This is a genomic window from Mesorhizobium sp. B2-6-4 (assembly GCF_006441495.1).
Taxonomy (GTDB): Bacteria; Pseudomonadota; Alphaproteobacteria; order Rhizobiales; family Rhizobiaceae; genus Mesorhizobium.
Genome location: NZ_VFUE01000010.1, coordinates 164,221 through 253,039, shown reverse-complemented (window position 1 = coordinate 253,039; position 88,819 = coordinate 164,221). Strand labels below are relative to the sequence as shown.

The following is an 88,819-nucleotide window of genomic DNA, read 5'->3' as shown; positions in this document are numbered from 1 at the left end:
ACGCCGATCATCTCGCGGCCTGTCGATTTGTTGAATTCCTCGACCTCCGGCATGGGTTCGGTCAGGAGATACATGTGCTCCATGGCGAGCACCGGCAGCTCGAGGCCGACCATGCGGCCGATCTCGCGCGCCCACAGGCCGCCGCAGTTGACGACATGCTCGGCGTGAACCGTGCCTTGTTCGGTGATGACGTTCCAGGTGCCGTCGACCTGCTGCGTCAGTTCGACGACGCGGTTGCGCAGCACGATCTCGGCGCCGAGTTTCTTCGCCGCTTTCGAGTACGCAATCGTCGTGCCGGACGGATCCAGATGGCCTTCGACCGGATCCCACATGGCGCCGACGAAATTCGTCTCGTCCATCAGCGGGAACATCGCCTTGGCCTCGGATGGCGTGATCAGCTCGGTATCCATGCCGAGATAGCGGCCCTTGGCGTGGGCAAGTCGCAGGAAGTCCATGCGCTCGGGCGAGTCGGCCATCATCACGCCGCCGGTCAGGTGCAGCGAACAGGACTGGCCGGAAAGCTCCTCGATCTCCTTATAGAGCTGCACGGTGTAGGCCTGCAGCTTGGCGACGTTGGGATCGCCGTTGAGCGTATGGAAGCCGCCCGCCGCGTGCCAGGACGAGCCGGAGGTGAGCTCCGAGCGCTCGATCAGCATGATGTCTGTCCAGCCGGCCTTTGCCAGGTGATAGAGCACCGAGCAGCCGACGACGCCGCCGCCGATGACAACCGCTTTTACATGGGATTTCATGAAGCTAGGTCCGTTTTTGAAGAGATTGAATCGGGTGAGTGCGGTATGAAAACAAAGCGGAGGTCGGATGCAGCGATGTTTTCGACCAGCCTGTCGTCGAGCGCGGCGAGGATGGTTTCGCACACGGGAGTACGGTGTTTCAGGACTTCATAGCTCCAGAGGCGCAGGATCGAGTAGCCTTGGGCGCGCATGAAATCGTCACGGCGGCGGTCGTAGGAACTGTCGGCGTGCTGTGAGCCGTCGAGCTCGACGATCAGCCATTTTTCGCGGCAACAGAAGTCGGCGTAATATGGTCCGATAGAGAACTGTCGCGTGAACTTGTAGCTACCAAGTTTGCGGGTTTTCAGCTCGAGCCAAAGCAGTGCTTCGGCCTGATTGTTGCCTTGCCTGAGTTTCCTGGCTCTCTGGGTTGTAACTGACTTTCGGCGACTGCGGGTTTTACGAGCGGCTTCCCCCACTCCGTCGCTGCTTCGCAGCGCCACCTCTCCCCCCTCCGGAGGGAGAGGAAGGGAGCCAGCCCGGCCAAGCTCACGCCCTTCCTCTCCCCCGTCGATCGGGGGAGAGGTGTCGAGCGCAGCTCGACGGAGTGGGGGTCGACCGTTCATCGAATCCATACGCGTGATCAGTTCATCGAGAACGCAGACGATCAAAAATCGGTCGGCGCGCCGCCTTCGGCGCGGCGCTTCTGGACGAAGGCGCTGAGCTCTTCGCGGATCGCCGGGTCCATGTAAGGCTCCTCATAGGAGGCCAGCCGCTCCTTCCACACCTTGTTGGCCTTTTCGAGCGCCGTCGGCGAGCCGGCTTCCGCCCAGGTCTCGAAATTGCGCCAGTCGGACAGGATCGGCGAGTAGAAGGCGGTCTTGTAGCGGTCCTGCGTGTGCTGTGTGCCGAAGAAGTGGCCGCCGGGGCCGACCGACTGGATGGCGTCGAAGCCAAGCGCCTGTTCGGACAGGTCGAGCGGGGTCAAGAATTCCGCCACCATCTGCAACAGGTCGATGTCGAGGATGGTCTTCTCGTAGGAGCAGCGCAGGCCGCCTTCGAGCCAGCCGGCGGCGTGCATCATCAGATTGCCGCCGCCCTGGATGGCGCCCCACAGCGAGAACACGCTTTCATAGGCGGCCTGTGCGTCGACCGTGTTGGCCGCGCAGGTGTTGGAGGTGCGGTAGGGGATGTTGTAGCGGCGGGCGAGCTGGCCGCCGACGAGCTGCGCCTTCATGTATTCGGGCGTGCCGAAGGCGGGCGCACCCGACTTCATGTCGACATTGGAGGTGAAGCCGCCATAACCGACCGGCGCGCCCTTTCTGACCATCTGGGCAAACGCGATGCCGGACAACGCCTCGGCGTTCTGCTGCACCAGCGCGCCGGCAATGGTCACCGGCGCCATGGCGCCCGACAGGGTGAAGGGCGTGACGATGACGACCTGGCCCTTGCTAGACATCTGGATGATGCCTTCCATCATCGGCACGTCGAGTTTCAGCGGCGAATTTGTGTTGATGATGGTGAAGACGGACGGTTCTTCGAGCAGCTGCTCGTGGCTGATGCCGCGCGCGATACGGGTGATCTCGATGCCGTCGACATTTCGCTCCTTGCCGAGCGAATAGATGTGGAACACCTTGTCGGTCAGCGTGGCGAGGTCGCGGATGCATTCGAGGTGCCGGACGGAGGGGTGGATGTCGATCGGCTCGACCGGATAGCCGCCCGTGCAGTTCAGTATGTTGTGCATCTGCGCCAGGCGCAGGAAATTGCGATAGTCCTGCTGGTTGCCGGGCCGGCGGCCACGATCGATGTCCGAGCAATTGGGCGCCGAGGCCATCATCGAGATGATCAGGTTGTCGCCGCCGAAGCGCACATTGTGCGCGGGGTTGCGGGCATGGATAGTGAATTCAGGTGGGCAGTGCGACACCAGATCGAGGATCATGTCGCTGTCGAAGCGCACGCGCTCGCTGCCTTCGCGCACGTCGGCGCCGTGTTCCTTCATGATGCGGCGGGCTTCGTCATGCAGGACGTCGACACCGATCTCCTTCAGCACCCGCAGCGAGGCCAGGTGGATCGATTCCAGCTCGTCGTCGGAAACCAGCTTGGTCGGCTGGAGCGGGATTTTCAGCTGGCGGAACGGCGGCTGCTCGAACGCGGCCGAGCCGCCTGCGCGTTTTCCGGCGCGGCCGCCGCGGCGGGCACGATCGGTTGCCAATGCCGGTTCGGCGGGTTGAAGGGCGGCGGTCATGAGGGGCCTCGTACGATGCGAAAGTGGGCGGCATAATGGACCGGCGGCTGTCCGGCCATTGCGGAGGCGGCGACCACTAGAGCGAGGGAAGCGACATGCCGGAACGGCAGCTGCGTGGTCCCGAGGCGGGCCCGCGGATAAGGGGGCGCCATTCGTTGCAGTATCGTCTTTTGCTTCTGATAAACTTGTGCGTCGAATATCTCCGGAGGGAGAGCCATGCCTGACGTCGTCAAAGTGCGTGCCGCCACCAACAACGAAGTCGCGTTCCTCTCCTGGGACCTCGACGGGATGATCCCGGGCTGCCTGGGCTTCGAGATCGTTCGCCTCTATCCCGACACCGGCGAGGAGCGTTGCCTGGCTTCCTGGGTGCCCTTCAAGGGACAGCGCAACAAGGATTGGATCCCCCAGGATACCGGCGTCTGGCCGGTGCAGAAGACATTCTGGCGCGATCTCACTGTCCGGCGGCGCCGCGACAGCCTGGATGTCAGGCCAGACGGCCAAATGATAGCCTACCGGGTGCGTCCGGTCGGCGACATGAAGGCCGGGCTCGATCCCGTGCCGGTGCGCCCGGAAAAGACCTATACCGGTCCAGCGCGGCCGCTGGGCTATCTCGGCCGGGGCGCGGTCAGTCCGCCGATCTTCCTCGGCCAGATGTTCGGCAAGGCGCGCGTCGCCTTCACGAATGGCGTGCTGTCGACGCAATGGATGTCGCGCGCGCTGGCCGAGGCCGGCATCAAGGTCGGGCAGCGCGACAAGATCAGGGCTGTGCTGCAGGATCCGACCAGCAAGATACGCGCCTACCTGCATGGCGACGTGCCTGATGTGCTGACCAGCCTGCTGAAGCGGGCCAAGGCCGAGGGCGGCACGGTCAGTCTTGCGCTCTACGAGCTTGGCGACGACGAACTGTGCGACGCAATCATTGCCGCCAAGGATGTCGTGGAGGTCATTCTTTCCAACTCGGGCAGGGATGACCAGACGAAGGCCTGGGACGCTGGCAACGCGCCTTACAGGAAGCGGCTGCACGACGCAGGCGTCGCGGTGACGGATCGCCTGTTCAACAACAACCATATCGGCCACAACAAGTTCGCCGTCTATCGCGATGCCCAGGGCAAGCCACAATCGGTGATGACGGGCAGCACCAACTGGACCTCGACGGGCATTTGCGGGCAATCCAACAACGCCTTCATCCGCGACGACCCGGCGATGGCCGAGATATTCGACGCCTACTGGCAGCGCATGAAGGCCGACCTGTTCCCGCCGCCGGCCACGGAAAGCGCCGCCGGCCATGTCGCGCAGACGCAAGGCGTGCCGTTTCGCAGGGAAAACCACAGGCCAAACCCGCTCAACGGCGCCACGGCGGCGCTGGACGGCATGACGGTGTGGTTCTCGCCCAATGATCCCGAGCGCAACAAGAAGGACATCTCGGTGCGGCCGGTCGATCTCGAGGACCTCTTCGCCCGCATCAAGGCAGCCAAGCGCGCCGTGCTGTTCCTGGTGTTCAATCCTTCGCGGCTCGGCGACAATTCGATCGTCGACCAGGCGGTGGCGGCGGCAAGGGCCGATCCGAAGCTGATCGTGCAAGGGGCAATCAGCGATGAGACCGCCATGCCCAACTATGTCGCGCCGACTAAGGATCCGGTCACCCATAAATCAAACAGGGACGGCAAGTCGCCCTTCGTCTATCCGGAGAAGGTCTGGGAGGCGCCGAACGTTTCCATCGTGCGGGCGGCGAACCTGACCGGCGCCACGATCGCCCGCGATTTCCAGGCGGAGGTGCTGACCGTCGGCCATGCCATCGTGCACGACAAGATCGTCATCATCGATCCGATGGAGGACAACGCGACGGTCGTCACCGGCAGCCACAACCTCGGCTACAAGGCTTCCTACGAGAATGACGAGAACATGGTGATCGTCGAAGGCGACAAGACCTTCGCCGCGGCCTATGCCGTGCATATGCTCGACGTGTTCGACCACTACAAGTTCCGCGCCTGGCGCAAGACCATCGGCAAAGGCCCTTCGGATGACGATGGGCTCTCCATCGACGACAAGTGGCTGAAGCCTTACGCGCAAGGCAGGAAAGGCGCGATCGCACGGTATTTTCCATAGTGCTGCCGGCGGGTGCTGACGGCTTTTGACGCGAGCCTTCCGGTGCACGGCGCCGGCCGTTGGCGCAAGCGGATTTCGCTGTCCGGCCCTTCCTTTCCCGGGATCGAACCGGTAGCTGATGGCTTGCCGATCCGCAGGTCGGCGATTCACTCATGGAACGGCAGCATGGTCGCGACCGGCTCGAGCCAAGGCGAAGCGGCAACGCAGTGGGCAGCGCTCGCCGGCGTCACCGCGGCGCTGGCGATGTTCGGCGCCGCGCAAGGGCTGAGCTCGCCGCTGTTCACGCTGCTGATGCAGAAGCAAGGCATGTCGCCGGGCCTGATCGGCCTGTCGGCGGCGATGATGCCGGTTGGCTTGATCCTGTCTGCCTCGTTCGTGCCCGCCGCCGTGCGGCTGGTCGGCGCCCGCACGCTCGCCGTCGGCTGCTCGCTGATCGGTGCGCTGTGCTTCCTGGGCATCGGCTATCTGCAGGATTGGGTGGCGTGGTTCGTCCTCCGTTTCCTCATCGGCGTGGTCATCAACCCGCTCTATATCCTCGGGGAGGTGTGGGCGCTGTCGCTGGCGCCGCCGGCGCGACGCGGCCGGGTGATGGGCGTGTTCAACACGCTGATGGGGGCCGGCTACTCGGCCGGGCCTTTCACACTGACCCTGCTCGGCACGTCGGGCTGGGCTCCCTTCAGCGTCGGCATTGGTGGTTTCGTGCTCTGCGCCGTTATTCTGCGCCTTGTCTCCTCAAAGCTCACCGGTTTCGAGGATGACGGCCAGCCAGCCGGCAGCTTTATCGGTTTTGCCCGGCTGGCGCCGGCGCTGCTGCTGGCGGTGCTGGTCTCGGCAGCGGTCCAGCAAAGCACCTATGCGCTGGTTCCGGTCTTCGGCGCCGGCTATGGCTTGCCGGAAGCCGTGCTCGCCGCTCTGGTGATGGCGTTATCCTTGGGCAATATCCTGCTGCAGATCCCGCTCGGCCTGCTCGCCGAACGCTTCGGCGGCCGCCCCATGATCCTGGCCTGTGCGGTGACGACCACCGTTTGCGCGCTTCTGCTGCCGCTGCTGATCACGACGCCGCTGATCTGGGCGGTGCTGCTGGTGATGGGAGCGGTCGGCTATGGCGTCTACACGATGGCGTTGGTGGAACTCGGCAGCCGCTTCAAGGGCTCGCTGCTGGTCACCGGCAACGCCGCTTTCGCCTTGTTGTGGGGCGTTGGCGGCATTGTCGGTCCGCCCAGCGCCGGTCTGCTGATGCAGGCGATCGGGCCTTTGGGATTGCCGGCGGTGATCGTCGGCCTGGACGCGCTGCTGGTCGCCTTCGTGCTCTACAGATCGGCCAGCCGCAGAGGCTCCTGACAGGGTTTGGCCGGAACAAGCGTGGGTTCGGGCTTTGGGGCTTACGGCTGTCGGGTCGAAACGCTAAGCCTGCAGCCGAGAGGCGATGTGGATCATGGACCGGGTGGAACCGAAGCGCGACGATACGATGCAGTGGGCAGCGATCACCGGTGTGATCGCAACCGTGTCGGTGTTCGCCATCGCGCAGGGACTGTCCTATCCGCTCTTGAGCTTCATCCTGCAGCGGCAGGGCGTTTCGCCTGTCATTATCGGCCTGTCGGCGGCGATGACGCCGATTGGCTTCATCGTCTCGTCGCCGCTCATCCCGTCACTGGCGCGGCGGTTCGGGGCAGGGCGCACGGCGCTGACCTGCGCGGCGCTTTCGGCGGTCGTGCTGGCGCTGATCGGCTGGACACAGAACGTCTATCTCTGGTTTCCGCTGCGGTTCCTGATCGGCGCGGTGACCAATCCGCTCTATGTCTTAAGCGAAATCTGGGTGATCGCGCTGGCGCCGCCGGCCCGGCGCGGCCGCATCATGGGCGTCTATTCCACGATCATCTCGGCCGGCTTCGCCGCCGGGCCGCTTTGCCTGCTGGCCGTCGGTACGGAGGGCTGGCCGCCATTCCTGGTCGGCATTTCCGCTTTCATCTTCTGCGGCGGGTGCCTCGCCCTGGTGGTCGGGCGCCTGCCTAAGGTCGACGAAGCCGGGCATCGGCTTTCGGTGATGGGCTTCATGCCGCTCGCCTGGCTGCTTTTGTCGGCAGTAATCGTGGCTGCCGGCTTCGAGCAGGCGGTGCTGGCGCTGCTGCCCGTCTACGGCACGCATTATGGCATCGCCGAGAACCGCATGTCGGCGCTGTTGTCGACGATGATCGCCGGCAACATCGCCATGCAGGTGCCGCTCGGTCTGCTGGCCGAGCGGCTGACGGCGCGCCTGGTGCGGTTCATCTGCCTGGTGCTGACGCTGCTCGGCTGTCTGCTGCTGCCGCTGTTGATCGAAACGCCGCTGGTTTGGCCGATGATCTTCGTCTGGGGCGCGGTGTCCTACGGCATTTATACGATGGCGATCATCGAACTCGGCGAGCGTTTCAGCGGCTCGGCGCTAATTGCCGGCAATGCCGCTTTCTCCCTGATGTGGGGCGTCGGCGGCATCCTCGTCCCGCCGCTTGCGGGCGGCGTGATGGACGGGATCGGCGCGAGCGGCCTGCCGGTGACGCTCGGCGCGATCTGCCTGGCGCTGGCGGCTGCGACCGTCATCCGGCGGCGGATCGTGTGACGGCCTGAAGCGATCTGCCGCGATGACGCGGCTTCAACACCTTGAATCCGGCGCCCTTTGACGCGATGTAGGCAGGGCCGCCCCCCGATTTCCCGGAGACCCCCATGACCATTTCGACGACAAAGCCTGGCTTGGCGACCGATGATCCCTTTCTTTGGCTGGAGGAAAGGACGAGCAAGGAGGCGCTCGACTGGGTACATCGCCAGAACGAAGTCACGGTGGGGCAATTGCAGGGCGATCCGTCCTACCAGGCGTCGTTCGAAACCGCGCTCGATCTGATGACCGCCGAGGACAACATCGCCGTCGGCTCCCCGCTCAACGGCTATGTGTATAATTTCTGGCAGGACAAGACCAATGTGTTGGGCCTGTGGCGCCGCACGACGGTGGCTTCCTACAAGACCGACAGACCGGACTGGGAAACCATCATCGACTTCGACCAGCTCGCGGCGAAGGAGGGAGTGAAGTGGGTGTTCGGCGGCGCCAACCGGCTCTACCCCGATTTCAACCGCTGCCTGGTTTCGATGTCGCCTGATGGCGGCGACGCCAGCGAGATGCGCGAATTCGACATCGCCGCCAAATCGTTCGTCGAGGACGGTTTTCGCGCGCCCGCTTCCAAGTCCGGCTTCGGCTGGCTCGACAAGGATACGGTGATCGTCTCGGCAGCCTTCGAAGAGGCCGACAAGACCGAATCCGGCTACCCGCGCGTCGTCAAATTGTGGACGCGCGGCACGGACCTTGAAGACGCGACGCCGATCTTCGAAGCGCAGAAGGAAGACCTCGCCGTCGGCGCCGGCCTGGAGTTCGATGGCGAGAAGCGGCATTTGTTTCTAACGCGGACGCTCAACTTCTTTGCATCGCACAGTTTCCTGCGTCTCCCGTCAGGTGAAAACAGACGCATTCCGTTGCCTGACGACGTTACCGACACGGCGCTCTTCAAGGACCAGATGGTGTTTGGCGTGCGTACGCCTTGGACGGCGCCGGATGGCACGGCCTGCCGGCCGGACGGGCTCTATTCGTTCGATTTCGCTCATTGGATCGAGACCGGCAGTTTCGGCGCCATCGAGACCTTGCTCGCGCCGGCGCATCGCGTGTCCATCGCCGCTCTCGCCAGGACGCAGGACCACCTGTTCATCAGTCTGATGGACAATGTGCGCGGCAAGGTTGTGGCCTGCGAACGCAGGGAAGGCGCCTGGTCGCTGAAACCGGTCGCATTGCCGGAAAACGGCACGGTAGGCATCAGCCATGCCGAACATTTCGGCGCCAGCGTCTCCTTCTCTTTCACCGATTTCCTGACGCCGAGCTCGATCATCTGGTCCGACGACAATGGCGAGACGCTCGCCACAGTGAAGTCGCAGCCGTCGCGATTCGATGCTTCGCAGCTCGTCTCGGAACAGTTCGAGGCGCGCTCGAAGGACGGCACGATGATTCCCTATTTCGTCGTCAGGCGGCGTGACCAGAAGGGCCCGGTGCCGACGCTGCTCTACGGCTATGGCGGCTTCGAAGTGCCTTTGCTGCCTGGCTATGCCGGCGTGCGCGGCAGGCTGTGGCTGGAGAAGGGCAATGCCTATGTGCAGGCCTGCATCCGCGGCGGGGGCGAGTTCGGCCCGGCCTGGCACCAGGCGGCGCTCAAGGGCAACCGGCAGAACGCTTTCGACGATTTCGCGGCGGTCGCGCAGGATGTCGTCAGGCGCGGCATTGCGACAGCTGCCTCGCTCGGCATCCAGGGCGGCTCGAATGGCGGCCTGCTGACGGGCGTCTCGTTGACGCAGCATCCGGAGCTGTTCGGCGCCGTGATCATCGAGGTGCCGCTGCTCGACATGCTGCGCTACACCGAATTGCCGCCCGGCGCGTCGTGGATGGCCGAATATGGCGATCCGTCGAAGCCGGAAGATGCGACCTGGCTGGCCGCCTACTCGCCTTACCAGCATGTCGAGGCCGGTGCCTATCCGCCGGTGCTGCTCACCACCTCGACCGCCGACGACCGGGTGCATCCCGGCCATGCGCGCAAGATGGCCGCCCGCCTGCAGGAGGCCGGCCACGCCGGGACGCTCTTCTTCGAAGAGACCGAGGGCGGCCATGGCGGCCGCGGCGACCGCCGGCCGCAGGCGGCACAGGCCGCGATGAAGTACGTTTTCCTGCAGAGGACGCTGGGCGGGAAGGGCTGAACCGAAAGCCTTCGGACCGGAGCGAAGGGTGGTTCACCTCGAACCTTCTTTGCTCTAAGGTGCCTTCATGGCTCCCGTGGTGACATTGGCCGGCCTTTTCGGGGTTCGGGCATTTGGGGGCGCGGTGACGCCGTCGCTGCGCACGTTGCGCGCCGAGCTTTTGCGGCTTTGCGCCCGCATAGGCTATTCGCCACCCGCTATCCTCTGAAGAATCCGCCCCGGCGCAGCCGGATTGGTTCCAGAGGAAGATCAGATCCATGACCTATCAAAATTATTCGCTGAAGCAGCTTCAGCAGATCGACGCCGCGCATCATCTGCATCCGTTCACCGACCATAGGGAATTGCGCGAGGCCGGATCGCGCATCATCACCCACGCCAACGGTCCCTTCATCTACGATTCCGAAGGGACGGAACTGCTCGACGGCATGGCGGGGCTGTGGTGCGTCAATATCGGCTATGGCCGCGACGAGCTCGCCGAGGCTGCCTATGCGCAGATGAAGGAGCTGCCTTACTACAATTCCTTCTTCAAATGCTCGACGCCGACGCCTGTGCTTCTGTCGAAGAAGCTGGCGGAGATCGCGCCGAAGAATGTCAACCAGGTGTTCTATGGCTCGTCCGGCTCGGAAGCCAACGACACTGCGCTCAGGCTCGTGCGCCACTATTGGGTGCTCGAAGGCAAGCCGCAGAAGAACCGCGTCATCTCGCGCAAGATGGCCTATCACGGCTCGACCATCGCCGGCACGTCGCTCGGCGGCATGGACGCCATGCACAAGCAGCTCAACGGAGAGGTGCCCAACATCGTCCATGTGATGACGCCGTACGCCTATGAGCTGTCGCTGCCGGGCGAGAGCGATCATGATTTCGGCCTGCGCGCGGCAAAGGCGGTCGAGGACGCCATCCTCGAAGCCGGCGCCGACAAGGTCGCCGCCTTCATTGGCGAGCCGGTGATGGGAGCTGGCGGCGTGAAGATACCGCCGGCAAGCTATTGGCCCGAGGTACAGCGCATCTGCCGCAAATACGATGTGCTGCTGATGCTGGACGAGGTCATCACCGGCTATGGCCGCACGGGCGAATGGTTTGCCGCGCAGACGCTTGGCATCCAGGCCGACACCATCACCACCGCCAAGGCGCTGACGTCGGGCTACCAGCCGCTGTCGGCGCTGCTGGTCGGCGATCGCATTGCCTCGACGCTGATCGAGAAGGGCGGCGAGTTCAATCACGGTTATACCTATTCCGGCCACCCCGTGGCTTGCGCCGTGGCGCTGAAGAACCTGGAGATCATGGAGCGGGAGGGTCTGGTCGACCGCGTCAGGAGCGACACCGGGCCCTATTTCGCCAAGGCGCTGCAAGAGCGCATCGCCGGGCACGAGCTGGTCGGCGAGGTGCGTTCGATCGGGCTGATGGGTGCGATCGAGATCGTCAAAGACAAGGCGACCAAGGAGCGGTTCCTGCCGGCTGGAAGTGCCGCGGTGACCGTGCGCGACCATGCGATCGCCAACGGCATGATGCTGCGCGCCACCGGCGACACAATGATCCTGTCACCGCCGCTGATCTGGACCCGCGACACGATCGATATGGCCTGCGAGCGTATCGGCAAGGCGCTCGACCTGGCGCAAGCGGATCTGCGCAAACGGTAAAAGAAATGGCCGGGCGTTCGTGATCGAGACGCCCGGCCGCTGGCCCCAGACAGACTGAGGGTTCCGGTCGCCGGCGCTATCGGTTACAACCCGCCAAGGCAGTTTTGCCGACGGGGAACGCGATGGCCGGACAACCGCTCAACCAGCCCGCCGAAATCCCGGCTGAGCTCGATCGCTGGAATTGGGGCGCCTTCTTCCTCAACTGGATCTGGGGCATCGGCAACTCCACTTCATCGCCCTGCTGGCGCTGATCCCGATCGTCAACATCGTCATGATCTTCGTGCTCGGCGCGCGCGGCAGCCGCTGGGCATGGCGGAACCGGGTGTGGCGCGATGCCGAGCAGTTCCGCAGAACGCAGCGCAACTGGGCGATCGCCGGTCTTGCCGTCTGGGTGCTTAGTATCGGGGGCTGCGCGACGATGGTCGGTGGCATCCCTTTCATGATCAAAGGCAGTGACGCCTATCACATGACCATGGAGGTCGTTCGCGCCGATACCCGGGTGAAAGCCGCCATCGGCGACGACGTGACCGCCAATTTCTGGGTCGGCGGCCATCTCAACGTCAACGCAGATGGGACGGGTGACGCGCAGTTCAGCATTCCCATCCACGGCGCCAAGGGAAAGGGCACGGTGTTTTCGCATCTTGTTCGCAATGCAGGCACGTGGAGCACGCACCTGCTCGTGGTCCGGGTCGAGGGCGCCGATGCGCCGATCGTGCTGACCAATGAAGATCACGTGCCGATCCCGAACGCGGCAATCGGAATATGAGGGATGTCGGATCCTGGAACGCAAAAACCGCGCCCCACCGGGAACGCGGCTTTGCCAGATACGCTTGGCGTTTCGCTACGCAAACACTTGGCGAAACTTACGGGCTCCGGTACGCGAGACCTGATCCGGAGCGCCGGGCGGACGCGATATCCGCCTCGCAGTCCGTTTTATAGGGACATCGTTACCGCGGAGTTATCGAGAGCTTAAGCAAACCTAAATTTTGCGGTTCTCCGGCGAGGCGTACGAAAGAAAAACGAGCTTTATCAATTGCTTATTGATTGGCGCCGCGCAGAAAATTTATGATCCCGGAAAAATCGGCGCCGGCATTCCCTTGCGCGTTGAACAGGCCGTAGAGCTGTGTCGCTTCGGCGCCAAGCGGTGTCACCGCGCCCGCGGCTTGTGCGGCTTCCTGCGACAGCTTCAAATCCTTCAGCATGAGCGCGGCGGCGAAGCCGGGCTTGTAGTCGCGGTTGGCGGGCGAGGTCGGCACCGGGCCGGGCACCGGGCAATAGGTGGTCAGCGACCAGCACTGGCCTGAAGAGGTCGAGGCAACGTCGAACAGGGCCTGGTGCGCCAGGCCGAGCTTTTCGGCCAGCACGAAGGCCTCGGCGACGCCGATCATCGAAATGCCGAGAATCATGTTGTTGCAGATCTTGGCCGCCTGGCCGGCGCCGTCGCCGCCGCAATGGACGATGCGCCCGGCCATGGGGTTCAGGATCGGCTCGGCGGCGGCGAAGGCGTCGTCCGAGCCGCCGGCCATGAAAGTCAGCGTGCCGGCGGCGGCACCGCCGGTGCCGCCCGAGACCGGCGCATCAACCGACAGCAGGCCGTGCTTTGCGGCGATGGCATGCGCCTTGCGCGCCGATTCGACGTCGATGGTCGAGGAATCGATGAAAAGCGCGCCCTTCTTTGCCTTGGACGCGATCTCTTCGTAGACCGACAGGACATGCTTGCCGGCGGGCAGCATGGTAATGACAACATCCGCATCTTTCACTGCGGTCAAGGCATTGGCCATGATCGTAACGCCATGTTCTTTGGCGACGGTGAGGTTTTCGGACATTAGGTCGTAGCCGTGCACGGCATACCCCGCTTTGACCAGGTTCGCCGCCATTGGATTGCCCATATTCCCAAGGCCGATGAAGGCGATTGTGGTCATTGTGTCTCTCCCGGAGTTTGCACGCTTCAGCGACCGATCAACGCGCGGGCGATGATGACGCGCATGATCTCGTTGGTGCCTTCGAGGATCTGATGCACACGCAGGTCGCGCACCAGTTTCTCGATGCCGTAATCGTGCAGGTAACCGTAGCCGCCGAGCAGCTGCAGCGCATCGTTGGCGACGTTGAAACCGGTGTCGGTGACGAAGCGCTTGGCCATTGCCGACCATTTCGAGGCATCCGGTGCCTTGCGGTCGAGCTTGGAAGCGGCGGCATAAAGAAAGATGCGCGCCGCCTGCAATTCGGTCTCCATGTCGGCCAACTTGAACTGCAAAGCCTGGAACTGGTTGATCTTCGAACCGAAGGCCTTGCGCTCGGCTGTGTAGGACAGCGCCTTGTCGAGAGCCGACTGCGCGCCGCCCAGCGAGCAGGCGGCAATGTTCAGCCGGCCGCCGTCAAGCCCGGCCATGGCGATGCCGAAGCCGGCGCCTTCGCCTGACAAAAGGTTTTCAGCCGGCACCTTGCAATCCTCGAAAATGACCTGGCGGGTCGACTGCATATGCCAGCCCATCTTGTGCTCATTGGCGCCGAAGGAGAGTCCCGGCGCATCTTTCGGCACGACGATGGTGGAAATGCCTTTTGGTCCCTCGGCGCCGGTGCGCACCATGACGGCATAGATATCGCTGTCGCCGGCGCCGGAGATGAACTGCTTGGCGCCGTTCAGCACGTAGTCGCCGCCGCTCTTCACCGCCCGCGTCTTCAGGGCAGCGGCGTCCGAGCCGGAACCCGGCTCGGTCAGGCAATAGCTCGCCAGCCATTCCATGGAGGTGAGCTTCGGCAGAAAGCGCTGGCGCTGGCCGTCGTCGCCGAAACGATCGATCATCGAGGCCACCATATTGTGGATCGAGATGAAGGAGGAAAAGGCCGGGTCGGCGTGGGACAGCGCTTCGAAGATCAGCACGGCGTCGAGCCGGCCGAGCGCGGAGCCGCCGACATCGTCCCTGACATAGATGCCGCCGAGGCCCAGCGGGCCAGTCTCGCGGATCACGTCGGCGGGGAAATGCTTGTTGCGGTCCCAGTCTAGCGCATTCGGCGCGACGCGATCGGCGGCGAAGGCCTGAGCCATTTCCTGGATGGCGCGCTGGTCCTCGTTGAGTTCGAACTGGCTGGTGCTCGCATCGACCGCGGCGTCCATGGCGTGCTCCCTATATACTGGCCAGCTGGCTCGCTGGCCTGTCGTTTTTGGCTTTGCGCGCGCACCAATCTAGACCAATGATGCCGCCGCGCAACCCGAGCCGCCGCGGAGCGGCTGTGCGTCAATGCATGTCCGGAGCAAGATGTGACGACAAAATTCGATGAGCTGCTAGAGCGGTTCCACGCCTATCTCGCTTCCGTGGGTGACTTCCTGGTGCAGGATGCGGTGGCGCGCATAGGGTGGGATATGCCCGCCCGCGAGCTTGAACCGCACTCACTCGGCTGCCTGCGCCATCTCGATCGTGCCGCCGAATTCACACCGGCGCGGACCAAGCAGCTGGTGCAATTTCTGGCGCAGGAGCGCGGCGAATTGCGCTGGGGCCAGACCTACGGCGAGTCGGATTTCGGCAAGGCGTTCATCGACAATTATGGCTGGCTCGAAGTATTCGGCACCCGCGGCCACTTCGCCAACGACGAGGTCGCCGCCGGCGTGCTGATCCTTGGGCCTGATATCGTCTATCCCGACCACCATCATGTCGCCGAGGAGATCTATATCCCGCTGACCGGCGGCACCGAGTGGCGCATGGGCGAGGACAGCTTTCACAAGCGAGAGGCCGGCGAGGTCGTGTACCACGCTTCCAAGGTCAATCACGCCATGCGCACCGGCAAGGAGCCGTTGCTGGCGCTCTATATCTGGCGCGGCGGGCCGCTGGCGCAGAAATCCACGATCACCGGGACCGCGACGCAGGGCAGGGGCTGAGCCATGGCTAAAGCCATTATGCTGCAAGGCACGGGTTCGGATGTCGGCAAGACCGTGCTGGTCGCCGGGCTGTGCCGCGCCGCGAAAAAGCGTGGGCTGAAGGTGCGTCCGTTCAAGCCGCAGAACATGTCGAACAATGCCGCCGTTGCCGATATTCCCGGCGACAACAGGGCTGGCGGCGGCGAGATCGGCCGCGCGCAATGGCTGCAGGCGATCGCCTGCGGCGTGCAGCCATCGGTTCACATGAACCCCGTGCTGCTCAAGCCGCAGACCGATGTCGGTGCGCAGGTCATCGTGCAAGGCAAGGTGTTCGGCGAGGCGCGGGCGCGCGACTACCAGGCGCTGAAGGGCCGGCTGATGGACGCGGTGCTGGACTCCTGGGGCAAGGTCGGCGAGGGCGCCGATCTCGTCATCGTCGAGGGCGCGGGTTCGCCGGCGGAGATCAATCTCAGAAACCGCGACATCGCCAATATGGGCTTTGCGACGCGTGCCGATGTGCCTGTCGTGCTGGTCGGCGACATCGACCGCGGCGGCGTCATCGCCTCGGTCGCGGGCACGCATCTGATCCTGCCGGAGGAAGACCGGCGCATGATCGTCGGCTATCTCATCAACAAGTTCCGTGGCGACGTGTCGCTGTTCGACGACGGCATCAACGCGATCGAAGCGTTCACCGGCTGGCGCTGCTTCGGCGTCGTGCCGTGGCTGAAGGCCGCTGCCCGGCTGCCCTCGGAGGATTCGGTGGTGCTGGAGCGGCTTGCCTCCGGGGAGGCGCGTGCGCTGAAGGTGGCGGTGCCGATGCTTGGCCGCATCGCCAATTTCGACGATCTCGACCCGCTCAAGGCCGAGCCGCAGGTGGAAGTGGTGTTCGTGCCGCCTGGAAAGCCGTTGCCGCAGGATGCGGGACTGGTGGTCATTCCCGGCTCGAAGTCGACGATCGGGGATCTGCTGAAATTTCGCGAAAATGGCTGGGACCGTGATCTTCTCGCCCATCGCAGGCGCGGCGGCCATGTCGTCGGCATTTGCGGCGGCTTCCAGATGCTTGGCCGCATCGTGCGCGATCCCGACGGCATCGAGGGCAGCGTCACCGAAGCGGAAGGGCTTGGCCTGCTCGACATCGAAACAGTGATGGAACCGGAAAAGACGGTGCGCAACGTCAGCGCCCGCTCGGTGCCGTTCGATCTGCCGCTCGAAGGCTACGAGATCCATCTCGGCCGCACCACCGGCCCGGACATGCTGCGGCCGTCGGCGATCATCAATGGCGCCGAGGACGGTGCGGTCTCGGCGGATGGCAAGGTGGTCGGAACCTACATGCACGGCCTGTTTGGCGCCGACGCCTTTCGAGGGAGGTTCCTCGAAAGCCTCGGCGTCAAGGGCGGCGGCATCGACTATCGCGCCGAGGTCGAGAGGGCTCTCGACGAGGTCGCGGCCCAGTTGGAGAGCCATCTTGACTGCGACGCGATCTTTTCGCTGGCGCGGTAGCTAGCTGCTCTTTTCTCCTCTCCCGCCTTCGGCCAATAGGTGCCGAAGGACCAGACATTGCCCTCCGGGTCGCGGCAGATGAACTCGCGACTGCCATAGTCGCGGTCGGTCAGTTCCTGGAGGATCGTGGCGCCTGCCTTCTTCGCCTTGGCGTAGGCGGCGTCTGCGTCGTCGACGGTGATGTAGATTGACTTGCCGCCGCCTGTGCCGGGTTCGCCGACCATTTTGCCGTAGTCGTCGTCGCGCGCGCTGCCGAGCATGATCATCGAGGAGCCGAAGACCAGTTCGGCATGGTGCACGACATCGCCTTCGCCGTAGCGGGCACGGATGCTGAAGCCGAAGGCTTCGCACAGCCAGCGGATCATTTTTGCGGCGTTCCTGTAACGCAAGGCGGGGTAGAGGCGGGGGGCTTCAGCGGGCATGGCAACTTCCTTCATTCGAGCTCATCGATGAACCCAGTCTGAGCGACAGCCGTTCCGGCGTCTTGAAGAAATGTTACCCGGGACTTCAGGCCTGTGCCGAACCCTCGATCGCGGTCGGTGTCTCGCCGGCAAGGTCGCGGAACTCACGCACCAGATGCGCCTGGTCGGCATAGCCGCAATCGGCCGCGATGTCGGCCCAATCGCAGGCTTGCTGCCTCGACAGGCCAAGCGCGCGGTTGAAGCGGACGATGCGCGACAGCGTTTTCGGGCCGATGCCGGTCGCGTCCGCGAATTTCCCCGCCAGATGCTTGCGGCTCCAGCCCAGCCTGTCGGCCAGTGACGAGACGCGCACGCGGCCGCCGGAGGCGAGGATCCTGTCATAGGCCCAGGCAACCCCGGCCTGCGTTTCCGGCGCATCGGCCAGCCGGGCGGCGACGAACATCTCGACAAGGGCAAAACGTTTGCTCCAGTCCGCCGCGTTGCCAAGCCGCTCGCGCAAGGCGACGCCTTCGATGCCGAGCACATCGTCCAGGCTGACCATGCGGTCGGTCAACCCGCTCATCGGCTGGCCAAAGAATCGGCGTGCGCCAAGCGGGGTGAAATTGACCTGGACGCAGCAGGCGCCGCCGAAGGATTCGATCATCACGGGTCCGGCATAGAGGCCGGCGGCGAAACTGGCGAAGCGATCATTGTCGCCGGGCGGCTTGCCAAGGCCGATGGCGAAAGGTTCGGCGAAGCTGATGACCAGAGGCACGGTAAGGGAGGCATATTCGACATTGCGGTAATGGCCGGGCGCCGTTTCGCGATAACCGCAAATGTCTGACACAATGCCCGCGAGGGCAGGGCTGGGAAGGCGCCGCCGCATCTCGAACCGCCCGGGGACTGACCGGTCCTGTTCCTCCTGACATGGCATCTCGATTGGCATCGACAGGACTCTAGCAGAGCCCGGACCCGAATCAAAAGCGCACGGCTTTTGGCCGGGCGCTCCGAATTGCCTGAGATTTGAATGTCAGGCGCCGCGCATCAGGCAGCCGCCGGCACGCACGAGGTAAGCAATGGGCACGGTCCACACCGATGTGAGTGGGATGAACGAAAGAAGGCCGAGGGCGGCGAGAATGCCGATGAGGCGATGACAAGGGAGACGATGAAAACAATCTCGGTGGGTGCGCTGAGATTCATGTGCGGGTCCTCTCCTCGACATGATTCGAACAGCGGCATTCCATCAGGCGCGCGGGTCACACACCAATCAGGACGCGCAGCGGGTTCGCCGGGTCGGCCAGGAGCTTCGCCGCCAGAGCGACGCAGACGATGACAAGCAGCGGCTTGATCAGCCTGGCGCCGATGCGCATGGCCAGGCTGGCGCCGAGGCGGGCGCCGAGGAACTGGGCGACGCCCATCATCAGGCCGATCTTCCAGGAGATGACACCGACCGCGGCGAAGACGATGAAGCCGCCGATATTGGAGGCGAAGTTGAGCAGCTTGGTGTGGGCCGTCGCCTTGAGTACGCCGTAGCCGGCCAGCGCGACGAAGGCCAGCATGTAGAAGGAGCCGGCACCCGGCCCGAACAGGCCGTCGTAAAAGCCGATGGCCGGCACCAGCGTTATCCCGAACAGGAAGGGCGTCATACGTTCGGCGCGATCAACGTCGGTCATGTTGGGCTTCAGGGCGAAATAGAGCGCGATGGCAATCAGCACCAGCGGCAGAAGCGCCCGCAGCAGATCGCCGGGCACGACCGTTGCCAGCAAGGCGCCGACGGCACCGCCGGCAAGCGCCAGCAGCGCAGAAGGCAGTTGCCGGCGAAGGTCGACATGGCCTTTCGCGGCATAGTGGATGGTCGCAGATCCCGAGCCGAACATGCCCTGCAGCTTGTTGGTTCCCAGCGCCTCGACCGGCGAGAAGCCGGCCAGCAGCAGTGCGGGAATAGTGATCAGCCCACCGCCGCCGGCAATCGAGTCGACAAAGCCCGCGGCAAAACCGGCGAAGGCGAGCATGGCGACGGATTCTAAGGTGAGGTCGATCATCAGGGAGAAATCAAGCCAGAGATGCTCCGGCTTCGATCACGAACACCCCGTTTGCGCAAGACCGATTTCACGCTACTTCTATCCAAGCGCGTCGCGCCTGGATTTCGCATTGTGCTGTCATTATCCCAAAACCGCTCCGCTTTTTTGGGCTACATGGATTAGAGGAATCGGCAAAGGGGCTCCCGATGGCATTCGAACTGCTCGACCAGATACGCTCGATCTTCGATGGCGACCCCGGGGTGCGCAAGGTGGCGGACGACCCCGTGTTGTCGGCGGAACTTCTGATGCTGTTCCGCATGATCCTGGCTGACGGAACGGTCAGCGAGAGCGAGATGGTTGCCTTCCGGCGCATCTGCAAGGATGCCTTCGGCATTCCGGAAACCAGCATCGACGCCGTCATCGAATATCTCAACGAATTCGGCTACGAAACCAATGGCTCACAGGCCATCGCGCTGTTCCGCGACCTCGATGTCGAGCGGCGCAAGCAACTGGCGCAGCATATGGCCGAGATCGCCAAGGCGGACGCGCAATTGGCCGAGACCGAGGTGCGCCTGCTGCGCCGCACGCTCGACCTGCTCGACATCAGCCCGGTCGACGTGGTGAAATCTGAGCAGTAGGTTGATGGGATCCCAGCCGGGCCGGCTGTCTACGGCAGCCCCGGCATTTGCGGCCTTTCACTCACACGGCGGATTCGCTTCGCGAACCGATCGCTCACCCCTGCTCCTGCATACGGCGTGCAATTGCCCTGTGCAGGTCCGGCGCTGCGGCGACAAGCGTCTTGGCCGCCTCGGATTGCGGGTGATCCAGCACCTCGCTCGTCCGGCCACGCTCGACGATCTGGCCGTCATGCATGACCAGCACTTCGTCCGTTATGGCGCGGGCGACGGTGAGGTCGTGGGTGATGAAGAGATAGGCGATGCCGAGTTTCTGGTTGAGCTCGGCGAACAGGTCGAGGATCTGAGCGCGGATCGAAACATCGAGCGCCGAAACCGGCTCGTCGGCGACGACCAGTTTTGGGCGGGTGATGATGGCGCGGGCGATCGACAGGCGCTGGCGCTGGCCGCCGGAAAATTCGTGCGGATACTTTTCCATGTCGTGCTGGTCGAGGCCGACCTCGTGCAGCGCCTGCGCCACCATCTCGCGGCGCTCGGCGCGCCCCGGTTTCCTGTCCAGCACGTGCAGCGGCTCGGCGATCAGTTTCTCGACCGTCTGGCGCGGATCGAACGAGCCATAGGGGTCCTGGAATACCACCTGCATGTCGCGCCGCGCCGGCTTCAGGTCCGCCTCGCTCTTGCCGGTGAGGGGCTCGCCGCGAAAGCGGATGGTTCCCGAACTCGGCCGGTCCAGCGCCAGGATCATGCGCGCCAAGGTAGACTTGCCGCAGCCGGAGCGGCCGACCAGCGCCACCGACTGGCCCGGCGCCATGGACAGCGACACGCCGTTGACGGCGCGGATGTCAGGCGCGCGCCGGAACAGCGAGGTGCGCCGGCCGGGATAATCGCGCGTCACGCCCTCAACCTCGAGCAAGGGCCGGGCTGCCGAGGCGCCATGCGGCCGGGCGCGGGCCGGCACGTGCATCGAGGCCAGCGCCAACTGGCGGGTATAGGGGTGGAGCTGTTCAGAGAGCGTGCGGGCCGTATCGCCGGCTTCCATGACTTCGCCCCGACGAAGAATGGTGATGCGATCCGCCATCTCGGTGACCACGGCGAGGTCATGCGAGATCAGGAGCAGGCCCATGCCGCTCTCCGCGACAAGGTCGCGCAAGAGGGTGAGGATTTGCGCCTGCAGCACCACGTCGAGCGCCGTGGTCGGCTCGTCGGCGATCAGCAGCTTCGGCTTCAGCGCGCAGGCCATGGCAATGACGACGCGCTGGCGCTGGCCACCGGACAGCTCGTGCGGATAGCGCGACAGCGGGAATTTTGCCGATGGCAAGCCAACCCGGTCGAGCATTTTTCGCGCCCGCTCTTCCGCCTCGGCACGTGTTGCCTTGGCATGCCAGCGTATGCCTTCGGCGACCTGCTCGCCGATGGTCTTGAGCGGGTTCAGCGCGGTCATCGGTTCCTGGAACACCATGCCGATATCGTCACCGCGCAGGGCGCACATCTGATCCTCGCTTGCCGCAAGGATGTCGATACCGTCGAAGGTGACGCGCCCGCTGGCACGCGCGGCATATGGCAAGAGCCGCATGACGCTCAGAGCCGTCATCGATTTGCCGGAGCCGGATTCGCCGACCAGCCCCATTACCTCGCCGGGCGCGATGGAGAACTCGATGCTCCGGAGGATCGGCGTGTCGCCGATCGCCAGCGACAGATTGTCGATTTCCAGAAGGCTCATCGTTGCCGCCGCGATTTCGGATCGAGGATGTCGGCGATGCCGTCGCCCAAAAGGTTCAGCCCAAGCACGGTGATCACGATCGCCATGCCGGGAAAGATCGCCATCCAGGGCGCCACCACCATGCGGGTCTGGGCGTCGAACAGCATGCGGCCCCAGCTCGGCATCGGCGGTTGGGCGCCAAGGCCCAGATAGGAAAGCCCGGCCTCGGCCAATATGCCGAGCGCGAACTGGATAGTGCCTTGCACCAGGAGCAAGGTGGCGATGTTGGGCAGCACATGTTCGATGGTGATCAGCGCCTTGCCCTTGCCCGCGGCGCGGGCGGCGAGGATGAATTCGCGCGGCCAGATCGCCAAGGCGCCGGCTCGGGCGACGCGGGCAAAAACCGGGATGTTGAAGATGCCGATGGCGATAATGGCATTGATGGCGCCGGGGCCGAAGATGGCGGTGATCATGATGGCCGACAAAAGCGCAGGGAAGGCGAAGACGAGATCGTTGATGCGCATCAAGGCCTCGTCGACGAGGCCGCCGCGCGCCGCGGCGAAAGCACCGAGCGGCACGCCGACGCCCATGCCGATGCCGACCGCGACCAGCGCCACCGCGATCGAATTGCGGGCGCCGACCATGATCATCGACAGGATGTCGCGGCCGAAATGGTCGGTGCCGAACCAGTGCGCCCAGGACGGCGCCAGCGTCTTGTCGGATATCACCAGCCGGGTCACGTCATAGGGCGTCCAGAGATAGGAGAGGATCGCCACCGCCGCCACGAACAACGTGACGGCGAAGCCGGCAAGAAACGAGCGGTTGCCGAACGCCTTGACGAGGATGCCGCCCAGCGTCTCTTCGGGGATGTCCGGATGCAACATCATTGCCGGCTTCGGAGGCGCGGATCGACGACGGCATAAGAGAGGTCGACGACGAGGTTGACGGCGATGACCGCGGCGACCAGCAGCATGACGACGCTTTCCACGACGATCAGGTCGCGCTGGGTGATCGCCTGGAACACCAGCCGGCCGAGGCCGGGCAGGTAGAAGACGTTCTCGATGATGATGGTGCCGGCGAGCAGGAAGGCGAATTGCAGGCCCAGAATGGTCAGCACCGGGATCATGGCGTTGCGCAGTGCGTGCCGCCACAGGACCGCGCGATAGGGCAGGCCCTTGGCGCGGGCGGTGCGGATATAGTCCTCGTTCAGCACCTCGATCAGTGCCGAACGGGTGACGCGTGCCAGGATCGCGGCCTGCGGCAATGCGAGCGCCACAGCCGGCAGCAGCAGTGATTTCAGCGCCGGCCAGGCACCGGCCCCCCAACCGGGAAAGCCGCCGGCCGGAACCAGCCGCAGCCAGACCGCGAAGAGATAGATCAGCATCAGCGCGAACCAGAAATTGGGAATGGCGACGCCGAGCTGCGCGGCGCCCATCGCCGCTGTGTCACCCATCCGCCCGCGATGGTTCGCTGAAAACAGGCCGACCGGGATGGCGATGAGGGTGGATAGGGCGAGCGCAATCAGCGCCAGCGGCAATGAGACGACGAGACGCTCGCGCACGAGGTCGATGACCGGCACCGAATAGGTGTAGGAGCGGCCGAAATCCAGGCAGAGCAGGCCGCCGGCCCAGTGCAGGTAGCGCCAGGGCAGGGGCGCGTCGAGGCCCATCTGGTTGCGCAGCAGCTCAACCTGGTCGGCGCTGGCATTCATGCCCAGCATCAGCCGCGCCGGGTCGCCGGGCAGGATCTCCAGCACCGCGAAGACGACCATGGAGGCCAGCGCCAACGTGGCGGCGGCGATCGCGAGACGCCTGAGGAGGTAGGCGGTCATCGCTTGATCGGCCAACAGTCGAAATCGGCGCTGCCCCTCATCTGCCTGCCGGCATCTTCTCCCCGTATAGAGACGGGGAGAAGGACGCCTTCGCAAAGGATTTCGCCAATCTTCAGCGTTGCAGAAAGGGTGCCGAGGTTGCGGCCAGCCCCCTTCTCCCCGTCACTATACGGGGAGAAGTGCCCGGCAGGGCGATGAGGGGCGGCGCAAACCTGAAGCGATCGTCCTGCGGCTCGGGTCAGGCAGCTTGGCAGGGCAGAGGGGGGTGCGGAGCGCAAACGTCGCCTCTTGGCCAACGGCTTCACTCGTTCCACTTCACCTTGATGAGATCATTGGCCTGGATCGGCGCGTTTTCCCACAGGCCCTGCAGCTTGGCGTCCCAGACGCCGACCTTGGGCAGTTCGTAGAGGAAGCCGACCACGGCGTCGTCGGCCAAGATCTTCTGTGCCTGCCCCAGCAATTCCTTGCGCTTGGCTTCATCGGAGGTGACGTCCAGATCGGCGATCACCTTGTCGAAGGCCGGATTGTCGTAATTGAAGTAATAATCCTTACGCGCATAGATACCGATGTCGTTGGGCTCGGTATGGGAGACGATGGTCAGGTCGTAGTCCTTCTTGGTGAACACCTGGTCCAGCCACTGCGCCCATTCGACCGGGATGATCTCGAGGTTGATGCCGACGTCACGGAGCTGCGAGGCGATGATCTCGCCGCCGAGCCTGGCATAGGTGGGCGGCGGAAGCTTCAGCGTCGCCTTGAAGCCATTCTCCAGGCCTGCTTCCTTCAAGAGTTCCTTGGCCTTGGCGACATCGTGCGGATAGCGGCCGGTGAGGTCGACGTAGTCCTTGTTGGCCGGCGACATATGCGAGCCGATCGGCAGGCCGAGGCCGGCCGAGGCACCGTCGATGATCGCCTTGCGATCGAGCGCGTAGGAGATCGCCTGCCTGACCAGCAATTTGTCGAAGGGCGGCTTCTTGTTGTTGATCGACAGGATGGTTTCGCCTTCGGTCGAACCGATCACCACCTTGAAACGCGGATCGTCCTTGACCTGCGCGAGACTGTCGGGATCGAAGAATGGGAACGCCTGGATATCGCCGGAAAGCAATGCCGGTACGCTAGCAGCGGCATCGGGCACGATGCGGAACTCGACCTTGTCGAGGTAAGCCGGCGTGCCCCAATAGCTGTCGGATTTCACCAGCGTGATCGAGGATCCCTTGGCCCAGCTCTGGAATTTGAACGGGCCGGTCCCGACCGGCTTTTCCTTGTTGGCGTCAGCGGATTTCGGCGAGACGATGACAGCATCGCCCCAGCCCATATTGTAGAGGAAGGATCCCTGCGGGTTCTTCAACGTCACCTTGACCGTTGCCGGGTCGACCACGTCGACCGTATCGATGGCTGCGAACAGGGCTTTTTGCGCATTGACCGAATTGTCGGCGCGGGCGCGGTCGAGCGAGAATTTCACGTCGTCGGCGCTGAAGCCGGCGCCATCGTGGAATTTCACGCCGGTGTGCAGCTTGAAGGTGTAGGTCTTGCCGTCGTCGGAGATGGTCCAGCTTTCAGCCAAATCCGGCAGGACCTCGCCATTTGGCCCGATGCGGGTCAAGCCTTCGAACACGTTGGCGTAGAGAACCTCGTCGATTGCCGCGGCCGCGCCGGCGGTCGGATCGAGATGTGGCGGTTCGAGCGGGATGCCAATGACCAGATCGGTTCGCGCCGCCAGCGCGGGAGTGCCGACGGCCAGCGCCAGGACGGCGGCGGCCAGGATGGTTTTCCACAATTTCATGGTGCTACTCCCCGTGTGGTCAAACATGCGCTCAAACCGGGCGAATAGAAGCGTGATTTCGCACGGGAGTAAATTGCGTTTCGTGCCGCGCGGCGGCGTAGCCGGGAATGTTTTTCTCCGGACGGCCGCATTGATCGTTGGCTCTTGCCCGTGCGGCGCTATCGGGCGCCGCGCAGCAGCATGTTGAGCCCGAACGCCATCACCTTGGCCGATTCCACCATATCCGAGATCCCGACCCATTCGTCCGGCCGGTGGGCGAGATCGAGAATGCCCGGGCCATAGGCGATGCAATCATAGACATGGCCGATGCGGGCAATGTGCTTCTGGTCGTAGGTGCCGGGTGAAATGACGTAGTCGGGCTCGCGATCGAAGATCGCGTGGATGCCTTGCGCGATTGCCTTGACGACGGGAGCGTCGCGTTCGGTCATCAGCGGCAGCACCTCCATCAGGTCACGGATCTCGTAGTCGAACTTTTGCCGATCACGCTTCAGCCGCTCGAGAATGCCGGTCACCTCGCCCTTGACCGTGGCGATATCCTCTTCGAGCAGGAAGCGGCGGTCGATGGTCAGCCGGCAGGAATCGGGCACGTTGGGCGAGGGCAGGCCGGGCCGGAAATCCTCGGTCTGGCCGCCATGGATGGAGTTGATGTTCATGGTGGAACGCTTCGCCCCTTCGGGCACGACCGGCATGCGCGTCATCTTGCGGTCAAGCGCGGGGAACAATTCGTCCTCGAATGCCTGCAGCACGGCGCCCATATGGCGCACCGCATTGTCGCCGAGGAACGGCATCGAGCCATGCGCGATCTCGCCCTTGGTCTCGATCTCGGCCCACCAGACGCCGCGATGGCCAAGGCAGATGCGGTCCTTGTTCAGCGGTTCGGGAATGATGACGTGGTCGACCCTGGGTTTCGAGAAATAGCCGAGCCTCGCCAGATGCGCGACACCGCCGAAGCCGCCGGATTCCTCGTCGACCGTGCCTGATATCTCGATGGCACCGGGAAAATCGGGAAATACCTCCATGAAGGCTTCGGCCGCGATGATCGAGGAAGCCAGGCCGCCCTTCATGTCGCAGGCGCCGCGGCCGTAGACCTTGCCGTCCCTGACGATGCCGGCGAAGGGATCGACGGTCCAGCCGTCGCCGGCCTCGACGACATCGATATGCGAGTTGAAGTGGACGCAGGCGCCGGGCGAGCGGCCCTCGAAGCGTGCGACGACATTGACGCGCGGGTAGCGGTCGGTGTCGCCGGGCGTGCCTTCGGCGCGGATGAACTCGGTTTCGAAGCCGCTCTTCTTGAGCCGCGCGCCAAGAAATTCGGCGCATGGCCGGTACGCTTCGCCGGGGGGGTTGATGGTGGGAAAGCGGATCAACTCGGCGGTCAGCGCGACGAGATCGTCACGCCGGTCATCGATCGCTTGGAAGAGTCGCTCGTTCATGGCCCGAGTTGAGCAGCGATCGGCGTCGTTTTGCAAGTCCGCTGGCAATTGGGCCGTTGCGGCGTGTCGTTACGGCAACTCTTGCGGGAATTCGTTCAAATTCGCTGCTTTGGATTGGCGAATTGGTCAATGGTATATGTTATGCCGTTCACCTGCCATTAAAGAGATGAAAAACGACGTGAAGGCAGGCAAGGGGCAATCAAAGGGGGTTGATCGCATGAAAAAGACAGTTCTCATGGCAGCAGCACTTATCACGATGCTGTTGGGTGCTTCGGTGCAGAGCTGGGCAGCCAGCCTCATTGCAAGCATAGACGTGTCGTCGCAGACGATGACGGTCAGGTACGGCCAGGAGGTCTACCGGTGGAGCGTGTCCACGGCTCGGTCCGGCTACTTCACGCCACGCGGCACCTACCGGCCGCAGCGAACGGCCCGGATGTGGTATTCGCGCAAATACGACATGTCGCCGATGCCTTATTCCGTGTTCTTCCACGGCGGCTATGCCATCCACGGAACGGGCGCGGTGAGGCAGCTCGGCCGACCGGCGTCGCATGGCTGCGTGCGGCTGCATACGGCCAATGCGGCGGCTTTCTACTCGATGGTGCGAGAAGTCGGCTTCGGCAACACGCGCATCGTCGTGAGGAACTGACTGCTAAGCCGGCTTGTGGCGGAGGCGCATCGGACGGATTCAGGCTAGGCGCTTCGGGTCTTTGCCTTGCGTCGCTTGCGGCTGATGTCCCATCTCTTGTGGAACCACATCCACTGGCCGGGATCCTCGCGCACCCAGCGCTCGACCACGTCGTTGAGAAGCTGGGTGGTGGCGCGCACGTCGACACTGCCATCGGCGGTGCGGGGCAATGTCAGCTTCTCTTCAATCTCGAGCCTGAAGCGGTTGCCCGGCAGCCTGACGCAGCGCGCCGGGTAGACGTCGCAATCATAATGACGGGCAAGTGTGCCGAGCACGCGATTGCTCTGGCAGGGGCGGCCGAAGAATGTCGTTTCCAGGCCGCCCGTGAACTTCTGGTCGACGAGGACCCCGATATTGCCGCCGTTTTCCAATACCGAGGCGAGCGCGAACGAAGCGCCCGCCATCGAGGGCAGCAACGATCCCATGGTCGCGCGGCGCGTCGAGAGGATGTAGTCGGCCAGGTACGGATTGTTGGGCGGGCGAAACAGCGCGGTGATATTCATGCCGAAAGTAGCCGCCGCCACCGGCAGCAATTCAAAATTGCCGAGATGTCCGGTGAAGACGATGTGCGGCTTCTTTTCGGCCGCGATCTCGACGAAATGGTCTACTCCCCTGACCTCGACACGGCCGGGACTGGTGGCGGCTGGATCGTAGTCGAACAAGGCGTCGAGAAAGATGTATTCGGCGGCGAGACGCGCCATGTTGCCCCACATGTTGGAGGCGATGGCCTGGATCTCGGCTTCGCTCTTGTGCGGATAGGCCTTGCGCAGATTCTCGACGGCCACATTATGGCGTCCGACCCATGGACCGATGCGGCGGGCGACGCGGTCGGCGAAATTCAGCGCGCTGTCGGGGGGCAGCAGGCGCAGCACCGAGATGATGATCATCGCAATGCGCGCGACCAGCCAGTGCTCGAACCGGCGCAATTGCCGGCCATAGCGGAACATCAGGTCGCGGCGAAGCTTCTTCAACACAGAAGTCAGGGCCTAGACGACGCGTAGGATGATCTTGCCAAAGACGTCGCGGCCTTCCATGCGCTTCAGCGCGGCGTCGATGTCGTCGAAGCCGACTTCGGTATCGATGACGGGTGCGACCTGTCCCGCCGCCATCTTCTGCATGGCGTCAGCCATGTTCTCCATGCGGCAGCCGAAGGAGCCGAGCAGCTTCAACTGCTGCTGGAAGAGCTGCATCAGATTGACCTGCGCCGACACGCCGGACGTCGAGCCGCAGGTGACGAGCCGGCCACCGCGCTTCAGGCACAGCATCGAGCCGGCAAAGGTGTCGGCGCCGACATGTTCGAAGACGACGTCGACGCCCTTCTTCTTGGTCAGCTTGCGCACGACGCCCTCGAACCGGTCGTCACGGTAGTTGATGACATGATCGGCGCCGAGCGCCTTGGCCTTGTCTATCTTGTCGTTCGAGCCGACCGTGGTGATGACCGTGCAGCCCATCCGCTTCGCCAGTTGGATGGCGGCCGAGCCGATGCCGGATCCGCCGGCGTGGACAAGGATCGTCTCGCCGGGCTCGAGCCTGGCATTGTCGAACAGCATGTGTTCGACGGTGCCGAAAGTGACGGGGGCGACAGCCGCGCCGATCTCGCTCACGCCTGGAGGGACGGGGACCAGCAGGCGCGCCGGCAGGTTGATCTTCTCCTGCGCGAAGCCGTCGAGGTGGAAGCCATGAACGCCCGAGACGTGTTCGCAAAGATTGTCGCGGCCTTCGCGGCAGGCACGGCAAAGGCCGCAGGTGCGCGCGCCGTAGATCGAGACCAACTGTCCCGGCAGCAGGCCGGAAACGCCGGGACCGACGGTCTCGACCTCGCCGGAGGCTTCCGCGCCGACGACCAGCGGCAGCTTGCGCTTGGCGAAAGCCATGCCGCGCCAGCCCCAGACGTCAATGTGGTTCAGCGCCACTGCCTTGATGCGCAGCGTCACCTCGCCGAGCGCGGGCGGCGGCGGGGGCGGCAGGTCCACCGTTTCAAGACGGCGGTCCTCGATAAGTTGCAGTGCGCGCATGGAGCCTGTCGGTTCTGTTCTAGCGGAAGTGGCTCGCTTAGACCGGTTCCCGCGCCATGACAAGGCAAGTGTTCTGGCCGCCAAAGCCGAAGGAGTTCGAAAGCACGGTGCCAACCTGCGCATTGCGCTTCTTGTTGGGCACGACATCGAGCATGATCGCCGGATCGGGATTGTCGTAGTTGATGGTCGGCGGAATGACGCCTTCGCGCATGGTCATGAGAGAAAACGCCGCTTCCACCGCGCCGGCGGCGGACAGCGTATGGCCGATCATGGACTTGTTGGACGAGATCGGCATCGAGCCGATCCGCTCGCCGAACACCGTCGACAGCGACAGGTGCTCCATCTTGTCATTTTCCGGCGTCGAGGTGCCGTGCGCGTTGACATAGTCGATCTCGTCCTCGCCCAGGCCGGCATCAGCGAGGGCGGCGCGCACCGCCGCGATCGCCGGCGAACCATCCGGCTTGGAGCGGGTGCGGTGGAAATCGTCCGCCTTTTCGCCGCAGCCGCGCAGAATGCCCAGAACGCTCGCTCCACGGGCGAGCGCTGCCTCCAGCGATTCCAGCACCAGAGCGCCGGAACCTTCGGCCAGCACGAAGCCGTCGCGGTCCTTGGAGAAGGGCTTGGAAGCCTTTTCCGGGATGTCGTTGTGGGTCGAAAGCGCCGACAGCAGCGAAAAACGGATCAGCGCCTCGGCGGTCGCCGAGCCGTCCGCGCCGATCGACAGCGCCCGGTCGCATTCGCCTCTGCGGATTGCCTCGACCCCAAGCTGGATGGCCGTGGCGCCGGAGGCGCAAGCGGTCGACAGCGTGATCGGCAGGCCGCGCGTGCCGAAACGGTCGGCGAGCCGGTCGGCGATCGACCCGAACTGCGTGGTCTCGAAAGTATCGAGCTCCTTCAGGCCGCGCGCCACCCGAAGCAGCCTTTCGGCACCGGCGTCGTGCTTGTCGGAATTATAGAGCGCGAACCGCTCATGCCAGTCGAGTTCGACCGGCGGCGAGGCCAGAAACAGCGGTCCGCCGAAGTCGCTGGAATTGAGGCCGGCTTCGGCAACGGCTTCCTGCGCGGCCGTCTCCGCCAGTTCGTATGTGAGGGGGCTGGCGCCCTTCGAGCTCGACGCAAGGAAATCGACCATGCCGGAAATGCGGGTGTTGAGGTGGTCGACAGGGAAGCGGGTGATCGGGTGGATGCCCGATCTGCCCGAGGTCAGCGCCGTCCAGTTGTCTGATTTGCCGGCTCCAAGGGAAGTAACCACGCCGATGCCTGTGACGGCAACGATCGGCCTGCCCATGTGATCTCTGAGATTGGCCATCCGGAAGCCCTAACCTTTGTCGTTGTATGTGGCTGGCCGCTCTATGCGGCGTTGACCAGCGCCATGCCCTCGAATTGGTGGTAGCCGATCGCCGTTGCAAGGACGCTTCTTGGAATGCCTTCGAACGGTTTCTCGGCAGCGGCATCGAAAACGGGGTAGGCGGCCTTACGGTCGACGGCGAGCGCCGCCAGCGCCACGGCGAAGGGAAACTGCGCTTCCTTCATGTGGCCGGTCAGCGTCGCGAAGCCACGCGCCGCGATCGCGGGATTGGCGTCGAATGCCGACTTCTCGGCGGAGGTAGCCGCGTGAGCGCCTGAGGCGCCAGACATGGTCAGCAAGCCGCCATTCGGCACGGCGGTCTTCTTGAGCAGCGCGGCGATCTCGGAATCGAGCTCGCCCTGCCGCCGCCTGGCACGGCCGGAGACGACCGGGCCGAGCTCGGCATAGATCTTGCGCCCCCGGCTTGCCGCGTGTTCGCGCTGCTCCAGCACCAGGAAAGCGCCGCCGGATCCCGACACCACGCCGCCACCTTCGGCGCCTTGCCGCTGCCAGACGGGCTTCCAGGCGCCGCGATGCAGGTAGCCGGCAAGCTCATAGCCGAGCAACATATCGGAATGTTCGGTCTGGAAAGCGCCGCCCACCAGTATATGCGTCGACTGGCCGGAACGAATGCGCGCGGCAGCCGTCTCGACGGCGGCTACGCCGGCGCCTTCCTCGCCCATGAAGGTCCTGGACGATCCCGTCACCTTGTGGACGATGGAGATGTTGCCGGCGAGCAGATTGGAAAGCTGTGCCAGGAACAGGGTGGGGCGCAGTTCGGTGGTGAGCTTCTCGTTGAGCAGCACGTCACGGTCGTTGCGGCTTTCTGAGGCGGCCAGGATGGCGGCATCGACCGCTTCGTCGCGCTCGCCGCCGCCGGCGGCCACGACCATGTCCATGGTCGTGCAGAACTCGTCATTGCCCTTGATGCCGGCATCGTCCAGCGCAAGACCCGCGGCATAGGTGCCGAGCCTTTGCCAGGTTTCCATCTGGCGCTGGTCGCCGCGCTTGGCGATCTGCAGGTTCCAGTCGATCTCCGGCAGCGGATGGACGGTGTAGGGCGCGAAACGCTCGGCTTCGAGCACCGGCTTCTGACCCGGCTGAGTGAGCTTGCGCCAGTGTTCATCGGGGCCTTCTCCCAACGAGGAGACAAGGCCAATGCCGGTGATGACGACGTCGCGGGGGCTCATGGATGATCGGGTACGGATCAGGCGGTCTTGGCGGCGACCAGTGCGTCGATCTTGGCGCACAGGTTCTTCATGACAAAGTAATCGTCCGTCGAGGCCTTGCCGTCATTGACTTCCTGGGTCCACTTTTCCAGCGGCACCTTGATGCCGAATTCCTTGTCGATGGCGAAGACGATGTCGAGGAAATCGAGGCTGTCGATGCCGAGATCGTCGATCGTGTGGCTCTCGGGCGTGATGGTGTCGATATCGATCTCGCTGGTGTCGGCAATGATCTTGGCGACTTTGTCGAACGTGGTGGACAAGGGCTTTTCCTTCGGTTGCGGGCGGAATCTGTCCGCATCTTGTTTGGGCGCTGTCTAATCGGTTTTTCCCGGCAGGAAAAGGCCTGATACGCCGGGCGCAGATGGGTAGCGTGCCCAAGAAACGCAAGACGGGCCGCCGGTCAACCCGGCGGCCCCTCCATGGCTGGCGACCGCGGATGATGTTGGCCTCATTGTCGCGGCCCTAGCGCGGCATCTTTTTTGGGTGGTATTTTGGCAACATTACCTCTGTCGCAAGTCCTCATCGACGCGCGGCTGCTCGCGGATGCGCCGGTCGGCCCCGATTTAGAACGTAACCCGGCCGAGCACACGCAGACCGTCGCCCTGCGGCTCGACGACAACGGCTTCGCCCTCGCGCGGCGAGACGCCGGTCAACGCAGCGATATTTTCCAGATGAGTGACCATGACCAGGTTGTCAGAGCCGGAATAGGCGCGGATTTCCTTCATGATCGCGGCGATCTGGGCCGCCTTTTGCGCCGCGTCGCCCTTCAGCAGGTCGAGCGGCGCGAAAGGCTCCGGCTCGGTCTCGAAGGCGATGCGCGCGGTGTCGAGGCAGCGGCAATAGCGGCTGGACAGCACGCGCTCGATCGGCGCGGCGCGGGCGGCAAGCAAGGCGCCGATCTTGCTCGACTGCTGCTTGCCGCGTGCGGACAGATTGACCTGGGTGGCGCAGCTGTCGATATCAAAATTGGCGGGATCGGTGGTGCCGGTGACCATGGCATGGCGCAAAAGCACGACATGGCCGCCATCGCGCAGCAGCGCCCAGCCGGCATCCGTCGCATGCGCTGCAGCCGGAACGCCAAACAGGAACAACGCCAAGGCAAATCGGATCATCGTAATCCTTCCAGAAGCCGGGTACCGGCCACCCGCATATAGGGATCGGAAAGCAGGTACAAAGACAAGCGAAAGGCCTGCGGTCTCCGCGGTCTCACTTCTCCTTCGTCATCCGCTGCTTCACCAGATCGGTCTTCCGGTCGTGAGCGGGATGGGAAAAGTCCAGCCGCCTTCGGCGATGCCCCGCTTGGCAGAACAAATTCGGGGTCGAAGAAATTCGGGCGCGATTGCACCGCGACCTTGGCTCGCCTATCCCTGGAAAAATGTCTCCGCTTACCGAAACCGTCCTTTTCGTCTTCAGCCTCGTGGCGCTCGGCTACCTCGCCGGGTTCACCGGTTATATGAAGCCGGCGAGCGGCGAGGGGATATCCGATTTCGCGGTCAGCGTTGCGATGCCGCTGCTGTTGTTCCAGACGATGGTGAATGCCGATTTCCACGGGGTGGCACCGTGGTCGCTATGGGGGGCCTATTTCGCGGCGGTGGCAATCACCTGGGCCGCCGGCCATGTCGTTACCACGCGGATATTCGGACGCGACGCACGCGCGGGTGTCGTCGGCGGGGTGTCGTCGGCCTATTCCAATGTTGTCCTGCTCGGCGCGCCGTTCATTCTCGGCATATTCGGGCGGGATGGATTCGAGGTGCTGTCGCTTCTGGTTTCCGTGCATCTGCCTGTCATGATGATGGCTTCGATCGTGCTGTTCGAGATGTTCGGCCGCGGCGGCGGCGAGCATGTGCACCCCGTGCGCGTCGTCCGCAATTTCCTGAGGCGGCTGTTCATCAATCCGCTAATCATCGGCATTCTTTTGGGTCTCGCATGGCGCTTCAGCGGCATCCCGCTGCCCGAACTGGTCATGCGGCTGGTGGACGCGCTGGCCGGCACCGCCGGGCCGGTGGCGCTGTTCGCCATGGGGCTCAGCCTGCGCCGCTTCGGCATATCAGGCAATGTCCGCCCGGCGCTGGCGCTATCAACACTGAAGCTGTTCCTGATGCCGGCGCTGGTTCTGATCTTCGTCTGGTTGCTCGGCCTGCCGCCCTTGACCGCCAAGGTAGCGGTCGTGGTGGCGGCGCTGCCATCCGGCATCAATTCCTATCTCATTGCCGTGCAGTTCAACACAGGCCAGGCGCTGGCTTCGAACCAGATGACCATCGCGACCGCGAGCGCGGTCGTCACCACTGCTTTCTGGCTGGCGGTGAGCGTGCACGTCTTCGGCTGACATGAATAAGACCAGGGTCTGAGCCGCTCGGCGTGAGTCCGTTCGACGCGATGTCTCAGCGGTGAAATCAAACCTCGGCTCTCGCCTTGCACTGGCATAACCCCTATATGCCATCTTGCGATTGCTTGCGGGGCTTTCCCTAGGTTAAGAGCAATGGCCCCAGCGCACGGTGCGCTAATCGAAGACATCCAGATAGCGGCCCGTGAGCGCCGAACGGAGGCTAGACCATGCTTCAGAAAACCAGCCATTTCATGCGCCAGGCCAATCTCATCAACGGCGAATGGGTGCAGGCCGACAGCGGCCAGACGGTCGACGTCACCAATCCGGCAACCGGCCTCAAGATCGGCACCGTGCCCAAGGCAGGCAAGGTCGAGACCCGCCGCGCCATCGAAGCCGCCGACGAAGCTTTCAAGACCTGGCGCAAGACCACCGCGCTCGAGCGCTCGAAGCTGCTGCGCAAGCTGCACGATGCCATGATGGACAATCAGGACGTTCTGGCGGAGCTCCTGACCATTGAACAGGGCAAGTCGCTGTTCGAATCGAAGGGCGAGATCGGCTCGGCCGCCTCCTACATCCTGTGGTTCGCCGAGGAGGGCCGCCGCACCTATGGCGATGTCGTGCCGTCGCCGTGGGCGGACCGCCGCATCCTGGTGACCAAGGAACCGGTCGGCGTCATCGCCGCCATCACGCCGTGGAATTTCCCGTCCTCGATGCTGGCCCGCAAGCTCGGCCCGGCACTCGCCGCGGGTTGCACCGCCGTGGTGAAGCCAGCCTCGCAGACGCCTTACTCCGGTCTCGCCTGGGGCGCGCTGGCCGAGGAAGTCGGCTTCCCCAAGGGCGTAATCAACATCCTGACCGGTGCGGCCGGCGAGATCGGCGATGAGATCTGCGCCAATCCGCTGGTCAAGAAGATCACTTTTACCGGCTCGACCGAGGTCGGCAAGATCCTGATCCAGAAGTCGTCTGTCACCGTGAAGAAGGTGTCGATGGAGCTCGGCGGCAATGCGCCGTTCATCGTCTTCGACGACGCCGACATCGACCGCGCCGTCGCCGGTGCGATCACGGCCAAGTATCGCAATTCGGGCCAGACCTGCGTCTGTACGAACCGCTTCCTTGTCCAGGCCGGCGTCTATGACCGGTTCGTCGAGAAGCTGGCTGCCGCCAGCGACAAGCTGAAGGTTGGCTCCGGCCTGGAGGAGGGCGTGCAGCAGGGGCCGCTGATCGACGAGAAGGCGGTCGAGAAGGTCGAGGAACTGATCGCCGATGCGACTTCGAAGGGCGGCAAGGTCGTCGCCGGCGGCAAGCGCCATGCGCTCGGCGGCTCGTTCTTCCAGCCGACCGTCATCGCCGATGCAACGCCCAAGATGCGCTTCATGAAGGAAGAGATATTCGGGCCGGTGGCGCCCGTCTTCAGGTTCGAGACCGAGGAAGAAGCGATTGCGCTTGCCAATGACACCGAATTCGGCCTCGCCTGCTATTTCTACACCGGCGATCTCGGCCGCGCCTTCCGCGTCATGGAAGGGCTGAAATATGGCATGGTCGGCGTCAATGAAGGCCTGATCACCACGCCGGAAGCACCGTTCGGCGGCGTCAAGGAGTCCGGGCTCGGCAAGGAAGGCGGACATCAGGGTATCGAGGATTACCTCGACACCAAATATGTCTGCATCGGCGGCCTCGGCCTCTGATAGACTGTCGCCGGGACAGGCAGGCCTGTGATCTGCCTGCCCCGGCTACGAAACGGGCCGTCTGGATCAACTGACGTTTGCGGGCATGGCAATGAAGGACGGCGAGGTTTTCGGCACCACCCAGGCGGGCGACCCGATTCGCCGCTTCACCATCAGAGGCGGCGGACTTAGCGCCAATATCCTTGGGCTCGGCGCGATCATCCAGGACCTGCGCCTGGCCGGCCACGATGCGCCTCTCGTGCTCGGCTATGATAATCTATCATCCTATGAAACCGACACGGCTTTCTTCGGCGCGGTCGTCGGCCGCTATGCCAACCGCATCCGCGACGGCCGCTTCACCATCGCCGGCAAGCGCTACCAGACCGAGCGCAATTTTCTCGACAAGCACACGCTGCATGGAGGCTCGCAAGGCTTTTTCCATCGGCCGTGGACGGTTTCGCTGCACGGGCGGGACTTCGTCACGCTGACGCTGCACGATCCCGACGGCACGATGGGCTTTCCCGGGGCACTCGACGTCACCTGCACCTACCGGCTGAAGATCCCCGGTACGCTCAGCGTCGAGATATCAGCGACGTGCGAGGAGCCGACGCTGTGCAATCTCACGCAGCATTCCTACTTCAACCTCGATGATGGCGGGACGGGCGACATCCTCGATCACCGGATGATGCTCAATGCCGGCGCCTATCTGCCGGTGGATGGCGAAATGATTCCGACGGGCACGGTGAAGCCTGTCGACGGCACGCCCTTCGATTTCCGCCAGGCGCGGCCGCTGCGCATGGAGACCGAAGGCGAGCAGCTTGCCTACGACCAGAATTTCTGCCTCGCCTCGGCGCGTGGGCCGCTCAAGCAGGCGGCGTGGGTGCAAGGAGCGAGCTCCGGCGTCGAGATGGAACTGTGGACCACGGAGCCCGGCGTCCAGCTCTATACCGGCCAGTATGTGACGCCGCGCACGGGGCTGGAAGGGCGAAACCACAAAGCTTTCTGTGGTTTTTGCCTGGAGCCGCAAATATGGCCGGACGCACCGAACCGGCCCTATTTCCCGCAGGCGACACTGTGGCCGGGTGCGATCTACCATCACGTGACGGAATATCGGTTCCGGCTGCCCTGACCCTCAATCCGTTTCGAATGCCGCACGCAACGTCTCGAATGGCGCCAATGCGCCGCGAACCTGCACCACGCTGGCCGCGACACGGTGCGCGCGCTTTGTAGCCTCCGCAGGGGTGTGTCCGGCGAGACGCGCGGCGAGATAGCCGCCGTTGAAGGAATCGCCCGCGCCCGTGGTGTCGACGGGCGTGGCCACATGGATCGCCTGAACGTCCCGCAGCGTCCCGTTCTCGACGATCAGCGCCGGCCGTTCACCGTTCTTGACCACGACTTCGCCGACCAGTTGCCCGAGCCGCCCAGCCGTTGCCTGTGGCGCTTCATCGCCGAACAGCATCTGCTCGTCCGGGAAAGTCGGCAATGCGATGTCGGTGACGGCGAGCGCCTCCAGGATCGCGGCTTGCGCCTCCTCGCGATCGCGCCACAGCCGTGGCCGGTAGTTGGGATCGAAGGCGATCAGCGACCCCGCGGATCGCGCCTCGGCCACGGCCGATAGCAACGTGGCGCGCGCAGCGGAGTCCAGAATTCCCAAAGTGATTCCGGAAAAGTAGACAAGCGCCTGCTTTTCAAGGCTTTTTGCCAACGCAGCCGGATTGGAGGCAAGCTGCCTGGCAGCCGCATCGCCGCGCCAATAGGTGAAGGAGCGTTCCGCGCCGGTCAGCGTGATGGCATAGAGGCCGGGCCGCGCGCCCGGGATAACAGGGCTTTCGCCAATGCCGATGCCATTGTCCGCGAAGAAGCCGATCTGATCTTGCGAGAAAGGATCGTCTCCGAAAGCCGAGACGTAGGTCGCTGGCCTTCCACTCAGCGCATGCAGGGCCCACAGCGTGTTGAACGTATCGCCGGCAAATCCCATGCGCCAGTTCGAACCCGTTTGGCCCGAAAGCTCGATCATGCATTCGCCGATCGAGGCGACACCTTTGCCGATCATGATCCATTCCCCTGTTACGATGCTGCTGTAGCTTTTTGGAGAGTAGAGCGCCATGCTTGGCAAGGGCGGTTTTTTCCGTCACCTGCGATTCCAACAGGTTTGGCGGGATGCGATCGGTGCGGCAAAACGTTATCCCCTGAAGAGGAACCGGCTTGGCTTCGATATGGCGTTATCTTTTGGCGGGTCTTGGTCTGGCAGCCTTGCTGGCTGGCATCCTGGCAGTGGTCTATCTGACCGCACCGCGAACCGCGCAGGTTGCCGGCCCGGATATCTCCCGAACCAAAAAGACCGAGAACGGATTGTTCATGGCGAGCTTCGCGCCGGAACGCGGCGTCGTCCGTCAAGGCGAACTGGAAGCCTGGCTGTTGACCTTGAAGACGATAGCCGGGACGCCGGTGGAAGGGGCCGCGATCGCGGTATCGGGAGGCATGCCGCAGCACCGCCACGGCCTGCCGACCAGCCCGCAAGCGACGGACTATCTCGGCGACGGGCGCTATCGCATCGAAGGCGTGAAATTCACCATGAGCGGCTGGTGGCAGCTGCATTTTGCCATCTCCGCGACGGCTGGGTCGGATACGGTCGTCTTCAACGTCGTGCTGTGAGCCGCAGATGAGGCGTCTTGCGCGCTTTTTCGTCTTGATGGCGATGGCCGTCCTTGCCGGCTGCGGCAAGCCGGACTTTTCCGATGCCGAGAAGAAGACCATCGCCTCGCTGGCGCTGTCGAGGCTGCCGGCCCTGAAACCCGACACCACCAACCGGTTCGCCGATGTCCCGGCCGCCGCTGCCCTTGGCTCGACGCTGTTCTTCGACGCCAGCATGAGCCGCGACGGCACGGTGTCCTGCTCGACCTGCCACAAGATCGACCGGCAGTTTCAGGACGGCTTGCCGCAGGCGGTTGGCGTCGGCCGCACGAACCGGCGTACCATGCCGCTCGCCGGCATCGCGCGCGATCCCTGGTTTTTCTGGGACGGACGGCGCGACAGCCTGTGGGCGCAGGCGCTCACGCCGCTGGAGAACCCGCTGGAGCAGGCGGGAAACCGTGCCGCCTATGCGCATTACATCAAGGCGCGCTTCGGCGACCGCTATGAGCGCATCTTCGGCCCGCTGCCCGATCTGTCCGACATACCAGCCAATGCCAGTCCGCTCGGCAGCGATGCCGAGAAGGCTGCATGGAGCGCCATGAGCGACCAGCAGCGTGACGCGATAAACCGGGTGTTCGCCAACATCGGCAAGGCAATCGCTGCCTTCGAACGCTCGATCGAGCCGCCGCAGGCCCGCTTCGACCGGTTCGCGCTGGACCTGGCGACCGGCGCCGAGCCGAAAGGCGACGCCGCCTTCTCCCAGGAGGAAATCCTCGGCCTGAAACTGTTCATCGGCAAGGCCAATTGCGTGACCTGCCACAATGGGCCGCGCTTCACCGACAATGGGTTCCACAACACCGGCGTGCCGCCGGTCAACGGGCTGCCGCCGGATCGCGGCCGCGTCGACGCGGTACGCCAAGTTCAGGCCGACCCGTTCAACTGCTTCGGCGCCTATCGCGATGGCGATGTCGGCGCCTGCGGCGAATTGCGGTTCATGGTCAAGGATGCGCCGGAATTGGTGCGCGCCTACAAGACGCCTTCGCTGCGCGGCGCGGCCACGCGGCCGCCCTACATGCACGCCGGTCAGTTTGCGTCGCTCGACGAAGTGGTGGCGCACTACGCGAAGGCAGCCCCCAGCGTTGAGGGTACATCCGAAATTCATCCGCTTGAGCTGTCGGACCGCGAGCGCGCGGCGCTGGTGGCGTTTTTGAAGACCTTGGCGGAGTGAATTATCGATCCTTCACAGTCTCCATCGCCACGAAGGTCGAGGTCTGGGCGACATGGGGCAAGGCGGAGATGCGTTCACCGAGCACGCGGCGGTAGGCGGCGATGTCCCGGGTCCGCACCTTCAAGAGGTAGTCGAAGCTCGACGCCATCATGTGGCACTGCTCGATCTCGGGCACGGCCTGTACGGCACGGTTGAAGGCATCGAGTGCGGCCGAACGGGTGTCGGACAGTTTCACCTGGACGAAGGCGACATGGCCTTCGCCCATGCGCTCGCGGTCGATAATCGCCTGGTAGCCCCTGATATAGCCGTCCTTCTCCAGCCGCTTCACCCGCGCCTGCACCGGCGTCTTGGACAGGCCGACCTTGGCGGCGAGCTCCGACATGGAAAGCCTGCCGGCGCTTGCCAGCGCCGACAGGATGTTCCTGTCGATGCGGTCCAATTGGTCTTCCCTCATCGAAAATGCAGCCTTCTTCGGGTAGTTTGCGGTGATATGATAGATCGATCGAACTGCAATGTCGATTTCTTCAGACCGCCTGAAAATCGGGACTTGTGCTAGCTTGCGCCATTCGGTCCGGTGACCGCCGGCCCGCTCCCTTGTGCTTGCCCGTAGGACCCGCCATGCCAGCGCTCGACGCCATCCGCCAGCAAATCCGCGCCAACTATCTGCCCGACGAGGATCAGGCCGTGAAGGCGCTGGCCGAGGCGAGCGGCCTCTCGGCGGAGGACCGCCGGGCGATCTCGGCTCATGCCGCCGATCTGGTGCGGGCGGTGCGCGGCTCGTCCGATCCGCGGCTGATGGAGGTTTTCCTGTCCGCCTATGGCCTCTCCACCAAGGAAGGCGTGGCCCTGATGTGCCTGGCCGAGGCGCTGCTGCGCGTGCCCGATACCGAGACCATGGACGACCTCATCGCCGACAAGATCGCGCCGCACGACTGGTCGGCGCATTCGGGCGGCTCGAGCTCCATCTTCGTCAACGCCTCGACCTGGGCGCTGATGCTGACCGGCCGCGTGCTCGACGAAGGCGAGGGCGGCATCGAAGGCACGCTGCGCGCCATGGTGCGCAGGCTCGGCGAGCCCGTCATCCGCAAGGCGGTGGCGGCGGCGATGCGCGAGATGGGCGAGCAGTTCGTGCTCGGCCGCACCATCGCCGAAGCCGTGAAGCGCGGCCGGCCGATGACGCAGAAGGGTTATCTCTATTCCTTCGACATGCTGGGCGAGGCGGCCCGCACCGAGGCCGATGCGCTGCGCTACCACAAGGCCTATGCAGACGCCATCTCGTCACTCGATGCCGGTTCAAACGGGCCTGATATCCGCCACAACCACGGCATCTCGGTGAAGCTCTCGGCGCTGCATCCGCGCTACGAGGAAGCGCAGAAGGAAGAGATGCTGCCTGTCATGGCCGAGCGGCTCCTTTCGCTGGCGCTCGCGGCGCGCCATTCGCGCATGGGCCTCAATATCGATGCCGAGGAGGCCGATCGCCTCGACCTCTCGCTCGACGTCATCGAGCGCGTGCTTGCCGAGCCGGAGCTTGCAGGCTGGAACGGCTTTGGCGTCGTCGTCCAGGCCTATGGTCCGCGCGCTGCCTTCGTCATCGACTGGCTCTATGCGCTTGCCACGAAATGCGATCGCACCATCATGGTGCGGCTGGTCAAGGGTGCCTATTGGGATACCGAGATCAAGCGGGCGCAGACGCTGGGGCTCGCCGGCTACCCCGTCTTCACCCGCAAGGTCAACACCGACGTTTCTTATCTCGCTTGCGCGAGAAAGCTTTTGTCGATGACCGATCGCATCTATCCGCAATTCGCCACCCACAATGCCCACACTGTCGCCGCCATCCTGTCGATGACGAAGAACCGTGAGAGCTTCGAGTTCCAGCGCCTGCACGGGATGGGCGAGGCGTTGCACGAGACGGTGCGCAAGGCCGAAGGCACGCGCTGCCGCATCTACGCGCCTGTCGGCGCGCATTCCGACCTGCTCGCCTATCTGGTGCGCCGGCTGCTGGAGAACGGCGCCAATTCATCTTTCGTCCACCAGCTTACCGACGAGGATGTCGAGCCCGAAGACATCGCGCGCGACCCGCTAGAAGCGGTCGAGAGCCAAGGCCCCGCCGCCAATCCCGCGATCCCCCGGCCTGCCGTCATCTTCGGTGCAAGCCGCCGCAACTCGAAAGGGTTCGACATCACCGATCCGGTGACGTTGGCAGCGATCGACAAGGAGAGGACAGCCTTCGCGGGCCCTAACCGCTGGCACGCCAAGCCGATCACGCGCGCGGCCGGCTATGGCGAGCAACGCCCGGTCGTCAATCCCGCCAGGCCTTCGGAAGTGGTGGGCATGGTCAGCGAAGCCACCGCCAAGCAGGCGGCAACCGCCGTGCGCATCGCCGTCGAAGCGCAGCCAGCCTGGGCAAAGCGTCCGGTTGCCGAGCGCGCGGCCATCCTCAATCGCGCCGCCGATCTCTACGAGGCCAATGCCGTCGAATTCTTCGCGCTGGCCACCCGCGAGGCCGGCAAATCGCTGGCCGACGGCGTCGCCGAAGTGCGCGAAGCGGTGGATTTCCTGCGCTATTACGCGGCCGAGGCGGCCAATGCCGAAGCGGGCACCGAGGCGCGCGGCGTCATTGTCTGCATCTCGCCGTGGAATTTCCCCCTCGCCATCTTCACCGGCCAGATCGCCGCAGCGCTCGTCACCGGCAATTCGGTAATTGCAAAGCCCGCCGAACAGACGCCGCTGATCGCTTTCCGAGCCGTCGAAATGCTGCGCGAGGCCGGCGTGCCGGAAGACGTCATCCAGCTTCTGCCGGGCGATGGCCCCTCGGTCGGCGGGCCACTGACATCAGATCCGCGCATTGCCGGCGTCTGCTTCACCGGCTCGACCGAGGTCGCCAAGCTGATCGAGAAGCAACTGGCCGAGACAGCCGCGCCCGATGCCATGCTGATCGCCGAGACGGGCGGGCTGAATGCCATGATCGTCGATTCCACCGCGCTGCCTGAGCAGGCGGTGCGCGATATCCTCGCCTCCGCCTTCCAGAGTGCGGGCCAGCGCTGTTCGGCGCTGCGCGTCCTCTATGTGCAGAAGGATGTCGAGAAGAAGATGCTGGAGATGCTGAAGGGCGCCATGGAGGCGCTCAAGGTCGGCGATCCCTGGGCTATCTCGACGGATGTCGGTCCCGTCATCGACGACGAGGCGCAGGGTTCGATCCGCGATTACTGCACGACGATGGGTTTGCAGGGACGGCTGATCGCCAAGCTCGAAGCACCCAGGGATGGCCGCTTCGTCGCGCCGCATGTGTTTCGGGTCAAGGGTATCGAGGAGATGGAGCGCGAAGTGTTCGGGCCGGTGCTCCATGTCGCCAGTTTCGACGCCGATGAGATTGACGCGGTGATCGCCGCCATCAACCGCAAGGGCTACGGCCTGACGTTCGGTCTGCACACCCGCATCGAGGGTCGCGTGCAGCATTTCGTCGACGGGATCCATGCCGGCAACATCTATGTCAACCGCAACCAGATCGGCGCGGTCGTCGGCTCGCAGCCATTCGGCGGCGAGGGGCTGTCCGGGACCGGGCCCAAAGCCGGCGGACCGCATTATCTCCGGCGCTTTCGCAAGGGACCGGAGGCAGGCACGCCTGTTGGCGACGGCCACAAGGTGACGGCGACCGAACTCGCCGACAATCTGCCCGATCCCGCGCTTGGCGGCTGGTCGACGCGGCCGGACCGCATCGCCATCCTGCGCAAGCATTTGCGCGGCAAAGGTGCCGCGGCGATCGGTGCCGCCGCCGCAATCGATTTCGGCCAGGTCGACCTGCCCGGGCCGACCGGCGAGGCCAATACACTGTCATTGGCGCCGCGCGGCCGGGTGCTGTGCTTGGGACCGGACGGCGACACGCTGTTTGCGCAGACGATCCAGGCGCTCGCCGCCGGCAATGCGGTGCTGGCGGTGGCGCCAGGCGCGCCGGCGGCGCTTTCGGCGCTGACCGGCAAGGGCCTGCCGCTGGCGGCGATCGACGGCCGCCCCGATCCGGTTGAGGCGCGTTCGTTACGCGTCGACGTCGTCGCCTTCTCGGGGACGCCGGAGGCGGCGCGCATCGTGCGCAAAATGATCGCCGAACGCTCAGGGCCGATCGTGCCGCTGGTCAGCGAGGTGCTCAATCCGGCGGCTTACGCGCATGAGCGGGCCGTTTGCGTCGACACGACCGCCGCGGGCGGCAATGCCAGCCTGCTTGCGGCGGCGTGAGGACCCTTATCCGGCTGGCGAGGTTGCTTCAGGCGCCCTCGACGACCGAAAAACCCTCGAACTGGGGATGGCCGAGATAGTGGACCTTCGTCGTGCCGACGTTCCTGTGGGCGGCGCGAAAGTTCTCCGACTTGGTCCAGGCGATGAAATCGTCGTGGCTTGCCCAGACCGTGTGCGAGGCAAACAGCGTATAGCCTTCGGTCTCGTTGACTGGGCCGCGCAGCAGATGGAACTCCCGGAAGCCCTTCATTTCCGCAAGGCTGGAATCACGGTTTTTCCACACGGCCTCGAAATCGGCTTCCGAGCCGTTCTGCACCTTGAAGCGGTTCATGGCGATGTACATGGAGTTCCTTTCGATTTCCTGGACTTAGACGGGTGGTGCCGCAGGATGCCGCGTGCGGCCCCACGCCGTGCTCAGACCCCGAAGGCGATGCCGGTCTTGGCATCTGTCTTGAGTTTTCGCATGCAGGTGTTCGGCTCGACGCCGGTGCCGACGCATTCGGTCGCGCTGTTGATCAGCACGCGGCTGACCTTGGCGCAGTTGGTGCCAGCGAGATCGAAGCGCGTCACCTTCGTCTTGCCGGCCGGCAAGTCCTTGAAATCGAGCACGGTCAGGCGGTCGACGACGCCGGCGTCGTTGAACAGCGCGATCTCGAACGCCGCCCTGGAAAGGTCGGCGCCGAGATTGTTGGTGACCACGAAGGTCAGGCGGCAGCCCTTTTCAGACGGTTGCGCGCCATTGAGTTCGAGGGCAAGAGCAGGCGCCGGCGCGGACTCTTGTGCCCACGCCGGAACCGCTGCAAGCGACATCGCCAGCGCCGAGGTCAGCAGACGAAGGGATGCCGTCAAGTTCGTCATCATCATCCTCCAAATCGCATCGTTGCCGCCAGCTTCAGCGTTATGCCCGGTTCATAGACCGCGACCGTGGTGCTGCCGTTCAACGGATTGGCGTATTTGACATCGAACAGATTGTCGGCGCGGAAATCAACCTTCAGATTGTCGGTCGCCTGGTAGCTGGCGAAAGCGTTGACCAGCGTATAGTCCTCGGCGATCGGGTTACCCTTGGGCTTGCCATTGTACTGCACCTCGCCGCCGACAGTGAGTTTGTCCTCGAGGAAGCGCAGGCCGAGCTGCACGGTGACCTGCGCGGACGGTATCGTGGCAAGGTCCGCCCGATCGCCTTCGTAGGATATGGTGTGACCATTGATGATGGAGGCGGAAAGTCCGGCGTAGCCCCATGCTGCATCATAAACGCCTTCCATCTCGAAGCCGTTGATCTTTGCCTTGGCGAAGTTCTGGTACTGGAAGCAGATCGGAATGCCCGGCCCGAAGGGGCAGCCGCTGGTCGGATCGAAGGCCGACAGCGTAACGCCGTCAATATAATCGTCGACGTCGTTGTTGAAATAGGCTGCCTTCAGCCGAAACGCGTCGCCGGATTCCAGAATGTCGTTCTGCTTGTAATTGACACCGAATTCGACGGTCTTGCCGGTTTCGGGCTTTAAATTGGGATTGGGCAGGAACGGGAAGCTGACACCCGCCGGATGGTTGCCGCTGATCAGGGTTTCGGTCAGCGAAGGCGACCGGTAGCCCTCCGCGTAGGTGCCGTAGAATTGCATGCCGGCAAGGCCGGCGCTTTCGAAAGGCGAGACGCCGACGGTGACGCGCGGCGACAGGCGGTCGCCCGACGTTTCGTGCGTGTCGTCCTCGAGGCTGTAATTGTCATAGCGCAGCCCGGCGATGACTTCGAGCCAATCCCAGCTGAGCTTGTCCTGGACGTAGGCGCCAGAAACGTTGCGCTTGCCGGAAGGCGTGTAGAAGCTGTCACCGCCTGCCGTGCCGCCAGTCTCGACGTCGTCATTCACCCAGTCGCCGCCATAGGTCAGTTCATGCGCGAGGCCGCCTGTCTCGAATCGCGACGTGTTCCAAATGTCGATGGCGGCGGTGCCGACATCGAAGGTCGACGTCGAACCTGCCGGCAACATCACGGGAAGGCCGGTGACGGGATCGAAGCGGTTTTGCGGAACAAGGCCGGTCAGGTCGAGATTGGTCTTGTTGTAGGAGGTGTTGACGTGGAGGTCGAGCCAGCTCCTGTCTTCGTCCGTGATGTTGTAGCGAGCGGTGAAGGTGTTCGACTTCAGGTCGACGTCATTGACCGGCATGCCGCCGCTGGTCTCGTTCCAGCCGTCGCTCGAACCGACCCAGCCGAGCTTCAGTTCGCTATTGTCGCTCGGGCGGATTGTGGTCTTTAGCAATCCGCTCAATACGTCGAAGCCGGTGCCCTTGACGGTGTCGCCGTCGCCATCCTTGTAGTCGTCATAATTGCGGTAGACGATGTTGCCCAGCGCATCCAAATTGTCGTTAAAGCGATAGGCGCCGGATGCGCTGGTGGTCCAGCCCTTGCCGTTGCTCTCGTAGCGTCCGGTGACGGAACCAGCCCATGTCTCGTCCGGCTTAAGGAAGTCCTGGGCGTCCTTGGTGTCGAAGAAGACCACGCCGCCGATCGCGCCCGAGCCATAGGTGTTGGCGACCGGCCCGCGGATCACGTCGACGGATTTGATAAGCTCGGGGTCGACGTAGAAGGTCGATTGGGTGCCATGGTCGGAACGTTGGAAGTTCTGCCGCGCGCCGTCGACGATAACCGCGACGCGACCGAAATCCTGCAGGCCGCGGATATTGACGCTGGTGCTGACGCGCCTGGCATCGGCCTGCGCCGCGACGCCGGGCACGCCGAACAGCATTTCGTTCGGCGTCGTCGCCATGCGGCGGTCGAGCTGTTCCTGGTCGACATGGCTGGCCGAGGCCAGCGATTGGATGGCCGTTTCTCCGGTGCGGCTGATGACCAGAACCTTGTCGAGCAGTGTTGCGCCCGCTGGCGCCGGCTTTTCCCCCTCAGCCTGCTTCGATTGATCGGCCTGCTCTCCCGCCGCCTGTGCTGATTGCTGAGCGTTGGCAGGTGGCACGTATAAGGCAATCGCCGCCACGCCCGCCAGCAAAGCCGCCGCACCCTTCGCCGCCGACCAGCCGCGCCGTTCCCAAATCGCTAACCCCATGTGCCCCAACTCCAAAGTTTCCAGGTTCGATGCGGGCTGGCCTGGGGCTGGCTGGCATTTGTGATCGTATTCGCGTCTTAAATCTTGACTCATTTAATCCGGTATTGCACTGACTAGTAAACATGATTATTCAAGTCAAGAATGAATCGGATTACGCAAACGCCTAGCCAGACGCCCGGCACAGGAAAGGGACCGATCCACATGAACACGCACAATCCCAACGACTTCCGCTATCGCGTCCGCCGGTCCGACGATGCTTCCGCCCGCTTCGACCGCGTTCCGCTGGCGGTGCGGACGCTGTCGAGCAACACGCTGTTCCAAGGTGAGCACGAGATCGGCATCGAGCATCACGGCGCGCTCTACCGGCTCAAGATCACCCGTCAGGGCAAGCTCATCCTCAACAAGTAAGCGTAAGGTAGCAGGACAATGGACCAGCGCGTAAAACCCGCCCCGCACGAAATTAGGCGGGCGCGGACGGACAATCCGAAAACCCGCGAGCGCGATCTGGCCGCACAGCTTGGCATTTCGGAGGCTGAGTTGGTGGCCGCGCATTGCGGCGACGGTGTCGTTCGCGTCGAGCCACGCGTCAACGATCTTCTGACCGGCCTCGAAGTCGTCGGCGAGGTGATGGCGCTCACCCGCAACGAAAGCGCCGTGCATGAAAAGATCGGCGCCTACGACAAGGTCGTCACCGGCAATCACAATGCCATGGTGCTGGGCGAGAACATCGACCTGCGCATTTTCCCGAAAATATGGGCGCACGGCTTTGCCGTGGAAAAACGCGACGGCGACGACATCCGCCGCAGCCTGCAATTCTTCGACGCGGCGGGCGAGGCGGTGCACAAGGTGCATCTGCGGCCGGGGTCAAACCTCTATGCCTATCAGAGACTGGTCGCTTCGCTGGAATCGTCGAACCAGGAGCCACTGGTCGCCATTTCGGGGCCAGCCGCCGAGAACGAAGGCGAGGCGGTGACAACGACCGCGAATCTCGACGATCTGCGCGATCGCTGGAGCCGGCTGACCGACGTGCATCAGTTCTTCGGCATGCTGAAGACGTTGAAGCTCAGCCGCCGCCAGGCGGTCCGCATGGTGGGCCAGGACTATGCATGGCTGCTCGACAATGATGCGGTGAGAGCCATGTTCAATCATGCCGCCGCGGGCGAGATGCCGATTATGTGCTTTGTGGGAAACCGCGGCTGTATCCAAATCCATTCAGGTCCGGTCAGGTCGATCAAGCCAATGGGGCCATGGATCAATGTGCTGGACGAGACCTTCCATCTGCACCTGCGCACCGACCACATTCATGAGGTCTGGGCCGTGCGCAAGCCGACCAGGGACGACCATGTCACGTCGCTGGAGGTCTACGACGCCGGCGGCAACATGATCATCCAGTTCTTCGGCAAGCGCCATGAAGGAGAGGGTGAGCGCGACGACTGGCGCTTCCTGGCCGAAAACCTGCCGCGCATTCCAAGCCCGACCGCAGCCTGAGGAAACGATGATGGGTCTTCTCACCGGATTGACGGCTGCGCGCGGATCGATGCTTGGCCCGATGCTCGGCTTTTCCCTTGCTTTCGGCGCGCTACAGCCGGCCGACGCCGGCGACGGTGTCTCCGTCTTCGCCGATCCCACAAGGATCGCGTCCATCGGCGGCTCGATCACCGAGATCGTCTATGCGCTCGGCGAGGAAAAGCATCTTGTGGCGCGCGATTCCACCAGCCGCTATCCGAAAGCCGCTCTCGACCTGCCGGATGTCGGCTACATGCGTCAGCTGTCGCCGGAGGGTGTGCTGTCGGTCAACCCTTCGGGCATGCTGGCGCTGCACGGTAGCGGCCCCAAGGAGGCGCTCGATGTGCTGAAGAAGACGAGCATCCCCTTCATCGAAGTGCCTGACCGGTACGACCGTGAAGGCATCCTCGAAAAGGTCCGCGTGGTCGGCAAGGCGCTCGGCGCCGACGCCAAGGCCGAAGCGCTGGCCAGGGAGATCGATGCCAAGCTGCAGGCGGCGGAAAAGCAGACGGCCTCGATCGAGGAGCGCAAGCGCGTTCTGTTCGTGCTGTCGATGCAGGGCGGCAAGATCATGGCGGCCGGCAGCGATACCGCTGCCAACGGCATCATCAAGCTGGCCGGCGGCGTCAACGCGATCGAAGGCTTCTCCGGCTACAAGCAACTGTCCGACGAGGCTGTTGTCACCGCCAGGCCGGACGCGATCCTGATGATGAGCAATGCCGGGCCGCCGGTATCGGACGATGAACTGTTCGGCAACGCATCGATCGCCTCGACGCCGGCCGGAACCGCGCGCAAGCTGATCCGCATCGACGGCGGCTATCTGCTCGGCTTCGGACCACGCACGGCCGACGCCGTCCACGACCTCGCCGCCGCGCTCTATGGCACGCAGATTACGGACTGAGCGGCATGGTCGACCAGTCGATCGCCGGGCCGGCGGAGAGGAAGATGGCCAGCGACGGTGACCGTTCCGGGCGCGCCCGTCTGGTCATCGCGCTCGCCTGCGTCATGCTTGCGGCAGCGGTAGTGCTGTCGCTGACCTCCGGCGCCTCGGATGCGTCCGCCGTCAAGGTCGTCGGCGACTGGCTGTTCGGCGCAGCGCCTGGCGACGTGGCGATGAGCGCGCGAGATCGCCTCATCGTCTATGATATAAGGCTGCCGCGCGTCGTGCTCGGCGTGCTGATCGGGGCCGCCCTCGCGGTGTCCGGCGCGGTCATGCAGGGGCTGTTCCGCAATCCGCTTGCGGATCCCGGCCTTATTGGCGTTTCGGCGGGCTCCAGCCTCGGCGCGGTGGCCGTCATCGTGCTCGGCACGACCGTGCTGTCGCCGGTGACCGCCTGGTTGGGCGCGCTGACCCTTCCTCTGGCGGCCTTCGGCGGTGGTTTGTCGGTGACGTTGCTGCTCTACAACGTCGCGACGCGGCAGGGCCGCACATCCGTCGCCACCATGCTGCTTGCCGGCCTGGCGCTGGCCGCACTTGCCATGGCGCTGACCGGTATCCTGATCTTCATGGCCGACGACCGGCAATTGCGCGACCTGACCTTCTGGCAACTCGGCTCGCTGGCCGGTGCGACATGGCAGAAGATCGGCTCTGTCGGCCCGGTCATCGTGCTTTCGCTGGCGGCGATGCCGTTCCTGGCCCGCGGCCTCAATGCGCTGGCGCTGGGCGAGGCGACCGCCGGCCATCTCGGCATTCCGGTGCAGCGGCTTAAGTACACGGCCATCGTCGGCGTCTCGGCGGCGGTCGGCGCCTCCGTCGCCGTCAGCGGCGGCATCGGTTTCATCGGCATCGTGGTGCCGCATCTTCTGCGCCTGCTGATCGGCCCCGACAATCGCTATCTGCTGCCGGCCTCGGCGCTGCTCGGCGCCTCGCTGCTGCTTTTGGCCGACGCGGTCGCGCGCACCATCGTGGCGCCCGCCGAACTGCCGATCGGCATCGTCACGGCGATCGCCGGAGCGCCGTTCTTCCTCTGGATCCTGCTGCGCAAGCGCGGCGTCATCGACCTGTAGGGGTGTTTCATGATCGAAGCGCGCGATGTTTCGGTGGCGATCGGCAGGAAAGGCATTGTCGCCGGCGTCGATTTCGAGGTCAGGTCGGGTGAGATTTCGGCCATTGTCGGCCCCAATGGGTCGGGCAAGACGACCTTCCTCAAGGCGCTGTCGGGGGAACTCGCGCATACCGGCCGGATTGCCATCAACGGCCGCGAGCTCTCGACGATAACGCCAGTCGAGGCGGCGACGCTGCGCGCGGTGCTGCCGCAGGCGACGACCTTGTCGTTTCCCTTTACCGTGCGCGAGATTGTCAGGCTCGGCCTTGTCGGAGGCCGCTCGGGTGTGCTGCCGGGCGAGGACGAACGCCTGCCGGAACGGGCGCTGGCGCGTGTCGACCTCGACGGTTTCGCCGGCCGCTTCTATCAGGAGCTTTCCGGCGGCGAGCAGCAGCGCGTTCAACTAGCCCGCGTGCTGTGCCAGGTCTGGGCGCCGGTGCTCGACGGCAAGCCGCGCTATCTGTTCCTGGACGAGCCGGTGTCCAGCCTCGACGTCAAGCACCAGCTGATCATCATGAACATTGCCCGCGACTTCGCCAGAAGGGGCGGCGGCGTGATTGCCATCCTGCACGACCTCAACCTGACGGCGATGTATGCCGACCGGATTTTCGTCATGCACCGCGGCCGGCTTGCCGCCACCGGTTCGCTGCAGGATGTGCTGAGCGACGATCTGATCGAAAGGGTATTCGGTTGCCGCTTAAGGGTCGGAGTCCTGCCAGCCGGCAATATGCCGTTCGTGCTGCCTCAATCAGCGGCCTAGATTCTGGCAGCGGCCTAGATTCTGGCAGCGGCCTAGATTTTGGCTGCGGCCTAGATTCGGGACGTTCGCCGCAGATCCAGCCTGCGGCAAACCGGATCAGGCCGCCGGTGCGCGGCGCTCCAGCAGGTCAATGCCGAGCAGGTTGCGCACGTTCGGACGCGCCGCCACGAGATCGGCGATCGTATAGCGGGCAAGGACCGCGAAGAAGGCGTTGAGCGCCTCGCGCAATGCGGAATTCAACGCGCAACTGTCGACCAGAGGGCATTCCGCGGCATCGTTCTCGAAGCACTCGGCCATGGCGAAGCTTTCCTCCGTCACGCGCACGACGTCGAACAGATTGATTGATTCCGCGGCACGGCCAAGCCTGACGCCGCCATTGCGGCCACGCACCGTCTCGACAAGGCCATTCTCGACCAGTGGCTGGAGGATCTTGAACAGGAAAAGCTCCGACACCGAATAGGCGGCGGCGATCTCGGGGATGCGGCTCAGCCGATCGGTATTGGCCGCGCAATACATCAGGATGCGCATGGCGTAATTGGTCTGGCGGGTAAGCCGCATCTTGTCCTCACAAAGCGCCGGCGAGTTGCGATCACGCCAGATTTTGAACTTTGCTGGTGCGGCTTTGCTCCGAGCTTTCGGATTCGCCACACTGGCCTCGGCGGAATATGGCCTATACCTTGGAATAATTCCAGACTAGCTTCGCATAATAGCTGAATATTCTCGTCAACTTTGTGTGCGCAATGCGGCAAGACGCGGGCCGAATCGGCTGTTACGCGCATTTCCTCGGGCGAAACACCAGAGCGGTCCAGTGATTGGCAGAATGGCCGACCGCCCTAACTCTTTGTTTTCACGCAATTCCGTGGGGAAAGCGCCAGGCGCTTTTCCAGGGACCAGCGTTACACACCTTTCCTGGAATGCTCTAAATAGGTCCGAGATCGACGAGGAGCGGCTCTGACATGTCACAATCAGCCACGGCCCTGGCTTCCGGCGGATATGATGCCGACGCGCATGCCAAGATTGTAATGCTGCGGCGGACCAAATTCGTCGCCACGGGGGCACTTGCGCTTTGCGTCGTCGTGTTCGCCCTGGCCAAGTCCTTCGAGAGCACCTATCCTTGGCTCGGCTTCGTCGCCGCTTTTGCCGAGGCGGCGACCATTGGCGGCCTGGCCGACTGGTATGCGGTGGTCGCGCTGTTCAAGCGGCCTCTCGGACTGCCGATCCCGCACACAGCAATCATCCCCGAGAACCAGAACCGCATCGCCGACAATCTCGGCCGTTTCATCGAAGTCAATTTCCTTGCCCCCGAGCCGGTGCGCGAGAAGCTGGCCGAGGTCGATTTCTCGGCGCTCGTAGCCGACTGGCTGGCCGATTCCGAACGTGCCGCGGGCCTGTCGCGTTTCGTCGTGCGCCTGGTTCCGCAGACGCTTGCCGCCGTCGAGCAATCGGGGCTGCGCGGCTTCGTCACCAGCCGGATGCTGGAGCAGATCGAAAAAGTGCCGCTGGCGCCGTTGGCGGCCGAATTGCTCTCGGCCCTGACCGACGATCGCCGTCACCAGAGGCTGTTCGATGAGTTCATCAAGGTGATCGGCCAGTTCCTCAACGATGAACAGGCGCTGACGACCATGCGCGAAAAGATCCGCGAGGAACTGCCGTCGCTGTTCAACCTGTTCAGGGCCGACGCCTATCTCCTGAAGAAGATCGTCGCCTCGGCCGGTTCGCTGCTCGACGAGGTGAGAGCCGATCCCGAGCACCCGATGCGCGCAGAATTCGATCGTTTCGCACAGGGCTTCGTCGAGCGGCTGAGAACGTCGAAGCAATATGCAAGGCGCGCCGAGAAGCTGAAGCGCGATTTCCTCGCCAGGCCGGAAGTCAAGGCGCTGGCCGGCGACATGTGGGAAAGCCTCAGCCTGTTCATCGAGCAGGATGCCAAGGCGCCGCGATCGATCATCCGCGCGCATCTTGCCAACATGTTCGTCGAGGTCGGCCGGCATCTGGCCGGAGACGCCAAGATCAGGGCCGACATGAACCAGGGATTCGTGGTGGCGCTGTCCTCTTTCGTCGAGAGCCAGAAGAGCGGCGTATCGAAATTCATCGCCGACCAGGTCAAGCGCTGGGACCTGGCGCAGCTGACGCGGTTGATCGAGATGAATATCGGCCGGGACCTGCAATATATCCGCTTCAACGGCATGATCATCGGCGGTCTGGCTGGCATCGCGCTTTACACAGCTGAGCGGCTGTTTCTCGTCAATTGACGGGCGCACGCCATGCCCTATTCTCATGGACGGGCATCAGCAGTCGCGGCAACAGGGGAGCAGATGAGCATGGCCAAAGAACCGGATTCCGATTCCTTCACGGACATGTTCGGCCGGTTCGGCCGTGACCTGAAACTGCCCAATGTCGATGTCGAGGCGATCCTCGCGCACCACCGCAAGAACCTTGAAGCACTGGAGAAATCGGCGCGGGCAAGTGCCGCCGGCGCGTCGTCGCTGTTCTCCAGGCAACGCGAGATGCTGCAGGACACGCTGCGCGAAATTGCCGACATGACGCAAGGCTACAGAGCGCCCGGCACGCCGCAGGACCTGATGGCCAAACAGACTGAGTTCGCCAGGAAATCCTTCGAGACTACGTTGAAGAATGCCAGCGAAGTGGCCGAGCTGGTCAGGAAATCCGGCACCGAATCGGTCGACATCCTGCGCATGCGCATCAAAGAGGCGATGGAGGAAATCCGCGCCGGCTACGAGAAGAAGTAGCTTGCGTGACAAAGACCGGTTGCCTGCCAACCCTGCGCCAGGCGAAGTTTGTTCGGATGCTCTTTCATCGGCCGCTATGCCTTTACACCATGGGTACCCTCAAATGCCAAGGCCGGGCGAACACGGCTTGACGTAGAGTGATGCCAGGATTCGCATCGATCCCAAGGGGACCGAATCATGCAGGGCGAATTGACAGAGGCCGCCGGTTCGTGGTCCGGAAGCGTTGGAAGCTATCGGGAAAACAGGAATGACCGAAATACGGCCTAAGACGCCGCCGACCTACGAGCAGTTGAGGACGATGTCCGGGCAGGAGCTTGGCGTCTCGGAATGGACGACAGTCGACCAGAACCGTATCAACCAGTTCGCCGAATGCACCGGCGATCATCAATGGATCCATGTCGACCCCGAACGGGCGCGGCGGCAAAGCCCGTTCCGCACGACGATCGCCCATGGCTATCTGACGCTGTCGATCATCGGCGCGCTGGCGCTCGGCATGGGAATCGTGCCCGAGAACACGCAGGCCGCCTTCAACTACGGCTTCGACAAGGTGCGTTTCCTGGCGCCGGTCAAGGTGGGCGCACGCATCCGGCTGCGCACCACGCTGCTGTCCATGGAGGACAGGGGGCCGGGCCAATACCTGATGAAGGCCGCCAACACCGTCGAGATCGAGGGCGAGGAAAAGCCGGCGCTGACGGCCGAGACGCTGGTCATGCTCTATGAGCGCCGCAAGCGGGCAGGGGCCTGAGCGGCATTCGCCCAAGCCCCTGAATTGATCTTCGTCAGGCATTCTCCGCCCGCCGGCTCGGCAAAAGGCTGAGCGCCAGCGCCGCCACCGCCAGTGCCGTTGCCGTCTGGAAGGTCACCTGCATTCCGCTGGCCGCCGCCGCTGACGTCAGCATGCCTTGGCCGCCGGCTTCACGTCCTCCGGCCGATGCGGCGGCGAATAGGGCGCCCATCACGGAGGCGCCCGTGATGAGGCCAAGGTTGCGCGACAGATTGAGCAGGCCGGAGATGACGCCGCGTTGACCGCCGCCGACGCTGCTCATGACGGCGGCGTTGTTCGCTGTCTGGAACAGGGCATAGCCGAAGCAGGTCACGGTGATGGGGACGACATAGCTGACGATGCCGAGTGTCGTTATCGCCAGGGACAGGAGGAACGTGCCCGTGGCAAGGCCGAGCAGGCCCGCGACCATCATCCTTTTGGCTCCGAAGCGATCGGCAAGGCGTCCGGCAAGCAACGCCGACAGCGCCGAAACCAGCGGGCCTGTCGAGAGCACCAGTCCGGCGTTTGCCGCGTCCAGTCCGAGCCCGCGCGAGAGATAGAACGGCGCGACCACCAAGGTCGCCATCATCACCGTGGCGACGATCAGGTTCATGGCAAGGCTGGTGCTCAGTGAGAGATCGCGGAAGGCGGAAAGCTCGACCAATGGGTTTTTCGCCATCCTTTGCGCCGTGGCGAACAGGAAGATGCCGATGCCAGCCGCGACCAGCAGGCCGATGTTGATGGGGCCGAAACTGCCTCTACCCAGTGTCATCGCCAATGCGTAAGCCGCCAATGCCAGGGCCAGCAGGCCCGTGCCCAAACCATCGAAGCCGGCTTGGCCGGTCCGCACCGTCCGGTTGCCGGTAGGCAAAGCACGCCAGGCCATTGCAAAGGTCAGGATGCCGAGCGGCACGTTGACCAGGAAAATCGAACGCCAGCCGAGAGCGGCGATCAGCAGGCCGCCCATGGAGGGGCCGAGCGTGGTGCCGATGGCCGACATGGCGCCGAGCAGGCCCATGGCGCTGCCGGTCCTGGCCTTGCTCACCGTCTCGGCGACAAGGGCCAATGTCAGCGCCATCATCAGCGCCGCGCCAAGCCCTTGCACCGCCCGCGCCGCGATCAGCAGCCACAAAGCCGGCGAGAGGCCGCAGAGCACCGACGCAGATGTGAACAGCGCGATGCCGAAAAGCAGCAGCGGTCGCCGCCCGAGCATGTCTGCGAGGCGCCCGGCACTGACGATCAGGATGGTGATGGCGAGCAGATAGGCAATCACGACCCATTGCACCTGTTGGAACGAGGCATCGAATGCCTGCATCAGCGCGGGAAGACCGACGCTGGCGATGCTGGTGCCGAGCGACGACAGCAGCGTGGCCAGCGACAGGCTCGCCAGCGCCCATCCAGCCGATGGGATTTTCTGTGCGACCGATGCGTGCTCGTTGCGATGTTGCTCAGTGACTGCCACGGCGATCTCCCTTTGTCGGCTTCAGGTCGAAGCTTCGAAGATCTAATCGTTTGCAGGATGTGGCGGAACGCGCAGCATTTGCATTCTATTCGTGCGTTGCACGCCACATCAGCGGATTTCGTGCTAGGATCGAACCATGTCGCCGCCCGATCTCAACCTGCTCGTCGCCCTCGATGTCCTGCTGGACGAAGGCAGCGTGGCGCGTGCGGCGACGCGATTACGGCTCAGCCCCTCGGCGATGAGCCGCACGCTGGCGCGCCTGCGCGCGGCGACGGGAGATCCGCTGCTGGTGCGGGCCGGTCGCGGTCTGGTTCCAACGCCACGCGCGCAGGAACTGCGCCAGCAGGTCGGTCGTGTGGTTCAGGATGCGGAAACGCTGCTGCGCCCGGCGAGGCTGCTTGATCTGCCGGGCCTGGAGAGGACCTTCACGCTGCGCACCAATGAAAGCTTCGTCGAGGAGTTCGGGCCGCGCCTGATCGCCCGCATCCAGGCCGATGCGCCGGGCGTGCGGCTGCGTTTCGCGCCGAAGTCGGACAAGGACATGGCGTCACTGCGCGAAGCGGCGATCGACCTGGAAGTAGGTGTGGCCGGCGAGACCGGGCCGGAGGTGCGCATCCAGACGCTTTTTCGCGACCGTTTCGTCTGCGCGGTGCGCAGCGGCCATCCGCTGGGCCAGGGCGCGATGACGCCGGAACGCTATGCGGCCGGCCGCCACATCAATGTTTCGCGGCGGGGCCGCGAAAGGGGGCCGATCGACCAGGCCTTGAGCCGGCTCGGATTGCAACGAATGGTCGTGTGCATGGCTTCCGGTTTTTCGGCCGCGCTCGCGATGGCGCGCGCCTCGGAGCTGATCGCCAGCGTGCCCGAGCGGCATACGCAAGGCGCGCGCGCCGGCATGCAGACTTTTTCCCTGCCGGTCGACATTCCGGCGGTCACCATTTCCATGCTCTGGCATCCGCGGCTCGATGCCGATCCGGCGCAGCGCTGGCTGCGGAGTTGTGTGCGCGACATTTGCGTGAAGTCCTGATCGCGCAAGCCGCGCCGCAGCCGTCAGCGCGGCATGGCTGCCTCTAGCACCTTGAAAATCCGCTCGTCTTCGCATTGCGCAACGTTGAAGCGCAGGAATCGGCTGGCTGATTGCGACAGGCTGAACGCGTTCCCGGGCGCCAGCACGACATTGGCCGCAAGCGCGCGGCGGGCAACCTCGGCTGCGTCCACTGCATCCGGCAGGCTGCACCAGAGGAACAGACCGGCGGGCTGCTCGATCCAGGGCGTGATCCCGATCGCCTTCAGCCGAGCGCCTGTCTCGATCATGGCGCGTGAGAGCCGGGCGCGCAGCAGGTCCATGTGCTTGCGATAGCTGCCATCCCTGAGCAGGGTCAGCACCAATTCGGCCGCGAGCCGCCCGCCGCCGAAGGTGGTGGCGATCTTGAGGTCGGCCAGCCCTTCCATCCAGTCACGGGGCGCGGCGATGAACCCGCAGCGTATCGAGGCCGAAAGCGTCTTGGAGAAACTACCGATATGGACGACACGCTCGAGACCGTCGAAAGCCGCGAGCCTTGGGGCAGGAGCGTGTTCGAAGTCGGCGAAGATGTCGTCCTCGACGATGGTCAGGTCCGATTGATCGGCGAGCTTGAGCAGCCGGTGCGCGGTGACCGGCGACAGGATCGCGCCGGTCGGGTTGTGGATGGCGGAGTTGGTGATGTAGAGGCGCGGCCGATGCTCGGCCAGCGCCTGCGCGAACAAGTCGATATCCGGTCCCGATGGCGTATAGGGGACGCTGACGACCTTGGCCTGATGGGCACGCAACAGTGCGTGGAAATTGAAATAGCAGGGATCGTCGACCAGCACTGTATCGCCGGGTTCGAGCAGGAACCGGCACAGGAGGTCGATGGCCTGCGTGCCCGATTCCGTCAGCATGATCTGTTCGGGGGAAGCCTCGATGCCATGCGTGGCCATGCGCCGCGCCAGCAATTGGCGCAGCGGCGGCAGCCCGAGCGGCGTGCCGTAGTCGGCAAGGGCCACATCATCGGCGCGCGCCACGTTGCGCAGCGCGCGACGTAGCGCTGCCTGAGGCATCCACGAGGCGGGCAGCCAGCCGCAGCCGGGCTTCAGCATCTCATCGCCCGCTTCCAGCGACTGCCGCGAAACCCAGAGCGGATCGACGGCGCGATCGAGTCGGGGGCCGATCTCGGCCAGCGACAGCGGCGCCAGCGATCCGGCGGCATAGAAGCCGGAGCCTGGCCGGGAACGGATCGCGCCTTCCGCCGCCAGTCGCTCATAGGCCTCGACCACTGTCGATTTGGAAACTTGCATGGATTTCGCGAAGGCGCGGATCGAGGGCAATCGGGCGCCGGGCGTGAGGCTGCGCGCGGCAATTCGCTGGCGGATGGTGGCCATGACGCCTTCGACAAGGGTTCCGCTGTTGTCGAATCTCGCTGATTCGTTCATCTGTACCTTCCGGTAAACCATGACAGTTTTGTTGAATTGTACTGCATTGTCTCTGGTAGCGCCATGGGTATGGGCCCGATAGAGGGCGCAACGGATGGAGTGCCTCAATGGATAAGACGACGAGCGGCTGGGTGAGCGGATTCATCGGCGTGTTGATTTTCAGCGGCTCCTTGCCGGCAACGCGCGTGGCGGTGATGGACTTCGATCCGACGTTCCTGACGTCGGCGCGCGCGGTGATAGCAGCCTTGCTTGGCCTCGCGCTGCTGCTCGTCTTCCGCGAGAAGCGCCCGGAGCGTCATGACCTGATGTCGCTTGTCATCGTCGCGTTGGGTGTCGTGGTCGGCTTTCCGTTGCTGACAGCCTTGGCGCTGAAGCATGTCACCTCTGCCCATTCCATCATCTTCGTCGGCCTGCTGCCGCTGGCGACCGCGATCTTCGGCGTGCTGCGCGGGGGCGAGAGGCCGAGACCGGCCTTCTGGCTGTTCTCATGCCTCGGCAGCGCGTTGGTGGGTGGGTTTGCCCTTGCGCAAGGCATGACGGCCTCACCCGTTGGCGACGCACTGATGCTTGCCGCCATCATCGTGTGCGGCCTGGGCTACGCAGAAGGCGCCGCGCTGTCGCGCAGGCTGGGCGGTTGGCAGGTGATCTGCTGGGCGCTGGTGTTGTCACTGCCGGTCATGCTTGTGCTGACCGTGGTAACCCTGCCACCGTCCTTCGCCACGGTCGGGACCAATGCCTGGATCGGGCTTGCCTATGTCTCGCTGTTCAGCATGCTGATCGGCTTCGTGTTCTGGTATCGCGGCCTCGCGCAAGGCGGCATCGCCGCCGTGGGGCAGTTGCAACTGCTGCAGCCCTTCTTTGGCCTCGCCCTGGCGGCGTCACTGCTGCATGAGCAGGTCAGTCCCCTGATGGTCGTCATCACGCTCGGCGTGGTGCTGTGCGTATTCGGCGCCAAAAAGTTTGCCAGGCGGGATTTGCCACGGCCCACAACCGGCGCCGCTGGCTAAAACTTCGTCACCACACCGATGCCGATGCCTTCGAAGCCGCCCATCGCCATCAGTGCAGCCGGCGCCTCCTCAAGGCTGATCTTCTTGCCGACCAGAAGCTCGGGTTTCAGCTTGCCGGTGCGGATCATCTCCATCATCGCGGGGTAGCGGTAGGCCTGCATGCCGTGGCTGCCGAGGATTTCGAGCTCGAACGCGATCACCTTGTCCATCGGCACCTGCGGGCGGGCGTGATCGCCCAGCATCAGGCCCACCTGCACATGGCGCCCGCGCCGGCGCAGATTGGCGATCGAATTGAACGAGGTCGTGGGGTGGCCGAGCGCATCCATGGACATGTGCACGCCGCCATTGGTGATCTGCTTGACCGCCTTGACGACATTCGGGGTCGTCGCCGCGTTGATGGTCGCCACCGCGCCGATCTTCCTGGCGAAGTCCAGCTTCTCTTCGGTGAGGTCGATGGCGATGACATTGGCGCCCATGGCGCTGGCGATCATGATCGCCGAGAGGCCGACGCCGCCGCAGCCATGCACCGCCACCCACTCGCCCGGCGTCACCCGGCCCTGATCGACGATGGCGCGGAACGAGGTGACGAAGCGGCAGCCGAGGCTGGCGGCAGTGGCGAATTCCATCTCGTCGGGCAGGCGCACGAGGTTTGTGTCGGCGTGCTCGATGGCGACATATTCGGCGAACGAGCCCCAGGCGTTGAAGCCCGGCTGGGACTGGTGCTCGCAGACCTGGTGATTGCCGGACGTGCATTCGAAACAGTGGCCGCAGCCGACGGCGAACGGGACGGTGACGCGCTCGCCAGCCTTCCAGCGGGTCACCTGCTTGCCGGCGGCTACCACGACGCCGGCCAGCTCGTGACCGGGGACATGCGGCAAGCGGATATCGGCGTCATGGCCCATCCAGCCGTGCCAATCGCTGCGGCACAGGCCTGTCGCCTCGACCTTGATGACGACGCCGTCCGGCGCCGGCTTCGGATCGGGAACGGTCTGGATCGTCGGCGCCTCGCCGAATTTTTCGAAGACGACGGCTTTCATCGGCAACTCCACCTTGCGCGCACTTCGGGAAACGATAGCCGATTCCCTGGCCGGTCAAGCGGAAATCGATTCCGCCAGACAAGTCGGCCGTTTGGGCATACGCCGATGGCGACGCTGCGCGTTGGCGAATGAAGGTTACTCGGCATCGATCTGGTTGTGCGGCGCGGCGTTCTGGAAGGCCGGCAGGGCCATGCAAGCGGCGTTGATGCGCGAGATCGTCGGGTAGGGCGCCATATCGACGCCGAAACGGGCATTGCTGGTGACTTGTGCCGCCAGGCAGATATCGGCCAGCCCCGGCGTGTCGCCGTGGCAGAACGTGCCGGTCTCGGGCGAAGCCCCCAACAGGTTTTCGAGTGGCTTGAAACCCTCTTTGACCCAGTGCCGGAACCAGTTGGCGACATCCTCGTCGCCGGCGCCGAACAGGGTTCGCAGCGCGGTCAGGATACGCAGATTGTTCACCGGATGGATATCGCAGGCAATCATCTGCGCCAGCATCCTGACGCGGGCGCGCCCAACTGCGTCCTTCGGCAGCAGAGGCGGTTCGGGCGTCGTCTCGTCGAGAAATTCGATGATCGCCAGCGATTGCGTCAGCAGGGTGCCGTCGCCCAGGATCAGCGCCGGCACCAGGCCCTGCGGGTTGACCGCGAGATAGGCCGGTTCGAGATGCTCGCCATGGCGCAGGTGATGCGGCACGTAGTCATAGGTCAGCCCCTTCATCTCAAGCGCAATCCGCACCCTGTAGGAGGTGGAGGAGCGGTAGTAGTTGTGAAGGACGATGTCGCTCACGCATTCACCGATTTGGCTGGCCGATGGTCACTTCGATCGTGCCGATGCCGTCGACGCCGCCGGTCATCGTCTCCCCAGGGTTGACCTTGCCGACGCCGGCCGGCGTGCCGGTGAAGATGAGGTCGCCTGGCTGCAATTCCATGCCTTCGCTGCAGATCGAGACGATGTCGGAGATCGGCCAGATCAACTCGGCGAGATCGGCGTCCTGCCGGATCTTGCCGTCGACAGCCAGCCAGATACGGCCCTGGCTCGGATGGCCGGATTTTTGCGCGGGAACCAGAGGACCGCACGGCGCGGAGAGGTCGAAAGCCTTCGACCAGTCCCAGGGCCGCGCCGCTTTCTTGGCTTCGTCCTGGAGATCGCGGCGGGTGAGGTCGATGCCGACGGCATAGCCCCAGACATAATCCAGCGCCTGGGCGCGCGGGATGCGGAAGCCCGGCTTGCCGATCGCGACCACCAGTTCGATCTCATGGTGCAGGTTGGTCGTCAGCGGCGGGTAGGGGATCGTAGCGCCGGAGTCTGCCACCGCATCGGCGGGCTTGGTGAAGAAGAAGGGTGGATCGCGCTCGTCATTGCCGAACTCCCTGATATGCGCGGCGTAGTTGCGCCCGACGCAGAAGATGCGGCGCACCGCAAATCGCTCGTTCGAGCCGGCCACCGCGACCGAGGGCGTTGGCGGAGCGGGGAGGACAAAGGCGGTCATGGTCTGTCTCTGCAGTTGGATGTCGGGCCGCGGGCACCTTCGGCCGAATTGAGAGGCCGGGCAAGGCGTCGCTTTTCATAAAGCATTGGCCGGCCGGCCGTATAAGGAATCCGGAGTTTCCATCACTTTCGCGGCGATGCATCGTCCGCTGGGATAGACTATTTGCCAATAAGTCGGCCATGGTCGCGGGATTATACTGCGGGCGGCAAACCGAAACGAGCCACATGACAGCAGCCACTGACAGCGCCCGGTTCCTGATCATCGACGATCATCCGCTGTTTCGCGAGGCGCTGCACAGCGCCGTGCAGATGGCCTACCCGGAGGTCGACACGGTGGAGGCGCGCTCGATCGCCGAGGCACTCGACCTGCTGGCCGGGACAAAGCCGTTCGACCTTGCCCTGCTCGATCTCAGCATGCCCGGGGTGCACGGCTTCGAGGGGTTGCTGCAGCTTCGGACCCGCTATCCGCGCCTGCCCGTGGTCATAGTATCCGGTTACGAGGAGCCCAAGATCATCTCCGAGGCGCTGTCCTACGGTGCTGCCGGCTTCATCCCGAAATCGGCGCGCAAGAGCGATCTGGCCAACGCCATACGCTCGGTGATGGAAGGTGCCATCTATGTTCCGGAAACTTATGAGGGCCGCCCGCCCGACGCCGACAGCACCGACCGCGCCGACATGGTGCAGCGCCTTTCGACATTGACGCCGCAGCAGTTGCGCGTGTTGCAGATGCTACGCCAGGGCCTGCTCAACAAGCAGATCGCCTATGAGCTGCAAGTGGGCGAGACCACAGTCAAGGCGCACGTCTCGGAGATCCTGCGCAAGCTCAACGTCTACAGCCGCACGCAAGCGGTGATCGAGGTTTCGAAGCTTGATAATGCGGAGCTTTTCAGGGATCAGGCGGGGTTTTGAGGGGCAGGTCTAAGCCAGCAGATGTGCCAGCAGCGCCCTTAGTTGCGCGGGCTTGAGCGGCTTGCGCATCAACTCGATGCCGCCGGCCCGCGCCGCCTTGGCGACGGCTTCGGAACTGTCGGCGGTGACGATCAGCGCCGGCACCGCGCGGCCGAGATAGCGGCGGACCTTCGATATGGTGGCGGTGCCGAGATCGCCGCCGTTGAGATGCTGGTCGGCTATGACGATGTCGGGCACCCAGTCCGTGTCGCCGAGCATGTCGAGCGCGTCGTCGGTCGAGGTCGCGGCGCGCACCAGGCATTGCCAGCGTTCGAGCAACGAGGTCATCGCCTGCAGCACCTCGACATCGTTCTCGACCAGCAGAACCTTGGTGCCGAACAAGCCGTAGCCGCGCGGCCGCTCCAGGCTTGCAGCGCTGGCGACGGCGTCCGCCGTGGCACCGATGCCGACGGGGACATCGATGTGAAAAATCGTGCCGCGACCGACCTTCGAGGAAAACGTCACGGGATGGCCGAGCGCGCCGGCGATGCGCCGCACGATGGCCAGCCCAAGGCCGAGGCCGCCGCCGGCGAGTTCGGCATTGGCAGGCATGATGCCGCGATGAAATTCCTCGAACACCGCCTCGCGCTGGTCGTCGGGAATGCCGCAGCCGGTGTCGGCGACATCGATGCGGATGGCATCGCCGCGGTGCCTGGTGCCGACAAGGACACCGCCCGAGCGGGTGTAGCCCAGCGCATTGGAGAGGATGTTCTGCAGGATGCGGCGCAGCAGCGTGCGATCGGAGCGAACCACGGCGTTGACGGCGCGGAATTTCAGCGACAGGCCCTTCAGTTCGGCCACAGGCTGGAAATCCGACCGCAGCGACGAGAACAGCGCCTCCAGGCTGACGTCGCCAATGTCGGGCTGGACCACACCCGCATCGAGCTTGGAGATGTCGAGCAGCGTGCGCAGCAGGTCCTCCATCGTCTCCAGCGAGCGCTCGACCTGCCGTACCAGTTTCCGGCCCTCGTCGCTGGTCTGCACTTCGGCAAGGGCGGAGACGGACAGATGCGCCGCATTCAACGGCTGCAGCACGTCGTGGCTGGCCGCCGCGAGAAAGCGGGTCTTGGACAGGTTCGCCTGCTCGGCATTTTCCTTGGCGGCGCTGAGGTCGATGTTCGATTGTTCCAGCCGCCGCAAGGTCGAGTGCAGTTCCTCGGTGCGAGCGCGTACCCTGCTTTCCAGTGAGATCGCGGTCTGGAACAGCGAGAAGGCGTTGCCTTGCTGGTCCATCGAGCGCTCGACGCGGCTGACCAGCGCAGCGTTGATCTTCTTCAGCCTGTCGGGATCGTCTATGTCCTTGAGGGGCACGGCAGCGCTCACTCGGCGGCCGGGCGCTCGCCGAAGGCGATGCCGGTGAAGGTCTGGTTGAGATGCATCGACCGGTATTGTTCGCCATAGGTGCCGAAGCCGATGACGTTGTTGACCCGGTAGAGTTCGGAAATCTCGCGAAAGACCTGGCGGTTGCGCGCATCCAGCCGGCGCAGGACACAGTCGAAGCCGATGATCATGTCGATGCCGCCAAGCCTCGCCTCGACGTCGAGCAGAGCCGCGCGGGTCGATTCCACCATGTCCTTGGGTTGGGCGATCGACAGCACGACACCATCGTCGATGGCGCAGAAGAACGACAGCGAGCCGTCCGCATGCATCTTCTGGATGGAGCGGCAGTAATATTCACCGCCTACCTTCACCACCACCGGATGCGAGGCGAAGCTCAGCGGCGTCAGCGTCTGCGCGACGATGCCGACCGAAGCGGCATATTCCTCGGCCGCATTGGTGGCATTGAACTCGCGCACGATGCGGTGATCGGGATCGGACGCGGTGACCACCAGCTTTTCGTCGGTGGGAACGAAATTGTCGGTCTTGAAGACATGGAAAGGGATTTCCGTGGCGACCAGCACGATGATGGCGCTGTCGGAGGTGACGTTGCCGTTGGAGATCAGGCTCGTCGTCTCGAATTTCAGGTCGTCACCGGCGGAACCGCCGAGCAGTGGTATGTCATCGAGGCCCCAATGGATGGCCGAACTCACCGCTTCCTCGGCATAGGACAGTCCGTCGATGAAACAGAGCGCGAAGGTGTTCCTGGTCCGCTCGCCGCCGATGCGCCCATGCAGCGTGCGTCGCAGATCCTCGACATCACCAGTGACCCTGTCCAAGCCCGATGACGAAAGGTTGTCGACCGTGGTGCTGACCGCGGTGAATGAACCCGAAGGGAGCAGCATGGCGAGGATATGGCCTTCCTCGAGGCCCTGCGGCGTGATTTCGCCGGCGGTCGAGCAGCCGGCGTAGTGTAGCGCCGGCGCATGGGCCGCGATTGCGCGCGAAAGGGCGCCGGCCTCGACAAGGCGCTGGGAAAAGAACAACAGGGCGAAGCCGGCCTCGATGGCGGCCGCCTCCGCCGCCACCGCGCGTGCGAAGACGTCCGGGTCGGGCTCGTCCGTGGTCAGCGCCGACAAACCGCATGCGTAGCGCGTCCGTGAAACGGTCAGCGACGTTCTCCCGCATTTCCTCCGACGCTGCCTGTGCGCGGCTGTTTATGTGCTTCTTGCGCGCCAACGTCGAAAGCCATTGTTGCCGCCAATCGGCATTTTGGCAATGGGGCGAGGGCAATGCGTGTTTCGCCCTGCCATGGCCGAAAGTACAATGATCCGGCTTTGCGCTGCGCTGTTTTTTACGGCTTGTGCGGTGTACGAATAACGCATGGCCGAAGCCCACACCGCGTCGGCAGCGTGATGACCAAGGTGATACCCAGGGAGGATTCATGTCGGACGTTTCGTTGATGGTGAACGGAAAACAGGTCCGCGGTGCGGCCGAGGACCGGACGCTGCTGGTTCACTTCTTGCGGGAGAATCTCGGCCTCACCGGCACCCATGTCGGTTGCGACACCTCGCAATGCGGCGCCTGCGTCGTCCATGTCGACGGCAAGGCGGTGAAGTCCTGTACGATGCTCGCGGTGCAGGCGTCCGGATCGAGCGTGGTGACGATCGAGGGACTTGCCAACGGTGCCGACCTGCATCCCGTGCAGGCGGCGTTCAAGGAGCATCACGGACTGCAATGCGGCTTCTGCACGCCGGGCATGATCATGACGGCGGCCGACATGATCAAGCGCCACCCCGAGGGCCTCGACGAAGCGACGGTGCGCGCAGAGCTCGAGGGCAACATCTGCCGCTGCACCGGCTACCACAACATCGTCAAGGCGATCCTCGCCGCATCGGAGGGGATGAGCGGCAAGGTCAGGCAAGCGGCGTGAGATGAACAGTACGGCAGTACGGACCAGAGCCAATTCCCCTACTGCCCTACTGCCTTACTCACCTACTGCCTTACAATTCGGGAGGAATTTCTGATGGGCATTGAAGGTGTTGGCGCTCGCGTGGCGCGCAAGGAAGACAAGCGGTTCATCACCGGCGCCGGTCGCTATGTCGACGACATGGTGGTACCCAGCATGAAGCATGCGGCCTTCGTGCGCAGCCCGCACGCGCATGCCCAGATCGTGAAGATCGACGTCGACAAAGCTCAAGCCATGCCGGGCGTCATCGGCGTGCTGACCGGCAAGGAGCTGAAGGCCGATGGCATCGGCAATCTCATCTGTGGCTGGATGATCCATTCCAAGGAGGGCTCCCCGATGAAGATGGGAGCCTGGTCGCCGCTGGCGGTCGACAAGGTTCGCTATGTCGGCGATGCAGTCGTCGTCGTGGTCGCCGACACCAAGGGGCAGGCGCGCGACGCCGCCGAAGCGGTCGAGATCACCTACAATGAACTCGAGGCGGTGGTGGATGCGACGAAGGCGCTCGAAAAGGGCGCTCCGCAACTCCATCCGGAAGCCGAAAACAATCTGATCTTCGACTGGGAGATCGGCGACGCCAAGGCGACCGACGCGGCGATCAAGGCGGCTTCCCACGTCACCCGCATGAAAATCGTCAACAACCGGCTGGTGCCCAACGCCATGGAGCCGCGGGCAGCGCTGGGCCACTACGACAGGGCGGAAGACCATTATACCTGCTGGACGACCTCGCAGAACCCGCATGTCGCGCGGCTGGTGATGAGCGCCTTCTACAACATTGCGCCGGAAAACAAATTGCGCGTCATCGCGCCCGATGTCGGCGGCGGTTTCGGCTCCAAGATCTACATCTATCCAGAAGAAATCGTCTGCCTGTGGGCGTCCAAGAAAACCGGCGTGCCGGTGAAATGGGTGGCCGACCGCACCGAGAGCTTCCTCTCCGATGCGCATGGCCGCGATCATGTCTCGACAGTGGAAATGGCCTTCGACAAGAACAACAGGATCACCGGTCTCAAGGTCGACACGTTGGCCAATCTCGGCGCCTACATGTCGCTGTTCTCGTCCTGCGTGCCGACCTATCTCTACGCGACGCTGCTGTCGGGCCAGTACGATATCCCGGCGATCCACGCCAATGTCCGCACGGTCTACACCAACACAGCACCGGTCGATGCCTATAGGGGGGCAGGGCGGCCCGAAGCCACCTATCTCATCGAGCGCACGATGGAGACCGCGGCGCGGGAACTCGGCGTCTCGCCGGCGGAGCTTCGGCGGACCAACTTCATCACCACGTTTCCGCACCAGACGCCGGTCATCATGAACTATGACGCCGGCGACTATGGCGCCTCGCTCGACGCGGCGATGGAGGCCGCCGACTATGCCGGCTTTGCCGGACGCAAGGCGGAGGCCGCCAGGAACGGCAAGCTGCGCGGCATCGGCATGAGCTGCTACATCGAAGCATGCGGCCTGGCGCCGTCGGCCGCGGTGGGCTCGCTCGGCGCCGGCGTCGGCCTTTGGGAATCGGCCGAGGTGCGCGTCAATGCCGCCGGCACCATCGAGGTGCTGACCGGCTCGCACAGCCATGGCCAGGGCCATGAGACGACCTTCGCGCAACTGGTCAACGAACGGTTTGGGGTGCCGATCGACAGCGTCTCGATCGTCCATGGCGACACTGACAAGGTGCAGATGGGTATGGGTACCTACGGCTCGCGCTCGGGCGCGGTCGGAATGTCGGCGATTGCCAAGGCGCTGGACAAGGTCGAGGCCAAGGCCAAGAAGATCGCGGCGCACCTGCTCGAGGCCGACGAGGGCGACATCGTCATCGAGAACGGCGCGCTGAAGGTCGCCGGCACCGACAAAAACGTGCCGTGGTTCCAGATGGCGCTGGCGGCCTATACCGCTCATAATTTGCCCGGTGGCATGGAGCCGGGATTGAAGGAGACGGCGTTTTACGACCCGTCCAATTTCACCTTTCCGGCCGGCTGCTACATCTGCGAGGTCGAGATCGATCCGGAGACCGGAACGACCGAGATTATCCAGTTCGTCGCGGCCGACGATTTCGGCAACATCATCAACCCGATGATCGTCGAGGGCCAGGTGCATGGCGGCATCGCGCAGGGCATCGGCCAGGCACTGCTCGAAGGCGCCCACTATGATGCCGACGGCCAGCTTCTGACAGCGAGCTACATGGACTACACCATGCCGCGTGCGGATGACCTGCCTTCGTTCAAGGTCTCGACCTCGAACACGCCGTGTCCGGGCAATCCGCTCGGCATCAAGGGCTGCGGCGAGGCCGGCGCTATCGGCTCGCCGCCGGCGGTGATCAACGCCATCACCGACGCCATAGGAATCGCGGATATCGCCATGCCGGCTTCGCCGTCTACGGTGTGGGCCGCGATCCGTGCGACGGCGAAGCACTGAAAAAAGGAGAGTGAGTAGTGAATAGTGAGTAGTGAACAAAAACGCGGTTGCCGCGGCAATTGATCACCCGCTATTCACCACGTTACCGACCAATGCCTACTCACTAATCACTACTGACTACTGACTACTGACTACTGACTATCCACTCTTCACCAGGGAGAGCCTCCAAATGTACGCAGTCAATTACCACCGCGCCGCCTCAGTCGCCGATGCCGCGAAGCTCGTCACGGGCGGCGACGCCAAGTTGCTGTCGGGCGGCATGACCCTGATCCCGGCCATGAAGACGCGGCTGGCGGCCCCCTCCGATGTCGTCGACCTGTCGCGGATCAAGGAATTGCAAGGCGTGACAGTGTCCGGCAGGGCAGTCACGATCGGCGCCGCCACCACGCATTTCGATGTTGCCAGCGACGACAAGTTGAAACAGGCCTGCCCGGCGCTCGCGCATCTGGCATCGCTGATCGGCGATCCGGCAGTGCGCTATAGGGGCACGATCGGCGGCTCGATCGCCAACAACGACCCTGCGGCCGATTATCCAGCGGCCATGCTGGCGCTAAATGCCACCATCATTACCAACACGCGCCAGATCGCGGCCGACAAGTTCTTCACAGGCCTGTTCGAGACGGCGCTGGAGGACGGCGAAATCCTCACGGCCGTCACCTTCACCGCACCGGCAAAGGCAGCCTATAAAAAATTCCGCAATCCGGCCTCCCGCTACGCCATTGTCGGCGTGTTCGTGGCCAAGGGTGAGGACGGCGTCAGGGTGGCCGTGACCGGGGCCGGCGACGATGGCGTCTTCCGCTCGAAGGAGATCGAGGCCGCGCTCGCGAAGGACTTCGTGGCTTCGGCGCTCGACGGCGTCAAGGTGCCGGCGACCAAGCTGATGAGCGATATCCACGCTTCCGCCGACTACCGTGCCAATCTGGTCGCGGTCATGGCTAAGCGCGCGGTGGCCGCCGCCAACGCCTGATTCCTTCCTGCTCCTGTCAGGCAGGAGAGGGACTTCTCGCCCCTTTTCCGCAGATGGGCGCATTGTGGCAATCTCGCACTTGCACAAAGCGATATTGCACTGCACTATGCCGGCGATCATACGCGAGCCGGGTTCGGAGTGTTCATCACGACCTGCGACCCTATTCGCATGTTTCAATGCGAAGGGAGCGGCATGACCGACATCTCCGCGACGCATGTTGTGCCGCCAAGATCCGTCGCCGACAGATCCGCCAGGACAAGACTGGCCTATCTCGACGGCTGGCGCGGACTTTCGATCGCGCTGGTGCTCATTGGCCATTTCTTTCCCGTTGCAGGGATCAATCTCGGCGTACTGGGCGTCGAATTCTTCTTCGTGCTCAGCGGCCGGCTGATGGCCGAGATCCTGTTCGTCGAGCGCTACCCGCTGAAGAAATTCTTCAAGCGCCGCTTCTCCCGCATCTATCCCGCGCTGCTGGTGTTCGTGATCGTTTCGATGATTGCGCTGTCGGGCACGTTCGTCGCCTTCAAATGGAAGGCGGCGCTGACGGCGCTGACATTCACCTACAACTATGCCGGAATTCTCGTGAACCGCGCCGGCGCGCTCGACCACATCTGGTCGCTCTGTGTCGAAGAGCATGCCTACATCATCCTGGCAGCGATCAGCGCACTTGTCGCAAGCCGTAGCCGCGTCATCCCGCTGCTCCTGGTGCTGGCGGTGCTGGCCATGGCAAACGGTGCGGTTTCGTACTGGTTCCTGCACATGGACTACGAGACCACATACTGGCGCACCGACGTGCATATTGCGTCGATCCTGCTGTCGGCCGCCATCTGCCTGCTGAAGACCGACGGCAAGCTGCCGGCCCTGTTGAAGGGCCCTTATGTGGCGGTGGCGGCGGCCATCGCGGCGGTGCTTCTGTTCATGGACCCGGTACCAACCCCGATCCACTATCTGGTCGCCGTGCCGCTCCTGGCGCTTGCCGTCAACGCTCTCGATTTCAGCACGAGATTGTTTTCTGGACTGCTGTCGTCCTGGCCTATGGCGACGTTGGGTCTATGGTCCTATTCGCTCTATCTGTGGCAGCAGCCATTCTACAAATTCGTCTATGAGCGAGGCAGCGACCCATGGCTGATGCTGGCTGGGGTCTTTGCCTGCGCGCTCTGCAGCTATTATGTCATCGAGCGGCCGTCGCGTGAGTGGCTGAACCGCAACTGGTGAGTGACGCCGCAGTGTCCCTCCCTTGCGTTGCCTAGCGGCCAAGGTCAGCCTCGCTCGATGCCGCCTGTCCGGCAGCTTGTTTGGTAAGTTCGTCCTAATATAGCCAGGGGTGACCTGGCGATCTGCTTGCCGGATAGCCCAATGTCCTTAGACATTGGTATTATGGCAGTTATTCCATGTTGTCCCGCCCCGTGCTCCGCCTAGTTTATTCGAATCGGAGCATTGCATGGGAGGATGGAATGGCAACGACCAGGGAAAACGCCGGCGGCTGGCTCGACCGCTCGCGCACGATCGCCGAGCCCGGTTTCAGCAGATGGATGGTGCCGCCGGCGGCGTTGTGCATTCATCTTTGCATCGGTCAGGCCTACGCGTTCAGCGTCTTTAACCTGCCGATGTCGAAACTGATCGGTATCACCGATTCGGCGCCCGACGACTGGAAGCTGACCGGACTCGGCTGGATTTTTTCGATCGCGATCCTGTTTCTTGGCCTCGCGGCAGCCTTCGGCGGCGGTTGGCTGGATCGCGTCGGCCCGCGCAAGGCGATGGTCGCGGCCGCCTGCTGTTTCGGTGGCGGTTTCATCGTGTCGGCGCTCGGCGTCACCTTGCATCAACTGTGGATCATCTATCTCGGCTACGGCGTCCTGGGCGGCATCGGCCTCGGGCTCGGTTACATCTCGCCGGTCAAGACGCTGATCACCTGGTTTCCCGACCGGCCGGGCATGGCGACCGGCATGGCGATCATGGGGTTTGGCGGCGGAGCCTTCATCGCTTCGCCGCTTTCGGTCTATCTGCTGAAGCTGTTTTCGACCCCGCAGCATATCGGTGTCGCCGAAACCTTCATCGTGCTGGGCATTGTCTACTTCATCTTCATGCTGATCGGCGCTGTCATCGTCAGGGTGCCGCCCGATGGCTGGCGTCCGGCCGGCTGGACGCCGCCGACGACACAAAACACGATGGTGACAACCGCCAACGTCCATCTCGACGACGCGTTGAAGACACCGCAGTTCTGGCTGTTGTGGGGCGTGCTGTGCCTCAACGTGACGGCCGGCATCGGCGTCCTCGGCCAAGCCTCCGCCATGAGCCAGGAGATGTTCCCGGGACGCATCACGCCGGCCGCCGCCGCCGGCTTCGTCGGCCTGCTATCGATCTTCAACATGCTCGGCCGCTTCTTCTGGGCGTCGACCAGCGACTATATCGGCCGCAAGACGACCTACGCGGTCTTCTTCGTGCTGGGCGTGATCCTTTATGCGGTGGTGCCGTGGACGGGCCAGTCGGGCAACGTGTTCCTGTTCGTGCTGTTCTATGGCGTCATCTTGAGCATGTATGGCGGCGGCTTTTCCACCATTCCGGCCTATCTGCGCGATGTCTTCGGCGTGCGGTATGTCGGTGCCATCCATGGCCGCCTGCTGACGGCGTGGTCGGTGGCGGGCGTGCTGGGGCCGGTCCTGGTCAACTACATCAGGCAGTACCAGATCGATGCAGGAGTAGCGAAGGCCGATGCCTACACGGTCACCATGTACATTATGGCCGGCCTGCTCGTCGTCGGTTTCCTGCTCAACCTGATGATGCGGCCGGTGGATGCACGGTTCCACATGAAGGCCGAACCGGCTGCAGCGTAAGGAGAGTGATCATGGCGCAAGACAACAGCAATTCTGTCAAATTGGTCCTTGCCTGGCTGCTGGTCGGCATCCCGCTGTTGTGGGGGTTCTGGACGACGCTGGTCAGTGCAGCGGCGTTGTTCCAGTAGCGGCAGAGACCTGGAAAGGAGCAGCGCTCAGGCGATGATCCGCCTGACGTAGTAGCGCACCGCCTTCTTGCCGCCGTGGATCACCGCGTCGCCGACCTCGGTGAAGCCGAGCGCGGCATGGAAGGCGTCCGAAGCCGGGTTGGGCGGGTCGGCATTGACCTCGCATGTGACCAGTGCATGGCCGGCGCGCGTGGCGTGCTCGAACAGGTCTTGGTAGAGCAGGCGGGCATGGCCGCGGCCACGAGCTTGCGCCGCCACCACGACGCGATCGACATAGACGAAGCGCTCGTAGCGTTCGCGAAACCAGAGAAAATTCGGACTGTCGTACCGAGCCCCTTGATCGAAGGTCATGATGAAGGCTTCGAGCGCGCCGATGCGGCGCGCATAGAACGCCTCGCCAAGCAGGAAAGACAGGCGCTCGGGCTCAAGCCACGACAATTCGGCGGCATGCTCGTTGTTGAGCGCGAGTATGGCCGCTTCGTCGCTTTGCCTGACACGGCTGATCGGGGAGAGGGCGGTCATGCCTTGGCCGCCGCGATCGTCGCTGCCACAAGCGGCGTATCGGTGAGCGTATTGCGATACTCGCGGTCGAGATCGGAGCCACCCATGCCGACCTTGGGATTGCGGTAGCGCATGGCGCTGGGCACGTCCTTAAGGACGGCGAAATGCATTTCGGACAGTCCGGTCCTTTGCCGCACCTCGGCAATGTTGCCGAGATCGAGCCCGCCGCAGCCGAGAATGACGATGCGGTCGCCCCCCTGTCGCACCAGGTCCGCCAGCAGCGACAGGCCCTCCATCGCCGTGTCGCGTTGGCCGCTGGTCAGCACGCGGCCGACCTTGCAACGGATCAGCGCTTCCAAAGCCTCGGCCGGGTCGCGCGTCATGTCGAAAGCGCGGTGACACGTGACGTTAAGGCCGCCGGCGGCCTCCGTCAGTTCGCTCATGCGGCGCTCGTCGATGGTGCCTTCGGCGGTGAGGCAGCCGAACACCACGCCGGGCACGCCGAGGTCGCGCAGGGCGGCTACGTCGGCCAGCATCGAACGGTACTCGGTTTCGCTGTAGAGAAAATCGCCGCCACGCGGCCGCACCATGACATGGAACGGCACAATCGCCTGGTCGAGCGCGGCGCGCACGGTTCCCAAGCTCGGCGTGATGCCGCCTTCGACGAGGCTGGCGCACAGTTCGACCCTGTCGGCGCCGCCGGCCTGTGCGGCCAGAAGGCCATCAATGCCCTCGACACAGATTTCGATCAGCGGCGGGCGGGCTTCTTCAGTCAAGGTGTGATCCTGTCCATGATGTTGTGAGAAGCCCGTAGCACCCGCGCGGCGGGCGCGAAAGCAGGAACGGCACGGCGCATTGGACCAGGGGGCATTTCCCTGCTTGACAGTCTTATAACTACATGGTTATGAGTTAACCCATAGCCATCGAGTTATTGATCGCGAGCGGTGGCTCGACGACGACTAAGAGGAGCACGGCATGACACAGACCAAATCGATCGTCGTTGAACGGCTGATTCCGCATTCGGCGGAGAAGATATGGCGTGCGCTGACAGTGCCCGAACTCGTCGCAGAATGGCTCATGCAGAATGACTTCGCGCCGCAAGAGGGGCATCGCTTCACGTTCCGCGCTTCACCGGTACCGGGCTGGTCCGGGGTGACGAACTGCGTCGTGCTGAAAGTCGAGGCGCCACGCCTGCTTGCCTATAGCTGGGGCGACGGAAGCGAATCCGACAGCGGACTGAAAACCGTGGTGACCTGGTCGCTCACGCCTGAGGGCGCGGCGACCCGGGTGCGGATGGAGCACTCGGGGTTCCGGCCGGCCGACGAGCGTGGATATGTCGGCATGGGAAGCGGCTGGCCGCGTATTCTTGAGCGACTTGAGCAGGTGGCTGCGAAGCAAGGCTGAGCGCCGACTCTCCTCGACCAACCGGTCGCCATGGCCGGCGAACCACAACAAGTCTCCCGGATGCGCCGCTCCCGGGCATGGCAAACCGCGCCCTGACCAAACTTTTCAAACGGAGAAACACCATGGAAGCCAGGCTCAAGAACCCCGTGATGCTCATCCCCGGCGCCCTGCAGGCGCTGCTGGCGCTGGACAAGTCGACCGAGGCGGCCGATTTGCCCTATGTGACGCGCAAGCTCGTCCATCTGCGCGCCAGCCAGATCAATGGCTGCTCGGTTTGCGTCGACATGCATGCGCGCGAACTCAAGAAGGCTGGCGAGAAGGACGAACGCATCTTTGCCTTGTCGGCCTGGCGGGAGACGCCGTACTTCACCGATGCCGAACGCGCCGCGCTTGCCCTTGCCGAAGCCGGCACAAGGCTGGCCGACAGAACGGATGCCGTGACGGACGAGGTATGGGACGAGGCCGCCCGGCACTATGACGAAAAGGCGCTTGCCGGGCTCGTCATCCAGATCGCCGTGATCAACGCCTTCAACCGGCTGAACGCCACGACACGCCAAATGGTCGGCGCCTGGGGCTAAGGCCGCGCGAAGGCGAGCCGTGCCACGGTGCAATGGCGGCTGGACTCGCGGTGCACCAAACCTGCTTGCCTAGCCCGGCCGGGTCGCGGCCGGCGGCAATTCGAACAGTTTGGCGCCATTTTCCTCGCCGCGTTCGACATAGCCGATGGTGCGAAACCATTTTGCGATTTCCGGTCCCGTGAGCCAACTGCGGGAGTGAATAGGGAGATTGCCGGCGAGCGCCTGGATCTGCCTGATATGCCGCCTGCAGAAACGCACGGTCGCGGCCCTGAAAAAGCCCTCGCGCGCCGCGAACAGCGTGTCCGCGGCGTCGCCATGCTCGTGCCAGGCGACGATTGCTACGGTCCCGTCGCTGTCGACAAGGGCATGGGCGCGGCCCTCCTTCAGGTTCATCATCAGATTGTCGTAGGCGACCTTGCTGTCCTTGCCCGCGGCGATGTATTCGTCGGACATCCGCTTGGACAAATGGCGAAACACGTCTTCCAGATCGCCGACCGTCGCTGTTCGTGCTCTCATTTCTGCTCCTTGAGCCCCGGCAGGGAGTTTGCTCCAGGAAAAGGCATTCACCAAGCAAAGGGATTTCGCGAAAAACCCAACGGGGGGAATCCGGTTCCGCCGGTAAGGCGGGCAACCGGCGTAGCATCGTCAGCCCGGTCGTGCGGAACCGGATGTGAAGAGCTGGGCCAACGCTTAACGCGGCGCGCTCCCGTGGCGAGACAGTTCGAGGAGCCGGAGCAGCGGTGGCTTACTGGCGCAAAACCGTGTTCTTGGTGCCTTCCTCGACCTGGTCGATCACCAGCAGCTTGACCGGGCCTTCACCGATATTGGTGGCCTGATGCCACTGCCCGATCATCTCGATGATGAAATCGCCAGTCTTGTAGGTGTTGCTGTTGCCGGTCTCGACATTGGTGACCTTCAACGTGCCGGCCTCGACATAGGCGTAGCGCGGGAACGGATGCTTGTGCACCGGCAAGGTCGCGCCCGGCGCTATGTCGTAGGTCGACACCAGCACCTGCACGTTCTTCTGCGGCAGCGTGATCGGCTGGCCGGAAGCGGTGGTCGTGCGCGAGGCGAGGGGTGTCACGACGACGGGTGTGCCGCTGCTGTCCAGCGCATGAGCGCCGGTCGCGAACGCCGCAGCCGCCAGCAGCAATGCCGATGCCAGGACTTTTCGCATGATTCCTCCCCAAACCGCCGCATCTATCGCGCCGCGAAGGCCGGTGCGCAAGCATGTCCCTGACGAATCTGATTGGACTCGCTGGCCTGGACGTGGCGGGCGACGTGTCAAATCGCTGCGGTAAGCTGGATCTCGACACGGATCTCGGGCAAGGCGAAGCTCGCCCCGACCGTGGCGCGTGCCGGGGGCTCCACGCCGTCGAGCCATGTGACCCAAGCCTTGTTCATCGCGTCGAAGTCTTCGACATCCCTCAACCAGATCTGCGCGAACAGCAGCTTCGATCTATCCGAACCGACGCTCGCCAGAAGGCGATCCGCCTTTTCCAATATCTCCTTCGTCTGGTCAGACGTGCCGGTTTTCTTGTCATCGGCCGTCAAGCCCGAGAGATAGGCCGTGCCGTTGTGAACGACGATACGGCTAAGCCGTTCGTTCTTGTCGAATCGTTCGATGTTCCCCATGGCGGAGGCCCCTGGTTGCGTTGGTCAAAAGCAGGCCGCCGTACGCAATCCAGCGGTCTGCTGAGCGGGATCAGACGTGCGCGACAGCGGAGCGCTGGGCGTGGGCCTGGAAGAAGCGTTGCGGACGAAACGTTTCCATTTCGTCATGGATTTTGCCGCGCACGACTTCGTCGGCGACCACCTTGCCCAATTGCGGGCCGATGGTCACACCACTGTGCGTTACGGCCATGTAGTGGCCGACGATATCCGGCATGGCGCCGGCACAGGTGTAGCCGTCCTCCGGGAACGGCCGGACCGTCGTGCGAATGGCTTCCACACCTGCGTCGCGGAGCGAAGACAGGACCTTGGTCGCCGCATCCAGGAGCGTCGCCGCCTCGTTCCCGGCAGGGCTGAGCACCTCCGGCTTCTCCAGGGTCATGTCCACCGAGACCTTATGGATCATGATGCGGCCCGCTCCGTCGGGACGGATATCCAGATCGTCGGCATGCAGCTGGCTGCGGAGCGTCAAGGCCACCGGCGGGGTGAAGGCGAGCACGCCTATGGTCGAGGAAAGTGGAATACCCTGGGCATCGCCGAGCCTCTCACTAGACCAGCCGCCGGTGCAGCTCACGACGGCATCCGCAGGGTGTCGGTCTCCGTTCGCCGTCCGAACTGCCCGTACGCGCCCGCTTTCGGTCTCGATCTCGGTCACGCGGGAACCGAGTCTGACCTGTGCTCCCCAGCGCTCCTTCGCCGCCCGCAAAAGCCAGGCCGAGTAGAGCACCGGATCGACCCAGCCTTCTTCCGGATAGTAGGAGATTGGACAATCGCCGAAGGCAGAGACATCGATATCGGGCTCCATCTCGGCGACGCGCTTCTTCTCGATCCACTCGACGCCGTAGCCCCATTCCTTCATCTGCCTGAAGTTCTCGAAATAATCGTCCATCGACTCCGGCACTGTTCGCCAATCGAAACTGCCGGTCTGGGTGAACCAGGGAGCGACGCCGAAGTCGCGCTTGAGTTCAAGATGGGCGCGCATTCCCGAGACGTTCAGATCGAAATACGGCCGGGGCTGCTTGGTCGTCGCATTTGTCCAGGCAAAGCTTACCGCCGACGTGCCGCCTGCTATCCGTCCGGCCTCCAGCACGACGACGCTTGCTCCCGCCTTGGCGCATTCATAGGCGGCGGAACTGCCGACGATACCGGAACCAATGACCACGACACGCATAAAGATGACCTCCAAAAATTCCCGGGCTAATGACGTCATCCGATACGAGTAATCTCTGAAAGACGAATCGATGCAAATGCCGCTATATCGTTGAGAGATGTTGCTGGAGTTCTTGACAGTACTGCTGACGCCGCTCTTCTTAATTCGATCGGCGCCTGCGATGTGTTTGCAACCCCGCACAACATCCTCGGATGCCTGAAAACATTGCAATGGGTGCCAACTGCGGTCAATTGAACTGGTCGCTGCCGTTCATGGCCAAAAGTTATGAACCAATGTCCCAGCCATCTGCGGCTGCCCAGGTCGGCCCATTAGCCCGCACGGGCAACTTCTCGTGCGAAGTTATCAAATTCGGGCGCAACCGTTTGCGAGAGCAATGCTACGCTTATCGGCGCATCGGGGATCGCGGAATGGAAGAGACTGCACGGTGAGTGGCGAGCCGGAATTCCTCCTGATCGACAAGAACGCGATCCGGGACATTTTGAGCCTATCCCTGGCTCTTGAAGCGACCGAGGCCGCACTGCGCAAAACATCGAGCGGCATGGCGCGCCAGCAGATCAGGCGCACACTTGAGCTGCCGGGTGCGGCCGGGAGTTGTCTGTCGCTTATGTATGCTGCGCTGGATGACCGGCCGCTGTTCGGGGGGAAGGTGCTTTCCGTGTTTCCTGACAATTTCGCGCATGGGTTCGCGTCTCATCGCGGCGGTGTCTTCCTGTTCGACAAGGATCATGGACGGCCTGTAGCCTTGATCGACGGGGGAGAGCTTACGGCTTGGCGGACCGCGGCGGCCAGTGCTGTCGCGACGAGGGCACTTTCGCGCGAAGACAGCACCACGCTGACACTGTTCGGATATGGCGAGCAAGCGCGCCGGCATGTCGCGGCTATTGCGGACGTCCGGCCGATCCATGCGATCCATGTTTGGGGTCGCGACTTTGCAAAGGCGCAGCACTTCGCCGAGGAGCAGTCAGCCGCCGGATTCCAGGCGAAGGCACATCGCGACCCTGGCGAGGCCGTTCGCGAGGCCGACATCATCTGCACCACGACATCTTCCGAAAAGCCGGTGCTGTGCGGCGAATGGCTTCCGCCTGGTGTCCATATCAATGCGGTCGGGGCGAGCGTCGCTTCATGCCGCGAGCTCGACCTCGACTGTGTGCGCAGAGCGCAGATCTGGGTCGACTACCTGCCTATGGCGCTGACGGCCGCGGGAGAACTGATCGAGGCGATTGAAACCGGCGTGATCGGCGTCGATCATATCCGTGGCGAGGTCGGCGACGTGCTGGCAGGTGCGAAACCCGGCCGCACTGGCGACGATCAGATCACGCTTTTCCGGTCTCTCGGCGTTCCCGCGCAAGACATCGAGCTTGCCAATCTTGTCTATATCTCCGCCCGCAACGCCGGACTCGGCACCTCAATTGATTTCAGGTTGTGATGCCATGCTGAGCTGCCAACGAGATCTCTTCTCCATTCCCCGCGAGACAGCTTATCTGGATGTCGCATACATGTCTCCGATCCCGACCGCCGCCGTCGCGGCCGGCGAGGCCGGCGTCAGGGTGAAAGCCGAACCCTGGAAAATGACCATCGCCTCTTATTACGACGAGGTGGAAGAGGCGCGGCAGCTCGCCGCATCAATGGTGGGCGCCGATGCCGATGAGATCGCCATTGTGGCCGCCACCAGCTATGGCATGGCTATCGCAGCCGCCAACGTTTTGGTTGCGGCAGGTTCGGCCATCCTTCTGATGGAGAACGAACACACCTCGCACAGATATGTCTGGTATGACCTCGCGCAACGCGCCGGCGCCTGCGTTGATATCGTCCCGCAACCAGCCGACGGCGACTGGACCAGCGCGATCGTATCGGCAATCCAAGACTCGAGCCGTCCCATCGCGGTCGTTGCGGGGACGCTGGTGCATTGGTTCGAGGGCGTGGCGATCGACCTGGAGGCGGTGGCCGCCGCCACACGGGCAGCGGGCGCCAGTCTTGTCGTTGACGGAACCCAGTGGGTTGGCGCGATACCCTTCGATGTCCGGCGCGTCCGACCGGACTTTCTCGTCTTTGCCACCTACAAGTTCCTTCTGGGGCCATATCGCCTCGCATTCCTTTACGCCGACCGGCGTTGGCACACAGAGGGGCGCACTCTGGAGCATCATTCATGGAACCGGATGGGCGGGGACAAATCGGACTTCTACAAGGTGGCCGTGGCCGAGTTTCTTCCCGGCGCGCGGCGGTTCGACATGGGGGAACGCTCCGATTTCGCGGTCCTGCCCATCGCAATCGCCGCAATGAAGCTCATCCGCGGCTGGACCGTCGGGCGCGTGTTTGAGCGCCTGCGTCACCTTAATGAGCTTGTCTGGGCGCAGGCGGAAAGCAGAGGGCTGCCGGTCGCGCGTCCGCGACACCCAACGCCCCATATCGCGATCCTCGACATAGGGGGCCGTCTCGCGCCGAATGCGGCACAAGAGCTGAAGCGGGCTGACGTGCACGTCACGCTGCGCGGCACGAAGATGCGCGTGTCGCCGCATGTCTACAATGACGAAGCCGATATCGGCCGCCTGTTCGAATGCCTGCCGCTCCGCTAGAGGCTTTCAGCGGTGAATGGAAACAGTTCTGTCGGCCTAGCGGCGAGGACCCAGGGCGGTGATTCCTGCCTCTACGCCGTTCATAAAGCTTCGCGTCGTCTGGATGAGATGCTCGGTGAAGGCGTCCGTCGCCGTCGATGCAATGACACCCCAAGGCCGGTAGACGCTGAGGTTCAGATCGAGACGTGGCCGGAAATCCCTGATCTCGATCGGCAGGTCGCGTGCCAGCCACGCCGAAAGCCTGTCGACGACGCTCACGCCCGCCCCGGAAGCGACAAGGGCGATGCACGCACTGGACAGGCTGGCCTCTACCTTCAACAGACGTCCCACTCCGCGTTCTTCGCACAAGGCATCGAGCTGCTGCCGCATCGGATCGGCAGAGCCCATCGAGATGAAGTCGAGACCGTCGAGATCTTCCGCCTGCACCACGTCGAGCTCGGCCAGACGGTGACCCGCCGGCATGACGCAAACCGGTGGGGTCGCTGTCAGCGCTCGCCTGACGATTGAAGAATTCTTGTCCGATGCCGTTACGCCTATTCCGATGTCGAGCTGATTGCGGCTCGCCCGCTGCACCACCGTGGCGGAGCTGCGGATATCCAGGGAAATCGACACGGATGGATGCTGTTTTGAGAAGCTCGTGATGATGGACGGCAGCAGCGTGGACCCGAAGGCCGGGAGCGCGCAGATGTTCAACCTGCCACTTCGCAACTCGCGTATCTCCCTCGCGGCGCGCGAGATGCCGCGCGCGGACTCGAAAACGCGCTTCACCTCGGCATAGAGCATGTGCGCTTCAGGTGTGGGGATCAGCCGCTGCCGGCTTTTCCTGAACAGCTGGAAATCCGCCTTCTCGCTGAGTTGCTGGAGCATCTTGCTGACAGCCGGCTGCGTGATGTCAAGTGCGTCGGCCGCCTTGGTGGTTGTTCCATGCAGCATGACCGAAGCGAAGACCTCGATCTCGCGAGGCGTAAACTCTGCCTCCTTCGTGACGGTGTCCTTTTCGCCAAATTTCATGCCCGCTTACCTTGCCAGGCAGCTGGATCGCTGTGCCGAAACAGCGAGCTGCGAGCGCCAAGATTAATGGGAAGGGTCGGATGTTCCAAGAGGCGCGCGAAGGAAGTTTATTCCTGGAGGTTATGAACTTTCAGCGATTTGGCGGAACTGATTTCAGTTGCTTGTCAACATTTCGGCGAGATCGAGCAAACCGGCGTCCTGACCCGGACCTGCGGCCAGTTGCACCGACACCGGAAGCCCGTCAGGAACCGGCAAAGGAATAGCCAACGCCGGCATGCCAAGCATATTTGCCCAGCGGCGGAAGCGGCCGCCGGCCATTCCCCACGGCACCATTTCCCCATTCACCTCGGTGAGTTCGTCGGAAAGCCGCGGCGCCGATCCAGGCGCCGTAGGGATGGCAAGAGCGTCCAGGCCCGCGATTTTCTCCAGAAACCGGCCTCGCACGCCGTTACGGATTTCGATGGCGCTATCATAGGCGCCGGCATGGATGCGAATGCCGCCCTGCAGGAATAAGTGAACCGCGTCGCCGACCATGTCCGGCTTCTGCTCGATTGCATTGCGGTAGATTCGCGCGAACTCACATTGGAGGATTGTCAGTCCCGCGGCAACGAACGCCTCCCTGTCGTCGAAGGTGATCTCGACCGTGCGCACTTCAGGACGATCGAGCATGGTAGCCAACGCGATATCGACTGACGTGTCGACGTGAGCGCCAAGCAGTTCGGGGCAGATGCCGATCGTGATGCCCGTTGTCGTTTTGCTGCCCCCGCTTGCCGACGGGGCGAGCCGTTTTCCGGCAAGCGCCTCGGTCATCAGGCGAACGTCCCTGACCGAGCGTGCAAGAACGCCGATGCAGTCCAGCGAAGGCGCTATGCTCATGACGCCCTGTACGGCGATCAGATCATTCGTCGGCTTGTAACCGAACAAGCCGGTTGCAGCAGCCGGGGATCGGTTTGACCCGCCGCTGTCCGTGCCAACCGCTGCCAGGCAAAAATCGGCCGCGACCGCTGCGGCCGACCCGCTGCTCGTGCCACCTGTCCCACGGTCCGGATCAAGCGGGTTGGCGACCTTGCCGAACCAAGGGTTGTCATGACCGCCGACGCACAGTTCGTGCAGGTTCGTCTTGCCGATGATGATGGCGCCGGCCGCCTGAAGATTGGCAATGCATGTTGCCGTTTCCGTCGCGACGTGGTCCCGAAACAACCGGGAGCCAGCCGTTGTCGGCCAATCCTCGACGTCGATAACGTCTTTGACCGCGATCGGCACGCCATGCAGCGGACCGCGCCTGTGACCGGATCTGATTTCGCGCGTGGCCTGAAGCGCGGCGTCCAGCGCATCAGCTTCGGCCACGAATATCATCGCCTTGATGTGTTCATTCAGCTCCTGGATGCGCTCGAGGCAGCCCTCCATGATTTCCACGGGCGAGAGGCCGGCAGCGATCTTTTCGCTCATCTCCTCGATGGACCGGCAAGGGCTGCTATTCATGTGACCACCTTAGAGCGAACGGGCCGCGGGCCGACTGCATTGCGGCCGGCCATCCCGGAACCGGCCGACGATGCCACATCAGAAATTTGGTGGACAGTCGCGAGCTTATTCCCGTGGACGCGGGACTATCGCTGAAAACTCATAGTCGCGATCAATGGCGGCGTCGTGAACCGTTCAATTCAGCCCTGTCCTCGCACGCGCGAATCAACGAGCGGCGATCGTTTGCCGGTCGCCGGACTGCGTCACTCGAAGGGGCTATCGCTGTCATAACTATTGGTGATGAACCGCACGGCAGGGGGCATTAGATCGAGATCATTTGAACTGTTAGCGTTTTCAAACACCGCCCTGAAAGAAGGTCGACTGAGCCGAATGGCCAAGTTCGCATCGCCGACATCCGAACCAGTCCACGATGCTCGATGCTGCCGGCTGGCCACGGGCCGACGTCGAAAGATCGGCAGATGCCCGGCTACCAGCATCATCATTGCGGAAGATACAAATCCACATAAACAAAAAGGGGAACAATCATGAAAAAGCTTGCACTCGCCTTGTCACTGATCGTGGCGGTATTTGGCGCCGCCAATTCATCGTCGGCGGCCGACGATGTCATCCGTTTCGGTGTCGCCGCGGAGCCATACCCGCCTTTCTCCGTCAAGGATGCCAGCGGCACCTGGCAAGGCTGGGAAATCGACCTGATGAATGCCGTTTGCAAAGAGATGAAGGCGAAATGTGAGATCGTCGATATCGCCTGGGACGGCATCATTCCCGCGCTGTTGGCCAAGAAGTTCGACGTCATCTGGAGCTCGATGTCGATCACGGACAAGCGCAAGGAGGTGATCGATTTCACCGACAAGTACTACTATTCGCCCAACGTGCTTGTCGGCGCCAAGGCGGATACGCGGCAGTTCGACGTGACCAAGCCGGAGACATTCAAGGGGATTGCGGTCGCGGCACAGAGTGCCAGCCTGCAGGCGACCTACATGCAGGATAAGTTCAACGGCATTGCCGAAGTGAAGATCTATCCAACACTCGATGACGAAATCGCGGACATCCAGGCCGGACGCGTGGATCTCATGGCTGCGGCAGGCATCCAGATCCAGGATTTCTTGAAGAAGCCGGAGGGCCAAGCTTATGAAATCAAGGTGACGCTGCCGCATGAGAAAATGTTTGGATACGGCGACGGCGGCGGCCTGCGCAAGGAAGACACCGCTCTGAGGGACCGCCTCAATGCAGCACTCAAGGCGGTGCGCGCCAGCGGCGAGTACGAGACGATCACCAAGCGCTATTTCGATTTCAACATTTACGGCGATTGATCATCTGGTTCAGGCCCGGGGGACGGCCGGCCCGGGGCGGCCGTCGCCATCTTCATTGAACTGGAACGCGCTGTATGAACTCGACCGTGTCTTGGGCAACCCTGCTCAGCTTCGGGGACAAGGGCTGGGGCGACGAATTGCTTCTTGGCGCTTGCCTGAGCCTTGGAATTTCGATCAGCGCCTATCTCGTGGGCCTGACCCTCGGCCTCATGGGTGCGGTGGCCAAGATCTCGAAGAACCGCGTGGCGGTCTCCGCAGCCGTTGCCTATACGACAATCATCCGGTCCGTACCGGACATTCTCATCATATTCCTCGTCTACTATACCGCGACGGACGCGTTGCGCTGGGCCGTGAGCCTGGCGGGACTGACTTCCGAATTCCAGGTCAATGGGTTTGTCGCCGCGACCCTGTCGCTTGGGATCGTTCAAGGCGGCTACAGCACGGAGGTCCTGCGCGGCGCGATCGTGGCCATCCCGCGAGGTCAGGTCGAGGCAGCCCATGCACTCGGTCTGACACGGCGCCAGACCTTCTTCCTGGTGACCGTGCCGCAAATGGTCCCCCTGGCCTTGCCGGGGCTTGGCAATTTGTGGCTGGTCGTCTTGAAGGAAAGCTCACTGGTCAGCCTGATCGGTTTTACCGAGCTCGTTCTCGCCGGCAAGATGGCTGCCGGCGCGACACGCGATTACTTCATGTTTTATTGCGCGATCGCGTTCGTGTTCCTCGCCATGTCGGGCATATCGGCGATGCTTTTCCATGCCCTCGAAACAGCCACCGTCCGTGGCGGGAGGCGGCTAGCGTGACTGAGTTTGGAGCCTACCTTGCCAATCAGCTTCTGGCCGGCGTCCAGGTCACCATAATCCTGTTCCTCGGCTGTGCGGTGGTCGGCAATTTGCTTGCCATCCCGGTTGCACTGGCCCGGTTATCCAACAGCAAATGGCTGCGATATCCTGCGGTTGCGTTTATCCTCGCGTTCCGGGGGACCCCGCTCCTGGTCCAGCTTTACCTCTGCTACTTCGGTATCGGCCAAATTCTCTCGGGGATCCCCTCGATCCGCTACAGCCCGCTCTGGCCCATTTTGCGAGGCGCGGACTTCTATGCGTTTTTTACCCTTTCCCTGAACACCGCGGCCTACTGTGGCGAGATTTGGAGAGGGGCGATACAGGCCATTCCAGAAGGGCAGCGTGAGGCCGGCCAATCGCTTGGCCTGTCGAAAACACGGATCATGATTTCCGTCCTTCTCCCGCAGGCTTTCAGGTTGGCTTTGCCGGCGATCGGCGGCCAGAATATCCTGCTTTTGAAGGGGACCGCACTGGCGTCGACGATCACGGTGTTCGAACTCATGGGTGCGGCGAACCTCGTTCGCGCGCAGACATTTCGGGTCTACGAGCCTCTGTTCGCCGCCGCGCTAGGATATTTCCTGCTGGCGGCATTGATCACTATCGGCTTTGGTTTCTTCGAGAGACGGCTTGCTCGACGACATTGAGCGGAACGGATCGGCATATCGAGCCGCTGCGTGGAAGGCGACGTGACCTTCAGGCACGCCGAATTCGACATAGGATCGCGCCGCCTCGATGACCTCGCCAAATCCCATTTTGCGAGCAGCGGCTATCTCGTCGCGGAACTGATCCCACGCTGTCGGGGCAGTTGGCGCGCTTGACCGCGTCGGACAAAAAACTTCTCGGCCCCTGCATGAACCCCAGGGTATTTCTTGAGGGCCTCCTGGTCAGTGGCGCCAAGCGGGCACGAGGTGTTCTCGCGTGCCCAAAATAACCCGAAGTTCTCCAGGGATTTTGCGCCTGTAGCGCCATCCGGCTTTGCCGCGTTTCTGAATGTGGTTCACGCCGATCGTCATAGCCCAGTGTACCCCGCAGTGTACCTCTGGGAGGCGAAACCCTTGCAGTGCTTGGGTTTAAAGACATTTCTGGTGCCCTTCCCGAGAGATGGTGACAGTTCATTCCGGATAGATGGGTTACACTTTCGGCCCTTTGCAAGGAGAGCAAGGTGCCTTGGAAGGAGTGTAACGTCATGGAAGAGCGGCTGAAGTTCGTCGCCCGGCTGCTGGACGGTGAGAAGATGGCCGTGCTTTGCCGAGAGTTCGATATCTCGCGCAAGACCGGCTACAAGATCCTCGCGCGCTACAACGGTAGCGGCCTGGAGGGGCTGACGGATCGATCGCGTCGGCCCTATCGCCACGCCAATCAGCTTCCGTTTCAAATCGAGAAGCTGATTGTGCGCCTCAAGCAAGACAAGCCGACATGGGGCGCGCCGAAGATACGCGAGCGGCTGGCCCGGCTGTATCCGGATGTGCACCGGCCGGCGATCTCGACGGTGCACGCCGTGCTCGATCGCCACGGCCTGGTCGAGCACCGCAAGCGCAGGCGAAACCGGGCGACGGGGACACCGCTTTCAAACGGCTGTCGCCCCAACGATCTGTGGTGTGCCGACTACAAGGGCGAGTTCATGCTCGCCGATCGGCGCTATTGCTATCCGTTGACGATCACCGACTTTGCCAGCCGCTATCTCATCGCCTGCGAGGCGCTCTCGACCACCAAGGAAGCCTATGCCTTCACCGTGTTCGAAAGCGTTTTCAAAGAGTTCGGCCTCCCCAGCGCGATCAGGACCGACAATGGCGTTCCCTTCGCCAGCCCCAATGCGCTGTTCAACCTCAGCAAGCTGTCGGTCTGGTGGCTGCGCCTGGGCATCGACATCGAGCGCATCAAGCCGGGCTGCCCGCAGCAGAACGGGCGTCATGAGCGCATGCACCTCACCCTGAAGAAGGAAACCACCAAACCGGCTGGTGCCAATTTCCTTCAACAGCAGGCCAGGTTCGATGACTTCATCGATGAGTTCAACTCAGAACGCCCGCACCAGGCGCTCGACATGGACTACCCGGCGGAGCGCTACGCGCCCTCAACGCGTCCCTATGCCGGCCTACCAGACCTCGACTATCCGTTTCACGACAAGGCCCTCACCGTCACCACCTGCGGCCGCATCTGCTATAACAGAAAGAAGATCAACCTCAGCCTTGTCTTTGCCGGCCAGATCGTCGGCATCAAACAGGTCGAGGACCATATCTGGCTGGCTAGCTTCATGGACTACGATTTGGGATATTTCGATGATGAGACATGCAGGCTCGAACCACTCCAAAACCCCTTCGGGCCAAAAGTGTTACCCATGTCTCCGGTATAAACCGTAACCTATGTGTCCGGAACGGACCTGGATTAAGTGGCTCCCCGGGCCGGATTCGAACCAGCGACCAACCGGTTAACAGGTTTTGCCGCTCGCTCTTGGCTGATTCTGGGTGAGAACAGTTGATATCTGAAAACCCTACAATTCCTTTGCTCGTGCGGCTCAAATCGTCCTAACAATGTGCACCCATTCTCAGCCAAGCTCATGGTTTTGCGTACCTAGAGCAGCGGCTAGGTACGCAAGCGAGGACGCGAATTGCCCAAGGAAAAGCTGACGGATCGCTTCGTTGCCACAGTGAAGGCCGAAGCACAGACGGATTACTTCGACACACTTGAGCCCGGCTTGGCACTGCGCGTAAGCCCGACGCGCAAGACGTGGTCGCTCATGTACACCAGGCCGGGAAGCCGCCAACGGGTGCGCGTGACGCTCGGCGAATATTCCGAAGAGTTCGGTGTAGGCAAAGCCCGGAAACGCGCACGGGAGATGAAAGCCGATGTCGCGGACGGCAAAGACCCGAAGACCGTGAAAGAGGCAGCCGCGGCTGCTGCGGCCTCAGCGCTGACGATGTCGGAACTCGTGGAAGATTATATCGCCCGCCGTGTGGTCGGCCTGCGTAGCGCGGATGAGGTGACGCGGCGGCTGCGGCGCAACATCCTGGACCCGGTGCACGGACTTGGCGCGGTGTTAGTCCCAAACCTTCACAGACGCGATATCGTGAAAGCGCTCGACGCAGTTGAGGATCGCGGCGCCAAAACTGAAGCCTCTCGATGCTTTGAAGATGTCCGGGCGGTGGTTCGTTGGGCGGTGGGCCGGGGCGTTATCGATCGCGACGTTACCTTCGGCATGAAGGCTCCACAGCGCAACAACGTGCGCGACCGTGTCCTGAACGCTGCTGAAATCAAAAATGTGTTTGAGGCGCTACCGACTGCCGGCATGCGCGACGGGGTTGAAGACGTTGTCCGATTGCTGTTCGAGACCGCTTGCCGCGTCAGCGAGATTGCCGCGATCCATGTCCGTGAACTCGACTTTGTCGGGGATATGATTTGCCT

The 88,819-nt window shown here is 63.5% G+C and carries 82 protein-coding genes and 1 pseudogene (1 of these 83 cut by a window edge); 43 read left to right on the top strand and 40 right to left on the bottom strand.

All coding sequences use genetic code 11. The features are described from left to right. From FJ426_RS16350 to FJ426_RS16340, 3 genes are all read right to left on the bottom strand, one after another. A partial coding sequence (locus FJ426_RS16350) for an FAD-binding oxidoreductase (RefSeq protein ID WP_140825301.1) occupies positions 1-749 on the bottom strand: 749 nt, incomplete at its 3' end. Further along, positions 746-1,231 (bottom strand): DUF559 domain-containing protein, encoded by a 486-nt coding sequence (locus FJ426_RS16345; protein WP_140559626.1) that lies wholly within the window; start codon positions 1,229-1,231, stop codon positions 746-748. The genes FJ426_RS16345 and FJ426_RS16350, both read right to left, overlap by 4 nt. A gap of 164 nt (positions 1,232-1,395) precedes the next feature. Beyond that, a complete protein-coding gene (locus FJ426_RS16340) occupies positions 1,396-2,973 on the bottom strand; it encodes a trimethylamine methyltransferase family protein (protein ID WP_140559627.1) in 1,578 nt (525 codons plus the stop codon). Positions 2,974-3,189: 216 nt separating this feature from the next. Here FJ426_RS16340 and FJ426_RS16335 point away from each other — a divergent pair, with 216 nt between their 5' ends. The 8 genes from FJ426_RS16335 (at position 3,190) to FJ426_RS16305 (ending at position 12,243) form a co-directional block, all read left to right on the top strand. Next, positions 3,190-5,079 (top strand): phospholipase D-like domain-containing protein, encoded by a 1,890-nt coding sequence (locus FJ426_RS16335; RefSeq protein ID WP_140559628.1) that lies wholly within the window; start codon positions 3,190-3,192, stop codon positions 5,077-5,079. A gap of 165 nt (positions 5,080-5,244) precedes the next feature. Beyond that, positions 5,245-6,420, top strand: coding sequence for an MFS transporter (locus tag FJ426_RS16330; protein ID WP_140559629.1), 1,176 nt, complete (start codon positions 5,245-5,247; stop codon positions 6,418-6,420). Between the two features lie 94 nt (positions 6,421-6,514). Then, complete coding sequence (locus tag FJ426_RS16325) at positions 6,515-7,675, top strand: MFS transporter (RefSeq protein WP_140825300.1); 1,161 nt, start codon at positions 6,515-6,517, stop codon at positions 7,673-7,675. Positions 7,676-7,779: 104 nt separating this feature from the next. Then, the gene (locus FJ426_RS16320) at positions 7,780-9,840 is read left to right on the top strand and encodes a prolyl oligopeptidase family protein (protein WP_140825299.1); all 2,061 of its coding nucleotides are present in this window, start codon (positions 7,780-7,782) and stop codon (positions 9,838-9,840) included. A gap of 67 nt (positions 9,841-9,907) precedes the next feature. Beyond that, on the top strand, positions 9,908-10,048 hold the full coding sequence (locus FJ426_RS31610) for a capsid protein (RefSeq protein ID WP_140495676.1): 141 nt from the start codon (positions 9,908-9,910) through the stop codon (positions 10,046-10,048). A 49-nt stretch (positions 10,049-10,097) separates the two neighbouring features. Then, complete coding sequence (locus tag FJ426_RS16310) at positions 10,098-11,477, top strand: aspartate aminotransferase family protein (RefSeq protein WP_140559631.1); 1,380 nt, start codon at positions 10,098-10,100, stop codon at positions 11,475-11,477. Between the two features lie 122 nt (positions 11,478-11,599). Continuing rightward, the gene (locus FJ426_RS32030; protein WP_281405489.1) at positions 11,600-11,728 is read left to right on the top strand and encodes a hypothetical protein; all 129 of its coding nucleotides are present in this window, start codon (positions 11,600-11,602) and stop codon (positions 11,726-11,728) included. 20 nt (positions 11,729-11,748) lie between these two features. Further along, positions 11,749-12,243, top strand: a complete 495-nt coding sequence (locus FJ426_RS16305) for a cytochrome c oxidase assembly factor Coa1 family protein (RefSeq protein ID WP_246675554.1) — start codon at positions 11,749-11,751, stop codon at positions 12,241-12,243. Positions 12,244-12,514: 271 nt separating this feature from the next. Here FJ426_RS16305 and mmsB read toward each other — a convergent pair whose 3' ends face one another. Further along, the gene (mmsB, locus tag FJ426_RS16300; RefSeq protein ID WP_140495679.1) at positions 12,515-13,399 is read right to left on the bottom strand and encodes a 3-hydroxyisobutyrate dehydrogenase; all 885 of its coding nucleotides are present in this window, start codon (positions 13,397-13,399) and stop codon (positions 12,515-12,517) included. A gap of 26 nt (positions 13,400-13,425) precedes the next feature. After that, entirely contained in the window at positions 13,426-14,592 is a 1,167-nt protein-coding gene (locus tag FJ426_RS16295; RefSeq protein ID WP_140495680.1) for an isobutyryl-CoA dehydrogenase, read from the bottom strand. Positions 14,593-14,736: 144 nt separating this feature from the next. Here FJ426_RS16295 and FJ426_RS16290 point away from each other — a divergent pair, with 144 nt between their 5' ends. Further along, complete coding sequence (locus FJ426_RS16290) at positions 14,737-15,351, top strand: dimethylsulfonioproprionate lyase family protein (RefSeq protein WP_140559632.1); 615 nt, start codon at positions 14,737-14,739, stop codon at positions 15,349-15,351. Between the two features lie 3 nt (positions 15,352-15,354). Beyond that, entirely contained in the window at positions 15,355-16,830 is a 1,476-nt protein-coding gene (locus FJ426_RS16285) for a cobyric acid synthase (RefSeq protein WP_140559633.1), read from the top strand. A 14-nt stretch (positions 16,831-16,844) separates the two neighbouring features. Here the strand turns inward: FJ426_RS16285 and FJ426_RS16280 are convergent. The 3 genes and pseudogenes from FJ426_RS16280 to FJ426_RS16265 all read right to left on the bottom strand — a co-directional run. Then, positions 16,845-17,252: pseudogene (locus FJ426_RS16280) on the bottom strand (VOC family protein); the annotation flags it as partial. Between the two features lie 85 nt (positions 17,253-17,337). After that, positions 17,338-18,177: an AraC family transcriptional regulator gene (locus tag FJ426_RS16275; RefSeq protein ID WP_140559635.1), complete on the bottom strand. Its 840-nt coding sequence runs from the start codon at positions 18,175-18,177 to the stop codon at positions 17,338-17,340. A gap of 310 nt (positions 18,178-18,487) precedes the next feature. Continuing rightward, on the bottom strand, positions 18,488-19,273 hold the full coding sequence (locus FJ426_RS16265; protein ID WP_140559636.1) for a TSUP family transporter: 786 nt from the start codon (positions 19,271-19,273) through the stop codon (positions 18,488-18,490). A 185-nt stretch (positions 19,274-19,458) separates the two neighbouring features. Between FJ426_RS16265 and FJ426_RS16260 the strand changes: the two genes are divergently transcribed. Further along, positions 19,459-19,890 (top strand): TerB family tellurite resistance protein, encoded by a 432-nt coding sequence (locus FJ426_RS16260; protein WP_140495687.1) that lies wholly within the window; start codon positions 19,459-19,461, stop codon positions 19,888-19,890. A gap of 94 nt (positions 19,891-19,984) precedes the next feature. Here FJ426_RS16260 and FJ426_RS16255 read toward each other — a convergent pair whose 3' ends face one another. The 5 genes from FJ426_RS16255 to FJ426_RS16230 form a co-directional block, all read right to left on the bottom strand. Beyond that, entirely contained in the window at positions 19,985-21,607 is a 1,623-nt protein-coding gene (locus tag FJ426_RS16255) for an ABC transporter ATP-binding protein (protein WP_140559637.1), read from the bottom strand. Continuing rightward, positions 21,604-22,473, bottom strand: a complete 870-nt coding sequence (locus tag FJ426_RS16250) for an ABC transporter permease (RefSeq protein WP_140517241.1) — start codon at positions 22,471-22,473, stop codon at positions 21,604-21,606. Before FJ426_RS16250 ends, FJ426_RS16255 begins: the two co-directional genes overlap by 4 nt. After that, on the bottom strand, positions 22,470-23,417 hold the full coding sequence (locus FJ426_RS16245; RefSeq protein ID WP_140555073.1) for an ABC transporter permease: 948 nt from the start codon (positions 23,415-23,417) through the stop codon (positions 22,470-22,472). The genes FJ426_RS16250 and FJ426_RS16245 overlap by 4 nt, the downstream gene beginning before the upstream one ends. 301 nt (positions 23,418-23,718) lie before the next feature. Next, positions 23,719-25,197, bottom strand: coding sequence for an ABC transporter substrate-binding protein (locus FJ426_RS16235; RefSeq protein ID WP_140559638.1), 1,479 nt, complete (start codon positions 25,195-25,197; stop codon positions 23,719-23,721). 158 nt (positions 25,198-25,355) lie between these two features. Then, on the bottom strand, positions 25,356-26,630 hold the full coding sequence (locus tag FJ426_RS16230; RefSeq protein ID WP_140559639.1) for an acetylornithine deacetylase/succinyl-diaminopimelate desuccinylase family protein: 1,275 nt from the start codon (positions 26,628-26,630) through the stop codon (positions 25,356-25,358). Positions 26,631-26,847: 217 nt separating this feature from the next. Here FJ426_RS16230 and FJ426_RS16225 point away from each other — a divergent pair, with 217 nt between their 5' ends. Continuing rightward, positions 26,848-27,276, top strand: a complete 429-nt coding sequence (locus tag FJ426_RS16225; protein ID WP_140559640.1) for a L,D-transpeptidase — start codon at positions 26,848-26,850, stop codon at positions 27,274-27,276. A gap of 44 nt (positions 27,277-27,320) precedes the next feature. Here FJ426_RS16225 and FJ426_RS16220 read toward each other — a convergent pair whose 3' ends face one another. The 6 genes from FJ426_RS16220 to FJ426_RS16195 form a co-directional block, all read right to left on the bottom strand. Then, complete coding sequence (locus FJ426_RS16220) at positions 27,321-28,289, bottom strand: lipid A biosynthesis lauroyl acyltransferase (protein ID WP_246675553.1); 969 nt, start codon at positions 28,287-28,289, stop codon at positions 27,321-27,323. Between the two features lie 12 nt (positions 28,290-28,301). Further along, on the bottom strand, positions 28,302-29,330 hold the full coding sequence (locus FJ426_RS16215; RefSeq protein WP_140517233.1) for a zinc-binding dehydrogenase: 1,029 nt from the start codon (positions 29,328-29,330) through the stop codon (positions 28,302-28,304). Between the two features lie 37 nt (positions 29,331-29,367). Next, positions 29,368-30,639 carry a beta-ketoacyl-ACP synthase gene (locus FJ426_RS16210; RefSeq protein WP_140559642.1) on the bottom strand — a complete coding sequence of 424 codons (1,272 nt, stop codon included), beginning with the start codon at positions 30,637-30,639 and terminating at the stop codon, positions 29,368-29,370. Between the two features lie 41 nt (positions 30,640-30,680). Continuing rightward, positions 30,681-31,868, bottom strand: a complete 1,188-nt coding sequence (locus FJ426_RS16205) for a beta-ketoacyl-ACP synthase (protein WP_140559643.1) — start codon at positions 31,866-31,868, stop codon at positions 30,681-30,683. 17 nt (positions 31,869-31,885) lie between these two features. After that, entirely contained in the window at positions 31,886-32,167 is a 282-nt protein-coding gene (locus FJ426_RS16200; protein ID WP_010909964.1) for an acyl carrier protein, read from the bottom strand. 303 nt (positions 32,168-32,470) lie between these two features. After that, on the bottom strand, positions 32,471-33,019 hold the full coding sequence (locus tag FJ426_RS16195; protein ID WP_140517227.1) for a histidine phosphatase family protein: 549 nt from the start codon (positions 33,017-33,019) through the stop codon (positions 32,471-32,473). Positions 33,020-33,282: 263 nt separating this feature from the next. On the opposite strand from FJ426_RS16195, the gene FJ426_RS16190 reads away from it, so the two are divergent. The 3 genes from FJ426_RS16190 (at position 33,283) to FJ426_RS16180 (ending at position 37,026) form a co-directional block, all read left to right on the top strand. Further along, positions 33,283-34,233, top strand: coding sequence for an AEC family transporter (locus tag FJ426_RS16190; protein WP_140521072.1), 951 nt, complete (start codon positions 33,283-33,285; stop codon positions 34,231-34,233). A 227-nt stretch (positions 34,234-34,460) separates the two neighbouring features. After that, positions 34,461-35,918 carry an NAD-dependent succinate-semialdehyde dehydrogenase gene (locus FJ426_RS16185; protein WP_140517224.1) on the top strand — a complete coding sequence of 486 codons (1,458 nt, stop codon included), beginning with the start codon at positions 34,461-34,463 and terminating at the stop codon, positions 35,916-35,918. An 85-nt stretch (positions 35,919-36,003) separates the two neighbouring features. After that, positions 36,004-37,026 carry an aldose epimerase family protein gene (locus FJ426_RS16180; protein ID WP_140495701.1) on the top strand — a complete coding sequence of 341 codons (1,023 nt, stop codon included), beginning with the start codon at positions 36,004-36,006 and terminating at the stop codon, positions 37,024-37,026. A gap of 3 nt (positions 37,027-37,029) precedes the next feature. On the opposite strand, the gene FJ426_RS16175 is transcribed toward FJ426_RS16180, so the two are convergent. After that, positions 37,030-37,950, bottom strand: coding sequence for a sugar kinase (locus FJ426_RS16175; RefSeq protein WP_140559644.1), 921 nt, complete (start codon positions 37,948-37,950; stop codon positions 37,030-37,032). A gap of 152 nt (positions 37,951-38,102) precedes the next feature. On the opposite strand from FJ426_RS16175, the gene FJ426_RS16170 reads away from it, so the two are divergent. Further along, on the top strand, positions 38,103-38,552 hold the full coding sequence (locus FJ426_RS16170) for a FixH family protein (protein ID WP_140495703.1): 450 nt from the start codon (positions 38,103-38,105) through the stop codon (positions 38,550-38,552). Between the two features lie 7 nt (positions 38,553-38,559). Continuing rightward, complete coding sequence (locus FJ426_RS16165) at positions 38,560-39,759, top strand: cytochrome c peroxidase (RefSeq protein ID WP_140559645.1); 1,200 nt, start codon at positions 38,560-38,562, stop codon at positions 39,757-39,759. Position 39,760: 1 nt separating this feature from the next. Here FJ426_RS16165 and FJ426_RS16160 read toward each other — a convergent pair whose 3' ends face one another. Continuing rightward, the gene (locus tag FJ426_RS16160; protein WP_140495705.1) at positions 39,761-40,213 is read right to left on the bottom strand and encodes an Lrp/AsnC ligand binding domain-containing protein; all 453 of its coding nucleotides are present in this window, start codon (positions 40,211-40,213) and stop codon (positions 39,761-39,763) included. A 164-nt stretch (positions 40,214-40,377) separates the two neighbouring features. Between FJ426_RS16160 and putA the strand changes: the two genes are divergently transcribed. Beyond that, on the top strand, positions 40,378-43,989 hold the full coding sequence (putA, locus tag FJ426_RS16155; protein ID WP_140559646.1) for a bifunctional proline dehydrogenase/L-glutamate gamma-semialdehyde dehydrogenase PutA: 3,612 nt from the start codon (positions 40,378-40,380) through the stop codon (positions 43,987-43,989). 28 nt (positions 43,990-44,017) lie between these two features. Here putA and FJ426_RS16150 read toward each other — a convergent pair whose 3' ends face one another. From FJ426_RS16150 to FJ426_RS16140, 3 genes are all read right to left on the bottom strand, one after another. After that, complete coding sequence (locus FJ426_RS16150; protein WP_140517212.1) at positions 44,018-44,332, bottom strand: antibiotic biosynthesis monooxygenase; 315 nt, start codon at positions 44,330-44,332, stop codon at positions 44,018-44,020. Between the two features lie 71 nt (positions 44,333-44,403). Beyond that, positions 44,404-44,847, bottom strand: a complete 444-nt coding sequence (locus FJ426_RS16145; protein WP_140559647.1) for a hypothetical protein — start codon at positions 44,845-44,847, stop codon at positions 44,404-44,406. A gap of 2 nt (positions 44,848-44,849) precedes the next feature. Further along, positions 44,850-47,039 (bottom strand): TonB-dependent hemoglobin/transferrin/lactoferrin family receptor, encoded by a 2,190-nt coding sequence (locus FJ426_RS16140; RefSeq protein ID WP_140559648.1) that lies wholly within the window; start codon positions 47,037-47,039, stop codon positions 44,850-44,852. 201 nt (positions 47,040-47,240) lie between these two features. Between FJ426_RS16140 and hemP the strand changes: the two genes are divergently transcribed. From hemP to FJ426_RS16115, 5 genes are read left to right on the top strand one after another with little or no spacing between them, the layout of a single operon-like run. After that, positions 47,241-47,447 (top strand): hemin uptake protein HemP, encoded by a 207-nt coding sequence (gene hemP / locus FJ426_RS16135; protein ID WP_023757683.1) that lies wholly within the window; start codon positions 47,241-47,243, stop codon positions 47,445-47,447. Between the two features lie 18 nt (positions 47,448-47,465). Then, entirely contained in the window at positions 47,466-48,527 is a 1,062-nt protein-coding gene (locus FJ426_RS16130) for a hemin-degrading factor (protein ID WP_140559649.1), read from the top strand. A gap of 10 nt (positions 48,528-48,537) precedes the next feature. Beyond that, positions 48,538-49,446: a hemin ABC transporter substrate-binding protein gene (locus FJ426_RS16125; RefSeq protein ID WP_140559650.1), complete on the top strand. Its 909-nt coding sequence runs from the start codon at positions 48,538-48,540 to the stop codon at positions 49,444-49,446. 5 nt (positions 49,447-49,451) lie between these two features. Then, complete coding sequence (locus FJ426_RS16120) at positions 49,452-50,552, top strand: iron ABC transporter permease (protein WP_140559651.1); 1,101 nt, start codon at positions 49,452-49,454, stop codon at positions 50,550-50,552. A 9-nt stretch (positions 50,553-50,561) separates the two neighbouring features. Further along, positions 50,562-51,350 carry a heme ABC transporter ATP-binding protein gene (locus tag FJ426_RS16115; protein ID WP_140559652.1) on the top strand — a complete coding sequence of 263 codons (789 nt, stop codon included), beginning with the start codon at positions 50,562-50,564 and terminating at the stop codon, positions 51,348-51,350. Between the two features lie 96 nt (positions 51,351-51,446). Here the strand turns inward: FJ426_RS16115 and rirA are convergent, their stop codons facing one another. Next, positions 51,447-51,908 carry an iron-responsive transcriptional regulator RirA gene (gene rirA, locus FJ426_RS16110; protein ID WP_140495713.1) on the bottom strand — a complete coding sequence of 154 codons (462 nt, stop codon included), beginning with the start codon at positions 51,906-51,908 and terminating at the stop codon, positions 51,447-51,449. A gap of 398 nt (positions 51,909-52,306) precedes the next feature. Between rirA and FJ426_RS16105 the strand changes: the two genes are divergently transcribed. The 3 genes from FJ426_RS16105 (at position 52,307) to FJ426_RS16095 (ending at position 54,845) form a co-directional block, all read left to right on the top strand. Continuing rightward, a complete protein-coding gene (locus FJ426_RS16105; RefSeq protein WP_140559653.1) occupies positions 52,307-53,602 on the top strand; it encodes a DUF445 domain-containing protein in 1,296 nt (431 codons plus the stop codon). 69 nt (positions 53,603-53,671) lie between these two features. Then, positions 53,672-54,100, top strand: a complete 429-nt coding sequence (locus tag FJ426_RS16100; protein ID WP_140559654.1) for a phasin family protein — start codon at positions 53,672-53,674, stop codon at positions 54,098-54,100. A 247-nt stretch (positions 54,101-54,347) separates the two neighbouring features. Continuing rightward, positions 54,348-54,845, top strand: a complete 498-nt coding sequence (locus FJ426_RS16095; RefSeq protein WP_140495716.1) for a MaoC family dehydratase — start codon at positions 54,348-54,350, stop codon at positions 54,843-54,845. A 34-nt stretch (positions 54,846-54,879) separates the two neighbouring features. Here FJ426_RS16095 and FJ426_RS16090 read toward each other — a convergent pair whose 3' ends face one another. Next, complete coding sequence (locus FJ426_RS16090; RefSeq protein WP_140521059.1) at positions 54,880-56,325, bottom strand: MFS transporter; 1,446 nt, start codon at positions 56,323-56,325, stop codon at positions 54,880-54,882. A 136-nt stretch (positions 56,326-56,461) separates the two neighbouring features. Here FJ426_RS16090 and FJ426_RS16085 point away from each other — a divergent pair, with 136 nt between their 5' ends. Then, positions 56,462-57,352, top strand: coding sequence for a LysR family transcriptional regulator (locus tag FJ426_RS16085; RefSeq protein WP_140825298.1), 891 nt, complete (start codon positions 56,462-56,464; stop codon positions 57,350-57,352). A gap of 23 nt (positions 57,353-57,375) precedes the next feature. Here FJ426_RS16085 and FJ426_RS16080 read toward each other — a convergent pair whose 3' ends face one another. Continuing rightward, positions 57,376-58,776 (bottom strand): PLP-dependent aminotransferase family protein, encoded by a 1,401-nt coding sequence (locus tag FJ426_RS16080; protein ID WP_140559655.1) that lies wholly within the window; start codon positions 58,774-58,776, stop codon positions 57,376-57,378. Between the two features lie 107 nt (positions 58,777-58,883). Here FJ426_RS16080 and FJ426_RS16075 point away from each other — a divergent pair, with 107 nt between their 5' ends. After that, positions 58,884-59,783 carry a DMT family transporter gene (locus tag FJ426_RS16075; protein WP_140559656.1) on the top strand — a complete coding sequence of 300 codons (900 nt, stop codon included), beginning with the start codon at positions 58,884-58,886 and terminating at the stop codon, positions 59,781-59,783. Here the strand turns inward: FJ426_RS16075 and FJ426_RS16070 are convergent. From FJ426_RS16070 to FJ426_RS16060, 3 genes are all read right to left on the bottom strand, one after another. Beyond that, a complete protein-coding gene (locus FJ426_RS16070) occupies positions 59,780-60,820 on the bottom strand; it encodes a zinc-dependent alcohol dehydrogenase family protein (RefSeq protein WP_140495721.1) in 1,041 nt (346 codons plus the stop codon). The genes FJ426_RS16075 and FJ426_RS16070 overlap by 4 nt on opposite strands. Before the next feature lie 135 nt (positions 60,821-60,955). Beyond that, positions 60,956-61,606, bottom strand: coding sequence for a maleylacetoacetate isomerase (gene maiA, locus FJ426_RS16065; protein WP_140559657.1), 651 nt, complete (start codon positions 61,604-61,606; stop codon positions 60,956-60,958). Positions 61,607-61,610: 4 nt separating this feature from the next. Continuing rightward, positions 61,611-62,309 carry a fumarylacetoacetate hydrolase family protein gene (locus FJ426_RS16060; RefSeq protein ID WP_140559658.1) on the bottom strand — a complete coding sequence of 233 codons (699 nt, stop codon included), beginning with the start codon at positions 62,307-62,309 and terminating at the stop codon, positions 61,611-61,613. 224 nt (positions 62,310-62,533) lie between these two features. Between FJ426_RS16060 and FJ426_RS16055 the strand changes: the two genes are divergently transcribed. Beyond that, positions 62,534-63,217 (top strand): response regulator transcription factor, encoded by a 684-nt coding sequence (locus FJ426_RS16055; RefSeq protein WP_140495724.1) that lies wholly within the window; start codon positions 62,534-62,536, stop codon positions 63,215-63,217. Between the two features lie 9 nt (positions 63,218-63,226). Here the strand turns inward: FJ426_RS16055 and FJ426_RS16050 are convergent, their stop codons facing one another. Together FJ426_RS16050 and FJ426_RS16045 are read right to left on the bottom strand one after the other, a co-directional pair. Then, positions 63,227-64,567, bottom strand: coding sequence for a hybrid sensor histidine kinase/response regulator (locus tag FJ426_RS16050; RefSeq protein ID WP_140559659.1), 1,341 nt, complete (start codon positions 64,565-64,567; stop codon positions 63,227-63,229). An 8-nt stretch (positions 64,568-64,575) separates the two neighbouring features. Next, positions 64,576-65,712, bottom strand: a complete 1,137-nt coding sequence (locus tag FJ426_RS16045; protein ID WP_140495726.1) for an FIST signal transduction protein — start codon at positions 65,710-65,712, stop codon at positions 64,576-64,578. Between the two features lie 305 nt (positions 65,713-66,017). On the opposite strand from FJ426_RS16045, the gene FJ426_RS16040 reads away from it, so the two are divergent. The 5 genes from FJ426_RS16040 to FJ426_RS16020 all read left to right on the top strand — a co-directional run bounded on the left by FJ426_RS16040 (position 66,018) and on the right by FJ426_RS16020 (position 72,752). Then, positions 66,018-66,506, top strand: coding sequence for a (2Fe-2S)-binding protein (locus FJ426_RS16040; protein WP_140521053.1), 489 nt, complete (start codon positions 66,018-66,020; stop codon positions 66,504-66,506). Between the two features lie 93 nt (positions 66,507-66,599). Beyond that, on the top strand, positions 66,600-68,951 hold the full coding sequence (locus FJ426_RS16035) for a xanthine dehydrogenase family protein molybdopterin-binding subunit (RefSeq protein ID WP_140559660.1): 2,352 nt from the start codon (positions 66,600-66,602) through the stop codon (positions 68,949-68,951). Between the two features lie 169 nt (positions 68,952-69,120). Continuing rightward, positions 69,121-69,918 (top strand): xanthine dehydrogenase family protein subunit M, encoded by a 798-nt coding sequence (locus FJ426_RS16030; RefSeq protein ID WP_140555122.1) that lies wholly within the window; start codon positions 69,121-69,123, stop codon positions 69,916-69,918. 192 nt (positions 69,919-70,110) lie between these two features. Then, on the top strand, positions 70,111-71,133 hold the full coding sequence (locus FJ426_RS16025; protein ID WP_140517169.1) for an acyltransferase: 1,023 nt from the start codon (positions 70,111-70,113) through the stop codon (positions 71,131-71,133). A 239-nt stretch (positions 71,134-71,372) separates the two neighbouring features. Then, complete coding sequence (locus tag FJ426_RS16020) at positions 71,373-72,752, top strand: OFA family MFS transporter (protein WP_140495731.1); 1,380 nt, start codon at positions 71,373-71,375, stop codon at positions 72,750-72,752. 155 nt (positions 72,753-72,907) lie between these two features. Here the strand turns inward: FJ426_RS16020 and FJ426_RS16010 are convergent, their stop codons facing one another. Beyond that, positions 72,908-73,402, bottom strand: a complete 495-nt coding sequence (locus FJ426_RS16010; RefSeq protein WP_140495733.1) for a GNAT family N-acetyltransferase — start codon at positions 73,400-73,402, stop codon at positions 72,908-72,910. Next, positions 73,399-74,157, bottom strand: coding sequence for a copper homeostasis protein CutC (locus FJ426_RS16005; protein ID WP_140555124.1), 759 nt, complete (start codon positions 74,155-74,157; stop codon positions 73,399-73,401). The genes FJ426_RS16010 and FJ426_RS16005 overlap by 4 nt, the downstream gene beginning before the upstream one ends. Before the next feature lie 199 nt (positions 74,158-74,356). On the opposite strand from FJ426_RS16005, the gene FJ426_RS16000 reads away from it, so the two are divergent. Together FJ426_RS16000 and FJ426_RS15990 are read left to right on the top strand one after the other, a co-directional pair. After that, positions 74,357-74,785 carry an SRPBCC domain-containing protein gene (locus FJ426_RS16000; RefSeq protein ID WP_140495735.1) on the top strand — a complete coding sequence of 143 codons (429 nt, stop codon included), beginning with the start codon at positions 74,357-74,359 and terminating at the stop codon, positions 74,783-74,785. A gap of 122 nt (positions 74,786-74,907) precedes the next feature. Then, positions 74,908-75,363 (top strand): carboxymuconolactone decarboxylase family protein, encoded by a 456-nt coding sequence (locus tag FJ426_RS15990; protein ID WP_140495736.1) that lies wholly within the window; start codon positions 74,908-74,910, stop codon positions 75,361-75,363. A gap of 69 nt (positions 75,364-75,432) precedes the next feature. Here FJ426_RS15990 and FJ426_RS15985 read toward each other — a convergent pair whose 3' ends face one another. The 4 genes from FJ426_RS15985 to FJ426_RS15970 all read right to left on the bottom strand — a co-directional run bounded on the left by FJ426_RS15985 (position 75,433) and on the right by FJ426_RS15970 (position 78,415). Continuing rightward, positions 75,433-75,879, bottom strand: a complete 447-nt coding sequence (locus FJ426_RS15985; protein WP_140495737.1) for a hypothetical protein — start codon at positions 75,877-75,879, stop codon at positions 75,433-75,435. A 229-nt stretch (positions 75,880-76,108) separates the two neighbouring features. Beyond that, positions 76,109-76,540: a cupin domain-containing protein gene (locus tag FJ426_RS15980; RefSeq protein ID WP_140495738.1), complete on the bottom strand. Its 432-nt coding sequence runs from the start codon at positions 76,538-76,540 to the stop codon at positions 76,109-76,111. Positions 76,541-76,647: 107 nt separating this feature from the next. After that, entirely contained in the window at positions 76,648-76,998 is a 351-nt protein-coding gene (locus FJ426_RS15975; RefSeq protein ID WP_140517162.1) for a RidA family protein, read from the bottom strand. 70 nt (positions 76,999-77,068) lie between these two features. Continuing rightward, positions 77,069-78,415: an FAD-binding oxidoreductase gene (locus FJ426_RS15970; protein ID WP_224655884.1), complete on the bottom strand. Its 1,347-nt coding sequence runs from the start codon at positions 78,413-78,415 to the stop codon at positions 77,069-77,071. A gap of 214 nt (positions 78,416-78,629) precedes the next feature. On the opposite strand from FJ426_RS15970, the gene FJ426_RS15965 reads away from it, so the two are divergent. Both FJ426_RS15965 and FJ426_RS15960 read left to right on the top strand, forming a co-directional pair. Next, positions 78,630-79,631 (top strand): ornithine cyclodeaminase family protein, encoded by a 1,002-nt coding sequence (locus FJ426_RS15965; protein WP_181175287.1) that lies wholly within the window; start codon positions 78,630-78,632, stop codon positions 79,629-79,631. Positions 79,632-79,752: 121 nt separating this feature from the next. After that, on the top strand, positions 79,753-80,778 hold the full coding sequence (locus FJ426_RS15960) for an aminotransferase class V-fold PLP-dependent enzyme (protein ID WP_246675552.1): 1,026 nt from the start codon (positions 79,753-79,755) through the stop codon (positions 80,776-80,778). A 36-nt stretch (positions 80,779-80,814) separates the two neighbouring features. Here the strand turns inward: FJ426_RS15960 and FJ426_RS15955 are convergent, their stop codons facing one another. Further along, complete coding sequence (locus tag FJ426_RS15955; RefSeq protein WP_140559662.1) at positions 80,815-81,789, bottom strand: LysR substrate-binding domain-containing protein; 975 nt, start codon at positions 81,787-81,789, stop codon at positions 80,815-80,817. Positions 81,790-81,942: 153 nt separating this feature from the next. Then, a complete protein-coding gene (locus tag FJ426_RS15950) occupies positions 81,943-83,238 on the bottom strand; it encodes an amidase (protein ID WP_181172726.1) in 1,296 nt (431 codons plus the stop codon). A gap of 557 nt (positions 83,239-83,795) precedes the next feature. On the opposite strand from FJ426_RS15950, the gene FJ426_RS15945 reads away from it, so the two are divergent. The 5 genes from FJ426_RS15945 to FJ426_RS15925 form a co-directional block, all read left to right on the top strand. Then, the gene (locus FJ426_RS15945) at positions 83,796-84,581 is read left to right on the top strand and encodes a transporter substrate-binding domain-containing protein (protein ID WP_140495742.1); all 786 of its coding nucleotides are present in this window, start codon (positions 83,796-83,798) and stop codon (positions 84,579-84,581) included. A 74-nt stretch (positions 84,582-84,655) separates the two neighbouring features. Beyond that, positions 84,656-85,381 (top strand): ABC transporter permease subunit, encoded by a 726-nt coding sequence (locus tag FJ426_RS15940; RefSeq protein WP_140559664.1) that lies wholly within the window; start codon positions 84,656-84,658, stop codon positions 85,379-85,381. Further along, positions 85,378-86,064, top strand: coding sequence for an ABC transporter permease subunit (locus tag FJ426_RS15935; protein WP_140495744.1), 687 nt, complete (start codon positions 85,378-85,380; stop codon positions 86,062-86,064). Before FJ426_RS15940 ends, FJ426_RS15935 begins: the two co-directional genes overlap by 4 nt. Positions 86,065-86,606: 542 nt before the next feature. Further along, complete coding sequence (locus tag FJ426_RS15930; RefSeq protein ID WP_140729650.1) at positions 86,607-87,770, top strand: helix-turn-helix domain-containing protein; 1,164 nt, start codon at positions 86,607-86,609, stop codon at positions 87,768-87,770. 255 nt (positions 87,771-88,025) lie between these two features. Next, a protein-coding gene (locus FJ426_RS15925; protein ID WP_140825297.1) for an integrase arm-type DNA-binding domain-containing protein crosses the window boundary here: on the top strand, positions 88,026-88,819 show its 5' portion. Its footprint extends 463 nt past the window's final position; 794 of the gene's 1,257 nt are visible here — the first part of the coding sequence; its start codon is at positions 88,026-88,028; its stop codon lies beyond the right edge, outside the window.

Coding starts and splice junctions, on each gene's coding strand:
- FJ426_RS16075 (WP_140559656.1), top strand. CDS start 58,884: ATGGATAAGACGACGAGCGGCTGGGTGAGCGGATTCATCGGCGTGTTG.
- FJ426_RS16245 (WP_140555073.1), bottom strand. CDS start 23,417: ATGACCGCCTACCTCCTCAGGCGTCTCGCGATCGCCGCCGCCACGTTG.
- FJ426_RS31610 (WP_140495676.1), top strand. CDS start 9,908: ATGGCTCCCGTGGTGACATTGGCCGGCCTTTTCGGGGTTCGGGCATTT.
- FJ426_RS16130 (WP_140559649.1), top strand. CDS start 47,466: ATGGACCAGCGCGTAAAACCCGCCCCGCACGAAATTAGGCGGGCGCGG.
- FJ426_RS16310 (WP_140559631.1), top strand. CDS start 10,098: ATGACCTATCAAAATTATTCGCTGAAGCAGCTTCAGCAGATCGACGCC.
- FJ426_RS16145 (WP_140559647.1), bottom strand. CDS start 44,847: ATGACGAACTTGACGGCATCCCTTCGTCTGCTGACCTCGGCGCTGGCG.
- FJ426_RS16120 (WP_140559651.1), top strand. CDS start 49,452: ATGGTCGACCAGTCGATCGCCGGGCCGGCGGAGAGGAAGATGGCCAGC.
- FJ426_RS16205 (WP_140559643.1), bottom strand. CDS start 31,868: ATGAGCCCCCGCGACGTCGTCATCACCGGCATTGGCCTTGTCTCCTCG.
- putA (WP_140559646.1), top strand. CDS start 40,378: ATGCCAGCGCTCGACGCCATCCGCCAGCAAATCCGCGCCAACTATCTG.
- FJ426_RS15990 (WP_140495736.1), top strand. CDS start 74,908: ATGGAAGCCAGGCTCAAGAACCCCGTGATGCTCATCCCCGGCGCCCTG.
- FJ426_RS15985 (WP_140495737.1), bottom strand. CDS start 75,879: ATGAGAGCACGAACAGCGACGGTCGGCGATCTGGAAGACGTGTTTCGC.
- FJ426_RS16255 (WP_140559637.1), bottom strand. CDS start 21,607: ATGAGCCTTCTGGAAATCGACAATCTGTCGCTGGCGATCGGCGACACG.
- FJ426_RS16225 (WP_140559640.1), top strand. CDS start 26,848: ATGAAAAAGACAGTTCTCATGGCAGCAGCACTTATCACGATGCTGTTG.
- FJ426_RS16175 (WP_140559644.1), bottom strand. CDS start 37,950: ATGATCGGCAAAGGTGTCGCCTCGATCGGCGAATGCATGATCGAGCTT.
- FJ426_RS16275 (WP_140559635.1), bottom strand. CDS start 18,177: ATGCCAATCGAGATGCCATGTCAGGAGGAACAGGACCGGTCAGTCCCC.
- FJ426_RS16080 (WP_140559655.1), bottom strand. CDS start 58,776: ATGAACGAATCAGCGAGATTCGACAACAGCGGAACCCTTGTCGAAGGC.
- FJ426_RS16095 (WP_140495716.1), top strand. CDS start 54,348: ATGACCGAAATACGGCCTAAGACGCCGCCGACCTACGAGCAGTTGAGG.
- FJ426_RS16235 (WP_140559638.1), bottom strand. CDS start 25,197: ATGAAATTGTGGAAAACCATCCTGGCCGCCGCCGTCCTGGCGCTGGCC.
- FJ426_RS16230 (WP_140559639.1), bottom strand. CDS start 26,630: ATGAACGAGCGACTCTTCCAAGCGATCGATGACCGGCGTGACGATCTC.
- FJ426_RS16285 (WP_140559633.1), top strand. CDS start 15,355: ATGGCTAAAGCCATTATGCTGCAAGGCACGGGTTCGGATGTCGGCAAG.
- FJ426_RS16010 (WP_140495733.1), bottom strand. CDS start 73,402: ATGACCGCCCTCTCCCCGATCAGCCGTGTCAGGCAAAGCGACGAAGCG.
- FJ426_RS16000 (WP_140495735.1), top strand. CDS start 74,357: ATGACACAGACCAAATCGATCGTCGTTGAACGGCTGATTCCGCATTCG.
- FJ426_RS16025 (WP_140517169.1), top strand. CDS start 70,111: ATGACCGACATCTCCGCGACGCATGTTGTGCCGCCAAGATCCGTCGCC.
- FJ426_RS16295 (WP_140495680.1), bottom strand. CDS start 14,592: ATGGACGCCGCGGTCGATGCGAGCACCAGCCAGTTCGAACTCAACGAG.
- FJ426_RS16160 (WP_140495705.1), bottom strand. CDS start 40,213: ATGAGGGAAGACCAATTGGACCGCATCGACAGGAACATCCTGTCGGCG.
- FJ426_RS15975 (WP_140517162.1), bottom strand. CDS start 76,998: ATGGGGAACATCGAACGATTCGACAAGAACGAACGGCTTAGCCGTATC.
- FJ426_RS15940 (WP_140559664.1), top strand. CDS start 84,656: ATGAACTCGACCGTGTCTTGGGCAACCCTGCTCAGCTTCGGGGACAAG.
- FJ426_RS16040 (WP_140521053.1), top strand. CDS start 66,018: ATGTCGGACGTTTCGTTGATGGTGAACGGAAAACAGGTCCGCGGTGCG.
- mmsB (WP_140495679.1), bottom strand. CDS start 13,399: ATGACCACAATCGCCTTCATCGGCCTTGGGAATATGGGCAATCCAATG.
- FJ426_RS16165 (WP_140559645.1), top strand. CDS start 38,560: ATGAGGCGTCTTGCGCGCTTTTTCGTCTTGATGGCGATGGCCGTCCTT.
- FJ426_RS16020 (WP_140495731.1), top strand. CDS start 71,373: ATGGCAACGACCAGGGAAAACGCCGGCGGCTGGCTCGACCGCTCGCGC.
- FJ426_RS16340 (WP_140559627.1), bottom strand. CDS start 2,973: ATGACCGCCGCCCTTCAACCCGCCGAACCGGCATTGGCAACCGATCGT.
- FJ426_RS16260 (WP_140495687.1), top strand. CDS start 19,459: ATGGCATTCGAACTGCTCGACCAGATACGCTCGATCTTCGATGGCGAC.
- FJ426_RS16150 (WP_140517212.1), bottom strand. CDS start 44,332: ATGTACATCGCCATGAACCGCTTCAAGGTGCAGAACGGCTCGGAAGCC.
- FJ426_RS16185 (WP_140517224.1), top strand. CDS start 34,461: ATGCTTCAGAAAACCAGCCATTTCATGCGCCAGGCCAATCTCATCAAC.
- FJ426_RS16330 (WP_140559629.1), top strand. CDS start 5,245: ATGGTCGCGACCGGCTCGAGCCAAGGCGAAGCGGCAACGCAGTGGGCA.
- FJ426_RS16265 (WP_140559636.1), bottom strand. CDS start 19,273: ATGATCGACCTCACCTTAGAATCCGTCGCCATGCTCGCCTTCGCCGGT.
- FJ426_RS16055 (WP_140495724.1), top strand. CDS start 62,534: ATGACAGCAGCCACTGACAGCGCCCGGTTCCTGATCATCGACGATCAT.
- FJ426_RS16085 (WP_140825298.1), top strand. CDS start 56,462: ATGTCGCCGCCCGATCTCAACCTGCTCGTCGCCCTCGATGTCCTGCTG.
- FJ426_RS16070 (WP_140495721.1), bottom strand. CDS start 60,820: ATGAAAGCCGTCGTCTTCGAAAAATTCGGCGAGGCGCCGACGATCCAG.
- FJ426_RS15930 (WP_140729650.1), top strand. CDS start 86,607: ATGGAAGAGCGGCTGAAGTTCGTCGCCCGGCTGCTGGACGGTGAGAAG.
- FJ426_RS16190 (WP_140521072.1), top strand. CDS start 33,283: ATGTCTCCGCTTACCGAAACCGTCCTTTTCGTCTTCAGCCTCGTGGCG.
- FJ426_RS16105 (WP_140559653.1), top strand. CDS start 52,307: ATGTCACAATCAGCCACGGCCCTGGCTTCCGGCGGATATGATGCCGAC.
- FJ426_RS16060 (WP_140559658.1), bottom strand. CDS start 62,309: ATGACCGCCTTTGTCCTCCCCGCTCCGCCAACGCCCTCGGTCGCGGTG.
- FJ426_RS32030 (WP_281405489.1), top strand. CDS start 11,600: ATGGCCGGACAACCGCTCAACCAGCCCGCCGAAATCCCGGCTGAGCTC.
- FJ426_RS16115 (WP_140559652.1), top strand. CDS start 50,562: ATGATCGAAGCGCGCGATGTTTCGGTGGCGATCGGCAGGAAAGGCATT.
- FJ426_RS15945 (WP_140495742.1), top strand. CDS start 83,796: ATGAAAAAGCTTGCACTCGCCTTGTCACTGATCGTGGCGGTATTTGGC.
- FJ426_RS15950 (WP_181172726.1), bottom strand. CDS start 83,238: ATGAGCGAAAAGATCGCTGCCGGCCTCTCGCCCGTGGAAATCATGGAG.
- hemP (WP_023757683.1), top strand. CDS start 47,241: ATGAACACGCACAATCCCAACGACTTCCGCTATCGCGTCCGCCGGTCC.
- FJ426_RS16305 (WP_246675554.1), top strand. CDS start 11,749: ATGATCTTCGTGCTCGGCGCGCGCGGCAGCCGCTGGGCATGGCGGAAC.
- FJ426_RS16100 (WP_140559654.1), top strand. CDS start 53,672: ATGGCCAAAGAACCGGATTCCGATTCCTTCACGGACATGTTCGGCCGG.
- FJ426_RS16125 (WP_140559650.1), top strand. CDS start 48,538: ATGGGTCTTCTCACCGGATTGACGGCTGCGCGCGGATCGATGCTTGGC.
- rirA (WP_140495713.1), bottom strand. CDS start 51,908: ATGCGGCTTACCCGCCAGACCAATTACGCCATGCGCATCCTGATGTAT.
- FJ426_RS16320 (WP_140825299.1), top strand. CDS start 7,780: ATGACCATTTCGACGACAAAGCCTGGCTTGGCGACCGATGATCCCTTT.
- FJ426_RS16030 (WP_140555122.1), top strand. CDS start 69,121: ATGTACGCAGTCAATTACCACCGCGCCGCCTCAGTCGCCGATGCCGCG.
- FJ426_RS16325 (WP_140825300.1), top strand. CDS start 6,515: ATGGACCGGGTGGAACCGAAGCGCGACGATACGATGCAGTGGGCAGCG.
- FJ426_RS16140 (WP_140559648.1), bottom strand. CDS start 47,039: ATGGGGTTAGCGATTTGGGAACGGCGCGGCTGGTCGGCGGCGAAGGGT.
- FJ426_RS16195 (WP_140517227.1), bottom strand. CDS start 33,019: ATGATCCGATTTGCCTTGGCGTTGTTCCTGTTTGGCGTTCCGGCTGCA.
- FJ426_RS15980 (WP_140495738.1), bottom strand. CDS start 76,540: ATGCGAAAAGTCCTGGCATCGGCATTGCTGCTGGCGGCTGCGGCGTTC.
- FJ426_RS16250 (WP_140517241.1), bottom strand. CDS start 22,473: ATGATGTTGCATCCGGACATCCCCGAAGAGACGCTGGGCGGCATCCTC.
- FJ426_RS16215 (WP_140517233.1), bottom strand. CDS start 29,330: ATGCGCGCACTGCAACTTATCGAGGACCGCCGTCTTGAAACGGTGGAC.
- FJ426_RS16180 (WP_140495701.1), top strand. CDS start 36,004: ATGGCAATGAAGGACGGCGAGGTTTTCGGCACCACCCAGGCGGGCGAC.
- FJ426_RS15955 (WP_140559662.1), bottom strand. CDS start 81,789: ATGAAATTTGGCGAAAAGGACACCGTCACGAAGGAGGCAGAGTTTACG.
- FJ426_RS16210 (WP_140559642.1), bottom strand. CDS start 30,639: ATGGCCAATCTCAGAGATCACATGGGCAGGCCGATCGTTGCCGTCACA.
- FJ426_RS16335 (WP_140559628.1), top strand. CDS start 3,190: ATGCCTGACGTCGTCAAAGTGCGTGCCGCCACCAACAACGAAGTCGCG.
- FJ426_RS16035 (WP_140559660.1), top strand. CDS start 66,600: ATGGGCATTGAAGGTGTTGGCGCTCGCGTGGCGCGCAAGGAAGACAAG.